103 protein-coding genes and 2 tRNA genes (1 of these 105 only partly in view) are annotated in these 114,193 nt (G+C 68.8%); 39 read left to right on the top strand and 66 right to left on the bottom strand.

The window, feature by feature from the left end; all coding sequences use genetic code 11:
- Positions 1–30 precede the first annotated feature (30 nt).
- Positions 31–456, bottom strand: coding sequence for a DUF350 domain-containing protein (locus DS843_RS07370; protein ID WP_149468243.1), 426 nt, complete (start codon positions 454–456; stop codon positions 31–33).
- Between the two features lie 39 nt (positions 457–495).
- A complete protein-coding gene (locus tag DS843_RS07375) occupies positions 496–2,193 on the bottom strand; it encodes a DUF2491 family protein (RefSeq protein ID WP_286191983.1) in 1,698 nt (565 codons plus the stop codon).
- Positions 2,194–2,632: 439 nt separating this feature from the next.
- Between DS843_RS07375 and acnB the strand changes: the two genes are divergently transcribed.
- Together acnB and DS843_RS07385 are read left to right on the top strand one after the other, a co-directional pair.
- Positions 2,633–5,218 carry a bifunctional aconitate hydratase 2/2-methylisocitrate dehydratase gene (gene acnB / locus DS843_RS07380; protein ID WP_149468244.1) on the top strand — a complete coding sequence of 862 codons (2,586 nt, stop codon included), beginning with the start codon at positions 2,633–2,635 and terminating at the stop codon, positions 5,216–5,218.
- Positions 5,219–5,432: 214 nt separating this feature from the next.
- Positions 5,433–5,789 (top strand): hypothetical protein, encoded by a 357-nt coding sequence (locus DS843_RS07385; RefSeq protein WP_286191984.1) that lies wholly within the window; start codon positions 5,433–5,435, stop codon positions 5,787–5,789.
- Positions 5,790–5,858: 69 nt separating this feature from the next.
- Here the strand turns inward: DS843_RS07385 and rraA are convergent, their stop codons facing one another.
- Positions 5,859–6,356 (bottom strand): ribonuclease E activity regulator RraA, encoded by a 498-nt coding sequence (gene rraA / locus DS843_RS07390; RefSeq protein ID WP_149468245.1) that lies wholly within the window; start codon positions 6,354–6,356, stop codon positions 5,859–5,861.
- A 58-nt stretch (positions 6,357–6,414) separates the two neighbouring features.
- The gene (locus DS843_RS07395; RefSeq protein WP_167525224.1) at positions 6,415–7,443 is read right to left on the bottom strand and encodes an NUDIX hydrolase; all 1,029 of its coding nucleotides are present in this window, start codon (positions 7,441–7,443) and stop codon (positions 6,415–6,417) included.
- A 225-nt stretch (positions 7,444–7,668) separates the two neighbouring features.
- On the opposite strand from DS843_RS07395, the gene DS843_RS07400 reads away from it, so the two are divergent.
- Entirely contained in the window at positions 7,669–8,322 is a 654-nt protein-coding gene (locus tag DS843_RS07400; RefSeq protein ID WP_149468246.1) for a DUF47 domain-containing protein, read from the top strand.
- A 5-nt stretch (positions 8,323–8,327) separates the two neighbouring features.
- Positions 8,328–9,335: an inorganic phosphate transporter gene (locus DS843_RS07405; RefSeq protein WP_149468247.1), complete on the top strand. Its 1,008-nt coding sequence runs from the start codon at positions 8,328–8,330 to the stop codon at positions 9,333–9,335.
- Between the two features lie 61 nt (positions 9,336–9,396).
- Here the strand turns inward: DS843_RS07405 and DS843_RS07410 are convergent.
- A tRNA-Gly gene (locus tag DS843_RS07410) sits at positions 9,397–9,471 on the bottom strand.
- Between the two features lie 311 nt (positions 9,472–9,782).
- Between DS843_RS07410 and DS843_RS07415 the strand changes: the two genes are divergently transcribed.
- On the top strand, positions 9,783–12,938 hold the full coding sequence (locus DS843_RS07415) for an ATP-binding protein (RefSeq protein WP_167525225.1): 3,156 nt from the start codon (positions 9,783–9,785) through the stop codon (positions 12,936–12,938).
- Positions 12,939–12,963: 25 nt separating this feature from the next.
- Here DS843_RS07415 and DS843_RS07420 read toward each other — a convergent pair whose 3' ends face one another.
- Complete coding sequence (locus DS843_RS07420) at positions 12,964–13,272, bottom strand: ribbon-helix-helix domain-containing protein (RefSeq protein ID WP_149468249.1); 309 nt, start codon at positions 13,270–13,272, stop codon at positions 12,964–12,966.
- Between the two features lie 228 nt (positions 13,273–13,500).
- On the opposite strand from DS843_RS07420, the gene DS843_RS07425 reads away from it, so the two are divergent.
- From DS843_RS07425 to DS843_RS07455, 7 genes are all read left to right on the top strand, one after another.
- Positions 13,501–13,695, top strand: coding sequence for a hypothetical protein (locus DS843_RS07425; protein WP_149468250.1), 195 nt, complete (start codon positions 13,501–13,503; stop codon positions 13,693–13,695).
- A 154-nt stretch (positions 13,696–13,849) separates the two neighbouring features.
- Positions 13,850–15,115 carry a YcaO-like family protein gene (locus DS843_RS07430; protein WP_149468251.1) on the top strand — a complete coding sequence of 422 codons (1,266 nt, stop codon included), beginning with the start codon at positions 13,850–13,852 and terminating at the stop codon, positions 15,113–15,115.
- 30 nt (positions 15,116–15,145) lie between these two features.
- Positions 15,146–15,928, top strand: a complete 783-nt coding sequence (locus DS843_RS07435; protein ID WP_149468252.1) for a TfuA-like protein — start codon at positions 15,146–15,148, stop codon at positions 15,926–15,928.
- A gap of 57 nt (positions 15,929–15,985) precedes the next feature.
- Entirely contained in the window at positions 15,986–16,696 is a 711-nt protein-coding gene (locus tag DS843_RS07440; RefSeq protein WP_149468253.1) for a Crp/Fnr family transcriptional regulator, read from the top strand.
- A gap of 104 nt (positions 16,697–16,800) precedes the next feature.
- Positions 16,801–17,187, top strand: a complete 387-nt coding sequence (locus tag DS843_RS07445) for a ribbon-helix-helix domain-containing protein (protein WP_149468254.1) — start codon at positions 16,801–16,803, stop codon at positions 17,185–17,187.
- A gap of 240 nt (positions 17,188–17,427) precedes the next feature.
- Complete coding sequence (locus tag DS843_RS07450) at positions 17,428–19,446, top strand: MASE3 domain-containing protein (RefSeq protein ID WP_167525226.1); 2,019 nt, start codon at positions 17,428–17,430, stop codon at positions 19,444–19,446.
- Complete coding sequence (locus tag DS843_RS07455) at positions 19,424–19,834, top strand: response regulator (protein WP_286191985.1); 411 nt, start codon at positions 19,424–19,426, stop codon at positions 19,832–19,834. The genes DS843_RS07450 and DS843_RS07455 overlap by 23 nt, the downstream gene beginning before the upstream one ends.
- A gap of 190 nt (positions 19,835–20,024) precedes the next feature.
- On the opposite strand, the gene DS843_RS07460 is transcribed toward DS843_RS07455, so the two are convergent.
- The 5 genes from DS843_RS07460 to DS843_RS07480 all read right to left on the bottom strand — a co-directional run bounded on the left by DS843_RS07460 (position 20,025) and on the right by DS843_RS07480 (position 24,089).
- Complete coding sequence (locus DS843_RS07460; protein ID WP_149468257.1) at positions 20,025–20,231, bottom strand: DUF1656 domain-containing protein; 207 nt, start codon at positions 20,229–20,231, stop codon at positions 20,025–20,027.
- The gene (locus DS843_RS07465) at positions 20,228–22,318 is read right to left on the bottom strand and encodes an FUSC family protein (protein WP_149468258.1); all 2,091 of its coding nucleotides are present in this window, start codon (positions 22,316–22,318) and stop codon (positions 20,228–20,230) included. The genes DS843_RS07460 and DS843_RS07465 overlap by 4 nt, the downstream gene beginning before the upstream one ends.
- Complete coding sequence (locus tag DS843_RS07470; RefSeq protein WP_149468259.1) at positions 22,315–23,220, bottom strand: efflux RND transporter periplasmic adaptor subunit; 906 nt, start codon at positions 23,218–23,220, stop codon at positions 22,315–22,317. The genes DS843_RS07465 and DS843_RS07470 overlap by 4 nt, the downstream gene beginning before the upstream one ends.
- A 90-nt stretch (positions 23,221–23,310) precedes the next feature.
- Positions 23,311–23,775, bottom strand: coding sequence for a MarR family winged helix-turn-helix transcriptional regulator (locus DS843_RS07475; RefSeq protein WP_149468260.1), 465 nt, complete (start codon positions 23,773–23,775; stop codon positions 23,311–23,313).
- Between the two features lie 41 nt (positions 23,776–23,816).
- Positions 23,817–24,089 (bottom strand): hypothetical protein, encoded by a 273-nt coding sequence (locus DS843_RS07480; protein WP_149468261.1) that lies wholly within the window; start codon positions 24,087–24,089, stop codon positions 23,817–23,819.
- On the opposite strand from DS843_RS07480, the gene DS843_RS07485 reads away from it, so the two are divergent.
- Positions 24,070–24,894, top strand: a complete 825-nt coding sequence (locus DS843_RS07485; RefSeq protein WP_149468262.1) for an aldo/keto reductase — start codon at positions 24,070–24,072, stop codon at positions 24,892–24,894. The two genes, DS843_RS07480 and DS843_RS07485, sit on opposite strands and share 20 nt — an antisense overlap.
- A 40-nt stretch (positions 24,895–24,934) precedes the next feature.
- On the opposite strand, the gene DS843_RS07490 is transcribed toward DS843_RS07485, so the two are convergent.
- Positions 24,935–26,716 (bottom strand): SLC13 family permease, encoded by a 1,782-nt coding sequence (locus DS843_RS07490; RefSeq protein WP_149468263.1) that lies wholly within the window; start codon positions 26,714–26,716, stop codon positions 24,935–24,937.
- A gap of 48 nt (positions 26,717–26,764) precedes the next feature.
- Positions 26,765–28,771, bottom strand: coding sequence for an AsmA family protein (locus tag DS843_RS07495; RefSeq protein ID WP_149468264.1), 2,007 nt, complete (start codon positions 28,769–28,771; stop codon positions 26,765–26,767).
- 177 nt (positions 28,772–28,948) lie between these two features.
- Here DS843_RS07495 and DS843_RS07500 point away from each other — a divergent pair, with 177 nt between their 5' ends.
- Genes DS843_RS07500 through DS843_RS07510 form a run of 3 tightly spaced genes read left to right on the top strand, consistent with a single transcriptional unit; the run spans position 28,949 to position 31,783 of the window.
- The gene (locus DS843_RS07500; RefSeq protein WP_149468265.1) at positions 28,949–30,052 is read left to right on the top strand and encodes a hypothetical protein; all 1,104 of its coding nucleotides are present in this window, start codon (positions 28,949–28,951) and stop codon (positions 30,050–30,052) included.
- Between the two features lie 2 nt (positions 30,053–30,054).
- The gene (locus DS843_RS07505; RefSeq protein ID WP_149468266.1) at positions 30,055–31,371 is read left to right on the top strand and encodes a hypothetical protein; all 1,317 of its coding nucleotides are present in this window, start codon (positions 30,055–30,057) and stop codon (positions 31,369–31,371) included.
- A 31-nt stretch (positions 31,372–31,402) separates the two neighbouring features.
- The gene (locus tag DS843_RS07510; protein WP_149468267.1) at positions 31,403–31,783 is read left to right on the top strand and encodes a hypothetical protein; all 381 of its coding nucleotides are present in this window, start codon (positions 31,403–31,405) and stop codon (positions 31,781–31,783) included.
- 9 nt (positions 31,784–31,792) lie between these two features.
- Here the strand turns inward: DS843_RS07510 and DS843_RS07515 are convergent, their stop codons facing one another.
- The 3 genes from DS843_RS07515 to DS843_RS07525 form a co-directional block, all read right to left on the bottom strand.
- Positions 31,793–32,719 carry a DMT family transporter gene (locus tag DS843_RS07515; RefSeq protein ID WP_149468268.1) on the bottom strand — a complete coding sequence of 309 codons (927 nt, stop codon included), beginning with the start codon at positions 32,717–32,719 and terminating at the stop codon, positions 31,793–31,795.
- Between the two features lie 84 nt (positions 32,720–32,803).
- Positions 32,804–34,006 (bottom strand): CaiB/BaiF CoA transferase family protein, encoded by a 1,203-nt coding sequence (locus DS843_RS07520; protein WP_149468269.1) that lies wholly within the window; start codon positions 34,004–34,006, stop codon positions 32,804–32,806.
- A 203-nt stretch (positions 34,007–34,209) separates the two neighbouring features.
- A complete protein-coding gene (locus DS843_RS07525) occupies positions 34,210–35,415 on the bottom strand; it encodes an acyl-CoA dehydrogenase (RefSeq protein WP_149468270.1) in 1,206 nt (401 codons plus the stop codon).
- Between the two features lie 108 nt (positions 35,416–35,523).
- Between DS843_RS07525 and DS843_RS07530 the strand changes: the two genes are divergently transcribed.
- The 5 genes from DS843_RS07530 to DS843_RS07550 all read left to right on the top strand — a co-directional run bounded on the left by DS843_RS07530 (position 35,524) and on the right by DS843_RS07550 (position 41,230).
- Complete coding sequence (locus DS843_RS07530; RefSeq protein ID WP_149468271.1) at positions 35,524–36,441, top strand: LysR substrate-binding domain-containing protein; 918 nt, start codon at positions 35,524–35,526, stop codon at positions 36,439–36,441.
- Positions 36,442–36,731: 290 nt separating this feature from the next.
- Positions 36,732–37,829, top strand: a complete 1,098-nt coding sequence (locus tag DS843_RS07535) for an ABC transporter ATP-binding protein (RefSeq protein ID WP_408902071.1) — start codon at positions 36,732–36,734, stop codon at positions 37,827–37,829.
- Positions 37,830–37,921: 92 nt separating this feature from the next.
- Entirely contained in the window at positions 37,922–38,971 is a 1,050-nt protein-coding gene (locus tag DS843_RS07540) for an ABC transporter substrate-binding protein (protein WP_149468272.1), read from the top strand.
- A 169-nt stretch (positions 38,972–39,140) separates the two neighbouring features.
- The gene (locus tag DS843_RS07545; RefSeq protein WP_149468273.1) at positions 39,141–40,403 is read left to right on the top strand and encodes an ABC transporter permease; all 1,263 of its coding nucleotides are present in this window, start codon (positions 39,141–39,143) and stop codon (positions 40,401–40,403) included.
- Entirely contained in the window at positions 40,400–41,230 is an 831-nt protein-coding gene (locus tag DS843_RS07550) for an ABC transporter permease (protein WP_167525227.1), read from the top strand. The genes DS843_RS07545 and DS843_RS07550 overlap by 4 nt, the downstream gene beginning before the upstream one ends.
- A 63-nt stretch (positions 41,231–41,293) precedes the next feature.
- Here DS843_RS07550 and DS843_RS07555 read toward each other — a convergent pair whose 3' ends face one another.
- Complete coding sequence (locus DS843_RS07555) at positions 41,294–41,878, bottom strand: cupin domain-containing protein (protein WP_149468274.1); 585 nt, start codon at positions 41,876–41,878, stop codon at positions 41,294–41,296.
- A gap of 140 nt (positions 41,879–42,018) precedes the next feature.
- Between DS843_RS07555 and DS843_RS07560 the strand changes: the two genes are divergently transcribed.
- Positions 42,019–43,479 (top strand): NAD-dependent succinate-semialdehyde dehydrogenase, encoded by a 1,461-nt coding sequence (locus DS843_RS07560; protein WP_208852195.1) that lies wholly within the window; start codon positions 42,019–42,021, stop codon positions 43,477–43,479.
- 28 nt (positions 43,480–43,507) lie between these two features.
- Positions 43,508–44,794, top strand: coding sequence for a 4-aminobutyrate--2-oxoglutarate transaminase (gabT, locus tag DS843_RS07565; protein WP_149468275.1), 1,287 nt, complete (start codon positions 43,508–43,510; stop codon positions 44,792–44,794).
- 112 nt (positions 44,795–44,906) lie between these two features.
- Here the strand turns inward: gabT and DS843_RS07570 are convergent, their stop codons facing one another.
- Genes DS843_RS07570 through DS843_RS07585 form a run of 4 tightly spaced genes read right to left on the bottom strand, consistent with a single transcriptional unit; the run spans position 44,907 to position 46,880 of the window.
- Complete coding sequence (locus DS843_RS07570) at positions 44,907–45,272, bottom strand: DUF1428 domain-containing protein (protein WP_149468276.1); 366 nt, start codon at positions 45,270–45,272, stop codon at positions 44,907–44,909.
- Positions 45,273–45,309: 37 nt separating this feature from the next.
- Positions 45,310–45,744, bottom strand: coding sequence for a VOC family protein (locus tag DS843_RS07575; RefSeq protein WP_149468277.1), 435 nt, complete (start codon positions 45,742–45,744; stop codon positions 45,310–45,312).
- A gap of 34 nt (positions 45,745–45,778) precedes the next feature.
- Positions 45,779–46,243, bottom strand: coding sequence for an SRPBCC family protein (locus tag DS843_RS07580; RefSeq protein WP_149468278.1), 465 nt, complete (start codon positions 46,241–46,243; stop codon positions 45,779–45,781).
- Complete coding sequence (locus DS843_RS07585) at positions 46,230–46,880, bottom strand: TetR/AcrR family transcriptional regulator (protein ID WP_149468279.1); 651 nt, start codon at positions 46,878–46,880, stop codon at positions 46,230–46,232. Before DS843_RS07585 ends, DS843_RS07580 begins: the two co-directional genes overlap by 14 nt.
- A 189-nt stretch (positions 46,881–47,069) precedes the next feature.
- On the opposite strand from DS843_RS07585, the gene DS843_RS07590 reads away from it, so the two are divergent.
- Positions 47,070–47,777, top strand: coding sequence for a hypothetical protein (locus DS843_RS07590; RefSeq protein WP_149468280.1), 708 nt, complete (start codon positions 47,070–47,072; stop codon positions 47,775–47,777).
- A gap of 67 nt (positions 47,778–47,844) precedes the next feature.
- On the opposite strand, the gene DS843_RS07595 is transcribed toward DS843_RS07590, so the two are convergent.
- The 3 genes from DS843_RS07595 to rocF all read right to left on the bottom strand — a co-directional run bounded on the left by DS843_RS07595 (position 47,845) and on the right by rocF (position 51,243).
- On the bottom strand, positions 47,845–48,960 hold the full coding sequence (locus tag DS843_RS07595; RefSeq protein WP_149468281.1) for a M14 family metallopeptidase: 1,116 nt from the start codon (positions 48,958–48,960) through the stop codon (positions 47,845–47,847).
- Positions 48,961–49,031: 71 nt separating this feature from the next.
- On the bottom strand, positions 49,032–50,249 hold the full coding sequence (gene rocD, locus DS843_RS07600; protein WP_149468282.1) for an ornithine--oxo-acid transaminase: 1,218 nt from the start codon (positions 50,247–50,249) through the stop codon (positions 49,032–49,034).
- Between the two features lie 28 nt (positions 50,250–50,277).
- Positions 50,278–51,243: an arginase gene (gene rocF / locus DS843_RS07605; RefSeq protein WP_149468283.1), complete on the bottom strand. Its 966-nt coding sequence runs from the start codon at positions 51,241–51,243 to the stop codon at positions 50,278–50,280.
- Positions 51,244–51,373: 130 nt separating this feature from the next.
- Between rocF and DS843_RS07610 the strand changes: the two genes are divergently transcribed.
- On the top strand, positions 51,374–51,802 hold the full coding sequence (locus tag DS843_RS07610; protein ID WP_149468284.1) for an Lrp/AsnC family transcriptional regulator: 429 nt from the start codon (positions 51,374–51,376) through the stop codon (positions 51,800–51,802).
- Position 51,803: 1 nt separating this feature from the next.
- Here the strand turns inward: DS843_RS07610 and DS843_RS07615 are convergent, their stop codons facing one another.
- From DS843_RS07615 to DS843_RS07705, 19 genes are all read right to left on the bottom strand, one after another.
- A complete protein-coding gene (locus DS843_RS07615) occupies positions 51,804–52,883 on the bottom strand; it encodes a ParA family protein (RefSeq protein WP_149468285.1) in 1,080 nt (359 codons plus the stop codon).
- Between the two features lie 142 nt (positions 52,884–53,025).
- Positions 53,026–53,811: a galactosyltransferase-related protein gene (locus DS843_RS07620; protein WP_149468286.1), complete on the bottom strand. Its 786-nt coding sequence runs from the start codon at positions 53,809–53,811 to the stop codon at positions 53,026–53,028.
- Positions 53,808–56,303 (bottom strand): tetratricopeptide repeat protein, encoded by a 2,496-nt coding sequence (locus DS843_RS07625; RefSeq protein WP_149468287.1) that lies wholly within the window; start codon positions 56,301–56,303, stop codon positions 53,808–53,810. The genes DS843_RS07620 and DS843_RS07625 overlap by 4 nt, the downstream gene beginning before the upstream one ends.
- An 8-nt stretch (positions 56,304–56,311) precedes the next feature.
- Complete coding sequence (locus DS843_RS07630; protein ID WP_149468288.1) at positions 56,312–57,034, bottom strand: hypothetical protein; 723 nt, start codon at positions 57,032–57,034, stop codon at positions 56,312–56,314.
- Positions 57,035–57,055: 21 nt separating this feature from the next.
- Positions 57,056–58,033, bottom strand: a complete 978-nt coding sequence (locus DS843_RS07635; protein ID WP_149468289.1) for a glycosyltransferase family 10 domain-containing protein — start codon at positions 58,031–58,033, stop codon at positions 57,056–57,058.
- A 169-nt stretch (positions 58,034–58,202) separates the two neighbouring features.
- Positions 58,203–58,278 (bottom strand) — tRNA-Phe (locus tag DS843_RS07640).
- Between the two features lie 98 nt (positions 58,279–58,376).
- A complete protein-coding gene (gene yacG / locus DS843_RS07645; protein WP_149468290.1) occupies positions 58,377–58,577 on the bottom strand; it encodes a DNA gyrase inhibitor YacG in 201 nt (66 codons plus the stop codon).
- Between the two features lie 3 nt (positions 58,578–58,580).
- Positions 58,581–59,837 carry a ribonuclease E/G gene (locus tag DS843_RS07650; RefSeq protein WP_149468291.1) on the bottom strand — a complete coding sequence of 419 codons (1,257 nt, stop codon included), beginning with the start codon at positions 59,835–59,837 and terminating at the stop codon, positions 58,581–58,583.
- Positions 59,834–60,454, bottom strand: a complete 621-nt coding sequence (locus tag DS843_RS07655) for a Maf family protein (RefSeq protein ID WP_149468292.1) — start codon at positions 60,452–60,454, stop codon at positions 59,834–59,836. Before DS843_RS07655 ends, DS843_RS07650 begins: the two co-directional genes overlap by 4 nt.
- Positions 60,455–60,510: 56 nt before the next feature.
- The gene (gene infA / locus DS843_RS07660; RefSeq protein ID WP_014198195.1) at positions 60,511–60,729 is read right to left on the bottom strand and encodes a translation initiation factor IF-1; all 219 of its coding nucleotides are present in this window, start codon (positions 60,727–60,729) and stop codon (positions 60,511–60,513) included.
- 142 nt (positions 60,730–60,871) lie between these two features.
- Entirely contained in the window at positions 60,872–61,936 is a 1,065-nt protein-coding gene (locus DS843_RS07665; protein ID WP_149468293.1) for a lysozyme family protein, read from the bottom strand.
- Between the two features lie 96 nt (positions 61,937–62,032).
- On the bottom strand, positions 62,033–64,339 hold the full coding sequence (locus DS843_RS07670) for a hybrid sensor histidine kinase/response regulator (RefSeq protein ID WP_149468294.1): 2,307 nt from the start codon (positions 64,337–64,339) through the stop codon (positions 62,033–62,035).
- Between the two features lie 175 nt (positions 64,340–64,514).
- The gene (locus DS843_RS07675) at positions 64,515–64,949 is read right to left on the bottom strand and encodes an arsenate reductase/protein-tyrosine-phosphatase family protein (RefSeq protein WP_475849057.1); all 435 of its coding nucleotides are present in this window, start codon (positions 64,947–64,949) and stop codon (positions 64,515–64,517) included.
- A 43-nt stretch (positions 64,950–64,992) separates the two neighbouring features.
- Entirely contained in the window at positions 64,993–65,475 is a 483-nt protein-coding gene (locus DS843_RS07680) for a UPF0262 family protein (protein ID WP_149468295.1), read from the bottom strand.
- Positions 65,472–66,791, bottom strand: coding sequence for a histidinol dehydrogenase (gene hisD, locus DS843_RS07685; protein ID WP_149468296.1), 1,320 nt, complete (start codon positions 66,789–66,791; stop codon positions 65,472–65,474). Before hisD ends, DS843_RS07680 begins: the two co-directional genes overlap by 4 nt.
- Positions 66,775–67,524, bottom strand: coding sequence for an ATP phosphoribosyltransferase (gene hisG / locus DS843_RS07690; RefSeq protein ID WP_475849058.1), 750 nt, complete (start codon positions 67,522–67,524; stop codon positions 66,775–66,777). Before hisG ends, hisD begins: the two co-directional genes overlap by 17 nt.
- A gap of 565 nt (positions 67,525–68,089) precedes the next feature.
- On the bottom strand, positions 68,090–68,311 hold the full coding sequence (locus DS843_RS07695) for a hypothetical protein (RefSeq protein WP_149468297.1): 222 nt from the start codon (positions 68,309–68,311) through the stop codon (positions 68,090–68,092).
- 156 nt (positions 68,312–68,467) lie between these two features.
- The gene (locus DS843_RS07700; RefSeq protein ID WP_286191987.1) at positions 68,468–68,905 is read right to left on the bottom strand and encodes a hypothetical protein; all 438 of its coding nucleotides are present in this window, start codon (positions 68,903–68,905) and stop codon (positions 68,468–68,470) included.
- A 44-nt stretch (positions 68,906–68,949) separates the two neighbouring features.
- Positions 68,950–69,594 carry a DedA family protein gene (locus tag DS843_RS07705; RefSeq protein ID WP_286191988.1) on the bottom strand — a complete coding sequence of 215 codons (645 nt, stop codon included), beginning with the start codon at positions 69,592–69,594 and terminating at the stop codon, positions 68,950–68,952.
- Between the two features lie 299 nt (positions 69,595–69,893).
- On the opposite strand from DS843_RS07705, the gene DS843_RS07710 reads away from it, so the two are divergent.
- Positions 69,894–70,391, top strand: a complete 498-nt coding sequence (locus tag DS843_RS07710; RefSeq protein WP_149468298.1) for a YciE/YciF ferroxidase family protein — start codon at positions 69,894–69,896, stop codon at positions 70,389–70,391.
- Positions 70,392–70,462: 71 nt separating this feature from the next.
- Complete coding sequence (locus DS843_RS07715; RefSeq protein WP_149468299.1) at positions 70,463–71,194, top strand: SDR family NAD(P)-dependent oxidoreductase; 732 nt, start codon at positions 70,463–70,465, stop codon at positions 71,192–71,194.
- Between the two features lie 28 nt (positions 71,195–71,222).
- On the opposite strand, the gene DS843_RS07720 is transcribed toward DS843_RS07715, so the two are convergent.
- Entirely contained in the window at positions 71,223–73,250 is a 2,028-nt protein-coding gene (locus DS843_RS07720) for a BTAD domain-containing putative transcriptional regulator (protein WP_149468300.1), read from the bottom strand.
- A gap of 240 nt (positions 73,251–73,490) precedes the next feature.
- On the opposite strand from DS843_RS07720, the gene DS843_RS07725 reads away from it, so the two are divergent.
- A complete protein-coding gene (locus DS843_RS07725) occupies positions 73,491–74,321 on the top strand; it encodes a class I SAM-dependent methyltransferase (protein ID WP_149468301.1) in 831 nt (276 codons plus the stop codon).
- An 18-nt stretch (positions 74,322–74,339) separates the two neighbouring features.
- Here the strand turns inward: DS843_RS07725 and DS843_RS07730 are convergent, their stop codons facing one another.
- The 8 genes from DS843_RS07730 to DS843_RS07765 all read right to left on the bottom strand — a co-directional run bounded on the left by DS843_RS07730 (position 74,340) and on the right by DS843_RS07765 (position 85,968).
- Complete coding sequence (locus DS843_RS07730) at positions 74,340–76,016, bottom strand: ABC transporter ATP-binding protein (RefSeq protein ID WP_149468302.1); 1,677 nt, start codon at positions 76,014–76,016, stop codon at positions 74,340–74,342.
- Positions 76,017–76,050: 34 nt separating this feature from the next.
- Positions 76,051–78,039 carry a Fe(3+)-hydroxamate ABC transporter permease FhuB gene (gene fhuB / locus DS843_RS07735; RefSeq protein ID WP_286191989.1) on the bottom strand — a complete coding sequence of 663 codons (1,989 nt, stop codon included), beginning with the start codon at positions 78,037–78,039 and terminating at the stop codon, positions 76,051–76,053.
- Entirely contained in the window at positions 78,032–78,928 is an 897-nt protein-coding gene (locus DS843_RS07740; protein WP_149468303.1) for an iron-siderophore ABC transporter substrate-binding protein, read from the bottom strand. Before DS843_RS07740 ends, fhuB begins: the two co-directional genes overlap by 8 nt.
- Positions 78,925–79,719, bottom strand: coding sequence for an ABC transporter ATP-binding protein (locus DS843_RS07745; protein ID WP_149468304.1), 795 nt, complete (start codon positions 79,717–79,719; stop codon positions 78,925–78,927). Before DS843_RS07745 ends, DS843_RS07740 begins: the two co-directional genes overlap by 4 nt.
- A gap of 71 nt (positions 79,720–79,790) precedes the next feature.
- On the bottom strand, positions 79,791–81,944 hold the full coding sequence (locus DS843_RS07750; protein WP_149468305.1) for a TonB-dependent siderophore receptor: 2,154 nt from the start codon (positions 81,942–81,944) through the stop codon (positions 79,791–79,793).
- Positions 81,945–82,115: 171 nt separating this feature from the next.
- Positions 82,116–82,982: an AraC family transcriptional regulator gene (locus DS843_RS07755; protein WP_286191990.1), complete on the bottom strand. Its 867-nt coding sequence runs from the start codon at positions 82,980–82,982 to the stop codon at positions 82,116–82,118.
- Between the two features lie 371 nt (positions 82,983–83,353).
- The gene (locus tag DS843_RS07760; RefSeq protein WP_149468307.1) at positions 83,354–84,862 is read right to left on the bottom strand and encodes a P-loop ATPase, Sll1717 family; all 1,509 of its coding nucleotides are present in this window, start codon (positions 84,860–84,862) and stop codon (positions 83,354–83,356) included.
- 179 nt (positions 84,863–85,041) lie between these two features.
- Entirely contained in the window at positions 85,042–85,968 is a 927-nt protein-coding gene (locus DS843_RS07765; protein WP_149468308.1) for a LysR substrate-binding domain-containing protein, read from the bottom strand.
- A gap of 111 nt (positions 85,969–86,079) precedes the next feature.
- On the opposite strand from DS843_RS07765, the gene DS843_RS07770 reads away from it, so the two are divergent.
- Complete coding sequence (locus tag DS843_RS07770) at positions 86,080–87,513, top strand: MFS transporter (RefSeq protein ID WP_149468309.1); 1,434 nt, start codon at positions 86,080–86,082, stop codon at positions 87,511–87,513.
- 18 nt (positions 87,514–87,531) lie between these two features.
- On the opposite strand, the gene DS843_RS07775 is transcribed toward DS843_RS07770, so the two are convergent.
- Entirely contained in the window at positions 87,532–88,011 is a 480-nt protein-coding gene (locus DS843_RS07775; RefSeq protein ID WP_149468310.1) for a VOC family protein, read from the bottom strand.
- A 99-nt stretch (positions 88,012–88,110) separates the two neighbouring features.
- On the opposite strand from DS843_RS07775, the gene DS843_RS31085 reads away from it, so the two are divergent.
- Together DS843_RS31085 and DS843_RS07780 are read left to right on the top strand one after the other, a co-directional pair.
- Positions 88,111–88,287, top strand: a complete 177-nt coding sequence (locus DS843_RS31085; protein ID WP_167525228.1) for a hypothetical protein — start codon at positions 88,111–88,113, stop codon at positions 88,285–88,287.
- A gap of 171 nt (positions 88,288–88,458) precedes the next feature.
- Positions 88,459–90,504, top strand: a complete 2,046-nt coding sequence (locus DS843_RS07780) for an NAD(+) synthase (protein ID WP_149468389.1) — start codon at positions 88,459–88,461, stop codon at positions 90,502–90,504.
- A 7-nt stretch (positions 90,505–90,511) separates the two neighbouring features.
- Here the strand turns inward: DS843_RS07780 and DS843_RS07785 are convergent, their stop codons facing one another.
- The 3 genes from DS843_RS07785 to DS843_RS07795 form a co-directional block, all read right to left on the bottom strand.
- Positions 90,512–91,030 (bottom strand): hypothetical protein, encoded by a 519-nt coding sequence (locus DS843_RS07785; RefSeq protein WP_149468311.1) that lies wholly within the window; start codon positions 91,028–91,030, stop codon positions 90,512–90,514.
- Positions 91,027–92,520 carry a carbon-nitrogen hydrolase family protein gene (locus tag DS843_RS07790; RefSeq protein WP_149468312.1) on the bottom strand — a complete coding sequence of 498 codons (1,494 nt, stop codon included), beginning with the start codon at positions 92,518–92,520 and terminating at the stop codon, positions 91,027–91,029. Before DS843_RS07790 ends, DS843_RS07785 begins: the two co-directional genes overlap by 4 nt.
- 91 nt (positions 92,521–92,611) lie before the next feature.
- Entirely contained in the window at positions 92,612–93,814 is a 1,203-nt protein-coding gene (locus DS843_RS07795; RefSeq protein WP_149468313.1) for an ROK family protein, read from the bottom strand.
- 260 nt (positions 93,815–94,074) lie between these two features.
- On the opposite strand from DS843_RS07795, the gene DS843_RS07800 reads away from it, so the two are divergent.
- The 5 genes from DS843_RS07800 (at position 94,075) to DS843_RS07820 (ending at position 100,068) form a co-directional block, all read left to right on the top strand.
- Positions 94,075–95,568, top strand: a complete 1,494-nt coding sequence (locus tag DS843_RS07800) for a sugar ABC transporter ATP-binding protein (RefSeq protein ID WP_149468314.1) — start codon at positions 94,075–94,077, stop codon at positions 95,566–95,568.
- Positions 95,540–96,589 (top strand): ABC transporter permease, encoded by a 1,050-nt coding sequence (locus tag DS843_RS07805; protein ID WP_149468315.1) that lies wholly within the window; start codon positions 95,540–95,542, stop codon positions 96,587–96,589. The genes DS843_RS07800 and DS843_RS07805 overlap by 29 nt, the downstream gene beginning before the upstream one ends.
- A gap of 38 nt (positions 96,590–96,627) precedes the next feature.
- A complete protein-coding gene (locus DS843_RS07810; RefSeq protein ID WP_208852196.1) occupies positions 96,628–97,626 on the top strand; it encodes a substrate-binding domain-containing protein in 999 nt (332 codons plus the stop codon).
- Between the two features lie 175 nt (positions 97,627–97,801).
- The gene (locus tag DS843_RS07815; protein WP_149468316.1) at positions 97,802–98,857 is read left to right on the top strand and encodes a sugar phosphate isomerase/epimerase family protein; all 1,056 of its coding nucleotides are present in this window, start codon (positions 97,802–97,804) and stop codon (positions 98,855–98,857) included.
- Positions 98,858–98,883: 26 nt separating this feature from the next.
- On the top strand, positions 98,884–100,068 hold the full coding sequence (locus tag DS843_RS07820) for a Gfo/Idh/MocA family protein (protein ID WP_149468317.1): 1,185 nt from the start codon (positions 98,884–98,886) through the stop codon (positions 100,066–100,068).
- A gap of 9 nt (positions 100,069–100,077) precedes the next feature.
- On the opposite strand, the gene DS843_RS07825 is transcribed toward DS843_RS07820, so the two are convergent.
- The 5 genes from DS843_RS07825 to DS843_RS07845 form a co-directional block, all read right to left on the bottom strand.
- On the bottom strand, positions 100,078–100,812 hold the full coding sequence (locus tag DS843_RS07825) for an amino acid ABC transporter ATP-binding protein (protein ID WP_149468318.1): 735 nt from the start codon (positions 100,810–100,812) through the stop codon (positions 100,078–100,080).
- The gene (locus DS843_RS07830; protein WP_149468319.1) at positions 100,790–101,449 is read right to left on the bottom strand and encodes an amino acid ABC transporter permease; all 660 of its coding nucleotides are present in this window, start codon (positions 101,447–101,449) and stop codon (positions 100,790–100,792) included. The genes DS843_RS07825 and DS843_RS07830 overlap by 23 nt, the downstream gene beginning before the upstream one ends.
- Positions 101,446–102,117: an amino acid ABC transporter permease gene (locus DS843_RS07835; protein WP_149468320.1), complete on the bottom strand. Its 672-nt coding sequence runs from the start codon at positions 102,115–102,117 to the stop codon at positions 101,446–101,448. Before DS843_RS07835 ends, DS843_RS07830 begins: the two co-directional genes overlap by 4 nt.
- Before the next feature lie 80 nt (positions 102,118–102,197).
- A complete protein-coding gene (locus DS843_RS07840; protein WP_149468321.1) occupies positions 102,198–102,989 on the bottom strand; it encodes a transporter substrate-binding domain-containing protein in 792 nt (263 codons plus the stop codon).
- Between the two features lie 46 nt (positions 102,990–103,035).
- The gene (locus tag DS843_RS07845; protein ID WP_149468322.1) at positions 103,036–103,713 is read right to left on the bottom strand and encodes a GntR family transcriptional regulator; all 678 of its coding nucleotides are present in this window, start codon (positions 103,711–103,713) and stop codon (positions 103,036–103,038) included.
- Positions 103,714–104,014: 301 nt separating this feature from the next.
- Here DS843_RS07845 and DS843_RS07850 point away from each other — a divergent pair, with 301 nt between their 5' ends.
- Both DS843_RS07850 and DS843_RS07855 read left to right on the top strand, forming a co-directional pair.
- Entirely contained in the window at positions 104,015–105,187 is a 1,173-nt protein-coding gene (locus DS843_RS07850; RefSeq protein ID WP_149468323.1) for a zinc-dependent alcohol dehydrogenase, read from the top strand.
- Positions 105,188–105,198: 11 nt separating this feature from the next.
- Entirely contained in the window at positions 105,199–105,726 is a 528-nt protein-coding gene (locus tag DS843_RS07855) for a cyclase dehydrase (protein WP_149468324.1), read from the top strand.
- A gap of 2 nt (positions 105,727–105,728) precedes the next feature.
- On the opposite strand, the gene DS843_RS07860 is transcribed toward DS843_RS07855, so the two are convergent.
- The 5 genes from DS843_RS07860 to DS843_RS07880 are packed head-to-tail and all read right to left on the bottom strand — an operon-like array spanning position 105,729 to position 111,193.
- The gene (locus DS843_RS07860; protein WP_149468325.1) at positions 105,729–106,019 is read right to left on the bottom strand and encodes a DUF3325 domain-containing protein; all 291 of its coding nucleotides are present in this window, start codon (positions 106,017–106,019) and stop codon (positions 105,729–105,731) included.
- Positions 106,016–107,644: a PepSY-associated TM helix domain-containing protein gene (locus DS843_RS07865; protein ID WP_286191991.1), complete on the bottom strand. Its 1,629-nt coding sequence runs from the start codon at positions 107,642–107,644 to the stop codon at positions 106,016–106,018. The genes DS843_RS07860 and DS843_RS07865 overlap by 4 nt, the downstream gene beginning before the upstream one ends.
- A gap of 13 nt (positions 107,645–107,657) precedes the next feature.
- A complete protein-coding gene (locus tag DS843_RS07870) occupies positions 107,658–107,939 on the bottom strand; it encodes a DUF3649 domain-containing protein (protein WP_149468326.1) in 282 nt (93 codons plus the stop codon).
- On the bottom strand, positions 107,936–108,664 hold the full coding sequence (locus tag DS843_RS07875) for a DUF4198 domain-containing protein (RefSeq protein ID WP_149468327.1): 729 nt from the start codon (positions 108,662–108,664) through the stop codon (positions 107,936–107,938). Before DS843_RS07875 ends, DS843_RS07870 begins: the two co-directional genes overlap by 4 nt.
- A gap of 24 nt (positions 108,665–108,688) precedes the next feature.
- The gene (locus tag DS843_RS07880; protein WP_286191992.1) at positions 108,689–111,193 is read right to left on the bottom strand and encodes a TonB-dependent receptor; all 2,505 of its coding nucleotides are present in this window, start codon (positions 111,191–111,193) and stop codon (positions 108,689–108,691) included.
- Between the two features lie 460 nt (positions 111,194–111,653).
- Here DS843_RS07880 and DS843_RS31530 point away from each other — a divergent pair, with 460 nt between their 5' ends.
- Positions 111,654–114,193: the beginning of an ICP22 family protein gene (locus DS843_RS31530; protein ID WP_208852204.1), read on the top strand. It continues 5,251 nt past the right edge of the window; 2,540 of the gene's 7,791 nt are visible here — the first part of the coding sequence; it begins with the start codon at positions 111,654–111,656; the stop codon falls past the right edge of the window.

Genomic DNA, 114,193 nt, shown 5'->3' on the forward strand with positions numbered 1-114,193 from the left:
GTTGCGGTTCCTCTCCGTTGCGGCGGGTCTTCACCCCGCCATGGCTCCGGCGTTCAGCAGCGCGATGGCGATCTGGAGCCCGGCCAGCGCCGTGCCCGCGGCGACGTTGCCGGATTCGATCATCGTGCGCAGGTCGCGGAACAGCCGGATGGCGATCAGGAAGGTAATCAACTGCAGAAGCAGGGCAATCGCTCCCCAGATCAGGATGTCCACAAGGACGAGGCTGGTCGCCAGCGTCGCCGCCAACGGGATCGCCAGCGCCACCACCGTGCCGCCCAGCACCACGCCGGCCGCCTGGTTGCCGCTCGCCAGCAGGTCACGCTCGTGCAGCGGCGTGACCGCGACATAGACGGCCACCCCGATCAGGAACAGGGCCAGGGTCGCCCCGAAGTGCAGAAGCAGCAGCGGCAGGCCGGATTCGAGGCCCTGCAGGATTTGCGCGACGCTGGTGTCCATGGTGTCTTCCATCCGGGCTGGCGGGATCGGGCGAGAGGTTCAGGCGAGCGATAGGGAGGCGGGGTTGACGTCGATGCCGGCGCGGACCTCCACCCACGCCTCGCCGCCGTCCTCCACCGCCGTGACCAGCACATATTCGGTCAGGGGCGCGGGGTCGGCGGCGCCGGTGGGGGCCGCGTAGAGCATGGCGGTCAGGCGGCGCGTGCGGCTGCCGCGGTGGTCGGTCAGCGTCTCGTCGAAAGTGATTGGGGCGACGCGGGACGCGCCGGGCGACCACAGCCGCCCGTACAGCTTTCCGTCCTTGGTCTGGAATTGCGGGTAGCCGATCATCCCGTCGGCAGGGTCCAGCCAGAAGCCCCATTCCTCGTTGTCGGTGGGGTGCACCTCGTCCAGGACGGAGAACCAGCGGCATTCGTCCGGCGCTCCGCCGGCCCCCAGATGAAGCTGGTAGAAGCCGCGCCCGCCCGGAAGATACAGCCGGTGCAGAGTGACGCCGCCGCCCGTCAGCGTGCCGACGGCCTCGACGCTGACCATCGAGCCGGCCCCCTCCGGCGCCGCGGCCTTGATCGCCCCGCCGCCCAGCAGGAAGGGGGTGGGATCGGGCGTCAGCGTCATGCCCACGCGGAACAGCGACGGCTCGTAGGACGCGCCGGTGGCCTTGGCCTTGACGATGCCGGCGGCGGTGCTGGCGGCTGTGCTCCAGGGAGAACGGGTCATGGCGGAACCTCCGGGCCGGGAACCGGACGAGCGGCGGCGGCGCAGGACGGTCACCGCAACCACCATTCCTCCGACAAGCAGAATCAGAAGGAGCAAGGTGCCCAGGCCGCCCCCGGAGTCCTTCGAGGGTGCCTCGGGCGCGGCTTGCGCGACGTCGCGCGGGATGTCCGGCGGCAGGTAGTTGGGGTCGCTCGGTCGGTCCTCCTGCGCGCGAAGGCGGGTGTCGAGATCGTCCAGGCGCCTTCGCAGATCGGGATCGTCCTGCGCGCGCCGTTCCGCCTCGGCGCGCCACTCCGCATAGCCGGGGTCGTTCCGGTGGTTGTGGAACCAATCGGCGTAGCCGGGGCGCGACAGGTTATCGAGCAGGAACCAGAGGAACAGCCCATTCCACAGGCCGAAGCTGGAACGGCTGCCGGAGGCCCAGCCCGGCGGGCGCCAGCCGCCGTACCAGCCGCCCGGCCCATAGCCGCCGGTGCGCCGCTGCCCCCAGCCCGAGCCGGAGCCCCAGCCACCGCCGCCCTGCCACCCCCCTCCTCCGCCCCAGCCGGACCCGGAAGCGGACCCGGAACCGGACCCGGCGGGCGGTGCGGTGACCGGCGGGGTGCGCTGCTGCTGCTGTTGCGCGCGGTAGCGGTCCAGCGCCTCGCCGCTCGACCGCCGCGACACGCCCAGGTCGCCGCCGCCGGACGGCGCCCCGCCGGGAAGGCCGAAGGACGGCCCGCCCTGGGGACGGCTGTAGCCACCGCTGCCGGCGGAGGGTGCGCGCGACGGGGCGGAGCGGGTGGAGAAGGACGGGGTGCGCACGGACGGACGGCTGTAGCCCCCGCTGGAGCTTCGCCCCCCGCCGGCCCGCGCCTCCGCCGCCTGCGGCCAGAGCAGCGCGGCAGAGGCCGCGGCCAGCCCGGCGGGCGCCGCTGCGGGAATCGCGGACGGCAGCGGGTGGAGCGGAGCCAGCGCCAGAAGGACGCTCAGGAACCGGGCGATGATCCGGCGTCGAAGGGGCATGGAGCCAAGGGGCATGGGGCCTGCGCCGTGCGTGGGTGCACAGCCAGAACACACGACATGCCCAATTGTTCGCCATACACTCCTTCGGCGACGGGTCGGCGGCGACGGGCTAGTCATTGTGATGCCGCGTTCCGCGCAGCAACCCGCCGGGGCGTTCATTGCAAAGATGATGAGAAATTCAGGAAATCGCCACCCCTCCACAGGCCCGGCGGGAGCAAGTTGTAATACCACTTCTATGGCCGGCGCCTGAAAACGTGTCGCAGGCGGAGCGTTGACTTGACGAGTCCCGAGGCGGCGACGTAAGACATCTCCGTTCCGCGGAAGTTCCTTCCGGAATGGAAGGACCGGCGGCGTGGGAAGACGCCGCAAGGGCAAAAAAGCCGGGTCCGCGAGCGCGCCCCCGGGTCGGGGAATCGGACGACTGTTGAGCAACCTTGGATGAGAGGACCGCACCGTGCTTGAAGCTTACCGCCAGCATGTCGCTGAGCGTGCCGCGCTCGGAATTCCGCCCCTGCCGCTTTCGGCCAAGCAGACCGAGGAGCTGGTCGACCTTCTCCTGAACCCGCCGCAGGGCGAGGAAGCCTTCCTGGTCGATCTCATCACGCACCGCGTCCCGGCGGGCGTGGACGACGCCGCCAAGGTCAAGGCCGCCTTCCTGGCCTCGCTCGCCAAAGGCAACGAGACCTCGCCGCTGATCTCCAAGGTCAAGGCGACGGAGCTGCTGGGCACCATGCTCGGCGGCTTCAACATCAAGCCGCTGATCGACCTGCTGGGCGACGCCGAGTGCGGCGAGGCCGCCGCCGCGGGCCTGAAGACCACGCTGCTGATGTTCGACTACTTCCACGACGTCAAGGAGCTGGCCGACAAGGGCAACGCCAACGCCAAGGCGGTGCTGCAGTCCTGGGCCGACGCGGAGTGGTTCACGTCGCGTCCGGAGGTTCCGGCCAGCCTGACGCTGACCATCTTCAAGGTGTCGGGCGAGACCAACACCGACGATCTGTCCCCGGCCCCGGACGCCTGGTCGCGCCCGGACATCCCGTTGCACGCTCTGGCCATGCTGAAGAACCCGCGCCCCGGCATCGTGCCGGAGGAAGCCGGCGTCCGCGGCCCGATCAAGCAGCTTGAGGATCTGAAGGCGAAGGGCAACCTCGTCGCCTATGTCGGCGACGTGGTCGGCACCGGCTCCTCGCGCAAGTCGGCCACCAACTCCGTGCTGTGGTGGACGGGCGAGGACATCCCCTACGTCCCGAACAAGCGTTTCGGCGGCGTCTGCCTGGGCTCCAAGATCGCCCCGATCTTCTACAACACGATGGAAGACGCCGGCGCCCTGCCGATCGAACTCGACGTCTCGCAGATGGAGACGGGCGACACGGTCGAGCTGCGCCCGTACGAGGGCAAGGCGCTGAAGAACGGCGCGGTGATCGCCGAGTTCACCGTCAAGTCCGACGTGATCTTCGACGAGGTGCGCGCCGGCGGCCGCATCCCGCTGATCATCGGCCGCGGCCTGACCGCCCGTGCGCGTGAAGCGCTGGGGCTGGCCCCGTCGACCCTGTTCCGCCTGCCGTCCTCTCCGGCGGACAGCGGCAAGGGCTTCTCGCTCGCCCAGAAGATGGTCGGCCGCGCCTGCGGTCTGCCGGAAGGCCAGGGCGTGCGTCCGGGCACCTATTGCGAGCCGAAGATGACCACGGTGGGTTCGCAGGACACCACCGGCCCGATGACCCGCGACGAGCTGAAGGATCTGGCCTGCCTCGGCTTCTCCGCCGATCTGGTCATGCAGTCCTTCTGCCACACCGCGGCCTATCCGAAGCTCGTGGACGTGAAGATGCACCGGGAGCTGCCGGCCTTCATCTCCACCCGCGGCGGCGTCGCGCTGCGTCCGGGCGACGGCGTGATCCACTCCTGGCTGAACCGCCTGCTGATGCCGGACACCGTAGGCACCGGCGGCGACAGCCACACCCGCTTCCCCATCGGCATCAGCTTCCCCGCCGGCTCGGGCCTCGTCGCCTTCGCCGCCGCCACCGGTGTCATGCCGCTGGACATGCCGGAATCGGTTCTGGTCCGCTTCAAGGGCGAGATGCAGCCGGGCGTCACCCTGCGTGACCTCGTCAACGCCATCCCGCTCTACGCCATCCGCCAGGGCCTGCTGACGGTCGAGAAGAAGGGCAAGAAGAACATCTTCTCCGGCCGCATCCTGGAGATCGAGGGTCTGCCCGAGCTGAAGGTGGAGCAGGCTTTCGAGCTGTCCGACGCCTCGGCCGAGCGTTCCGCCGCCGCCTGCACGGTGCGGCTGAACAAGGAGCCGATCATCGAGTACATGCGCTCCAACATCACCCTGATGAAGTGGATGATCGCGAACGGGTACGAGGACGCCCGGACGCTCGGCCGCCGCATCAAGGCGATGGAAGGCTGGATCGCCAACCCGAACCTGCTGGAGCCGGACGCCGACGCCGAGTACGCCGCGGTGATCGAGATCGATCTGGCCGACATCAAGGAGCCGATCGTCGCCTGCCCGAACGATCCGGACGACGTGAAGCTGCTGTCCGAGGTTGCCGGCGACAAGATCGACGAGGTCTTCATCGGCTCCTGCATGACCAACATCGGCCACTTCCGCGCCGCCGGCAAGGTCCTGGAAGGCAAGTCGGACATCCCGACCCGCCTGTGGATCGCGCCGCCGACGAAGATGGACGCGATGATCCTGAACGAGGAGGGCTACTACAGCGTGCTCGGCAAGTCCGGCGCGCGCATGGAGATGCCGGGCTGTTCGCTGTGCATGGGCAACCAGGCGCAGATCCGCAAGGGTTCGACGGCCATGTCCACCTCGACCCGCAACTTCCCGAACCGTCTGGGCATCGACACCCGCGTCTATCTCGGCTCCGCCGAGCTGTCCGCCGTCTGCGCCCTGATGGGCAAGATCCCGACCCCGGCGGAGTATCTGGAGAAGGTGAGCGTGGTCAACCAGAAGGCCGCGGACATCTACCGCTACATGAACTTCGACCAGATCAAGGAGTTCCAGGACGTGGCCGACACGGTCGCGGCCTGATCCGCCTTCCTTCTTTCCCCTCCCCCCGCCCAGCGGGGGGAGGCCGGGAGGGGGGCCGGGTGCGAGGACTTCTGCGTTGATGAAAAGCCCCGCCGGGATCGCTCCGGCGGGGCTTTTCTTCTCTGGCTTCGGGATTTGAACCACAGACACGTACAGCCCCGCCGATCGAACCATCCGTCGATGCGCATCCTCCACCATCCGGAAAAACGATGCCGTGGCCTCGACAGGCAGGGTTGCCATCGTCACATCTGATCCCCAAACACAAAAATGGGAGGCAGAAATGGCAGCGGCTCCGTCCGGGATGGTGTTCGAGAACCCCGAAAGCGGTCAGCGGGAAGTGGTGGGCAACCGCGAAATCCTTTGGGCCTTCCTTCTCGGTCCCGTCTATTTCGCGAAGAAGGCGGAATGGCTGCACGCGGGGATTCACGCGCTGCTGATCCTCATTTCCATCCCGCTGTGGCCGACCGGCGCCCTGATGACGTTGGGCGTCTGGGTCGGTTATGCCTGCGCGGCGCCGACGATCCTGGAGTACCGGTTCCAGAAGATGGGGTGGCAGAAGGTTGCCGGCTGAGATGAGATGGGCGTGGTAGCGCCCGGCCCCAACCCTCCCCCACCTTTGGCAAGGGAGGGCTTTTGAGGGTCAGGCGGTGGTGCCGAACTCTTCGGGGGACAGCACCAGAACGCCGTCCTCGTCGGCGAAGACCAGATCGCCGGGGTTGACGCGGATGCCGGCCAGGGTCACCGGCAGGCCCCTCTGCCCCTCGCCGTTGCGGACGGTCTTGCGGGGGATGGCGGCCAGAGCCTTGATGCCCAGGTCGAGCGTGGCGAGCACCGCGGCGTCGCGGACGCAGCCATGGATGACCACGCCCTCCCAGCCGTTCTTCACCGCGTCCTTGGCGATCAGATCGCCCATCAGGGCGGCGCGCAGGCTGCCGCCGCCGTCCACCACCAGCACCTTGCCTTGCCCCGGCGTCCCCAGCGTCTCCTTGACGCGGGAATTGTCCTCGAAGCACTTCACGGTCACCGCCGCGCCGCTGAATGTGCGGCGCTGGCCGAAGTCGCGGAAGACGGGGTCGGCGACGCGGGCGGTCTTCTCGAAGCGGTCGTAGAGGTCGCAGGTGCTGTCGAAGTCGGTCATGCGGTTTCGCTCCCCTTATTCAAGCTTTGACGGCAGGATACCCACAGACCAGCGATGGTCAATCCTCCGGCGAGGCGATGGCGCCGGTGCTGGTGCGTTCCAGAATGGCGCGGCGACGGAAGCGGTACAGCTCCGCGGGGCGCCCGCCGGTCTGACTCTCATACTGGCCGGTCGGCTCCACCAGCCCGCCGGAGATCATCAGGCGCCGGAAATTCTGCTTGTGCAGCCGCTCGCCGGACAGCGCCTCGACCACCTGCTGAAGCTGATGCAGGGTGAAGGTCGGTGGCAGCAGTTCGAACACGATAGGGCGGTATTTCAGCTTGCCGCGCAGCCGCTCCAGCGCCGTCGCCAGCATCCGGCGTCCGTCTCGCGCCATCGGGCGGCCCAGGGCGCGGGGCATCTCCAGCCGCACCGTCCGCTCCTCCACCCCCGCCCGGCGGGCCAGATCATGGTCGCGGAACGCCTCCACCACCAGCCCGGCCTCGTAGAGAAGCTCGTACCGTTCCAGCACCCGTTCGGAATCCCATTCGCCGCCGTCCAGGGCGAAGGCCATGCGGGCGCGCTCGCCGCGGCGGGTGCGGGCGGGCTCGTCGGGTGCGGCGGCGACCCAGCGGGCCAGCGCCGGGCGGATCACCGATTCGAGCAGCGGCGGCGGCGAGTCGCGCCAATCCTCCCAGGGGAAGAACTCGTACAGCCCGCGCCACTCCGCCCCCTCGATGCGCAGCGGCGCCTCACGCAGCAGCGCCAGATAGCCGACCACCAGCGAGCGCGGGCCGCCGAACAGCTCGTGCGGGTCGCGGTAGCGGTCGCCGAAGCTGTAGAGCTGCTCCACATAGCGCAGCGCCAGCCCCGCCGTGTCCTCCGCCACCGCGCGCACGCCGTCCTGAAGGGTGCGGAACCGTGCGGGATCGAACGGCGCCCCCGGCAGCGCGTCGCGGTGGGGCGGCGGCTCGTCGCCGCGGCGGTGCGATTCGGGGATTTCGAAGCCGCTGCGCACGATCACCACGCGCGGCTCCGCCCCGTTCGCCGAGGCGCCGCTCACCGAAACGATGGCCGCCGTCAGGCCGATCTGTGTATCCTCCGCCACGCCCCGTCCGCCTCCCCGCTGCCGACCCGCGGCGGCAGGATAAGCGGGCCGGCGCCGCAAATCACCGCTCTTCGCACCGTCCGCCCCCGCGAAATCTCGCCGCAAGCTTGCCCTTCCTGACACTTTTGTGACTCCCCGAACGCGCTGGTGATGTTACACCAGCCGCGACGCCGAGGCTCGCGCGAGTCCCGGCGTTGTGGGCGGGTGCGAATTGGAGAACCACGCATGCTGAATCTGTTCCGGGCCCTGATGCCGCGCGAAGAACGGTTTTTCGACCTGTTCGCCGACCACGCCCGGACGGTCGCGACGGGCGCCGAGGCGCTGCGGGCGATGATGACCAGCGGCCAGGACCTGGAGGAGCGGTTCCGCACCATCCGGCAGGTCGAAAGCGAGGCCGACGCCATCGAGAAGGAAATCCAGCTCGCCGTCCACCGCACCTTCATCGTGCCCTTCGACCGTTCGGACATCCAGGAACTCGGCAAGCGGATGGACGACGTGCTCGACTTCATCGAGGAGACCGCGCGTCACCTCGTGGAGGCGGGCTTCGGCGACTACACGCCGGAGATGCACGCCCAGGCCGACGCCATCGTGCGCTGCACCAGCCGGCTGAGCGCGGGCATTCCCCTGCTCCGCGACATCCCCAAACACGTCGAGCAACTCCACGCGATGACCGCCGAGGTGTCGCGGATCGAGAGCGAAGGCGACCGGCTCCTGCGCGAGGCCAAGCACCGGCTGCGCGACGAGAGCGGCGGGCTCGACGCCCCCATCACCCACCGCCACGCCCTTCAACGCGAGATCGTCGAGCTGCTGGAACGCGTGCTCGACGCCTGCGAGGACGTGGCCGACACCATCGACGGCATCATCGTCGAACAGGTCTGAATCCCATGGAAGCCGTTACCCTCGCCCTGCCCATCCTCATCGGGCTGATCGGCGTCGCCCTCCTCTTCGATTTCCTCAACGGTCTGCACGACGCGGCCAACTCCATCGCCACCGTGGTTTCCACCCGCGTGCTGTCGCCGCAGACCGCCGTCATGATGGCGGCCTTCTTCAACTTCATCGCCTTCCTGTTCTTCGGGCTGCATGTGGCGACCACCATCGGCACCGGCATCGTCGGGGCGGGGGTGGTCGATCCGCACGTCATCTTCGGCGCGCTGATGGGCGCCATCGTCTGGAACGTCTTCACCTGGTGGCTGGGCATCCCGTCCAGCTCGTCCCACGCGCTGATCGGCGGCCTCGTCGGGGCCGGCGTGGCCAAGGCGGGGCTGGCGGCCATCGTGGCGTCCGGTCTGGCGAAGACCGCCGCCGCCATCGTCGTCTCCCCCGTCGTCGGCTTCCTGCTGGCCAGCGTGATGATGGTGGGGGTGTCCTGGTTGTTCCGGCGCACCACCCCCTTCGCGGTGGACCGGCTGTTCCGCCACCTGCAGATCGGCTCCGCCGCGCTCTACAGCCTGGGGCACGGCGGCAACGACGCGCAGAAGACCATGGGCATCATCGCGGTGCTGCTCTATTCGCAGGGGTTGCTGGGTCCGACCTTCCATGTGCCCTTCTGGGTGGTCATCACCTGTCAGGCCGCGATGGGGCTGGGCACGCTGTTCGGCGGCTGGCGGATCGTGAAGACGATGGGGTCGAAGCTGACCGACCTGAAGCCGGTCCAGGGCTCCTGCGCGGAGACGGGCGGTGCGATCACCCTGTTCGCCGCGACCTGGCTCGGCGTGCCGGTCAGCACCACCCACACCATCACCGGCGCCATCATCGGCGTCGGCGCCGCCCGCCGCACCAGCGCGGTGCGCTGGGGTCTGGCGCACGGCATCGTCATCGCCTGGGTCATCACCCTGCCGGCGACCGCCATCGTGGGCGCGGTCTTCTACGAAGTCTCGATGGCGCTCTGGTGAGCGCCGAACGCGAAAAGGGCGGCCCGAGGCCGCCCTTTTTCGTACCGTCCGCGTTTTTCAATGGAGCGGGCGAAGGGATTCGAACCCTCGACCCCAACCTTGGCAAGGTTGTGCTCTACCCCTGAGCTACGCCCGCGCCGCTCCGGCGGAGGAGCGCCCGTATACGCCCCGGCGGCGGCGAAGGCAAGACCCGAATTTCACGAGCCCCGCTTTTTCACGAAGCGCCCCCTGCGCCAGCCCTTGCGCCAGCCCTTGCACCGGCGGCACGCCGGCTCGGCAGGCATGCGGTCCGGCGCGATCACCCAACTGTGGATTGCGCGAAAAAACATACCAACATATGTTACGCTGCCCCGTTCAGGACGAAATTGCCAAGCCATTGCTTTGAATGTCCAAGCATTCGACGTTGCATCATCCAGTATGCCGATGACGCTCCGCAGGGGGGCTTCGATGGCCGAAACGGACACGGAGTTGGGCGGGCCACGGGCCTTGCCCGTGGCGGCGCCCCTGGAGGCCCCCGTGGAGGCCCCCGTGGAGGCGTCGTGCCGCCCCATGCCCGCGGCGGATGCGCCGGACGGCGGCTTGACCCGGCACAACGGCGCCGAACGCAAGGTCGTGACCGTGCTGTTCGCCGACATCGTCGCATCCTCCAGCATGGTGTCGGGCCGCGATCCGGAAGAGGCCGACCAGACCCTTCGCACCATTCTGCGCATCCTGACCGACGCGGTGGAGCGCTACGGCGGCACGGTGGCCCAAGTGCTGGGCGACGGCATCATGGCGGTGTTCGGCGCGCCCTCCGCCCAGGAGGACCACGCGTTGCGGGCCTGTCTCGCCGCGCAGGACATCGCCCGGTCGGCCATCGATTCGGACGAGTTCAGGATGCGCATCGGCATCAGCTCCGGCGAAGTCGTGGCGCAGGTCATCGAGACGGGCGTCTGGACCGACTACCGCACCGTGGGCGAGACCGTGCATGTCGCCGCCAAGCTGCAACAGCGGGCGGCCCCAAACGGCGTGCTGCTGAGCCGCGAGACGCGGGACCTCGTTCCCAAGGGCCTGACCGTCCGCCCGGCGGGCACGCTGCGCCTGTCCGCCGCGGCGGAGCCGGTGACCGCCTTCGCGTTGGAGGGCGCGCGGGCGATTCGGCGCACCGCGATGGACCTGCTGTCCGCCGAAGGGAACCTGTTCGTCGGGCGCCAGTCCGAGCTGGCGCTGCTGACCGACGCCCTGCGGCAGGCCGAGCGTGGCCGCGGCGCCTTCATCCTGCTGACCGGCGAGGCCGGCATCGGCAAATCCCGGCTGACCGGGGAGCTGATGCGCAGCCCGGAAGCCGCCGCCTTCGCCGTCGCCATCTGGCCGCAGTTCCCGATCCGCCGCCTGGGCGACCCCGACGACCTGGAGGCGGCGGCCCGCTGCCTCGCCCTGTCCGTCTGCGGGAGCGCCGAAGGCGAGGCGGTGGCGCGCCTGACCGCCGCCGCCGCGCGCAACGGCGGCGAACTGGCCGGCGAGGCGATGCGGGAGCTGCTCGGCCAACCCTCCGTCCACCCGTTGTGGCAAGGGCTCGACCCGGCCCAGAAAGCGGATTTCAGCATCGAAGGGCTGGTCGCGGCGATCCGCGAGCTGTCCGTGGAGCGCCCGCTGCTGATCCTGGTGGAGGACGCCCACTGGACGCACGGGCTGACCAACCGCCTGTTGGACGCGCTGGCCGAAGGGGCGGAGGACGCCCGCGTCCTCGTGCTGGTCACCTCACGGCCGGACACGCCGGGTGGCTGGACCGCGCCGGACCACATCCACGCCATCGCGCTGGACCCGCTGGACCCGCTCCAGGCCGACGAGTTCCTGGACCACTGGCTGGGCCACAGCCCGTCGCTGGCCGACCTGAAGGCGCGGGTCGCGGCGCAGAGCCAGGGCGTGCCGCTCTATCTGGAAGAATCCCTTCGCACGCTTGAGACGTCCGGCGCCATCGTCGGCAGCCCCGGCTCCTACAGGCTGGGCAGGACGGACGCCCGCGCGACCCTGCCGGCCACGGTGCACGGCCTGCTCGCCTCGCGGATCGACGCGCTGGAGCCCGGTCCGCGGCGCGTGCTGATGCACGCGGCGGTGATCGGCACCTCGGTCGATCTCGGCCTGCTGCGCGCGGTGTCTCCCATCTCCGCCGCCGACCTGCCGGCGGCGCTGGCCCGGCTGGAGCAAAGCGGCTTCTTCGCGCGCTCCCGCCTGCTGCCGAACCTGGAGCTGACCTTCCGCCACGCGCTGGTGCAGGAGGTCGCCTACGCCACCCTGACCAAGCGGGAGCGCCAGCCGTTGCACGGGCGGGTGCTGCACGCTCTGCGCCGCCGGTCCGACCGCAACCTGCCGAACCGGGCGGAATTGATCGCCCATCACGCCTTCCATGCCGAGAATTGGGCGCTCGCCTGCGCCTACGGCCGCCGGGCGGGTCGCCGGGCGGAAATGCGTTGCAAGCATTTCGACGCCGGGCGCTTCTACGAGCAGGCGTTGAAGGCGCTGGATCACCTGCCGGACACCCGCCGCAACACCCAGCGGCGGATCGACCTGTGGGTCGGCATTCCCCTCGTCCTTCTGCCGCAGGCCCGCCAGTTGGCCGGCGACCCGCTGGAGGAGGCGCGGGCCATGGCGCTTGGCATCGGCGACCGCATCCGCTACGCCCGCGCGACCTCGCTCAAGGCGTCCTTCCAATGGGTCTACGGCGCGTTGGACGGGGCCATCGCGCTCAGCCGCAGCGCGCTCGACCATCTGGGAGACCATGGCCTGGGAGACCGTGGCCTTGGAGAATGCGGCACGGTGGAACTGCGCATCCAGGGGCTGATGCGGCTCGGCGGCATGCTGGTGGACAAGGGGCATTTCCCCGAAGCCCAGGAGAAGCTGGAGCTGGCGCGCACGCTCGCGCTGGCGCACGCCCCGCACGCCCGCTTCGGCCTGACCGCGGTGGCGGTCGCCATCACCGCCGCCTATCAGGGCCGCTGCCTGGCCGAGATGGGGCGCGACGCCGAGGCCGTCCGGGTGATGCACCACGCGCTCGACATCGCGGAGGAGGCCGGGCACGCCTTTTCGATCTCGTCGGTGAAGGTCCATCTGGCGCTGGTCCACATCATCGGCCAGCGCTTCACCCAGGCGCTGCCGCTGCTGAAGGACGCCGTCACGATCACCGAGGCCACGCGCCTGCACATCTTCCAGCCCATCACGCTGGGGGCGCTGGGCTACGCCATCGCCCGGACCGGCGGCGCGTCGGAGGGGGCGCGCCTGCTGAACGCCAGCCTGGAACAGGCGCACATCCTGAACCACGCGCTGCCCAGGCCGCGCATCCTGAACTGGATGTCAGAACTGGCGCTGGAAACGGCCCAGCCCGGCACCGCGATCGGCTGCGCCACCAGAGCCCTGGGCATCGCCACGGACGCCGGGCAGTTGTCCGAACAGGGCTGGTCGCACTTCGCCCTAGCCCAAGCCTTCGCCGCCACCGACCGGTTCCGGGAGTCCATGGACCATCTGGCGGCTGCCGAGACGATGAGCCGCCAGCTTTCCATGACGCCGCTCGCCGAGCGTTGCCGGGTCTTCCGCCGCTGCCTTGCCGCGTCCGGCGCGCCGGCGTGATCCACGGGTCGTCAGGCGGACGGCGTCAGGCCACCAAGCTGGTGCAACCGTCGGCGGTGCCGCGGAAATGGTTGAGAACATAGACCCGCACGCTGGTGGCGAAGGGGATGCCCTCCGTCCGGGTGTCGTGGATGTCGGCGCACAGCGTCTCCAGCGACTTGCCCTGGCGCTTGGCGATGTCCTTCAGCCCGTCCCAGATCGTCGCCTCGAGCCGCAGGCTGGCGCGGCGGCCCCCGACCGTCAGAGAGCGCGTCACCACGGCGGGCGGGGCGGCGAGCGTGCTCAGATCGGCCATCTCGTCGAGGCTGCGGGGAATGCGGCGGTCCAACTTCATCGGTACGCTCCTGTCTCGGCGTGGCGATTCTCGCCTTCAGATTTTTCCCGGGTCGCCGGATTTTTCCGGGACTGAACATGCGTGTGTGCGCGTGTAAGCGATCTTTACCCGGGCGCGGGGTGCCCGGCATGTGAAGTTCTTCACAGTCCGGACGGGCCATCCCGGCCATGGTTTCGACATACCGCAGTATTCGCGGTTTACCGAAACCCCAGGCCAGGAGCCGTTCCCATGACCGCCATCATCGACCAGACCGCTCTCATCCGTGGTGCCGACGGCCGCCTCTTCGCCGTCTCCGCCCAGGGCGTGACCGAGGTTGCCGAGCAGGCCGCCGCCCTGACCACCCCCGCCCGCATCGGCGACCGCCGCTCCTTCAACGGCGACGACCACGAGGCCGCCCGCCACGCGATCACTCCGGGCCTCTGACCGGCGGGGCAAGCCTGCCTTTCGGGTCCGCCTTCGGGCCGTGGCAGCCGGCGTTTTCCCTGACCGGCCCGCCACGGTCCCGCCCGCCCCGCCTTCCGTCACGGTTTATCCTTCCGAGCCACAGCGCGGGCATCCCACAGCGGAGACCGTCCCCATGCCCTTCGACGACATCCGCGGCATTGCCCGAAAGCCGGCCATGGCCGATCAGGTCCCGAAGGTCCACACCACCGGCACCCACCGGATCGCCGCGCCGGAACAGACGCTGGCCCGCGTCGCCCCCTTCCTTCCCGTGATGGGCATCACGCGCGTGGCGAACGTCACGGGTTTGGACAGCGTCGGCATTCCGGTCGTGATGGTGACCCGCCCGAACGCCCGCTCCATCTCCGTCTCCCAGGGCAAAGGCGTGACGCTGGCCGCCGCCAAGGCGTCGGGCATCATGGAGTCGATCGAGAGCCATCACGCCGAACGCATCACCCTGCCGCTGAAATACGCCAGCTATGACGAGCTTCGCTGGACCCACAGCGTGGTGGACGTGGCCCGCCTGCCGCGCCTGTCCACCAGCGCCTTCACCCCCCACGCCCCGCTTCTGTGGATCGAGGGCGACGACCTGCTGGGCGGCGGACGGAAATGGGTGCCCTTCGAGACGGTGCACCTGAACTTCACACTGCCGATGCCGCCGGGGTCCGGATGCTTCCTCGCCGGGTCGAACGGGCTGGCCTCCGGCAACAGCCTGACCGAGGCGACAGCCCACGCGATGACCGAACTGGTCGAGCGCGACGCCGCCACCCTGTGGCGCCTGAAATCCCCGGAGGCCCGGCAGGAGACCCGCCTCGACCCCGCCACCGTCGCCGATCCGGTCTGCCGGTCTCTGCTGGAACGGTTCGCCGCAGCCGGGGTGGACGTGGGGCTGTGGGACATCACCAGCGACATCGGCCTGCCGGCCTTCCTTTGCCGGATCGCGACGCGGGAGGACGCGCCACAGCACTCCGTCCGTCCGGCCATGGGCATGGGCTGCCACGCCGCGCCGGAAATCGCGCTGTCCCGCGCCCTGACCGAGGCGGCGCAGAGCCGGCTGACCTTCATCGCCGGGGCGCGCGACGACATGCCCCGCTCCGAGTACGAACGCCACCTCGACCCCGCGCAGCACGCGCGCTGGAAGGCGCTGATCGTCGAAGGGACCGGGCGCCGCGACTTCGCCGCCGTTCCCAGCCTCGCCGGCCACACCATCGAGGAGGATCTGGCCGCCCAGCTCGACCGGCTGCGCGCCGCCGGCATCGAGGAGGCCGTGGCGGTGGACCTGACCAAGCCGGAGTTCGCCATCCCCGTGGTGCGCATGGTCATCCCGGGCCTTGAAGGGCTGGACTCCTCCCCGGACTATTTGATGGGCGCGCGGGCGCGGGCCGTGGCCAGCGTCCCATAATATTGAGAGAGAGCGAAGGCGAAGATTCCCATGCAGACGACGGACGGCCTTTACGTCTTCCTCGGCCCCACCCTGCCCCGCGCCGACGCGGCCCGGCTGCTGGACGCCGCCTATTTGCCGCCGGTCGCCCAGGGCGACATCATCCGGCTGTGCGAGCGCAGGCCGCGGGCCATCGGCATCGTGGACGGCTTCTTCGAGAGCGTCCCCTCGGTCTGGCACAAGGAGATCCTGCACGCCATCCGCCAGGGCGTCGCGGTGTTCGGAGCGTCCAGCATGGGGGCGCTGCGCGCCGCGGAACTGCACCCCTTCGGCATGATCGGCGTGGGTGCCGTCTTCGAAGCCTTCCGCGACGGGCGGCTGGAGGACGATGACGAGGTCGCGGTGATCCATGGCCCGGCGGAACTGGGCTATCCCAGCCTGTCCGAAGCCATGGTGAACATCCGCCGCACCCTGGCCGACGCCGCGCAGGAGGGCGTCGTCCCCGCCGCCACGGCGCAGCGGCTGGAAGCCATCGCAAAGGCGCTGCCCTACCGGGAGCGCGGCTATGGCCGGCTGCTCCGTCTGGCCGCCGCGGAAGGGGTTCCCGAGGAGGAACTGGCCGATGTCCGCCATTGGCTGCCCACCGGACGCTTCGACCAGAAGCGGGACGACGCGCTGGAACTGCTCCGGACCATGCGCCGCTGGGCCGCCGCCGGGTCGCGGGCACTAAAGGCGCGGTTCCATTTCGAGCACACCGTCCTGTGGGACCGCGCCCTGCGCGATGCCGCCGCCTGCCCCGCGCCGCACCCGCAGGCGGGATTTCCGCTGGACTGATCGTCCGCCGGGTGCCATCAAGGGCCGGACGGCACGCAATCGGGACCGCGAACGGCCATGGCCTTGCCGAAGGACGTCGCCGACATTCTACGGCGCAACCGGATGCTGGGCGTTCTGGACGACGCCCGCATGCAGGAACTCGTGTCGCTGGGCCGGGTGTCGCGCTTCCAGGAGAACCAGACCGTCTTCAGCAAGGGCGATCCCGGCGATTGCCTGTACGCCATCATGACGGGGCAGATCGCCGTCTCCACCTCCTCCGAGGACGGCAAGACGATGCTGCTCAACATCCTGAACCCGGGGGATGTGCTGGGGGAGATCGCGCTCATCGACGGGAAGGAGCGCACCGCCGGCGCCGCCGCGCTGCGCCCGTCCGAACTGTTCCGCATCGACCGGCCGGAATTCATCGCGTTCCTGGAGCGCCACCCGTCCCTGTGCATCCGGATGATGGGCGTTCTGTGCGAACGGCTGCGCTGGGTATCGGAGAACATCGAGGATGCGGTTTTCCACGACGTGCCGCGCCGGTTGGCCCGGCGTATCCTGCTGCTGGCGGACACATACGGGCAGAAGACGCCCGCCGGTCTCCGGATCAACCAGCCCGTGTCCCAGGAAGCCCTGGCCGCGATGCTGGGCGTTACCCGAGAGATGGTGAACAAAAGCCTGCGTGCATTGCGCAATTCCGGAGCTATTACCTATAACAAAGGTTTTATTGTCGCCACCAATCTATACATGCTGAGGGATATGGCGGGAGAGTCGGGCGACGTGCCGTAAGGCTACCCGGCACGTCCGCCGAGTTTTATCGTCGCAAATTTTTTCAATCGAGTTATATTAGCCCCGGGGTTAAAAACAGGCTGACAGTCAAGGAATACAGGGTTATGTCGGGACAGGATTCACAGGCGCCCAACGCGCCATCGCCGCTGAGCGTGATCCCGTTGGTGGCGCGCACGGTCAAGCTGTTCGGGCGTCCGACGCAACTTCGGCTTGAGCCGTCCTACTGGGAAGCGCTGGACGATATCTGCCACCGGGAAGACCTGACGGTGGACGAGTTGTGCAGCGACCTGAAGGACCGTCTCGATTCGCAGTCCCGCCGGTCGCGCGGATTTGCCGTCTCGCTGGCCAACGCGGTCCGCGTCTTCATCGTCGGCTATTACCGCAAGGCGGCGACCGAAAAGGGCCACGACCGCGCCGGCCATGGCCGCGGCGACCCCTTCGTCAGCACCCCCTTCGACCTGCCCCCGGCCCAGCCCGCCAAGGAAGGATGACCCCTCCGACCGGCATCCGGCACAGCGCGCACGCATTTTTCGGAAGCAGGGCGGTTTTCGTCCGCCTCCCGAGGGGAACACCCGCAACCGGTTGAAACGCATCACGTCCGGCTTGCACCGGGACGGGATTTCGTGTGTTGATCGGGTCGGCGGCGTTGCATGACCGGTCGACCGGGCCATCCGTGGGCCGCCCTATCCCGTCCACCGCGGAGCCGACCGATCCATGAGCGGGATACCGCCGTGAGCCTGCCCCTGCCCCGCTGGCTGCGGGACCGTTCCTTCCTGTCCGGCCTTGCCGCCCTGCTGGCCTTCATGGCGGTGCTGGGCACCGTGATGCACCACAATTACCTGCTGTTCCACCTGTCGGTGGAGCTGTTCGCCGTGGCCGTTTCCATGACGGTCTTCGTGATCGCCTGGAACACGCGCGGCACGAACCAGTCGCCCTTCCTGGCCTTCGTCGGCCTGTCCATGCCGGGCATGGCGCTGCTGGATCTGGTGCACGCCATCGCCTTTCCCGGAATGAACGTCATCGGGCCGGGCGATCCCAACCTGTCCACTCAGTTGTGGATCGCCGCCCGCGGGCTCCAGGCCGCGGTCTTCCTGGCCGCGCCGCTGCTGACCGAGACGCGGCTGCGCACCGGCGACGTGCTGCTGATCCAGGCCGCCGCCGTGGCCTGCGCCCTGCTGTCGATCTTCACCTTCGGCATCATGCCGGACTGTTTCGTTCCGGGCATCGGGCTGACGCCCTTCAAGATCGGCGCCGAATACACCTTCAGCGCGGCGGCGGTGCTCGCCTGCCTGCTGTTGTGGCGCAAGCGCCGGCAGTTCGAGCCGGGGGTGTTCGGGCTGACCTTCGCCGGCATCGCCCTGCTGGCCCCGCAGGAGTTGATCTTCACGCTCTACACCGACCCGCACGGGCTGCTGAACGCGCTGGGCCATTTCATCAAGATCCTGTCCTTCTATCTGCTGTATCGGGCGATCATCGTCACCGCCCTGCAGAACCCCTACGATCTGGCCTTCTACCGGATGCGCCGGAGCGAGGAGGCGCTCCGCGACCATCTGAGCGGGCTGGAGTCGATGATCGCCACGCGCACCGGCGAACTGCGCGAGAGCGAGGCGCGCTGGAAGGCGCTTCTGGAATGCTCCAACGACTGGTTCTGGGAAACGGACGAGCGCGGGCGCTTCACCGCCCTGTCGCCGCGGGCGCAGGAATCGACCGGGCGCGGCGGGGCGGAGCTGCTGGGCTTCACCCACGCCGACCTCTTGGACCGCAACCGCCCGGAGGAGGACTTCCCGGCGCTGGCGGAGGCCCTGCACCGGCGGGAGCCCTTCCGCCGCCTGTCCTTTCCGCTGGCCTCGCCGGGCGGTGCGGCGCGCTGGGTGATGGTCAGCGGCATGCCGCGCTACGACGGGAAGGGCAATTTCCTCGGCTACCGCGGCACCACCAGCGACATCAGCGCGCGACGCCAATCGGCGGAGGCGGCGCGGCAGAAACAGACCATGGCCGCCCTGGGAAGCCTCGTCGGCGGGCTGGCCCACGAGATCAACAACCTGCTGCAACCGGTCATCAGCCTGTCCGATCTGGCGCGCAACCGCGCCGGGGAGGACCGCAAGTTGAACGCCTACCTGAACGCCATCCACGACAGCGGCGTGAAGGCCCGGACCATCATGCGCGACGTCCTTCAATTCGCCCGCGTCGAGGTGGCCGAGTCGCCGCCGGGCAACCTGGAGGAAGCGGTGCATTCGGCCCTGGAACTCGCCGCCCCCTCGATGCCGGGGACGATCGAGATGCGCACGCGGCTGGACTCCGCCCTGGATGACGTGACGATCACCGCGACCGAGCTGACCCAGGTGCTTCTGAATCTGATCCAGAACGCCCGCGATGCCATGCCGCAGGGGGGCACCCTGACCATTTCCGCAAGCTCGCTCACCCTGAAGGAGCGCGACGCCTCACGCCGACAGCTCGGCGAAGGCGATTATGTGCGGCTGACCGTGGCCGACACCGGCACGGGAATGGACGAGGCGACGCGCCAGCGCGTCTTCGACCCCTTTTTCACCACCAAGCCGGTCGGCAAAGGGACAGGGCTTGGGCTTTCGGTCGTCTATGGTATCGTACGGAACGGGGGCGGCGACATCCTGGTCGAAAGCGTCCCCGGGCGTGGAACGTCTTTCATCATCGACCTGCCCACCGCCCCGTCCGGCGGACAGGGCCTAACGACACATGGGAAGCTGGTTCATGGCGAAGGTGCTGGTCGTTGAAGATTCGGCCGCCGTCCGTCTGGCGGTGACGGAGGTGATCGAGGAAGCCGGCCACGAGGTCGTGGAGGCGGAGAACGGCCGGGTCGCCATCGCTCTGCTGGAAGCCGGCGAGAGCTTCGACCTGATCGTCACCGACGTGCTGATGCCCGAGGCCGACGGGGTGGAGGTCATCAAGACCGCCCGCACCCGCAATCCCGACGCGCAGGTGCTCGCCATGTCCGGCGGGGCGCCGAACCTGCCCGCGGGCTACGCCCTGAAGATGGCCGAGATGTTCGCCGCGGACGCGGTGCTCTACAAGCCCTTCCTGAACGAGGAACTGCGCAAGGCCGTGGCCCGCCTGCTGTCCGCCGCGGATGGCGATGCCTCGGATGACAATGTGGCGGGCTGAAGCCCTTCGCTTGACAAGCTGTTATATCACCGGTAATCGATACGTGTCTAAACCTTCGGGTTTGCCCTAGGGTTTACCCGAAGGTTTGGATGAGGAACGGGTGGTTCGGGGCGTGGGAGGGAAATCCACAACAACAAGCGCCCCGGCCCGCCTTCCCAAGGTCCCGTTTCCAAGGTCCCGCTTCTGAGGTCTAGCGCAACCACGCGGTCAGGGCCGTCAGCGCGCTCAACACCAGCACATACAGCGCCAGATCGAACAGCGGCGGGTGCCAGACCCAGCCGTAGAACCCCACCGCGCGCAGGCCGCGCCGCAGCAGGGCCGACACGGCCCAGGCCACGATGGCCAGGATGAGCAGCGGGGGGAAGAACAGCCCGTAGATGTCGATCTCGCCGATCACGCGGTCACCGGTTCGCAGGGGGATTCGGGTGCGGCGAAGGTCAGGTGCGGGAACAGCGCGCGGCGCAGGCCGGCCAGCGCGATCACCGCCCGGTCGCGCTCCGCCGAATGGGGTTCGGCGGACAGGTTGGACAGGGCGGCGTCCATCATCGGCAGGACCTCCGCCGGGGGCGTGCCCGGGCGGCGGCTCGACAGGCCGCGGAAATGCTGCCCCACCGCCCCCAGGAGCCGCGCCATATGGGGGGCCGCCGGGCCGCCCAGCGCACGGCGGGCGCGTTGCAGCTCCGCCACGTTCAGCCCGACGCGCAGGTCGTTCACCGCGTCCGCGGCGGCCAGATCCTGCTGCGGTCCGGCCAGAGCCAGACGGGACGACAGCAGCCCCACCCGGTCCAGCATCCGACTTTCGAAACTCCCCACCGGAATGCCGGAGCGGGCGGCGGTCATCGCCGCGATTTCGCTCCAGCCGGCGCGGAGCAGGCGCCGGGCGCTCCAGGCCGCACCGACGGAGCGGCAAAGCCGCGTCACCAGCAGCGCCGTGGCAATTCCCACCACCTGCGCGACGGTGCTGTTCAGGAAGGAGGCGAAGTCTCCCGTCCCGAGGTCGAGCAGGCTGAGCGAGCCGACCACGCCCATCAGCAGGGCCATCGCCTTGCCCATGGTCGCCGGACGCGCCACGAAGACGCCCAGCGCCAGGAAGGTCGGGGCGAGGCCCAGCACCAGCATGGGGAAACTGTCGAAGGACGGCAGAACGACCAGCAGGTAGAAGGCGGCCAGCGGCACCGACAGCAGGGTGAAGACCAGGAACAGCCGGATGCCGGGTACGGGATCGTCCAGCGAGGCGAAGAAGCAGCAGAAGACCGCCGTCATCATCGCCGCCGCCGATCCCGACGACCATCCCGTGCCGATCCAGAAGGCGCAGACCGCCGCGATTCCCAGCAGCGCCGCGAAGCCCGACCACAGCGCTATGCCGGCGTCCAGATGGAAGACATCGCGCGAGCGGCGGCGGGTCAGCGGGTCCAGACGCTCCGGCAGGCTGCTCTTGCCGTCGCGGATGCGCGCCCGCAGGTCGCGGCAGTCCTGGTGGATGTCCACCAGGGACCGCAGCCGGGTCAGCAGGTTGAGAAGCGTCGCCTCCTTCCAGCCGGTGCCCTCGCCGATGGCCGGGGACAGCCGGGCGATCTCCGCACGCAGCCGGTCGGCGCCACCCTCCGCGTCATCGCCCGCAACGGATTCGCCGGACACCCAGCGGTCCAGATCGGCCAGCAGGGCGGAGACTTCGGTGGGCAGTTGGCCGCGCAGGGCGTCCAGCCGGTCCTCGATGCCCGCCACCAGCGGCAGGAGATAGGCCATGCGGTCCTGGATCGCCCGAACCGCCCGCGTCATCCAGCGCACGTCGGACGTGTCGTAGGGGAGATGAGTCGCCATGACGCGCAGTTCGGTGATGTCGCGGGCGAGCTTCTGACGTTCCTGCGCGTTCGCCATTCCTTCCGGCGCCATTCCTTCCGGCGCTGCCTGCTCGGACAGCGCCTCCCGCGTCCAGCGCTCCGCGTCGCGCAGCGTGGCGTCCAGACGGCTCAGCAGGGCCGGCCCGACGCTCTGCGGGAAGACCACGCTGTGCACCACCGTGGCGCAGAGGATGCCGATCAGGATTTCCCCGACGCGGGCCAGACCGGTGTCGAAGATGGTCGAGGGGTCGGTCACCGCCGGAAAGCCGATCAGCCCGATCGTGTAGCCGGCCAGCATGAAGGTGTAGCTGCGCGGCGTGCGGTCGAGCAGCGAGATGAACAGGCAGACCGCCACCCACAGCCCCAGCGCCAGCGTCAGCAACTCCGGCGAGTCGGCCAGCGCCGGCACCAGGGCGATGGCCCCGGCGCAGCCCAGCGCGGTCCCGGCGACGCGGAAGACCGCCTTCGACCGCACCGCGCCCGACAGCGGGCCGGAGACGATGTAGGCGGTCGCCATCGCCCAGAAGGGCCGCGGCAGCCCCATGGAGAAGGCGATGTGGAGCGCTGCCATGGCCGCCGCGAAGGCCTTGACCGAGAACAGCGCCTCGCTTAGCGAAACCGGTTTCAGGGCGGGCATCTTCATTGCTCGGCCACCCGCTTCGCGGGCGCTCCCTGCTCCGTCTCCCGCACCACCTCCACCGTCACGGTGCGCCCGGCGACGAGGTCGCAGGGGTCCGGCACCTCGTCCAGCACGACGCGTACGGGAATGCGCTGGGCCAGGCGGACCCAGTTGAAGGTCGGGTTGACGTTGGGCAGCAGGCCGGTGCCTTCGGTGCGGTCGCGGTCCACGATGGCGTGGGTCACGCTGTCGACCCGGCCCGCCAGCCGCTCCGGCTCGCCCATGATGGTGACGCGGACCGGATCGCCGACGCGGATGCGCGGCAGCTTGGTCTCTTCGAAATAGCCGACGACGTAGAAGGAATGGCGGTCGATCACCGCGACCACCGGCTGGCCCGCCGTCACGTAATTGCCGGCCTTGAGCTGGAGGTTGGTGACGAAGCCGTCCACCGTCGCCCGCACCTCCGTCCGCTCCAGGTTGAAGCGGGCGAGGTCGAGCGCGGCCTCCATCTGGCGGGCGGCGGCGGCGGCCTTCGCCTGGGCGGAGGCGACCTCCTGCCGCTGGGCGGTGGAGACGACGTTGTTGCCGAGCTGCGCGTAGCGGTCGGCCTCCGCCTTGCGGAAGGACAGTTCGGCGTGGGCGCTTTCCAGGTTGGCCTCGGCCTGATCGACGGCCAGCCGGTAGCGGCTGGGGTCCACGACGAACAGGACGTCGCCCTTGCGGACCGCCTGGTTGTCGTGAACCCGCACCTCCGTCACCAGACCGTCCACGTCGGGGGACACCTGCACCACGTCGGCCCGCACCCGCCCGTCGCGGGTCCAGGGCTCGTTCATGTAGTAATCCCACAGCCACCAGCCGCCGCCGGCAGCGCCGAGCGTGACGGCCAGCGTGACCGTGACCCGAATCAGGAGGGAGAAGAGTTTCACCGTGGTTCGTCCTTGCGCCCCGGCGGCTCGGCCGGGAGCGATGATTCCGTATCCCGCCGCTGCGGGACGCGCTGCTGTGTAGAACCGCCGTCAGCCCTTCATGGCTCGGGCGTTCGACTCGATCGCCGCCATGACGCGCACCGCGCCCGCGATCTCCGGACCGGAAGCGCCGTGAAGCAGGCGGCGGCGCACGTCGTTCAGCGCGGCGTTCACGCGGGCCAGCAGGTCGCGGCCCCCGTCCGTCAGATGCAGCGTTTTTGCCCGCCGGTCGTCGGGGGCCTCCCGGCGCTCCACCAGCTTCGCGGCCTCCAGGCTGTCAAGCAGCCGGACCAGCGACGGCCCCTCCACCCCCATCTCATCGGCCAGCTCGCGCTGGCGCATCCCATCGCCGAGTTCGTTCAGAAGCATCAGCGGCGTGATGACGGAGGAGGAAAAACCGCTCTCCGCCAGCACCTTGTTCGCCTCCCGCCGCCACAGATGGGCGGCGCGGAACAGGTGGATGCCGAAGTTGGACGGAAAGTCCGGGGCGGGCGCGGATGGGTCATTCGATTGCATGCCTATTTAATAGCCTTGCTATCGAATTCCGGCAAGATGCCCTACTTCGCCGCTCGGTCATTGCAGGCATGCGCGCAGGCTTGGCTCTCTTCGCGGTCCACCGGACCGTCGCCGAGGCGGCAACATGGCGGGCGGGTGGTGGACAGCGCGCTCGGCCTGCCGGCAACGCCGTGGGTGGGTGGGCTGTTCGTGCTGGATGGGCTGTCGCTGACGCCGCTCAGCGGCGCGGCGCCGCCGTCGCCCAGCCCGCCTGAAACACCGAGAAGAACTCCGCAATCGAGAGGATCGAAACCAATGCACAGCGTCACCGCCAACGGCGCCTCCATCCCCGCCCTGGGCTTCGGCACCTTCCGCATGAGCGGCCCCGACGTGCTCCGCATGGTGCCGGAGGTGCTGAAGCTCGGCTTCCGCCACATCGACACCGCCCAGATCTACGGCAACGAGAGCGAGGTCGGCGCGGCCATCAAGGCATCCGGCCTGCCGCGCGGCGAGGTCTTCCTGACCACCAAGGTCTGGGTCAACAACTACAAGGCGGAGGATTTCAGCCGCTCGGTGGACGAAAGCCTGGCGCGGCTGCGGACCGACTATGTGGACCTGCTGCTGCTCCACTGGCCGAACGAGGCCGTTCCGCTCGCCGAGCAGATCGGGGCGCTGAACGCCGTCCAGGCCGCCGGCAAGACCCGCCACATCGGCGTCAGCAACTTCAACCGGACGCTGCTGGACGAGTCCGTCCGGCTCAGCAAGGCGCCCATCGTGACCAACCAGATCGAATACCACCCCTATCTGGACCAGTCGGTGATGCTGGAGGCGGCGCGCACCCACGGCCAATCCATCACCGCCTACTACGCCATGGCCGACGGGAAGGTCTTCAAGGACCCGGTGCTGACCGACATCGCCGCCCGGACGGGCAAGAGCGTGGCCCAGGTGGTTCTGCGCTGGCTGGTGCAGCAGGAGGGGGTGATCGCCCTGTCGAAGACGGTCGGCGAAAAGCGCGCCGCCGAGAATCTCGCCATCTTCGACTTCGCGCTGTCGGAGGCGGACATGGCGGCCATCCATGGCCTCGCCCGTCCCGACGGCCGGATCGTCAGCCCGGACGGCTTGGCGCCCGTCTGGGACTGAGGGAGCGTTTCTTTCCCTCTCCCGGGGCGGGAGAGGGCTTCTAATGCGGCATCAGGGGCCAGAACAGCGCGATGGCCGTCGTGCCCAGCACGATGACGATCAGCGACAGCGGCAGGCCCAGGCGCGCGTAGTCGCTGAAGCGGTAGCCGCCCGGCCCCATGACCAGCGTGTTGCACTGGTGCCCGATGGGGGTGAGGAAGTCGCACCCCGCCCCCACGGCCACCGCCATCAGGAAGGCGTCGGGCCTCAAGCCCAGATGGTTGGCGAGGCTGGCCGCGATGGGCGCCATGACCAGCACGGTGGCCGCGTTGTTCAGGAAGGGCGTCACGGCCATCGCCGCCACCAGCATCAGGGCCAACGCCCCGACGGGCGGCAATCCTTGGGCGGCGATGGACAGCCAGCCGGCGATCAGTTCCGTCCCGCCGGTGGTGCGCAGCGCCTCGCTGACCGGGATCAAGGCGCCCAGAAGCACCAGGATCGGCCATTCGATCGAATCGTAGGCCTCCTTCAAGGTCACGACGCGCAGCGCCGTCATCGCCACCGCGGCCCCGAAGAAGGCCAGAGCCACCGGCACGAGGCTGGTCGCCACCAGGGCGATGGTCACCGTCATGACGGCCAGCGCCATCCGCCGCTTGCGCCGCCGCCCGATGGACAGGTTGCGCTCCGCCAGCGGCAGGCAGCCGAGTTCGTTCAGCGTGTCCGACAGCCCCGCCGCCCGCGCCTGGAGCACCACCAGATCGCCCGGCTGGAAGCGCACGCGGCGCAGCCTCTGGCGGATGGGCCGCCCGCGCCGGCTGAGCGCCAGCAGGTTGGCGCCGTAGCGCTCCCGCAGTTCCATATCCTCCACGTTGTTGCCGATCAGGGGGGAGCGCGGTTCCACCACCGCTTCGAGGACCGACAGATCCTCGTCGCTCTCCACCCCCTCCAGCTTCTTCTCGTGCATCAGCGCCAGACCGGCGTGCTTCACGAGGTCGCTCAACGCCTGGGTGTCGGCCTCCAGCACCAGAACGTCGCCCGCCAGCAGCACCCAATGGCCGGACGGAATGTGGCGGCGGTGCCGCCCGCGGACGATCGCCGCGACCGTCACGTCGCCCTCGCCGTAGGCTTCCAGATCGGCGACCGTCTTGCCGACGAAGGGGGACTTCTCCGGCAGGAGCGCCTCCGCCGTGTAGTCGTCGATGGAGAAGCCCCCGGCCCCGCCCGAGGCCGCCGGGCGCCCGCTGGGCAGCAGGCGGTAGCCGACCGCCAGGAAGGCCACCCCCGCCACCGCGATGATCAGACCCACCGGCGTGAAGTCGAACATGCCGAAAGGTTCGCCCACCATCTCGCTGCGCAGGCGGCTGACGATGATGTTGGGGGAGGTGCCGACCAGCGTCATCAGCCCGCCCAGAAGCGAGCCGAAGGCCATGGGCATCAGCAGCGACGACACCTTCGTCCCGTTGCGCCGCGCCACCTGCATGGCGATGGGCATGAAGATGGCGAGCGCGCCGATGTTCTTGACCACCGCGGACAGCAGGGTTACCGCGCCGGTCAGCACGATGATCTGCGCCGGCACGGTCTTCATGCGGGCGCTGAGGGGGCGCATCGCCTCCTCGATGATTCCGGAGCGTCCGACCGCGGCGCTGACCACCAGCGCGGAGCCGACGATGATGACGATGTCGTCGGAAAAGCCGCTGAAAGCGTCCTTTGGCTTGACGATCCCGACGGCCACCGCCGCCAGCAGCGCCAGCATGGCGACGAGGTCGTAGCGCAGCTTGTCCCAGATCAGCAGCGCGATCACTGCGCCGATGATGCCGAAGGCGAGTCCCTGGTCGAGCGTCATGCAGCCCTTTTGCGGGGATGGTTGGTCCGTTGTCGGATTGGCCCGTGGTTACTGGGATTTGCCCGATGGCGCCGCGTCGCGCCCCTTGCCGGACCCGCCGGAGCCGGTGTTGGAGTTCGACGGGGAACGGGCGTTCCTGACGAGTTCCCCACAATGTGGCTGTTCATCACTGCCAGGGTCAAGAAAAGGTAGAACGCTGGCCAGCGGAGTCAGCAGGACGCCCAGAGCGACCGCCGCCGCACCGCGCGCCGCCGACTCCGTCGCGTCGACCCCGATGTCCGGCTCGCCCAGCGTGCCGCGCACATGGACCGGAACATGGGTGGCGAAGACCTGCGGCTTCTTGGCCCGCCCCAGCACGGTCAGGTTCATCGCCTCGTTGCGCAGGTTGATGCCGCCCTCCGCCGTCACCAGCGTTTCCGGCGTGTCGAGCACCAGCGCGCGGCTTTCCATCACACCGTCCTTCACCGTCAGGTCGGCGACCAGACAGTTGAAGGGCAAGGGCTGGTCGCCGGACAGAACCACCCCCAGCGTCTCCAGGATGTTGGTCTTCAGCCCCTTGACCGCGAGGCTGGTGATCCGCCCGCCGTCCACCGCGATCCCCACCTTGCCGTCGGCGGAGGCCAGGATGTTGGCGACCGTGGTCCCCTGCCCCTTCAGTTGGATGCGCCCGCTCGCCGTCCCGCCCATCTCCTTTGCGAAGGGCGTCTCGCGGAACAGGCGGGCGAGCCGCACCTGCCGGACGTCCAGGTTCACGTCCAGCGCCGGGGTCTTGCGTCCGCCGTCCAGCGCCACCGTTCCGGCCACCCGCCCGCCGCCGACGCCGAGCGACAGCGGGTCCAGCACCAGACGTCCGTTCTCCAGCTTCGCCCGCGCGTCCAGATCGTCCAGCGTGGAGAAGGGCGCCTCCACATGCTCCCCGCGGAACTTCACGTCCATGTCGGCGGTGCGCAGCTTTTCCAGCGGAATCTCGGTGGCCGGGATGATCCGCTCCCGCCCCTTGGTCGGGTAGTCGCCCCGCCCTTCCGGGGAGGCGCCGATGAAGCCCGCCAGATCCACCGCCGCCAGCTTCCGCGAGGTGAGATCCCCGGTGATCCGCGGGCGCTCGCCGCCCAGATCCACCGCCACCCGACCGGACAGGTCGCTTTCCCCCACCTTGCCGTTCAGCCCGTCGAACCGCCAGACCTCGCCGTCCCGCCCCAGATGCCCGGAGATCGCGTAGGGCCGCGTCGTCGGCACGGGGATGCCCAGGATCGGGAAGACGTCGGCCAGATCGTCGCCACGAAGCTCCACCGACAGGTCCACACCCTGGAGCTTCACCGGTTCGGCGATGGAGCCCTCGATCTTGCCGCGAGTCTTGCCGATGGCGGTCTCCACCCGCAGCGGGTAGGGCTTGGGATCGTCGCGCAGATATTCCAGCGAGCCGCCCGCCGCCGTCAGGGTGAAGGGCTTTCCGGCGAAGTCGCCCTTGCCGTCGAGCCGGACCTCCTGCTCCCCGTTGCCGCCGACGGCGGTGTTGATGCCGCTGTCGATGTCGATCTTCTGGCCGGGGTCGCGGTACCGGACGCGCCCCTCCTCGACCAGCAGCGTTTCGATGATGGGCACGTCGCCACGATCCTCGGGCTTCACCGTCTCCTTCGCGGCCTCCTTGCGCGGGTCCGGCCCGCCGAAATCCCAGTTGGCGGCACCCTCCCGGTTCTTTTCCAGAAGCAGCTTGGGGCCGGACAGGCGGATTTCCGGGAACTCGAAGTCACCGCGCAGCAGCGGCCAGAGGCGAAGCTGGAGATCCAGCGCCTTCAGTTCCGCCATCGTCTTCTCGTCGCTCCACTCCGCGTTGGCGATCCTCAGCCCCTCGACATGGATGCGCAGCGGGTTGCCCAACCGGACGTTGAGACCGCCGTCGATGGCGACCTCACGGTTCAGCGCCTTGGACGCCTGCCGGGCGATGAAGCCGCGGGCGTCGTTCCAATCGAAGACGGCCAGCGCGATGCCGATGCCCGCCGCGACGGTCACCACCAGTCCCAGCAGCCCGTAGCCGATCCATTTCATCACGGCCATCCGCCGCGCCTCCCCTTCCTGACCTGCCAGATTAACGGGCAAAGGGCCGGTGACGTGACGCACTACCCCCAAAGGGCAGAGGCGGAGCGATCTAGTGTGGATTTAACGAAAAATTGAGCGGATCATGCTACAGATGGTATCGCGCAATCCTCCACTTCCTTTCCCGCCCCGAGAACCATGCGTTCACTAACTAATTTTGCTCCCTCCACCTTCGAGGAGCGTGGCGCCGCCGTCGCCTTCACCACTCCGGTGCTGGCTCAGACACGGGTGCGCAAGGACGACCGGGAGCATCTGGAGGTTCTGATCCCCAACCTGTCGGAGGGGCACGGCGTCTATGTGGTGCCGTGGAAGGGCCTGCCGCTCGCCTTTCCCATGACGGTCCACGACCGTATGTTGCAGGACCTGATCCGCCGCGGGGACGGCTGCTCGCCGGACGACATCCGCAAGGCGGTGCTCCAGGCGGCGCGCTGCGGCCTCGCCGGGCCGCTGGCCGTGGAAGCGGCGGAGGCCGCCCTGCGCGACGAGGACGAGCAACGGCTTCTCATCAACTACCAGCTCATCGTCGAGGTGCTGAAGGCGGTCGGGCTGGAGTCGTCGGACATCCTGCGCGCCGGTCTCGGCTCCGAGAAGGGCGAGCAGTTGACCCGCAGCTACATGACCAAGGCGGCGCAGAGCCTCGCCCTAGAGCCGACGGAGCTGTACACGCGGGTGGCCGAGCTGGCGACCTTCATGGAGCCGGTGGGCATCGCCACTTCGCCCAAGCCGGCGCGGCTGCGCCGTCTGGCGCGCGACCTGCTGCAGTTCCGCGACAGCATGACCGAATGGGCCGCCGGCAACGTGTCGGAGGCCGCCCCCATCGGCACCTTCTGCGCGGAGGTGGCGGAGCATACGCTCAACCAGGTCCGCAACGTGGTGAACCAGCTCGACCAGGCCGTCGCCGCCTTCGAGGTGCTGCTGCGCCAGTGGGACGTCAAGCGCGCGCTGGTGCGGCGGTCCACCACCCGGCTGTCCTGGCTGCTCGACGGCTGGGACTTCATCATCACGAGCTGGGCGGAGGCCCAGACCCGCAGCAAGCAGGAGCAGGACATGGCCGTGCACGAGCTGTTCCGCGTCCTGCCCCTGCTGCCCAAGGACGAGGAGAAGTCCGACCACGCGCTGCTGGCCGACCGGCTTCTGGCCGCGAACCGCCGCACCGTGCGGGCCTATGTGGACTGGCGCAGCGGCCAGCTCGACATGGATCTCGTCATGCGGATCGAAGCGATCAAAGGGAAGGCGGCCTGACCATGACCACCGACCCCCAGGCCCTTCTCAGCCTCGGCACGAAGCTGCTGGACATCGACGAGGGCCGCTTCCGGCAGGTGGTCGATCTGTTGCAGCAGATCGGCGACCATCCGGAGGTGCAGCACACCTTCTCCCTGATCCGCCCGCGTCTGGCGGAGGTGCGGCCCAAGCGGCGCCCGACCTTCAAGCGGCTCTTCTGCGAACCCTTCGAGGACCTGTTCCAGCTTCCCGCGGGCAACCAGCCGGCACCGCTGAACAAGGTGGACCGCGGGGTCGTCAACTCCCTGTGGCCGCTGGTGGAAGGCCAGATCGGCAAGGACCGGCTGCGCAGCGTCGCCGGGGCGATGGCCGATGGCGCCCAGCAGGCGGAGCAGGCCCGCGCCTTCTGGAACATGGCCTCCGCCGCCGTGTCCGGCATCCTGGAGCAGGCGGAGGCGGGCCGCTTCGTGGACGATCTCGGCCTGCGGCTGAACCCCGACCGAATCCGCACCATCGAGGACATCGCCCGCATCCTGACCATCGCCCAGCCGGTGGCCGATCTGAAGTCCATCCTGTCGCCCAAGCCGATCCAGAAGCTTCACAAGGACCATCTGGAGGGCATCCAGACCATCGGGCGGCAGGTCGCGCGCTCCCGTCCGGAGTCGCTGAAGCTGTTCATCCTGCTGGCGGCGGCCCGCCTGACCGACCCGTCGATCCTTCTGGGCAGCCTGTGGGACATGGATCTGGGCCAGAAGTCCAGCGAGCGCGCCGCCCTGTTCCTGGATCTCAGCGGCACGGTGGTCGCGCAGATCGAGGAGCGGTCGCGCGGAGTCTCCGCCACGGCCGGCAGCACGGTGGACCGCATGGCCGCGGCGACCCTCGCGGTCGATCTGGTGGCCAGCCTGGAAGCCACCCGCAACGCCATGGAGTACAGCCGGAACAAGGACTTCGACCAACGGCTGAAGACCATCCGGGACTCCGTGCACGAGCTGGTGCGCACGCAGGTGCTCGACGGGGCGGAGACGGAAATCCTGTCCGCGGTGGAAACGCTTGCCCCCGGCACCGGCACCGGCACCGACCAGATGGTGCAGGCGGAGAATCAGGCCCGTGCCCTGCGCAAATGCTCGACCATCGCCGATACGCTGGGCCTGCGCGGCGAGTTGAAGAGCGTGACGCAGCAGACCACGGCGTCCCTGACCGGCACGGCGCGGCAATCCCTGGCCGACGGCGTCGGCGACGCGCGGACGGGTTACACCGCCATCCGCATGATCGAACTGATTGCCGGTCCGGCGGAGGCCAACCAGATCATGGACGATATCCTGAGAGACGCCCGCCGCTGAGCGGCCCCGGCAGAGACCGCAGAGAGACCGCATGGGCTACCCCACAGGTTACGTCGGCTGGGCGCTGCCGGAGGCGGAGCGCGCCCGTCTGCTGGCGCTGTTCCCCCCCCGCTACGCCCGCACCGTCGCACACCACGTCACGCTGGCCTTCGGCGTCGGGGGAAACCACCCGCTGCCCACGGAGCGGGAGGGAACCGTCGTCGGGCTGACCGACGATGGAGAGGGCGTGCAGACGCTCGTCGTCGCCATCGCCGGAACGACCGACCGGCCCGGCGGCGGGACCTACCACGTCACATGGTCGCTGGAGCCGCGGCGCAAGGCGGTGGAGTCGAACGCGGCGATCGCCCGCCTCGGCTGGAAGACGGTCGAGCCGCTCTCCATCCGCCTGGAGCCGCGCTTCTTTCCGATCTAAGCGCCCCTTCTAGGCGCCGGGGCCGCCGCTGGCGTTGGCCTCCGCCGCCGCGCCGCGGTTCAGCGCCTGCTCACGATGGAAGACGAACAGGCCGCTGCCGATGATGAGCAGCGCGCCCACGATGATGCGCAGGGTCGGCGCCGTGCCCCAGACCAGCAGGTCCAGCACCACCGCCCAGATGATCGACACATACTGGAACGGCACGACCACCGCCGCCGGGCTGAGCTGGAGCGAGCGGTTCATCGCCGCGTGCCCGGCCAGCGCCGTGACGCCCAGCGCGCCCAGCAGCAGGAAATCCAGTCCCGGCGGCGGCACCCACACCAGCGGCAGCGCCGCTCCGCCCAGCAGGCCCGTGCCGAAGGTCTGGAAGCTGACCAGCGACAGGTTGCTGGAATCGCGCAGAAGCCGGGTGGAGATCAGGCCGGTGGAGAAGACCAGCGTGCCGAACAGGGCGACCAGCGACGGCACCGCGTCGAACTGGCCCGTCGGGTTCAGGACGATCACGACCCCCGCGAAGCCCACGACCACCGCGGCCCAGCGGCGCCAGCCCACCTTCTCGCCCAGCAGCGGCACCGACAGGGCGGTGACGATCAGCGGCGCGGCCATGTAGATGGTCATGACGTTGGCGAGCGGAAGCGACCGCACCGCCCAATAGAAGCAGGCGACCTCCCCCGCCACGCAGCCGACGCGCAGAAGATGCAACGGCAGCCGCTTCACCGCGAAGACCGACCGCACCCCCTCGCGCAGGATCAGCGGGGCCAGCAGCACCGCGCCGAACAGGCTGCGGATCGCCAGCAGCATCGCCACCGGATAGTCGGCGACCAGCCATTTGCCGAGCGCGTCGTTGACGGTGAACAGCGACATGCCCAGCAGCATCAGCAGGATGCCCAAGCGGGTGTCGGTGGCGGAGGAGGACGGGGTGGTGACGGGGGTCATCTCGGTTCACGCAAAAAATCCCTCCCCCACAAAGCGCGGAAGGAGGGATGGGAGAGGGGCGGCAAGATGACGGGAACGCGCGGTTCAGACCACGCCCTTCTCCCGCAGGGCCGCGATGTCTGCGGCGCATAGGCCGAGATTTTCCTCCAGGACGGCGTCGGTGTGCTGGCCGAGCGTCGGCGGAGCGACCGTATGTTCGATGGGGGTCGCGGAATAACGGATCGGGCTCGCCACCGTCGGAACGGTCCCGGCGCTGGGGTGCGGCAAATCCTGGTGGATGTTGCGGGCCTGGACGTGGGGGTCGGCGAAGACCTGCGACACGTCGTTGATCGGCCCGCAGGGCACGCCCACCGCCTCCAGCGCCGACAGCCAGTCGCGGCTGCTGCGCTGCTCCAGAAGCAGTTCCAGGATCGGCACCAGCTCCTTGCGGTTGGCGACGCGGGCCGGGTTGGTGGCGTAGCGCGGGTCCTGCGCCAGCTCCGGACGTCCGGCGACCTGACAGAACTTGGCGAACTGCCCGTCGTTGCCGACCGCGAGGATGATGTGGCCGTCCAGCGTGGCGAAGGCTTGGTAGGGCACGATGTTCGGGTGCGCGTTGCCAAGCCGCTGCGGCGCCTTGCCGCCGACCAGATAATTCATCGCCTGGTTCGCCAGCACCGCCACCTGCACGTCGAGCAGGGCGAGGTTCACCCACTGCCCCTCCCCCGTCCGGTCGCGGTGGGCCAGCGCGCCGAGCACGCCGATGGTGGCGTAGAGGCCGGTGAAGACGTCGGTGACCGCCACGCCGACCTTGACCGGCCCGCCGCCCGCCTCGGCGTCCGGCTGGCCGGTGATGCTCATCAGCCCGCCCATGCCCTGGATCATGAAGTCGTAGCCGGCGCGCTTGGCGTAGGGGCCGTCCTGCCCGAATCCGGTGATCGAGCAGTAGACCAGCCCCGGATTGATCGCCTTCAGGCTGTCATAGTCCAGCCCGTACTTGACCAGACCGCCGACCTTGAAGTTCTCGATCACGACATCGGCCTGGGCGGCCAGCTTGCGCACCAACTCCTGGCCTTCCGGACGCTCGAAGTCGATGGTGATCGACCGCTTGCCCCGGTTGGTGGAGAGGAAATAGGCCGACTCCTCCCCGGCCCAGGGAGGCCCCCAGGCGCGCGTGTCGTCCCCGGCGCCGGGCCGTTCGACCTTGATGACGTCCGCGCCGAGATCGGCCAGCGTCTGCGCCGCCCACGGCCCGGCGAGCACGCGGGAGAGTTCCAGGACACGGACATGGGAAAGCGGGCCGGGCATGGTGGACACATCCTTTTCGACGAAACTGCCGACAGAAGCGCAGAAACGGTTGAGGGGGTTTTCACCACGAAGACACGAAGGACACAAAGAATTTTACAAAGAGGTGATCTCTCCTTGGGCGACCGGCTGGAGTGCCGGCGCCCCTTTGTGAAGTTCTTTGTGCCTTTGTGTCTTTGTGGTGAACCCCCTACTCTCTTGCGACGTTACGCGCTGAACGCCTGGATGCCGGTGATGGCCCGGCCCAGGATCAGGGCATGGATGTCGTGCGTGCCCTCGTAGGTGTTCACGGCCTCCAGGTTCATCACATGGCGGATGACGTGGAACTCGTCGGCGATGCCGTTGCCGCCGTGCATGTCACGGGCGACTCGGGCGATCTCCAGAGCCTTGCCGCAGTTGTTGCGCTTGATGAGCGAGATCATCTCCGGCGCGGCCTTGCCCTCGTCGAGCAGGCGGCCGACCTGCAACGCGGCCTGGAGGCCCAGCGCGATCTCCGTCTGCATGTTGGCGAGCTTGAGCTGCGGGATCTGGTTCGCGGCCAGCGGGCGCCCGAACTGCTTGCGGTCGATCTGGTACTGGCGGGCGGCATGGAAGCAGAACTCCGCGGCACCCATGGCGCCCCAGGCGATGCCGTAGCGGGCGCGGTTCAGGCAGCCGAACGGGCCGACGATGCCCTCGATGTTCGGCAGGCGGTTCTCCTCCGGCACGAAGACCTCGTCCATGACGATCTCGCCGGTGGCCGACGCGCGGAGCGAGAACTTGCCCTCGATCTTCGGCGCCGACAGGCCCTTCATGCCCTTCTCAAGCACGAAGCCGTTGATCTTCCCCTCGTCGTTCTTCGCCCAGACGACGAAGACGTCGGCGATCGGGGAATTGGTGATCCACATCTTCGCGCCGCTGAGGATATAGCCGTCCGCGACCTTCTTCGCGCGGGTCTTCATGCCCGCGGGGTCGGAGCCGGCGTCCGGCTCGGTCAGGCCGAAGCAGCCGACCCACTCGCCGGTGGCGAGCTTCGGCAGGAACTTCTCGCGCTGGGCGTCGCTTCCGTAGGCGTAGATCGGGTGCATGACCAGCGAGGACTGCACCGACATGGCGGAGCGGTAGCCGCTGTCCACCCGCTCCACCTCGCGCGCGACCAGACCGTAGGAGACGTAGTTGACCCCGGCGCAGCCGTAGCCGTCGATGGTCGGGCCGAGGAAGCCCAGCTCGCCCATCTCGTTCATGATCTCGCGGTGGAAGATCTCGTGCCGGTTGGCCTCGGTCACGCGCGGCAGCAGCTTGTCCTGGCAATAGTCGCGCGCGGCGTCGCGGATCATCCGCTCGTCCTCGGTCAACTGCTCGTCGAGAAGCAGAGGGTCTTCCCAGGCGAAGGATGCGAGCTTGGCGGAGGCGGCTCCGGTCTTGGCGGCCATAATCGTTGTCTCCCTAGGTCCGATGCGCCCCAACATGGCGCGGTCGCTTTCATGGTTCAAATACATTTATCAGGGGACTTTAATATCTTTCCCATATAAAAAGAAGCCATGGATCTGCGCCATCTCCGCCACTTCGTCGCCGTCGCCGAAGAGCTGCATTTCAGCCGCGCCGCCGCCCGGCTGGGCATCGGGCAGCCGCCGCTCAGCCAGTCGATCCAGGCCCTGGAGGCCGAGCTTGGCGCCCGCCTGTTCGAGCGGACCAAGCGCCGGGTGGAACTGACCGAACCGGGCCAACTCCTGTTGGGCGAGGCGCGGGAGATCCTGGCGCGGGCGGAGCGCGCCGCCGTCCTGACCCGCCGCGCCGCCAGGGGAGAGGTGGGCGAACTGCGCGTCGGCTTCACCGCGGCGGCCCCCTTCCTGCCGATGGTGCCGCGAATCATCGACGCCTACCGCCGCGCCCACCCGGACGTGCATCTGACCCTGGTCGAATTGCCGTCCAAGCAGCAGTTGACGGCGCTGGCCGACCGGCGTCTGGACGTGGGCTTCATCCGGCAACCGCGCTTCGTCCCCGACCGCGAGTCCTTCCGCTTCCACGACGTGGTGCGGGAACCGCTGCTGGCGGTAATGCGCGCCGATCACCCGCTGGCCGGGCGGGAGGTCGTTCCGCTGGCGGCGTTGCGCGACGAGCCCTTCGTCTTCTATCCCGCCGATTTCGGCACCAGCACGCACGAGCAGGTCTTCGCGCTGTGTGCCGCCGCCGGATTCCGCCCCAACGTGACGCAGGACGCGCGGGAGGCCTTCACCATCATCGGGCTGATCGCCGCCGGGCTGGGCGTGTCGATTCTGCCCGGCCAGTTGCGTCAGGTGGCGCTGGAGGGTGTGGTCTACCGACCGCTCGACACGCCGGACGCCTTCACCACCCTGCAACTCGCGCGGCGGAGCAACGAAAGTTCGCCACTGGTGAAAAAATTCACCGACCTCGTGGAGCGGATCGTTCCGTTTTTTCCGCCCGCCCCCGGAGCGTGACGGACGACTCGGGCAAAATCGCCGCTTCGTTCCTGAAGCCTCCCAAAGTCGGGGTTCTCAACCGGTCAAGGAAGGAGCAAACTCGCGTTCAAACCGCGTGCACGGCGTTCGCAGATGCACAGAATTTCGCCAGTCCGTTGAAATGATCATGACGCGAGCAACGGGCTTGTCGAATTTATTAAACGGGTATACCGTCTGACCCATTGCATAGGTCCTGTGTCGGGAACGCAACCCTGGCGCGGGTCCTGGACCGGGATACCTCGGACGGGGGGAGGATGATGGACGGCGGCATGGTCACGACCGCACAGGCACTGGTGCGCTTCGTCGGGGTGCAGAAGACCTATGACGGCGAGCACCTCGTGGTGAAGAACCTCGACCTCGACATCAGGAAGGGCGAGTTCGTCACCCTGCTCGGCCCCTCCGGCTCGGGCAAGACGACCACGCTGATGATGCTGGCCGGCTTCGAGGTCCCCACCCATGGCGAGATCTATCTCGCCGATCGGCCGATCAAGAACATGCCGCCGCACAAGCGCGACATCGGCATGGTCTTCCAAAACTATGCGCTGTTCCCCCACCTGACGATCGAGGAGAACGTCGCCTTCCCGCTGACCGTGCGCAAGATGCCGCGGGCGGAGGTGAAGGAACGGGTGCGGTCGGCGCTGCGCATGATCAAGCTGGAAAATCTGGCGCACCGCCATCCCGGCCAGCTTTCGGGCGGCCAGCAGCAGCGCGTGGCGCTGGCCCGCGCGCTGGTCTTCAACCCGCAGCTCGTCCTGATGGACGAACCGCTGGGCGCGCTGGACAAGCGGCTGCGCGAGCACATGCAGCTTGAGATCAAGCAACTGCACGAGACGATGGGAATCACCGTCGTCTACGTCACCCACGACCAGAGCGAGGCGCTGACCATGTCGGACCGCATCGCGGTGTTCAACGACGGCATCGTGCAGCAGATCGACAAGCCGGACGCGCTCTACGAACGCCCGGTCAACAGCTTCGTCGCCAACTTCATCGGCGAGAACAACGTGCTGGACGGCACCGTCGAGAATATCGAACGGGGCTTCTGCCGGGTGGCTCTGGCGGCGGGCGGTTCGGTCGTGGCGCAGGCGGTCAACGTGGCCGGTGCGGGTGCCGCCACCTCGCTGTCGGTCCGGCCGGAGCGGATCAGCATCCTGACGGACGGGGCGGCGCCGGACGGCATGAACGCGCTGCCCGCCCATGTGCAGGACACCATCTATCTCGGCGACCACGCGCTGGCCGTGCTGAAGGTCGCCGGCAACGGGGAATTCATGGTCAAGCTGCCGCCGGGCGCCCATGCGGGCCTCAGCCACGGCCAGAGCGTGTCCATCGGCTTCCGCCCCGAGGACTGCCGGGCGCTCGATCCCGTGTGATCGACACCGCCCGTCCGTCCGGTCTCTCCGGGAGGGGGACCGGGGGCGTATCACCTCCTGACGCAACCACACATAATGAAGGAACGGGGACGATGTCGAAGCTTAAGGTGGCGGTTGGGTTCCTTGCGACGTTCACCGCCGGTGTGGCTCTGGCCACCGCCGCGCAGGCCCGCGACCTGACGGTCGTGTCCTGGGGCGGCGCCTATCAGGAAGCCCAGAAGAAGGTCTATTTCGAGCCGTTCAAGAAGGCGGCCGGCATTCCGATGAACGACGAGTCCTGGGACGGCGGCATCGGCGTTCTGCGCGCCAAGGTCCAGGGCGGCGCCGCCACCTGGGACGTCGTGCAGGTGGAGAGCGAGGAACTGGCCGTCGGCTGTGAAGAGGGCCTGTTCGAGACGATGGAGTTCAACCGGATCGGCGGCGAGCAGGCCTACCTGCCGCAGACCGTCGATGCCTGCGGCGTCGGCGCGATCGTGTACGACTTCGTGCTCGGCTACGACAAGGACAAGCTGAAGGACGCGCCGAAGAGCTGGGCCGACTTCTTCGACACCAAGAAGTATCCGGGCAAGCGCGGCCTGCGCCAGGGCGCCAAGACCACCCTGGAGATCGCCCTGATGGCCGACGGCGTCGCGCCGAAGGACGTCTACAAGGTTCTGGCGACCGAAGAGGGTCTGGAGCGCGCCTTCAAGAAGCTGGACACCATCAAGAACGACATCGTCTGGTGGAAGGCCGGCGCCCAGCCGCCGCAGCTCCTGGCTTCGGGCGAGGTGGTGATGACGTCCGTCTACAACGGCCGCATCGACGCCGCGAACAAGGCCGAGAAGAAGAACTTCGGCATGGTGTGGAACGGCGCGCTCTACACCATCGATAGCTGGGTCATCCTGAAGGGCAGCCCGAACAAGGAAGCCGCCTACAAGTTCCTGGACTACGTCGGCAAGGCGGAGAACCAGGCCAAGCTGTCCGAGAACATCGCCTACGGCACGTCCAACAAGGACGCCCCGTCCAAGCTGGCCCCCGCCGTGCTGAAGGACCTGCCGACCGCTCCGGAGAACATGAAGAACGCGGTCGAGATCAGCGTTCCCTTCTGGCTGGAGAACATCGACCGCCTGACCGAGCGCTTCAACAAGTGGGCGGCGAAGTAAGTCGCTCGAGTCTTTGAGTGGTTGCGACGGGCCCCCTCCTTAACCCTCCCCCACCTCCGGTGAGGGAGGGAACTTGAAGCCCTCCCCCGCGAAGTGGGGGAGGGTTGGGTGGGGGCCCAACGCGACCACCCCACACACCTCTCTACCGCATTTTCGAAATAGGCCGCCCATGACAGCCGCGTTCGTCGCCGGCGCCGATGCGTCGTCCGAGGTGCCCCTCAAGCGCCGCCTGAAGCGGGCGGAGCGGGCGCGCCGGCTCAAGGCCCTGGCGCTGATCCTTCCGCTCCTCCTGTTCCTGCTCTTCACCTTCCTCGGTCCAATCGCCGGCATGCTCTGGCGGTCGGTGGACGATTGGGAGGTGCGTCAGGTCCTGCCCCACACCGTCGCGGCGCTGGCCGATTGGGACGGCAGGGATGTCCCGGGCGAGCCGGCCTTCGCCGCTCTGGCGGGCGACATCCGGACGGCGCGCGAGGCCGGCACGGTCGCCATCGCGTCCAAGCGGCTGAACTACGCCCTGAACGGCTTCCGCACCATCATGTCGGGCACGGCGCGCAACCTGAAGACCCTGCCGGAGCCTGGCACCGCCAAGGAAACCCTGATCGGCATCAACCCGGCCTGGGGCGAGCGCGCCACCTGGGCGGCGATCAAGGGTGCCAGCGGGCCGCTCACCGGCTTCTATCTTCTGGGCGCGGTCGATCTGACCCGGAACCTGGACGGCGCCATCGTCGCCGCCCCCGAGGAGCAGGCGATCTACCGCGACGTGTTCGGGCGCACCTTCACCATCAGCTTCGGCGTCACGGTCCTGTGCCTGATCCTGGGCTTCCCGGTCGCCTACATGCTGGCCACGCTGCCCACGGGCCAGTCGAACCTGTTGATGATCTTCGTGTTGCTGCCCTTCTGGACCTCGCTTCTGGTGCGCACCTGCGCCTGGATCGTCGTGTTGCAGAGCGAGGGCATCGTGAACGATTCCTTGCGCTGGATCGGCCTGATCGACGAACCGCTGCGGCTGATCTACAACCGCTTCGGCGTCTATGTGGCGATGACGCATGTGCTGCTGCCCTTCATGATCCTGCCGCTCTACAGCAGCATGAAGTCGATCTCGCCGGCCTACATGCGGGCCGCGGCGTCGCTGGGCGCCTCGCCGGTCACCGCCTTCCTGCGCATCTACCTGCCGCAGACCGTGCCCGGCATCGGGGCGGGCAGCCTGCTCGTCTTCATCCTGGCCATCGGCTACTACATCACGCCGGCCCTGGTGGGTGGTGCCGCCGACCAGATGATCAGCTACTTCATCGCCTTCTACACCACGGAAACCGTCAACTGGGGTCTGGCCTCGGCGCTGGGCGCGGTGCTTCTGCTCGCCACGCTGCTGCTGGCCGTCGTCTATGGAAAGCTGGTCCACGGCCAGCAGGTCACGGGAGGGATGAAGAATTGAGCCAGAACCACTCCCCCCGCACGGCCAGCCAGCGCGTCGCCTGGATCACCACCGTGGTCGTCGCCTCGCTGGTGCTGGTCTTCCTGATGGCGCCGATCCTGGCGATCATGCCGCTGTCCTTCAGCTCCGGCTCCTACCTGACCTACCCGCTGCCGGGCCTGTCGCTGCGCTGGTACGAGGATTTCCTGAACTCCCCGCGCTGGGTGACGGCGCTGAAGAACAGCGTCATCATCGGGGTGGCCTCGACCATCCTGTCGATGGTGCTTGGCACGCTGGCCTCGCTCGGCCTCGCCCAGTGGAAGAGCAAGTTCAAGCCGCTGGTGCTGGCCATCGTGCTGTCGCCGGTGGTGGTGCCGGGCGTCATCACCGCGGTCGGCCTCTATTTCTTCTTCGCGCCCCTCGGGCTGACCGGCGGTTACACCGGGCTGATCCTGGCGCACACGGCGCTGGCGACGCCCTTCGTGGTCATCACGGTCAGCGCGACGCTGCAAAGCTTCGACATGAATCTGGCGCGGGCCGCCGCCTCGCTCGGCGCCTCGCCGATCTACGCCTTCCGCCGGGTGATCCTGCCGCTGATCCTGCCGGGTCTGGCGTCGGGCGCCCTGTTCGCCTTCGCCACCAGCTTCGACGAGGTGGTGGTGGTGCTGTTCATGGCGGGTCCCGAGCAGCGCACCCTGCCCCGCGAGATGTTCAGCGGCATCCGCGAGAACATCAGCCCGACCATCACGGCGGCGGCGGTGATCCTGACCACGATCTCGGTCATCCTGCTCGCCACGCTGGAGGCCCTGCGCCGTCGCAACGAGCGGCTGAAGGGCAACCTGCGCTGATACGAAAACGCCGGGCGGCCCCGATGGGCGGCCCGGCCTTTCCTCAAATCCGGTGGAGTGATGTCAGAGATAAGGCGGGGTGCAGGCGCTGATGATCTCGCACTCTTCGTCGCCGATGTTGCGGAAGCGGTGCGGGATGCGGCTGTCGAACAGATAGGCGTCGCCGGGACCGAGGATCTCCTTGCGGTCGCCCACCGTCAGCTCGATTTGGCCCTTGATGACGACGCCGCCCTCCTCCGATTCATGCTGGAGCATGGTGCGCCCGCCGGTGTCGGCGCCGGGGGCGTATCGCTCGTGCAGGACCTGGAGGTTGCGCCCGTGCAGGTCGCCCACCTGCCGGAAGGACATGAAGCCGACCCGGCTCTTCACCAGACTGGTCAATTCGATCAGATCGCTGCCCTTGAAGAAGATCTGCTCGCGCGGCGGCAGGTCGTCGGAGGAGAAGAACTCCGCCAGGGTCATGGGAATGCCCTGGAGCACCTTGCGCAGCGAGGAGACGGAGGGGCTGCACCGGTTCTGCTCGATCAGCGAGATGGTTCCGTTGGTCACGCCCGCCCGTTGCGCCAACTGGCGCTGGGACAGGCCGTGCGCTTCCCGCACCTGCTTCAGGCGCGCGCCCACGTTGAAATCGACAGCATCCACATCCATGGATCGGTTCCTCGCTCCTGACCGGAAGGCATACCGGAATCGCGTGTGTGCGTCACCAAAAACTCAACACCCGATTAGGGTTGTTTAATTTATTAAACATGGCTACGCTCCCTTCACATCGCAATTCGAGGCGGACCCCCATGCTGTCGCTGAACGATCAGAGCCTTCTTCGGACCCAAGCCTATGTGAACGGCGCGTGGCGCGACGCCTTCTCCGGCAAGACCTTCGCGGTGACCAACCCGGCGACGGGCGAGGAACTGGCCCAGGTCGCCGACGTCGGCGCGGAGGAGACTCGTCAGGCCATCGCCGCCGCCGACGCCGCCCTGCCCGGCTGGCGCGCCAAGACCGCCAAGGAGCGCGCCGCGATCCTGCGCCGCTGGTTCGAGCTGATCATGGCGGCGCAGGAGGATCTGGCCGTCCTGATGACGCTGGAGCAGGGCAAGCCGCTGGCCGAGGCCCGCGGCGAGGTCGCCTACGGCGCCAGCTTCATCGAGTGGTTCGCCGAGGAAGGCAAGCGCGTCTACGGCGACGTGATCCCCACCTTCGCCGGCAACAAGCGCATCGTCGTGCTGAAGGAGCCGATCGGCGTCGTCGCGGCGATCACGCCCTGGAACTTCCCCAACGCCATGATCACCCGCAAGGTCGGCCCGGCGCTCGCCGCCGGCTGCACCGTGGTGGTCAAGCCGGCGGAGGACACGCCGCTGTCCGCCCTGGCGCTGGCCGAGCTGGCGGAGCGCGCGGGTGTCCCGGCGGGGGTGTTCAACATCGTCACCGGGTCCGACCCGGTCGCCATCGGCGGCGAGCTGACCGCCAACCCGATCGTGCGCAAGCTGTCCTTCACCGGATCGACCGAGGTCGGCAAGATCCTGATGCGCCAGTCCGCCGACACGGTGAAGAAGGTGTCGCTGGAGCTGGGCGGCAACGCGCCCTTCATCGTGTTCGACGACGCCGACCTGGACGAGGCGGTCAAGGGCGCGCTCGCGTCCAAGTACCGCAACTCCGGCCAGACCTGCGTCTGCGCGAACCGCCTGCTGGTCCAGGCCGGCGTCTATGACGCCTTCGCCGCCAAGCTGGTCGAGGCGGTGAAGCAGATCCGCGTCGGCAACGGCCTGGAGGCCGGCGTCAGCCAGGGTCCGATGATCAACACGCAGGCCATCGACAAGGTCGAGGAGCTGATGGGCGACGCCGTGGCCAAGGGCGCCAAGGTCGCGCTCGGCGGCAAGCGCCACGATCTGGGCGGCACCTTCTTCGAGCCGACCATCCTGACCGGCGTCACCACCGAGATGCGCGTGGCCCGCGAGGAGATTTTCGGCCCGGTCGCCCCGCTGTTCAAGTTCGAGACGGAAGCCGACGCCGTCCGCATGGCGAACGATACGGAATTCGGTCTGGCGGCCTATTTCTACAGCCGGGACATCGGCCGGGTGTGGCGCGTGGCGGAACAGCTCGAATACGGCATGGTCGCCATCAACGAGGGCATCCTGTCGACCGAGGTCGCGCCGTTCGGCGGCATCAAGCAGTCGGGCATCGGGCGGGAAGGCTCCAAGTACGGCGTGGATGACTTCCTGGAGATCAAGTACCTGTGCGTCGGGCTGGGCGCCTGACGAAACGTCCAATCGGGGGTTTTTAGAGATGAGCAACCAGTCCTTCCAGGATCGCCGCAACGCCTCCGTTCCGCGCGGCCTTGCCAACGCCATGCCGGTCTATGTGGACCGCGCCGAGAACGCCGAGCTGTGGGACGTCGAGGGCAACCGCTTCATCGACTTCGCGGGCGGCATCGCGGTGCTGAACACCGGCCACCGCCATCCGAAGATCGTCGAGGCGGTGAAGGCCCAGCTCGACCGCTTCACCCACACCTGCGCGATGGTCACGCCCTACGAGTCCTTCGTGACCCTGGCGGAGCGGCTGAACGCGCTGGTTCCGGGCTCCACGCCGAAGAAGACCGCCTTCTTCACCACGGGCGCGGAAGCCGTCGAGAACGCCGTGAAGATCGCCCGCGCCCACACGGGCCGTCCGGGCGTGATCGCCTTCACCGGCGCCTTCCACGGGCGCACGCTGCTGGCGATGGCGCTAACCGGCAAGGTCGTTCCCTACAAGGTCGGCTTCGGCCCCTTCCCGGCGGAGGTCTACCACGCGCCCTTCCCCAACGCCTATCGCGGCATCAGCGTTCAGGACAGCCTGAAGGCGCTGGAGCAGCTCTTCAAATCGGACGTGGACGCCACCCGCGTCGCCGCGATCATCGTGGAGCCGGTGCAGGGTGAGGGCGGCTTCAACATCGCCCCGCCGGAGTTCCTACAGGCCCTGCGCAAGGTCTGCGACGACAACGGCATCCTGCTGATCATCGACGAGATCCAGACCGGCTTCGCCCGCACCGGCAAGATGTTCGCCATCGAGCATTCCGGCGTCGAGCCCGACCTGATGACCATGGCGAAGAGCCTGGCCGGCGGTTTCCCGCTGTCGGCGGTCACCGGCAAGGCGGAGATCATGGACGCCCCGATCCCCGGCGGCATCGGCGGCACCTACGCCGGCAGCCCGCTGGCGACCACCGCGGCCCTCGCCGTGCTGGACGTCATCGAGGAGGAGAAGCTGATCCAGCGCTCCAACGACCTGGGCGAGCGCATTGCGGGCCGCTTCCGCAGCATGGCCCAGCGCAACACGCTGTCGGTGATCGGCGACGTGCGCAACCTGGGCGCCATGATCGCCATGGAGCTGGTGAAGGACCGCGACACCAAGGAGCCGGCGCCGGAGCTGACCAAGGCGCTGGTCGCCAAGGCGGCGGAGAAGGGCCTCGTCCTTCTGTCCTGCGGCACCTACGGCAACGTGATCCGCATCCTGGTTCCGCTGACCGCGCCGGACGCGCTGGTGGACGAGGGCCTGGACATCATCGAGCGCTCCCTGGAGGAGTTGGTTTCGGCCTGATTTTTCAGCGCTGACTTTTTCAGTCCTGATTTTTCAGCGAAGTCCCCTGACTGCAACCCTCCTTCCCGCAAGGGAAGGAGGGCTTTCTTTATGCGCGGCGGTCCGCCAACCCTCACAGATCGACGACCGGCGCGAACCCGCCGAAGATCATCCGTTTTCCGTCGAAAGGCATCGGATTCGTCTCCGGACTGAACCGCTCGTCGGTCTTCATCAGCTCCTCCATCCGCTTCATGGCGGCGTCCCGCGTGGCCTTGTCCGGCCATTCGACCCAGGAAAAGGCGACGGTTTCGTCGTCCTTCGCCTGCACCGACCGGCGGAAATCGGTGAGCTTGCCGTCCGGTACATCATCGCCCCAGCATTCGACGACACGCGTCGCACCAAGCTCCTTGAACAGGCTGTCGGCCTTGTTCGCGTGATCGATGAAGGCCTGCTTGTTGGCCGTTGGAACCGCGATGACGAACCCGTCAACGTAAGCCATGTCTTTCCTCCCTTATTCGATTGTTTGGCTCTTTCCGTCAGGACACCGCCGCAGCCGCGTCCTTCGCACCGGCGTAGTTCAGCATCCAGGGCGTGCCGAACCGGTCGGTGAACATGGCGAAGCGCTCGGCCCAGAAGGTTTCGCCCGGCGGCATGGGCACGGACCGGGCGTCCTTCGCCAGCGCTTCGAAGACGCGGTCGAACTCGGCGAGCGACGGCGGGGCGATCGACACCGCGAATCCCTGCGGCTTGCTGTACATGCTGTCCGGCGCGTCGGACGCCATCACCGTGGCCGCCCCCAGCTTCACCATCATGTTCATCACGAGGTCATCGCCGCCGGGCATGCGGCTTCCCGCATCCGGGGCGTCACCGTTGCGGAACACATAGGCGACCTCGCCGCCGAGGGTTTCGGCGTAGTGGGTCATCGCCTCCAGGCAGGTCCCGTTGAAGTTGAGATAGATCGTCGGTTCCATGGCGTCGTCTCCTCCCGATCGAAGCGATTTGGCATCAAAGCGTTTTCGCAAGGGCCTCAAGCTGGTCGGTCGCTTTGCCCCAGCCTTCGTGGAAGCCCATCTTCTCGTGCTCGTCGCGCGCCTCGGCGCTCCAGTGCATGGCGCGCGCGGTGTAGCGGGTCTGGCCGGCGCCCGCGTCTTCGAACAGCACCTCCGCGGTCATGAAGGCCCGGCCCGACGGCCGCCAGCCGGGGCGGAAGGCGTCGGTGAAGACCAGCCTGCGGCCCTCCTCCACGTCGAGGAAGACGCCGGGGTCGCCGAAGGATTCGCCGTTCGGGCCGTTCATCAGCGTGAAGAATTCCCCGCCCGCCCGCAAGTCCATCCGCGCCTCGGACACGAACCAGGGCTTGGGGCAGAACCACTGCTTCAGAAGCTCGGGTTCGGTCCAGCAGCGCCACAGCGCGGGACGCGGCGCGTCGAGGGTACGGGTCAGAACGAGGTCGCGCTCAACTTCCGTCATGGGGATTCCCTTTCGAGCGGGGCGTTGAAAAGAGCAGCGTGAGGTAGCGTTTCAGGTGATCGACGCTTTCCAGCGCGTCGGCCCGGTCGCCCGTCGCCTTAGCGAGGATGAAGGCGCCCTGGAGGACGGCCTGTGTGTGCCGCGCGAGACTCGCCGGGGTCCAATCGGCCTCGATGCCGCGCGCCGCCATGGCCGCCGCGATGTCCGGTTCGAGCGTCGCAGCGTGGCCGAAGATGCTGGCGGCGCAGGCGTCGCGGATCGCCGGATGCGACCCGTAGACCTCCTGCGTCATGGTCCCGACGAGGCAGGTGAATTCGGCGGGGTCGCCGTCGATGATCGCCTTGCGGAACTCGACATAGCCGAACAGGCGGTCGAGTGGGTCTTCGAGCCGCCGGTAAGGCGCGTTCTCGAAGAAGGCCGAGGTGGTTTCCGCCCAATAGGCGGCGGCGGCGACGCCGAGCGCTTCCTTGGTCTCGAAATGATGAAAGAACGCGCCCTTGGTGACCCCCGCCGCCTTGCAGAGATCATCGACGGAGGTCGCCGCGAAGCCCTTGGCGCGGATGACATCCCGCGCCGCTTCGAGAAGCCGGGTGCGGGCATCGCCGCGTTCGGGGTGGCGTTTGGCTGGTCTCGGCATGGGCTAAACATACCGAACGGTTGGTATGGGCGTCAAGTGCGACACATGACAACGCACCCACTGCGGTCGATTGACGCTCTCATTTTCACGATCATGATACGCCAAAGTTGCAACCTTTATGCTAAAGATCTAAAGGTTGTCGTGCCTGGCCTGTATTTTCACGAAGACAAAATACGAAGGAGATGCATTTTGCGGCTTTCTGCAGCCATCATGGCATTTTTGGCTTTCACCACCATTCACACGGCTCGCGCTGACAGCATCGCTTCGCAGCTGCCGATCGGATCGTCCTACGAAGGTACGATCCAGGTTTCCCGCACCAAAGTTCCCCTGCCGCCTGGAAAGTGGACGGTCACAGCACTCAATGAAACCAGGAATAACCAGAATAATGTTATCGCATTCCTGACGATGGCAAACATCATCAACGGTAAATTCTTGGGGCATATTTCTATCGGAACGAACGTCGATCTCGGTGCGGGGGGCTGGGAATTCTCTAGGTTCTGCTCACGAAAGGATGTCTACTTCATCCAGACAGACGCCCACTATCAACGGGAGCAAGCATGCTGGGGCATAAACCACATCATCATGGAAGCGACGAGCAATTACCAACCCACCCACGGTAAGAATATTCGTCAAACCCTTTCCGAATTAGGCACCATCATTCCAAAAGTCATGATCAATACCACGTTCCGCTTTGCCAACGATCATTCATTCATAACCTATGAAATATTGTTGAACCCAGAATATTTTGGCTTTTCCTTGGAAGGTGAAAGCACCTGGGCGAATAGCCCTTGGCATAAGGATCTAATCATGAGGAACCCCGAGCGCCAAAAATTCCTTGAGCAGGTGAAAGAGCAGCACGCGGCTTTTTACCCAATGCTCAAGAATCAGTTCCGCTAACTGTTCGATCCGAATGACTGGCGTCCAAAGGAGACTCCGGTTCTGATGGAAGCGCGGAATGAGCCTTTCACGCGCTCAGCAACGGCCCCGTCCGCCGCAGCGTCGTTCCCGCCACCTTGGCGATCCGCTTCCCCGCCAGGGTGAAGCGGGTCGCGCTGTGGGCGTAGAGGACGCCCGCCGATTCGCTGCGCACCGGGGTCACGGCGCCGGTCAGCGGGTCGAGGATGTCGGCGACCACGGCGCCGGCCTCCACGCGGTCGCCCGCCTTGTGGTGGAAGACCACCACGCCGCCCACCGGGGCGGTAAGGGGTTCGGAGGATTCCAGCGGGGTCGGGGCGCACAGCGGCTCCGGCAGGGCCGGCGGCTCGCCGGACAGGACGCCGACATGGGTGAGAAAGCCGGCGATGGCCTGGGCGTCCGCTTCGCCCTGGGCGTGCTCCACATCGGCCTGCCCGCGCAGCTCCACGGTCACGGAATGGCAGCCGAAGGGAATCGGGCGGTCGGGCCAGCGCTTGGCAAGCTCGTTCCAGGGGCGGCTGACCGCCTCGTCGAAGGGGTCGCCGCCGGATTCCTCGGCCAGGAAGACGGCCCGCGCCCCGAGAAGCCGCTGCAACGGGGCGAAGGCCTCCGCCGAGGGCGTCAGGGTGTAGAGGTGCATCACCGCTTCCAGGTCGCAATGCAGGTCCAGCACCCAATCGGCCTGGAGCGCCAGTTCCAGAAGACGGTGCTTCATGTGCTCCGTCTCGGTGCGCGGGGTGCGCTCGGCCAGGGCGTCGGCCAAGGCGGCGCGGATGGCGGCCTTGTTGGCCTCGCCGTCGTCGGTCAGGCGGTCGGCCACGCGCTCGGCCACCGCCTCGGTCAGGTGGGGGTAGTCGCGGTTGAAGTTCTTGCCGTCGTCCTGGTCGAACCGGCCCAGGTGATGGTCCATCAGCGACTGACCCAGCCCCACCGGGTTGGCGACCGGAACGAGGATCACCTCGCCCGCGATCCGCCCCTCGGCCTCCAGCGCGGTCAGGATGCGGCGCAGCTTGTCGGCCACCAGCATCGCCGGGATCTCGTCGGCGTGCAGCGACGCCTGGATGTAGGCGCAGGGCCGCGCGCCCGCCGTGCCGAAGCGCTGGACGGTCAGGGTCCGCCGGGTGCCGGGGGTGGCGGACGGGAGGTCGATGATGGCGCTGTGCATGGCGGATCGCTGCCGGAAAAAGGAAAGCCCGCCCTACCGTGGCGAAGGCCGGGGCGGGCCGCAAGCGCCTTTTACGGAATGGTGGCTCCCGTCAGGACGGCGTCGAACTGCTCCAGCGCCCAATCGACCTGCCCGCGGGTGATGACCAGAGGCGGAGCGATGCGGATGGTGTGGTCGTGGGTGTCCTTCGCCAGCACGCCGCGCGCCCGCAGCGCCTCGCAATAGCGGCGCGCCCCGCCCGCCTCCGGGTGAAGCTCCACCGCCAGCATCAGGCCACGCCCGCGCACCTCGCGGATCACGTTGCTGCGGATGGCGCCGAGTTGCTCCAGGAAATAGGCGCCCTGGGTGGCGGCGTTGTCGATCATGCCCTCCTCCACCAGCACCCGCATGGCGGCGCGGGCGACGGCGCAGGCCAGCGGGTTGCCGCCGAAGGTGCTGCCGTGCTGGCCGGGCTTCAGAACGCCCAGAACCTCGGAGTTCGACAGCACCGCCGACACCGGGTAGAAGCCGCCGGACAGCGCCTTGCCGATCAGGGTGACGTCGGCCTCCACCCCCTCATGCTCCTCGGCCAGCAGCTTGCCGGTGCGGCCCAGCCCGGTCTGGATTTCGTCCAGGATCATCACGACGTTGCGCTCCGTGCACAGGTCGCGCACCCGGCGCAGATAGCCGGCGGGCGGGATGACCACGCCGGCCTCGCCCTGGATCGGCTCCAGCAGGACGGCCACCGTGTTGGGGGTCATCGCCGCCTCCAGCGCCGCCGCGTCGCCGAAGGGCACGGTGCGGAAACCCGGCGTGAAGGGGCCGAAGCCGCCGCGCGCGTCCGGGTCCGTGCTGAAGCTGACGATGGTGATGGTGCGCCCGTGGAAGTTGTCGGAGCAGACGATGATCTCCGCCTGATTCTCCGGCACGCCGCGCACCTCGTAACCCCACTTGCGCACCGTCTTGATCGCCGATTCGACCGCCTCCGCCCCGCTGTTCATCGGCAAAATCTTGTGGGAGCCGGTCAGCGCCGCCAGCTCCTCGTAGAACGGCGCCAGTTGGTCGTTGCGGAAGGCGCGGGAGGTCAGGGTCAGCTTCGACGCTTGGCTCACCATCGCCTCCAGGATCTTCGGGTGGCAATGGCCCTGATTGACGGCGGAATAGGCCGACAGGCAGTCGAGATAGCGGTTGCCCTCAGTGTCCCAGACATAGACGCCCTCGCCGCGCGCCAGCACGACGTCCAGCGGCTTGTAATTGTGGGCGCCCAGGCGGTGTTCGGTCCCGATCAGGTCGGCGGCGTGCGGAAGCATGGCGTTCTCTCCGGGAATTGTTTTTTCGTCAAACGGCTTGGCCGCCGATCTGCGACCGGGTGACGGCGGGGTCGATGATGCGGCGCCCGAACAGGCTCGCCACCAGATCGACCAGCAGAAGGGCGCTCTTGCCCCGTTCGTCCAGGAAGGGGTTCAGTTCCACCACGTCCAGCGAGCCGACGACGCCCGCATCGTGCAGCATCTCCATGATGAGGTGCGCCTCGCGATAGGTCGCCCCGCCCAGCACCGCCGTCCCGACCGCGGGCGCGATGGAGGGGTCGAGGAAATCCACGTCCAGGCTGACGTGCAGATGGCCGCCGGCCTGCCGCACCCGCTCGATGATGCGGCGCATGTGGACGCCGACTCCGTGCTCGTCGATCAGCCGCATGTCCACCACGTCCACCCCGCGGGCGCGCAGCAGGCGCCGCTCGCCGGCATCGAGGGAGCGGATTCCGAACAGATGGACGTGGGCCGGATTCACGGTGGCGCGCTGCTCCGGCGGGAAGACGTCGTCGAAGCCGTCCTCGCCACACAGCAGGGCCACCGGCATCCCGTGCATGTTGCCGGACGGCGAGGTGTGGGGCGTGTTGAAGTCGCCGTGCGCGTCCAACCACAGCACGAACAGCGGCTTCCCCACCTCCCGGCAATGGCGGGCCACCCCGGTGACCGAGCCCATCGACAGGCTGTGGTCGCCGCCCAGAAAGACCGGCACCCCGCCCGCCCGCATCATGGCGTAGGAGCGGTCGGCCAAAGCCCGCGACCAGGCGGTGATCTCCGCCAGACGGGCCGTGGCGGCATCGCCCTCGCTCCAGGGAGCCGGGGTCAGGTCACCCAGATCGCGGACCTCGTGCCCCAACTCGCGCAGGGCGCGGACCAGCCCCGCCGTGCGCAGCGCCGCCGGCCCCATCAGGGCGCCGGGATGGCCGGCCCCCGCTTCGATGGGAACGCCGATGATCTCCACGAAGCGCTGATCGTCCCGGTCCCCCGAAGCCATGCCGCCCCTCTCCCTGTGCGATCCTGCCTTCCATGACTATCGTGGGCGGAGCAGGCGGCAGAAAGACGGAAAAGTGCCAACGAACGGCGGCGTTTTTGACAGTTTGCGAAGCCTGACTTATCATTTTGGCATGGACGACCTGGACCACCGCCTTTTGGGGCTGCTGCGCGCCGACGCGCGCCAGCCCGTCGCCGGGCTTGCCGCCGCGCTGAAGGTGTCGCGCGCGACCGTGCGCGCCCGCATCGACCGTCTGGTGGACAGCGGGGTCATCGCCGGCTTCACGGTGCTGCTGCGCAAGGATCTGCGGCCCGCCATGATCCGGGCCATCACGATGATCGAGGTGGAGGGCCGCGCCGCCGAGGCGGTCATCGCCCGGCTGCACGGTTTCCCGGAGGTGCGGACGGTCTACACGACCAACGGGCGCTGGGACGTCGTCGCTGAAATCGAAACGGAGTCGCTGGAAGCGTTCGACGACACGCTGCGCCGCGTCCGGCAGATCGCCGGCATCGCCTCCACCGAGACCAGCATCCTGCTCTCCGCCCGCAAGGCGGTGCTGTAGCCTAGCCGCCGAGCCCCGCCAGGACCCCTCCCAGAAGCGGCTGGCCGAACAGCGCCCCCAGCGCGAAGCCGACGATCAGCCCGACCGCCGCCGCGACCAGCGACCGCCCGGACCCGCCTTTGGGCGATTCCGCCGACGCGCCTCGCCCGTTGCCGCCGCCCGTGGACTCGTCGCCCTCATCCGGTGCCGCCGCACGGCGGGCGCTGTAGGAGGCGTCGGTGTCGGCGTGCCACGCGCGGATGCGGTCCTGCGCCGGCTTCAACTGCTCGTCGGTCGGGGCGGCGCCCCGGCCATGGACGATCTCCCAGCCCAGCGCCAGGAAGCGCGTGGTCGTCCGCCCCTCCGGGCTGAAGATCGCGGCGGGCATCCGGCGGTAGGTCGCCTTCACCACGTCCACGTCGTAGGGCACCGCCGTGCGGAACATCAGATCCGGAAACTCGGAGCGCAGCATGGTCAGCGATTCGCGCCCGACCTCGTCGTTGGTGATCGACAGCATCAGGATGCCGGCCACCGTCAGGTTGGGATTCATGCCCTTCTGGATGTGCTCCACCACCGACAGGGTGCGCTTCAGCCCGTCCAGCGCGTAGCGCCCCGGAAAAACCGGAAGCACCAGCCGGTCCGAGGCCGCCAGCGCGCCCGCCGCCAGGTGGCCCAGCGCCGGCGGACAGTCGATCACCACGTAATCGGGCGGGTTGCGCGAGAAGTGCAGCGCCTTGCGCAGGCCCCGCTGAGACCCGCCGCGCGCGTCCAGCGCGTGTTCGAGCGAATAGAGCTTCCGCGCCCCGACGATCATCGACAGCCCGTCGAAGCTGGTCGGCGTGATGGCATCCTCGACGAAGGTGTCCTGGCTCAGCAGGTCGTTGATGCCGACGCGCGCCTTCTCCCGCAGCAGGAAGTTGCTGGTGGCGCTGCTCTGCGGATCGAAGTCGATCAGGACGACGCTCTTGCCCAGCGCGGCCAGCGCCAGGGCGAGGTTCACCGAGGTGGTCGTCTTGCCGACGCCGCCCTTCTGGTTGTACACCGCCAGAATGGTCGGCTGCCGCGTCTCCGGCGCGTCGAAGACGTCTTCGTGGCTGGTCATGTCCGTTCCGCTTCGTCGTTTCGCGGGGTCGTTCCGTGGGTCTTTCCGGGGGTCGAGCGCCGCCGCGGGCGCCGCACTATAGCCAAGCGGACGCGCCGGTGTCTTCCCGCAGATGCGCGGGTGCCCCCGAAAGGTAACAGCCTCAGCGCGCCCTGAAGGCCGCCAACTGGCCGGGCAAGGGCGCCAGGGTCAGCCGCACCCGGACGATCTCCCACCGCCCGTCGGCGCCGGGAGGCGCGCCGTCGCAGGGGCGGCGGTCGAGAATTTCGAAGGACAGGGTGGAGAGTCCGTCTTCCTCCGGGATCGACCCGCCGGACCAGTTGGTCTGGAACACCCGCTTGTTCACCCGCGCGATGGCCGAGGCCGAGGCATCGGGGTTGAAGCCCTCGTTGTCGTGGTCCAACGGTTCGAACCGTCCGGGCCGCCGCTCGGTCGGGATGCGGCGGGAGCGGATGCGCAGCGACAGGTCGAAATCCTCGTAACCCCAGCCCCAATAGGCGTTGGAGTAGCCGTCGATCCGCCGGAACACCTCGTTGGGCATCAGCAGAACGCCGCCCATGGTGCTCTCCAGATCGGTGGTGACCGTCTGCTCCGAACGGCCCGGAGCCACCGGGCGCTTCTCCGCCCCGAAGGACAGGATGGGGGTCGGGCGGTCCACCCAGGAGTAATCGGCGTCGATGGGCAGATAGTCGATGTCGTGCAGGCAGGTGTAGCCGCTCTCCGCCTCGCCCAGCAGGAAGCCGACATTCTTGACGGCGCCCCGGTTGAAGGGCAGCCCGGACTCCTGCTCCACGATGGTGACGCGGTAGTCGATGGGATCGGGGAGCGTTGCGAAGTAAGCGCCGACCCGCGGCACGAATTCCCTCAAATGAGCCTCGCGGTCGCGGTAGGGCACGACGATGTGAAGCCGCCGGTCCGTGGTCGTCATCGCGCGCCTCCTGCGGGTCCGAAGTGCTGCCAGATGGTCCGGTAGGCGTCTTCCAGATCACGGGCGAAGCGGTCCGCGTCGAACAGCGGGCTGGTCGCCCGCGCCGCCGCCAGCCGCGCCCGCAGGTCCGCCAGCCGCTCCGGGTCGCGGGCGAGATCCAGGGCCAGCGCCTCGTACGCCTCCAGCGACTCCGTCACCAACTCCGGCAGGCCCACCGTCTTGAGAAGGCTGGCCGCCACCCGCCCGGCGAAGGTCGGGCCTCGGCAGGTCACCACCGGCAGACCGGCCCACAGCGCGTCGCTGGCCGTGGTGTGGGCGTTGTAGGGCAGCGTGTCGAGGAACAGCCCGGCCAGCCGGTGCCGGGCCAGATGCTCGGGCTGGGGCCGCGGCGGCGCGAAGACGAGGCGGTCCGCCGCGACGCCGCGACGCTCCGCCTCCCGCCGCAGGTTCGCGGCCACCAGCGGATCGCCCGCGAACAGCCACAGCACGCTTCCGGGAACCGCGCGCAGCAGCCGCGCCCAGACGTCGAACAGGGCGGGCGTCAGCTTGTAGGGGCTGTTGAAGCAGCAGAAGACGAACCCGTCCTCCGGCAGACCGCATTCGGCGCGCGTCGGGGTGCGCTCCGCGATGGCCCGGTGGCGGTCGTTGGGCTGATAGCAGTGGGGAAGCCGCACCACCGCCTCGCTGTAGAAGCCTTCCTCCCCCGGCGGGATCGTCACGGCATCGGCCAGGATCGCGTCGATGAAGTCCGCCCCCATGGTGCCGGGATAACCCAGCCAGTTCACCTGCACCGGGGCGGGCCGCGCCGCCAGGATCGGCGTGCGGGCGAAGACCGTATAGGCCTGCAAGTCCACCAGGATGTCGATGCCGTCCGCCGCGATGATCCGTGCGGCATCGGCATCGGAGCGGTCCCGGACATCCACGAAGCGCTCCACCGCGCCCATCAGCCGCCGCCGCATGGGGCTTCCGTCATCGGCGCCCATGGAATAGGCGGTGACGGCGAAGCGCGTGCGGTCGTGCCGTTCCAGCGTTTCGGCCACCAGATGGGCCACCGCGTGCTCGCGGAAATCCGCCGACAGGTAGCCGATCCGAAGCCGTCCGTCCCCGCAAGGGCCGGGGCGCGCCACCGCCGGCACCCCGCGCGCCTTCTGCCGCGCCCAGCGCTCCGCCGCCATGCGCTGGTCGGCCAGGGTGGCCGGTGCGGACAGAATTCCGAACGGCGGAATGCCTTCCGCTCCGCCGCGCAGCCGCTCCACCAGCCGGGCTTCCCGCTCCTCCAGGTCCCGCCAGTCGCACAGGCGCTTCTGCTGCTGCACCAGTTGAGCAAGCGCCGGCGCGTGCCCGGGTTCCAGCCGCAGCCGGCGGCGAAGGGCGGCGATGGACAGCGCGACCCGGTCGGTCAGGGTCGCGGCCGATCCCAGATCCTGCCAGCCCGCACCGTCCCCCGGAGCCAGCGCCACCGCGCGGCGCAGCGCGTCGAGCGCGGCCCGCGGACGGAAGGCGTCCATCCGCACCAGCCCCAGAACCCGCCATGCCGTGGCGTTCTGCGGATGGCGCCCGGTCAGCCCGCACAGCACCGCCTCGGCCTCTGCGAGATCCGGCAGACCGCGCAGGCTGCGCAACGCTTCCGCCAGATTGATTTCGGCCACCGGGAAATCGGGCCGAAGGGCCAGCACCGCCCGGTACTCCGCCACCGCCTCCTCCCGCCGTCCGGAGTCGGCCAGCGCGTTGGCGAGGTTGTTGCGCGGGCCGGGATCGTCCGGCGCCAGCCGGACCGCCATCGTGTTCGCCCGCACCGCCACGTCCCAGCGGCGCTCCGCGTGGGCAGCGTTGCCCAGCAGCATCCAGGCGTGCCGGTCCGCCGGGTTCAGCGCCGCCATGCGGCGGCCCGCCGCCACGGCCTCCTCCTGCCGCCCATCGGCCAGGGCGAGGCCGCCGAGGTTGTTCAGGGAAACCGCATGCTCCGGATCGCGGGCGAGCGCCTCGCGGTAGGCCGCGGCGGCTTCCGCGGCGCGGCCCAGCCCCTCCAGCGCGACCCCCAGGTTCTTCCAGGTTCCGGCGTCACCGGGCCGGTGGCGCAGGGACTCGCGGTAAGCCCCTTCCGCCTCGCCGGGGCGGCCCTGCTCCTGAAGCGCGACTCCCAGATTGTTCCACACCTCGCCCAGACCGGGGCAGGCCGCCAGCACGGCGCGGTAGTGCGGTTCGGCCTCCGCCGGACGGCCCTGGGAATGGTGCGACAGCGCCACCCCGTAATGCGCGTCGGGAGAGCCGGGCGCCAGCTTCAGCGCCGCCGCATAGACCGCCCCCGCCGGAGCCCATTGCGACAGCCCCGCCAGCAGAGCGCCGAAATCCAGATAGACCTCCGCGTCCTTTCGCAGCGCCAGCGACTGCTGGAACAGCGCGACGGCCTCCCTCACGCGGCCCTCGCGCTGGGCGGCGACCGCCTGCCGGTGCAGCGCGGCGGCCCGTTCGGCGGTGTCGTCAGTGTCCATCACTCCGGTCACTCCCGCCAGCGCGTGTGCATCAGGATTCGCGGGATCTCCGCCGGGCGCCGGTCGTCGCCCCATTGCGAGATGTCGGGGATCGTGGACACCCCGCGGCGGCGGGCCAGCAGGCTGAGGATGCTCTGGTCGTGCCGGTGGTCGCGGAACTCCGGGTAGTTGGGCTTCCCGCATTCGTTCGGCGCGTCGGTGAGGATGCGCTCGTCCTGGGCGAAGCGCAGCCATTCGGAGACGAAGGCGATGGTCTCCGGCGTCCGTTCGCAGACGATGAAACTCGCCAGGATCTGGGTGGCGTCGGTGTATTCAGGCCGGTCCAGCCGCATGAAATGGAAGCAGTCGCGCTTCGTCCAGGCGCGGTTGCGGTGTTCGTCCTGAAGCGTGAACAGCAGGATGGGCAGGTCGCGCCGCTCCCGGCACAGCTCGATCACCGGGTCGGCGCGGTGCACGAAATGGGCGCCGCTGTCGCAGTAGAACAGAACGTCGCCGTCCTTCAGATGGTCGCGCAACAGCGTCCAGATGGCCCAGGGCTTCCAGAGCCAGTAGCCCGCCCCGCGCGGCTGGTCGAGGATGAAGCGGTTGCGCTCGACGAAGGCCGGATCGATGTGGCCGCGCCCCAGCATGGCCACGGAATCGAAGCCGCCGATCTCCAGCCCGCTCCGGGCGTTGCGTTTCTGAGCCTCCAGAAAGGCCCCGTCCGCGTAATTCAAAAGCACCCGCGCCATCACATGCCCCTCATCCAGCCCCTACAACCGGCTTTCGATCCAGTCGGCGAGGCGGTAGGCGTCGAAATGGAACTCCTCCGTCCCCAGGAAGGGCGGCACGGCGCGGTGGGCGCAGTAGGCGTCATGGTCGTCGTCCACCGCCAGGATGTGCTCCACCGCCTCCTCGTCCGTGGCGAAGCGCGACACGTCGATGAAGCTGCCCGCCGCGACCTCGCGCGTCAGGTCCGGATCGCCCCAATAGAGCGGCACCGCCCCGGCCTGGAACACGTCCAGGATCTTCTCCGTCAGATAGCCGGGGTGGCTGGCGTTCTCGAAGGCGAAGGCGAAGCGGTAGCGTTCGAAGACGCGGATCTTCGCCAGCCAACCCATCTTCACCACATTGCCCGTGTTGTTCAGGTGCCAGCCCACCGAATCGACGCGCCGCCGTCCGTCCAGCGCCGGGAAGAAACGGTTGCGGCGCTCCCCGTTCGGGTTCTTGTAGAGGAAGGCGCAGAATTTGCGCTCCGCGAACTCCGCCCGCGTCGGCGGCACGGGCGGCAGGACCGGCGAACAGAAGTGGGGCACCGCCCCCTCCCGCATGTGCTCGTAGGCGTGCATGACGTAGAGCGGCAGGCGGAAATGGCGCGGGTCGTCGATCCGGTCGAAGGACACCGCCATGTCGAAGCCGTCCAGCGGCGGGCGCACATTCTCCCCGGTGAAGAACAGGCTGCGGCGGCTGCGCGCCTCCCGGTGCCGCCCGCCGAAGACCGACACGATGGCAAGGTCGCTGTCGTCCTCCACCACCGATAGGTCGAATCGGCTGGACAGGATCTCGATGAAGAAGTTCGTGCCCTTGTCGAATTCCGGCCAGAAATCGTGGAAGGCCAGCTTCAGCCGGGGCCTGCCCCCGCGCCGCGCCCGGTAGGGGCCGTGCAGCAGGAAACGGTCGAGCCGGTCCGGGTCGCCGCCCGGTTTGGAGAGGAAATCCGCCAGAAACGCGCTTGTCCGCCGATCGATCATCCCGCCATCCGCGCCGGAGCCTTGCGGAGCGCACGATAAAGTCGCCGTCGCGTGAACGCCACCGCCTTGTGCGCGCAAGGGGGCGGGGCGTGCGAAACGGCACCGAAAATGAAAAAACGCCCCGCGATTGACGGAGCGTTCGAACACCACGGCTTCTTCAGAGAGAAGGTGGTGCCCAGGGACGGAGTCGAACCGCCGACACGGGGATTTTCAGTCCCCTGCTCTACCAACTGAGCTACCTGGGCACCGGGGCCGCGGTTGGAACCGCGGCGCGTCGAGGCGCGCTTTGTAGGCAAATTCGCCGGGCCTGTCCAGCCCTAAAATGCACAAATTTCTCGGCGCTTCACTCCCGCTCGTCCGCCTCCTCCGCGTCCGGGCGGTCGGGGCTTTCGATGCGGTAGACACCGCCCAGCCAGCGCGACAAATCCACGTCGGCGCAGCGTTTGGAACAGAAGGGTTTGGTTTCTTCCACCGCCGGACGCCCGCAAATCGGGCAGGACTTGTTGTCGGGTTTACGGCCAGCGGGTTTACGGTTGTCGTTCATCGCTCATCCCTCCGCCGCGGCGGCACGGTCGGCTCTTATCTGGTCGGCCTTCAACAGATCCACCAGGGCCGTGCCGCGCCGCGCGCGGGTCATCTCCACGAGTCCCAGCTTGGACAGGCCGTAGACCTGCGTCTGGGCCGGGTCGTCCTCGACCGCGCGGGACAGGGCGTTCAGCAGCCGTTCGGAGTCGCCGCGGTTGCGCATGTTGACGAAATCCACGACGACGATTCCCCCGGCGTTGCGCAGGCGCAGTTGCCGGGCGATTTCCGCCGCCGCTTCCAGATTGACGTCCAGGGGGTTGCCGCGTTCCCCCGCGTTGACGTCCACGACCGTCATGGCCTCTGTCCGCTCGATCACCAGCGACCCGCCGCCGGACAGCGGCACCCGCGTGCCGAGCAGCGTTTCGATTTCAGCGTCGAGGTCCCGCAGGTCGAACAGCCGCTGCCGTCCGTCCGACGGCGCGGCGAGGCGCCGGGCGTCGAACGGCTCCACCCGCTCCTCCAGATCCGGCGCGCGGTCGGCGCACCAGGCGGCGAGATCGCGGGCCAGCGCCGCGTCGTCCACGGTGATCCGCGACGGGCGGGCCGCTCCATGCTCGATCAGCGCGCGGCGCGGCGCGTCGGGACCGGACAGCAACAGGGACGGCCCGCCGCCCCGCTCCGCCGCGTCGCGGATTTGCCGCCACGCCAGATGCAGCGCGTCCGATTCGGCGGCCAGAAGGCCGTCCGGCGCCGTGGCGGCGCCAGCCCGGACGATCCAGCCGGCCCCGGTCGCGACGTCCTGAACGCGGCGGGCCAGATCGGCGCGCTCCGGCCCGCTGCCCAGCCGCTTCGACACCGCCACGTCGCGCCCCAGCGGCGCGTGCACCAGGAAGCGGCCCGGCAGGGTGATGTCCATGGTCAGGGTCGGCCCCTTGGCCCCGGTGGCGTCGGCCTTCACCTGCACCAGCACGGTCTGGCCGGTGCGCAGCAGATTGCCGATGCGCTCGCCCTTGGCCTTCGGGCGCCCCTTCGGCCCCCGGGCATCGAGAGCGGAGAGCAGGCCCGACTTGCCGGTGCCGAGATCGACGAAGGCGCCGTCCAGCCCCGTCGCGATGCGCTCCACCCGGCCCAGGAACACATGGCCCAGAAGGGACGGGCGCTCCGCATGGTCGATGTAGAGGTCGGTCAGCCGTCCGCCGGTCAGCACGGCAGCCCGCGTCAGCGGACCGTCCCGGTCCACGAGGATTTCCAGTTCGGCGCCGGCCGATGCGCCGCTCACGGCAACGGGAACCCCGCGCCGCGCAGCAAGGCCGCCACCTCGAAGAGCGGCAGCCCGACGACGTTGCTGTAGGAGCCGCCGATCCAGCGCACATGGGCCGCCGCCCGGCCCTGGATCGCGTAGCCGCCGGCCTTGCCCTGCCATTCGCCGGAGGCGAGGTAGGTTGCCGTCTCCTCGTGGGACAGCGACTTGAAGGTCACGTCGGTGCGCACCAGCCGTTCCGACCGGCGCGGCGCCTTCCCTTCACCTTCCGGCCCCTCCCCTGCCGGAGAAAGCAGAACGACTCCGCCGAACACCCGGTGCCGCCGCCCGGACAGCAGGCCGAGGCAGGCGCGGGCCTGCTTTTCCTCCTCCGCCTTGGGCAGGATGCGGCGGCCGCAGGCGACCACCGTGTCGGCGGCCAGCACGAAGGCGCCGGGGTGACGCGCGGCCACGGCGGCGGCCTTCTCGCCGGCCAGACGCAGCGCGTGCTGGGGCGGAAGCTCCCGCGGCAGAGGCGATTCGTCGATGTCTGCGGGATCGACCGCGTCGGGCACCACGCCGATCTGGCGCAACAGGTCGAGCCGGCGGGGCGAGGCGGACGCCAGCACGAGCCGGTGGGTGGTTTCGGTGCTCATAACGCGGGGAGGATGGCCGACGGCAGGAACCGGTTCAACGAAGGAAACCGGCTCAATCACTTGAACCGGAACGTGATCCGGCCCTTGGTCAGGTCGTAGGGCGTCATCTCGACGTTGACGCGGTCACCGGCCAGCACGCGGATGCGGTTCTTGCGCATCTTGCCGGAGGTGTGCGCCAGCACTTCATGCTCATTGTCGAGCTTCACACGGAACATCGCGTTCGGCAGCAGCTCGACGACGGTTCCGGAGAACTCGATCAGATCTTCCTTAGCCATAGCCCCTTAAGTCCGTAACAGTTTCGAGGCAATAACTGACCTCCCGAAGCCGCCCGGTCAAGGGGGATTCCACCGGGGGCGGTGAACCGCCGGCGCGGGGGTTGGCCAAAGCCTTCCAGGTAGAACGGAGCCGTGCGGCGGATCAGCCGAACGAACTCTCGTCGCCGTTCTCATACTCTCCTGCGCCGTCCGCGTCCATGCCCGCGGTGCCGCCGAGCGCCGCCGACTGGAAAGAACTGAGCGGCGACGGGCCGCCGTCCAGCCGGACACGCGGTTCCGCGGCCTGCGCGATCCGCTCGAACATCTCCTTCTGGTCGGTCTCCATCCGGCGCGTCAGCCGCGCGACGGTTTCCGACGCCGTCAGCGCCCGGCCCGACGCCCGGTCGAAGAACAGGCCGCGGTTGCTCTGCGCCGCGGCGGGAAGAAGCTCCGCGGCGGCGGCCCTCGGCGACGACTCGGCGGCGCGGATCAGCTTGGCCGCACCGCCCACGCCCAGCACATAGGCGATGCGGCTCTCCGTCTCCGACACCGGGCGCTTCAGCCGGGCCTCCAGCCGGTCCCGCCCTTCGGACAGATAGCGCGCGGCCATGCCGGCGGAAAGGTCCACATCGTGGCGCAGCGCCAGGATCTGGCGGCGCACCGCCGGGTCCTTGACGGACGGAATGCCGTTGCGGTTCTGGATCGCGCCCGCCAGTTCCCCATGGCCGTAGGCGGAGCCATGGCGGCGGAACAGGTCGAGCCAGGTGCGCTCCAGGAACTGGAACGGCCCGGCGGCGGAGCTGGACCGGTTGCGGGCCGACGGGTCCAGCCCGCTTTCCTGGGTCGCCTGGGCGAGGATGGCGGTGAAGCTGTGGCCCGACAGGCCGGCGACCTGCTGCGCCGCCAGGACCACCTGCCCGGCGGCGGGGTTGTTCGCCAGGGCGGCGCTGACGACCGTCGGCTGGGCGGGCACGGCGGCGGCTTCGGGCTTTCGGGCGGGGAAGGGAACGCGCGTTCCGTCGGCGAGCTGGATGGGCGCCTCCGGCTTCGTTCCCGGCAGGGGCGGGGTTTTCTGCCCATTGGCCAGCCGCCCGCGGGGAACCGGCTGGAACTCGGCCAGCGCGCTCTGGAACGACCCGCCCGGCGCCGTCCCGGCGGACGGCGGCGGAGCCGGAAGATCCGGCTTGCGCTCGGGAATCGGGACGAGTGGAGGCAGCGCGACCTTCATGGAACACCGGAACCGTCAAACCGGAACCGCCGCGGCGGAACCCTTCACCGCAACTTTAGCACAGAGCCTTTAATTTTACTTAATCGTCGTCCGGGATCAGCCGCCCGTCGAATCGGCCATGCCGACGACCGCGGAATCCACGGCCGTCCGCCGCCCCTCGCCGTTCCAGTGGTCCACGGCGGCCAGCAGGCGGCTCTTTTCCAGCGGCTTGGCCAGATGATCGTCCATGCCGGCCTGCCGGCAGCGCTCCACCTCCACCGCCAGCACACCCGCCGACAGGGCCAGGATCGGGATATCCCCCAGCGCGCCGGGAAGCGCCCGGATGCGCCGCGTCGCCTCCAGCCCATCCATCACCGGCATCTGGACGTCCATCAGGACGAGGTCGTAGACGCGCTCCTGCACCGCGGCCACGGCGGCGGCGCCGTCCGGCACCGCGTCCACATGATGCCCGGCCCGCGTCAGCATGGTGATGACAAGATCGCGGTTCATCGCCAGATCCTCCGCCAGCAGGATGCGCGCACCGCGGCTGACCGGTTCGTGGTGATGCGACAGCCCGCCGTCGAGGTCGTCCAGTTCCGGGGCGCTGGCGGGCTGAAGCGGCAGGCTGAACCAGAAGGTGCTGCCGACTCCGGGGCGGCTTTCCACGCCGATCTCCCCGCCCATCAGTTCCACCAGACGGCGGCAGATCGCCAACCCCAGCCCGGTGCCGCCACGCCCGCGGCCCAACTGGCTGAATCGCTGGAACAACTCGCGTTGGCGGTCCTCGGGCACGCCGATTCCGGTGTCGCTGACCGTGATGGTGTAGCGGCGCGTCCCGCCTTCGTCGCCCATGGCCTTGACGGTCAGGCGGACGCTGCCCGCGTCGGTGAACTTCACCGCGTTGCCGAGCAGGTTCAGGAGGATCTGGCGCACCCGGTCGGGATCGCCCAGCACATAGCCGCGCGCCGCCGCGGAGACGGAGGTGTGCATCTCCAGCCCCTTCTGTTCGGCGGTCAGCCGCACCATGGCCTGACAACGGTCGGCCAGATCGTCCAGCCGGAAGGGCACGCGGACGAGATCGAGCTTGCCCGCCTCCAGCTTCGACAGGTCCAGCACGTCGTTGATGACGGTCAGCAGCGACCGCCCCGCCTCCCGCACCTGGGTGGCGTAGCGCCGCTGCTCCGCCGTCAGCGGCGTTTCCAGCAGCATGTCCGCGAATCCGATCACGCCGTTCATGGGCGTGCGGATCTCGTGGCTCATGGTCGCCAGGAAATCCTCCTTGGCGCGGCTGCCGGCGCGGGCCTCCTCCATGGCGGCGCGCAAGTCGTGCTCGCGCTGCTTCAGGCGGCCCGACATGTCGTTGAAGGCGTTCGCCACCAGCCGGATCTCGTCCGGCGCGCCGCGGGCCTCCACCACCGTCCCGACGTCGCCGGCGCCGATCCGGGTCGCCGCCTGGCTGAGGATGCGCATCCAGCGCAGGACCGAGGCGTGCAGGAGCGACCATAGAGCCGCCACGCTGAGCAGCCCGGCGATGCCGAGCAGGACCAACCCGCGCATCAGGTCGCGCTGGGCGTCCGCCACGATCGGTCCGGTCGGCATGCCCACGGCGAAGACGACGTCGGTTTCCGGGGAATGGCGGAAGGCCCAGAGCCGGTTGAGCCCGTCGGCGCTTTCGCCCTCGAACACGCCGCTGCCATCGGCCAGCATGCGCTTGACGTGCGGAAACTCCGCCAGACTGCGCCCGACCCAGCCTTCCGGATCGGGCTGGCGCGCGATCAGCACGCCGTTGCGGTCCAGCACCAGGATGCGCGCGTCGTCCTGCTTCGTCACCTTCACCAGATCGGTCAGCCAGGCCAGATCGATGGCCACGCCCAGGACCCGTTCGATCTCGCCGTTCATCAGAACCGGCTGCACCGCCAGGATCAGCGGCTTTCCCGACCGCTTTCCGATCACCACGTCGCTCAGCACGAAGGATTTGGTGTCCAGCGCCCGCTGGAAATACTCGCGCTCGCGCAGGCTGATGCCGGAGCCGGGACCCGTCGTGTCGCAGATGATGAGGCCGTTCGGGTCGGTCACCCACACGCCGGTGGTCCAGCGGTGCTGCCGGGGCATCGGCGCCAGCGTGGCGACGCAGGCGTCGGTGTTGGCGTGGTTGGAATCGCGGACCGCGGGGACCAGCGCCAGAACGCTCAGCAGGTTCCGCGCCTCTCCGATCAGGTCGCGCTGGCGTTCCACCCCATCTTCGGTCAGGTGCCGCGCCAGTTCGCGGGCGCTGCTCAGGCGCTGGTCGAGCTGCTGGTCGAAGAAGTACAGCGCCCCGGCCAGGGGCAGGGCCAGGGACGCCAGGACGACGCCCATGAGGCGCAGGCGGAGGCTCCGCAGGCCGGCGGCACGGAACAGACGGGATGGCAAACCGGCGGACATCGGGCGGAGGCCCCCTCAAGGATCGCTAGAAACTATAGGGGCGAGCGCTCTCGCCTCGTTGATGCATCTCAATAGCACCTCAACCCAGCCTTGAAAAAGGCCTTCCCGCCAATCCATCGAAAAGGCGATGCGCCGCCGAACCGTCAGACCGCCACATCCTCAGACCGCCACATCGTCAGACCGTAGGCCCGCGGGACAGCGGAAAACGCTCCTTGATCCTGCCCAGCAGCCCGTCGCGCACCTTGCGGTACGCCTCCAGCATGGCTTCGCGGTTGCCGTCGACCAGCGTCGGGTCGAAGGTGTTCCAGAATTCGACGTCGCAGGCCATGGTGCGGGTCATTTCGATGGCGCGGTGCTGCGCCTCGGGAGACAGCGACACGATCAGATCGAAATTCGTGTCCTCCAGATCCTCGAAGCTGCGGCAGCGGTGGCGGGACAGGTCGATTCCCATCTCCTCCATCACCGCCACGGCGAAGGGATCGACCTCGTCCCCCTCGCGCACGCCGACCGAATCGACATAGACGCGCGTGCCATGGAAATGCCGCATGATCGCCGCCGCCATGGGCGAGCGGATCATGTTGTAGGTGCAGGCGAACAACACGCTCGTCACGGGGAGCGGTTGCAGCACCGGGGCCATGCGCCGCCCCGCCCCGTCAGCCGCGGATGTGAAGGACGCAGATCAGCGTGAACAGCCGACGCGCCGTCTGGAGATCCATTTGCACCTTGCCGGCCAGCCGTTCGCGCAGCATCTCCGATCCTTCGTTGTGCAGGCCGCGGCGCCCCATGTCGATCGCCTCGATCTGCGAGGGCGTGGAGCGCTTGATCGCCTGATAGTAGCTTTCGCAGATCAGGAAATAGTCCCGGACGATGGACCGGAAGCCGGTCACCGGCAGCGTGATCTTGTCCAGCGCGCTGTCGTCGTCGCGCCGGACGTCGAAGACCAGCCGGTTGTCCTCGATCGACAGATGCAGGTGATAGGGGCCGCAGTCCGCGTGGTCGCAGGGGAAGAACTCGTTGTCCTCCAGCAGGTCGAAGATGGCAACCGCACGCTCGTGCTCCACCTCCGGCTTGCGCCGGATCACGGTCTTCTCGTCGAGCGTCACATGGACGATGCGGCGGTTGCCCTTCGTGCTCACCCCTGACCTCCCCCCGGCAGGCGCAGCGCCACCGACAGCGCGTGCGCGTCCAGACCTTCCGACCGGGCCAGCATCACCGCCGCCGGACCGATCGCCTTCACGCTGTCCGCATCGCAGGCGACGAAGGTCGTCCGCTTCATGAAATCCAGCACGTTCAGACCGGAGGAGAAGCGCGCGGAGCGCGCCGTCGGCAGGACGTGGTTCGGACCCGCGACATAATCGCCGATGGCTTCGGGCGTGTAACGGCCCAAGAAGATGGCCCCGGCGTTGCGGACCTTTGCCGCCAGCGCGTCGGGGTCCTCCACCGCCAGTTCCAGATGCTCCGGCGCCAGACGGTCGATCAGGGCCGGCGACTCGGCCATCAGGTCGCGCACCACGACGATGGCGCCGTGCTCCCGCCAGCTTTCCCCGGCGATGGCGGCGCGGGGCAGCGTCTCCAGATGCTTGTCCACCGCCGCCGCCACCGCGTCGGCGAAGGCCGGATCATCGGTGATCAGGATCGACTGGGCCGACGTGTCGTGCTCCGCCTGCGACAGCAGGTCCATGGCGATCCAGGCCGGGTCGTTCCGGTTGTCGGCGACCACCAGGATTTCCGACGGGCCGGCGATGCTGTCGATGCCGACGGTGCCGTAGACCAGCCGCTTGGCGGCGGCGACGAAGGCGTTGCCGGGGCCGACGATCTTGTCCACCGGGGCGATGGTCTCCGTGCCGTAGGCCAGCGCCGCCACGGCCTGGGCGCCGCCGATGCGGTAGATCTCCGTGATGCCGCAGCGCTTGGCGGCGGCCAGAACCAGCGGGTTGATCGCCCCGTCCGGAGTCGGCACCACCATGACGATGCGCTCCACCCCGGCCACCTTGGCCGGCAGCGCGTTCATCAGAACGGAGCTTGGGTAGGACGCCGTGCCGCCCGGCACATAGAGGCCGGCGGCCCCGACCGCCGTCCAGCGGGCGCCCAGCCGCACGCCCTGGGCGTCGCGGTAATCGGTCGTCTCCGGCACCTGGAGCCGGTGAAAGCTCTCGATCCGCTCCGCCGCGGTGTCGAGCGCGCGCAGCAGGTCGTCGCTGCATTTCCCGACCGCCGCGTCCACCTCCTCCTGGGAGATGCGCAGCGTGGCGGGGGTCAGCGTCTGGCGGTCCCAGCGGGCGGTGAAGTCGATCAGCGCCGCGTCGCCGCGCTTGCGCACGTCGTCGATGACCCCGGCGACCAGGGCCTGCACGTCCTCGCTGGTCTCGCGCTTGGCGTGCAGAAGCCCCTCAAAACCCTTGGCGAAACCCTCGGCGAAGCGGGGGTCCTGGGCATCAAGCCTGACGGGCATTCACAGCCTCCCGGAAGCGTTCGATCCAGCCGGAAATTTCCTCGGGCCGCGTCTTGAAGGCGGCGCGGTTGACGATGAGGCGGGAGGTGACGTCGGCGATGTGCTCGATCTCCACCAGCCCGTTCGCCTTCAGCGTCGAACCGGTGGACACCAGATCCACGATCCGGCGGCACAGACCGAGGGTGGGTGCAAGTTCCATCGCGCCGTTCAGCTTCACGCACTCCGCCTGCACCCCGCGCGCCGCGAAGTGCTTCCTGGTGACCTCCGGGTATTTGGTCGCGACGCGGACGTGGCTCCAACGCGACGGATCGTCGCTCTCACCCAGTTCGGCGGGTTCGGCGACCGACAGGCGGCACTTGCCGATGCCGAGGTCGAGCGGCGCGTAGATTTCCGGATAGTCGAATTCCATCAGCACGTCGTTGCCGGCCACGCCGAGATGGGCGGCGCCGAAGGCGACGAAGGTCGCCACGTCGAAGGACCGGACGCGGATGATGCTGAGATTCGGAACGTTGGTCGCAAAGCGCAGGAGCCGGCTGTCCGCGTTGTCGAACTCCGCTTCCGGCACGATGCCGGCGTGGGCGAGCAACGGGCGCAGCTCCTTCAGGATGCGTCCCTTGGGCAGGGCCAGAACCAGCGGCTGGCCAACCAGCGGCTGACCGGGCGGCGCATTGGAAGACGCATCGGCCGGCGCGCTGGGCGCCGGCGCGCCAAGAGCACGGGTATCGGCGGGCAAAGAACTCTCCTCGGGCTGAACCGCTGCCCGGATATACCACATTCCGCGCCGCCGTCACGGTCTTAGGAGGCATAGTGCGGCAAGGGGCGGTCTTGCCGGGAGATGATTCGGGGAACTTCGGTTACCTGGGCCTGTATCGGGGCCGGTCACCGGGGCCGGTCGGATTCGCCTTTCCCGGATAAGGACGCGAGCCATGGCACAGGACCGCTCCGTCCCCGACGCGGCACCATTCCCCGCCTCGCCCGGTTCCCGGACCAGGAATACAAGAAGCGCGCCGACACGAAGAAGGGAAAGCCGTTTTCCCGGCACCCGGACGACGGCGCCGTTCCGGCATCACGCGGACGGGGATTGGACCCGCGCGGCCCCCTACGGGAAGGCAAACCAGCAGAACCTGCCCGGCCGGTCACGCATGAGCAAGGAGGATCTGCAAAAAGCGCTCTCCTGACCAGGCGATAGCCTGCGGAGCGTCCGCGGATTGTTCAATGCACAGGCACGAACGAAAGCGGGACCGCGGCATGTCCGCGGCCCCGCTTTCGTTTCTGACGCAGCCCATGCCATGCACGGGTTACTCGCGGATCAGCGTCGGCAGGTCCATGGCGACACGGCCGGCGTCTTCGCGGCGCAGGCCACGGGCGGCCAGTTCAGCCCGGCTCAGGGCCGACAGCTCACGATAGGCGGTGTAGGCGGCGGACGCCTCGAACCAAGCGCTCACGAACTCACGGACGCCCTTGACGACCCGCGACAGAAGGCCGTCATGATCGATGTGCGAAGCGGTTGTGTAAGCCATGGTCCATCTCCTTCGTATCTGGTGGAGATGAACTTACACTGGCATACCAAACACCAGATACGCTGAGTGCGCAACGCAGCGAGGCACAAAAATTACAGCCAAGTCAAGCATTTGCATTCCTGACTGTTCGCCACGCCGACTCTACGTGCACATCTGCTAACGCACGCAGTTCCCAACGATTTCATAGCAGAGGGTGGCGTCACGGTCCTGGTTGTAACGGACCTCGGCGATGCGGTCGCCGCGAACCACGACCGTGGCCTCGCACCGGTAATTCCGGACATAGGTCGTCACGTCGGGCCGCCAGAGGAGCGGTCCGCGGGGTCCCAGCCATGGGTTGGGCTCCCAATCGACATCGCGGTCGATGAGGGTCTGCCGGCGGGTGTAGACCAGAAGCTCGGCGTCACCGGCGGAGGCCGTGCGTTCCGGAACGCCGGCGCAGGCCATGAGATCCCCCTTGCTCATGCCGACCATGGCCGCCGGGGCGCGCAATGCCAGTTCCGCCTGCGGGTTGGCGCAGGACGCCGCCAGGACGGCAACGGCCGCAAGAAACCCGCAACGCCGCACCGTCGTCGTCCGTCCTTCGACAATGGCCATGGCCGCTCCTTACGGTTGTGTGCGTGGCACCCGCCCGCCCCTCGTCAGCACCGCGGCGGCTCCCCGGCTATCGGCGGAGCCGGCACGCAGGGCGCGTCGTTCACAGCCCGGGACGTGGCGGGCGACGTCCCGGCACCGAACAGAACTTCGTCGAGGCCGACCCCCTTCGCCATGGAAAAGCCGGGCGCCATCATCAAAGGCACCCAGATGACCGCGGACAGCAGGTTGGCGGCCTGGAAGTTGCGGTGGGGCATCGCCATCATCCCGGCGGTGATCGGCACGACCGGCCGCAGCGGCCCGAGGAAGCGGGCCAGAAAGACGCTCTTGCCGCCATGGCGCAGGAAGAAGCGGCTGCCCCGCTCCAGAAGATCCGGCCGCCGGCGGAAGGGCCAGACACGCGGGACGCGATCACCGAACACCCGGCCGAGCCAATAGGACACCGCATCGCCCAGAATGGCGCCCAAGGCGATGGCGGCGTAGACCTGCCAGAAACCGAGCGCACCGGAAGCGACCAGCGCCCCGCCCGTGGCGATCAGCACGAGCCCCGGCACCACGAACCCGACGAAGGCCAGGGACTCCGCGAAGGCGCACAGGAAAAAGATCACTTCCGCCCAGGATGCGTTCGCCTCGATGAAGGCACCCCAACGCGCCATGCCGTCGGTGAGCACGTTCCGTGCCGCGTGGTCCATTCAAGCCCCTCGTGAAACGGCCCCCCGGCGGAGACTGTGCCGCGGATCGGCAGCGTCTTGCGGAGCGGCGGGAAAACCCAGCCTGGACCAAATCCCCAGGGCCTTTCAAGATCGACCACCGAGTTTGGTTGGGCAATCGCATTTGACATCCCCTCTTCCGGGGCGGGAGAGGGTGTTGGGCCAAGATCCTCGATGGATCGAACATTGCATCGCGAGAATGACCTCCGCCCCCTGTTGATGGGAGACGGCCGAGCTATTTCAGCCATCGGCGGCACCAGCATCCCAAGGGGAAGACGCTCATGTCGGAAAAAGCCCTCAAGGAACTCCTCATCAAGGAGTTGCAGGACACCTACAGCTCGGAAACGCAGATCATCGAGGCCCTGCCGGCCATGGTCGAGGCCGCTTCGTCACCTCAGCTCAAGCAGGCTTTCGAGACGCATCTGCGCGAGACCGACGGTCAGGTCAAACGTCTGGAGCAGATCTTCCAGATGCTCCAGGCCGAGCCGGGCGGGAACACATGCGAGGCGACCCAGGGACTGGTCGAGGAAACCGAGGAGATCATCGACGAGGGTCTCCCGGCGGAAGTGCTCGACGTCGCGCTCATCATGGCGGCGCAGAAGGTCGAGCATTACGAGATCGCCAGCTACGGCTCGCTGAGGACCCTGGCAGAGACCTGCGGCATGACCGATATCGCCCGCCTGCTCGAACAGACCCTTGAGGAGGAGAAGGCAACCGATCAGAAACTCAACCAGCTCGCCGAGGGCGACATCAACATGCGTGCCTTCCGGGCGGCGTAGCGACGAGGCCGCGGCTCCTGGATCGGAGCTGCGGCGCCTTCCCGGCCACGCTCCGCGGACAGGGGTGGTTCATGAGCGGCATCGCGGGCTTCGCCGGTTCGATCCGGACGGTCGTGATCGGGGCGAGCGGCGGCATCGGCGCGGCGGTGACGCAACGGCTGCTGGCCGATCCCGGCGTGACGGAGGTGCTGGCCCTGTCACGCCGCCCGGTCGCACCGGCGGGCAAGCTGCGCACCGGCTTCCTCGACCTTGCCGACGAGGCGTCCATCGTCGATGCGGCGGCGATGGCCGGAGCGGCCGAGTTCGTCTTCGTCGCCAGCGGTCTGCTGCACCAGGACGGGGTGCAGCCGGAGAAGAGCTGGCGCACGCTCGACGCGGCGGCGCTGGCGCGGCTGTTCCAGGTCAACGCCATCGGCCCGGCGCTGGTTGCCAAGCACTTCCTGCCCCGGTTGCCGCGGCACGGACGGGCGGTCTTCGCGGTTCTGTCCGCCAAGGTCGGCAGCATCGCGGACAACCGGCTTGGCGGCTGGTACGGCTACCGCGCGTCCAAGGCGGCGCTCAACCAGATCGTCCGCACCACGGCCATCGAACTGGCGCGCTCGCGACCGGAGACGATCTGCGTCGCACTGCATCCGGGCACGGTCGACACCCCCCTGTCGCAACCGTTCCAGGCCGCCGTGCCCCCGGACCGGCTGTTCCCCCCTTCCGTCGCCGCCGCTCACCTGCTCCACGTCCTCGGCGGGTTGACGCCGGCGGACAGCGGCGGCCTGTTCGCATGGGACGGCCAGCGCCTGCCCTACTGACCCCCTGCCCTCCAGGAAGACACGGGCGTCAGGGCGGGAGGCCGATCTCCGGGCCGATGCGGCGGATGAGGTCGGTCACCGGCGGGCGCAGGGTGCGGAAGGCCGCGATGAAGTCACCGCACCGGTATCCCGGCGCCGCCTCGCCGATCCGGCGGGCGTAGGCCCGCGCCGCGTCGTGCCGACCGGCAAGCGCATCGCAGAAGGCGGCGATGGCCTGAATGTGGACATGGGCGTTGGGCCGGCGCGCCGCCCGCTCGGCCCAGGCCGCCGCCTGCGCATAGTCCTCCAGCCGCAGGAGGGCCAGCGCCTTGGAGCCGAGCATGCCGAACAGCAGCGGGTCCAGTGGACTCAGCCGCTGCGCCAGATCGGCGGCGTCGATCGCGGCCCGGGCATCGCCCCCCTGCGCCTGGACGAAGGCGATGGTGTAATGGCCGAGCGCGAAGTTCGGGTTGAGATCGACCGCAACGCCCAGCTCCTCCACCGCGTCGTCCTGCCGTTCGAGAAGCCACAGCGCGCGCCCCAGGACCCAATGGGCCGTCGGGTCGCGCTCGTCCAGGGCGACGCTCTGCTCGGCGAAGCGGTAGGCGCGGTCGGCCTCGCCGCCCCGGTCGCCGGCGTGGTGCAGGAAGGCGTCCTGGAAATGGGTGAAGGACAGCCCGGCGTGGGCACGCGCGCACAGCGGATCGAGGCGGAGCGCCTGCAGGAAGAAGCGGCGCGCCGTTTCGTTGTCGTCGCGGGTGAAGCGGAACATGTGCCACAGCCCGCGATGATAGGCGCCCCAGGCGTCCAACGAAGCGGGTGGCCGGGTCAGGGCGCGCCGGACCTCCGCCGCCTCGATTTCGGCTTCCAGCGCGGTGACGATGCGGGCGGTGAGATCGTCCTGCATCGCGAACAGACCGTCCAGGCGGCTTTCCAGCGCATCGCCCCAGACGGCGCCCCCGGTCGCGGCGTCGGCCAGTTCCACCGTCACCCTCAGCCGCCCGCCGTGGGTGCGCAGGGTGCCGGTCACCAGATAGCGCACCCCCAGCGCCCGCCCGACCGTGCACGGATCGGTCCGCGCGCCGCGAAAGCGGAAGGACGAGCCGTGGGCGATGACGAACAGCGGACGCAGGCGCGACAGCCGCGCCAGGATGTCGTGGGCGAGCCCGTCGGCGATCCCGCCCCTCTCGGCGCCGCCCTCCGCAGCGCCCTCTGCCGGCCCGCCCAGCGCGACGAACGGCAGGACGGCCAGCGACGGCCTGCCGCTCCCCTCCCCCGGCACCGCCCCCGGTTCCGGCTGGCGCAGGGTCGCCGGCGTCCGGGCGGGCATCGCGGACGGCGCGGCGGCGGGTCCGTCCCGGATGCTGCGCAACAGGGCGAGCGTCTCCTCCTCCGGTTCGGCGTCGAGGCAACGGCGCACCGCCGCGCTGCACGCCTGATACTGCCGTATGGCGTCCGAACGCCGCCCGGCCTGCGCATGCGCCCGCATCAGGCTGCGGTGCGCCTCCTCGCAGGCGGGATCGTGGGCGAGCCAGCGCTCGGCGGTCGCGGCGGCCCCGTCCCAATCCTCCAGCGATTCGCACAGCGCCGTCAGCCGCGCAAAGACGCCGGACGCCAGCCGGGCGAACCGGGCGCGTTCCCCGGCCAGCCACGAGTCGAATCCGTCCGTGCCGATCTCCGCGCCCGGCAGCAGCGCACCGCCACACAGGCGGGCCGCGGCGCGCAGCGCGTCGGCGGTGCCGTCCCGCGCCAGCCGTTCGACCTCCAGCGCATCGACCCGGGCCACCGGCAGGGCCAGCGAGACCGTCTCCCTCTCCGTCCGGATCAGGTCGCCGCCCGCCTGCGCGCCGAGGCGGCGCACGTCCATCAGGCATTGGCGAAGGCTGTGCCGGGTCCGCCCGTCCGCGCCGTCCTCCCACAGCAGATCGGCCAGACGCTCGCGGGACAGGGGCCGGGGTGCGTGCAGGGCCACGCAGGCGAGGAGGTTCCGAGCCTTCCGCCCCGGCGCGCCCAGCGTCCGCCCGCGCGCGTCCGTAAGCGCAAAACCGCCCAGCAACCGAAGAGCCGGTCCGTCCATGGCGTGCCGCGATGGCGATTGTTCGGAACGGTCATGCTAGCAGACCGGGCCTTTCCCGTCGGGAGCGCTTCCGCCGCAGCGGATTACCCCTGATGGATGGCCATGCGTTTTGACGGAGTCCTGACGGAGCCATTGACGCCGGGATGACCTTCTGCGGACGCCGGACGGCGATGCTTCCCGGCAAGCCCGGCCCCGGCAAGGTCGACAAGGCCGGGCGGCGATGTCAACAGGGAGAGTGTCATGGACGGCCAGACCACCGTCGCTTCCACCATCCAGCCGCAAGACGCCATCCAACCGCACAACGAGCGCGCCGCCGCCGTGTGGAGTTCCGGCGGCCGGGATTACGAGGAGATCATCCGCGGCGTCTACGACGGCATCGACGCGACCATCGCGGCGCTGGCGCCCCGGCCGGGCGAGCGAATCCTCGACGTGGCGACCGGCACCGGCATCGCCGCCCGCGCCTGCGCCCGGCGGGGCGCGCAGGTCTGCGGGATCGATATCGCCGCCGGCCTTCTCGACGCCGCGCGCGCCCTGTCGGACGGCCTGCCGATCGACTACCGGCTGGGGGATGCGGAAGCCCTGCCCTATCCGGACGCCGGCTTCGACGCCGTCGTCTCGACCTTCGGGGTGATGTTCGTCGGACGTCCCGAAGCGGCGGCGCGGGAGCTCGCCCGCGTCTGCCGGCCCGGCGGGCGGCTGGCCCTGGCCACATGGACGCCCGACGGCGCCATCGCCGCCATGTTCGGCGTGATGCGGCCCTACATGGCGGCGGTCCCCGCCGTGTCGCCCTTCGATTGGGGCCGCACCGAACGCCTGCGGGAGCTTCTGGGCGACGCCTTCGACCTGACGGTGCGGACCGAAACCAGCCATTACGTCGAGACCGGCGGCGAGGCGGCCTGGAACACCTTCGTCACCGGCTACGGCCCGACGCGCATGCTGGCCGCCAGCCTCGACGAGGAGCGCCGGGCCGCGCTCAAGCGCGACTTCGTGGCTTTCCACGAGCGCTACCGCGAAGGCCAGGGCATCCATGTGCCCCGCAGCTTCGTGCTTACCCTCGGCACGCGCCGGTAGGGCCGCGCCCCGGCGGGATCAGCCGCGCGCCGCAAGCTCCTCATGCGTGATGCGCTGAATCCCGCCGCCGGTGCCGACGACATACACCGCGTCGGCGTTGCGGATGGTCGCCAGCCGGTGGGCGATGACCAGGGTGGTGCGCCCCTCCGCCAGTTCCATCAGGGACTTCTGGATCTCCCGCTCGGTCTGGGTGTCGAGCGCGGAGGTCGCCTCGTCGAGGATCAGGATCGGCGGGTTCTTCAGGAACATGCGGGCGATGGTCAGGCGCTGCTTCTGCCCGCCGGACAGCTTCACGCCGCGCTCCCCGATGATGGTGTCGAGGCCGTCCGGCAGGGACGCGATCAGCCCGTCCAGATGCGCCCGCCTTGCGGCCTCCATGATCTCCGCCTCGGTGGCGCCGAGACGGCCATAGGCGATGTTCTCGCGGATCGTGCCGCCGAACAGGAAGACGTCCTGCTGGACGATGCCGATCTGCCGGCGCAGCGAGGCCAGCGTCATGGCGCGGATGTCCATCCCGTCGATGGTGATGCGCCCCTCCATCGCCTCGTAGAAGCGCGGCAGAAGCGAGCAGATCGTCGTCTTTCCGGCGCCCGAGGGGCCGACGAAGGCGACGGTGGACCCGGCCCTGATGGTCAGATCGACGCCCTTCAGCACCGGGCGCGCCGGGTCGTAACCGAACGACACGCCCTCATAACGGATGTCGCCCTTCAGCGGCGGGGCCGGGACGGCGTTGGGCGCATCCGCGATGTCCGGCTGGGTGTCGAGCAGTTCAGTGTAGCGGCGGAAGCCGGCGATGCCGCGGGGGTAGGTCTCGATGACCGCGTTGATCTTCTCGATCGGGCGGAAGAAGGTGTTGACCAGCAGCAGGAAGGCGAAGAACCCGCCCTGCGTCAGCTCGCCCACCAGCACGAAATGGGCGCCGGTCAGCATGACGACGATCAGGATCAGCCGCATGCTCATGTAGCTGAGCGTCGTCGAGGCCGCCATGATCTTGTAGGCGGCGAGCTTGGTCGTGCGGTAGCGGGCGTTGTCCTCGGCGAACAGCTTGCGCTCGTGGTCCTCGTTGGTGAAGGCCTGGACCACGCGCATCCCGCCGACATTCTCCTCGATACGGACGTTGAAGTCGCCGACGCGGGAATAGAGCGACTGCCAGTTGCGCGTCATCCGCCCGCCGTAGCGGCTGGTCACGAAGGCGATCACCGGCACGATGGCCGCGGTGATGAAGGCCAGCGGCGGGTGCACCGCAACCATCAGCGCGAAGGCCCCGACGAAGGTCATGACGGCGATCAGCAGGTCTTCCGGACCGTGATGAGCCACCTCGCCGATCTCGTCGAGGTCGCGGGTGACGCGCCCGACGAGGTGGCCGGTCTTGTGGTTGTCGTAGAAGCTGAAGGAGAGTTTCTGCAGATGGTCGAAGCTCTTGCGGCGCATCTCCGTCTCGATGTTCACGCCGAGCATGTGGCCCCAATAGGTGACCACGGCCATCAGCCCGCCGTTCGCCATGTAGATCGCCAGCAGCGCCACCGTGGCGGCGACGATCAGCGGCCAGTCCTGCGTCGGCAGGAGCTGGTCCACGAAGGCGCGCACCGCCATCGGGAAGCCCAGCTCCAGCAGGCCCGACAGGACGGCGCAAACGATGTCGAGGACCAGCAGGCCGGTGAAGGGACGGTAGTAGGAGAGGAAGCGGCGGAGCATGGCTCTTCTCATTGCGGAACGGCGGATGGAGGGATCAACTGGCGCGGGCGTTGGACCGCCCGAGCAGCCAGACCAGATAGGGACCGGCGAGCAGCGCGGCGAAGAGGCCGAGCGGCAACTGGTAGGGAAAGGCGACGGTGCGGGCCAGCCAGTCCGACACCACCATCAGCCCGGCACCGATCAGGACGGCCCCGGCCCCCTGCTCCAGCGGGCGGCCCAGCCCGGTCAGGCGGGCGAGGTGCGGCGCGATCAGCCCGACGAAGCTCAGCGGCCCGACGAACAGCGCCGCCGCCGCGGTGAGCAGCCCGGCCAGCAGCACCAGCAGGACGCGGCAGCGCCGCACCGGCAGCCCGACGGCCCGCGCGGTCACGTCGCCCAGCGGCAGGATCTCCAGCCATTTGGCGGTCAGCGGCAAGGCGGCCAGCAGCAGGACCGCCGCCCCGGCGCAGAACCAGGCGTCCGCCGCCGCGGCCTCGTTGGTGGAGCCGCTCAGCCAGCGCAGCAGGGCGAAGGCCTGCGGCGTGCCGGTCGCGATGACCGCGGTCAGGACGGCGCTGCACAGGGCGCTCATGGCGATGCCCGCCAGCAGGAGGCGTTCCGGCCCGAAGCCGGCGCGCAGCGACAGGGTCAGCATGGCCGTCAGCGTCAGCACCGCCCCCGCCGCCGACGCGCCGAGCTGCAACCCGAAGCCGGGTGCCGCGGACAGGAACAGCGCGGCGGTCAGCCCGACACCGGCCCCGGTGCCCACCCCCAGGATTTCCGGGCTGGCGAGCGGGTTGGCGGTCACCCGCTGCAACAGCATCCCGGCGGCGGCCAGCATCGCCCCCGCCGCCGCCGCGACCGCCACGCGCGGGCCGCGCCAGCCCAGCAGCGTGTCGAGCAGCGGGCCGGTGGAGAGCGTCCAGCCGCCCGGCCCGTACCCCACGGTGAGGGCGAGACCCACGGCAACGGCGCTGAACAAGGCGAACAGGCCGATCAGCCGGTACGGGTGCGGGCTGCGGCGCGACGGCGCCGGGCGGCTGTTCAGCGACGGCCATTCGAACATGCGCAGGCGCGGAAGCAACCACAGCAGAAGCGGTCCGCCCAGCAGCGCGGTCGCGGCGCCGGTCGGCACCCGCTCCCCGTCCAGCCCGGCCAGAAGCTGCACCAGCCCGTCGGTCAGCCAGAGCAGGACCGCGCCGATCAGCGGGGCGGCGGCCAGCCTCTGGCCCTGGGTCCGCGCGCCGCTGAGATGGGCCAGGGCGGGGGCGGCCAGACCGACGAAGCCGATCACCCCGACCTCCGCCGTCACGCTGGCCGCCAGCCAGACCGCCACCCCGATGACTCCGAAGCGCGTCGCGTTCAGCGCGACTCCCAGGCTTCGGGCGCTGGCGTCGTCCAGCCCCAGGATGGACAGCGGGCGCATCAGCAGGACGGCGGCGGCGATGCCGATCGACAGCCGGACGGCGATGGTCAGCGTCGGCCCCCAGCTCTGCTGCGCCAGCGCCCCGCCGCCCCAGATGAAGATGGAGAAGAGATATTCGCCGTTGGCGAGGATCAGCGCCGCGCTGCCCATCGTCGCGGTCAGGGCGACCATCATGCCGGCCAGCACGACGGCCACCGGCTCCAGCCCGCGCCGCCACGTCATGGCCAGGATGATCCCGACCACGGCCAGCCCACCGGCCAGCGCCACCCCCTCCCGCGCACGCTCCATCAGGGCCGGGGCGTAGAGCATCCCCAGCGTCATGGCGAGCTGCGCACCCGCCGACACGCCGAGCGTCGAGGGCTCGGCCAGCGGGTTGCGCAGCACGCGCTGGAGCAGCAGCCCCGACAGGCCCAGCGCCGCCCCGGCGGCCAGCGCCACCGCGATGCGCGGCAGCACGCTGTGATAGAGGATGACGCCGTCCAGCCACGCGGCGTCCGGCGGCAAGGGCACGGACGGTGCTGCGGCGTACCCGGCGATCTGCCACACGGACAGCGCGGCGGCGGCCAGCGCCAGCCCGCTCCACAGGAGGATTCGGTTGAAGGGCATCCGTTCAGCCATGGCGCGCGGCCTCCGGACGGAGCAAAGCGGCGGTGACGAGGCGGGCGAAGCGAAGCGCTGCCGGAAGCCCGCCGAAATGATTGACGGGCTCGATCACGCTCACCCGCTTCTCCCGCACCATCGGCAGGGCCTGCCACAGGGCGCTGTCCGCCAGCCCCCGCACCACGTCGGGCGACAGCGGCGGAACCACGACGACGAACGCATCCGGCAGGCGGGCCAGGGCTTCGATGCCCAGGGGCGCCGCCGCGCTGTAACTCGATTCCGCCGCCCAGGCGTTCGTCATCCCCAGCCGGCGGAGCACGTCGCCGAACATGCTGTCGCCGCCGAAGGCGCGGAAATGGCGAGCGTCGCCGAAGTTGATCGCCAGGACCGGGCGCCGGGCGCGACCGCGCAGGGATTCGCTGAGCCGGGCGATTTCCGCCTCCGTCGCGGCGACGACGGCACGGGCCTCGTCCTCCCGCCCCAGCGCCTGGCCAAGGGTCAGCGCCGCCTCGGCGGCCAGCGGATAGGGCGGCACGCCGGGCCGGTAGATCGGCAGGGACAGCGTTTCCGCCACCCGCTCCAGGCTGGCCCGCTGCCCCTCGTAATAGTTGGAGGTGAGGATGAGGTCCGGCTCGGCAAGGCTCAGCGCCTCGTAATTCGGCGTGCCGCGCAGCCCAAGGTCGATCACCGTATCGGGGACCTCCGGCTCGACGACGACCTTGCGGAACTGGATCAGCTCGGTCGCGGCGACCGGCACCACACCCAGAGCCAGCGCCGTCTCCAGCCCCGCCCAGTCGATGGCGGCGACCCGGCGCCCGGTGGCGGCCCGCCCGAAACACGGCAGCAACGCCAATCCCGCCGCGAGGCCCAGCGCGCGGCGCCGCGATACCGTCGCTCCCGCCGTCACAGCACGTAACCGATGGGTTCGCCGGTGACGGGGTGCGGGACGGTGCCCATGGCGAGGCGGTAGATGGCGCCCAGAGTCTCGCCGGTCATGATGGCGTCGGGCGTGCCCTGGGCGATCAGCGCGCCGTTGTGCATGGCCAGGATCTCGTCGCAGACGCGGGCGGCCATGTTGATGTCGTGGAGCACGATGACCGCGCCAATGCCGCGCGCCCGGCTCAAGCGGCGCACCAGCCCCAGCAGTTCGACCTGACTGGCGATATCCAACGCCGAGGTCGGCTCGTCCAGCAGCAGGCAGCGCGTGTCCTGCGCCAGCATCATGGCCAGCCAGACGCGCTGCCGCTCGCCGCCCGACAGGCTGTCCACCAGCCGGTCGGCGAAGGTGTCCAGGTGGGTTTCGGCGATGGCCTCCGCCACCTTGGCGGCGTCCTCCGCCCCGAAGCGGCCAAGCGCGCCATGCCAGGGAAAGCGCCCGAGCGCCACCAGCTCCCGCACCGTCATGCCCTCGGCGGGCGGGGTGAATTGCGGCATGTAGGCGACGGAGCGCGCGAAGTCCCGGTCGCCGATCCGCGCGAGGTCCGTCCCCAGGCAGCGGATGGTTCCACCGCCCGGCGGCTGCTGGCGGGCGAGCAGGCGGATCAGCGTGCTCTTGCCCGATCCGTTGGGACCGACCAGCCCATAGATCCGCCCCTGCTCCAGCCGGAGCGACAGCCCCGACAGGATTGTCCGTCCCGCAACGGAGAAGCCGACGCGGTCGAGGTCGTAGAGAGGCGGTGTCGAGATTGGGTTGGTCATTGGAGTGTCTGAACGTTCCTGGTCAAGCTGTTGCATAACCCCCTCTCCCGCCCCGGGAGAGGGAATATCAATCACCACGTCATGTTCACGGTCAGAAGGGCGGTCCGACCCTCGGCGTAGCCGCAGGAGAACTGCGTCTGGCAGCTTGCCACATACTCCTTGTCGAACAGGTTGGTGACGGCGAGATTCACGCCCCAGTCGGCGGGCTTGTAGCCGATCCGCGCGTCGAAGACGGTGGCGGCGGGGACCTTCAGCGTGTTATCGTTGTCAGCCCAGGACGAGCCGACGTAGCGCACGCCGCCGCCCACCGACACGCCGTCCAACACGGCCTCCCGGAAGGTGTAGTCGAGGAAGGCCGAACCCTGGACCTGCGGCACGATGTAGGGCGTCTTGCCGATCAGCGCCGGGTTGGCGTCCTTCTTGATGTCGAGATCGAGCGCCGTGAAGGAGGCGACCGCCTTCAGGTTCGAGGTGATGTTGGCCTTGGCCTCAAGCTCGATGCCGCGCGAGTTCACTTCACCCAATTGGGTCTCGGCGTTGAAGGGGCCGGTCACCACGTTGGTGCGCATCAGGTCGAACAGCGCCGCCGTGAAGATGGCGTCCATCCAGGCCGGGCGGTACTTCACGCCGACCTCATACTGCTGGCCGGTTTCCGGCTTGAAGACTCCGGCGACCGCCGACGACCCCAGCACCGGATTGAAGAAGGTGGAGGCGCTGACATAGGGCGTCAGGCCGTTGGCGAACTCATAGGCCAGACCGGCGCGCCCGCTGAACTTCCCATCCTTGCCATCGTAGGCGGGCGTTCCGTCCGCGTCGGTCGAGGCGATGTCGTAACGCCCGTTCAGCGTCACCAGGAAGCCCTGGCCGAAGCGCATCTGATCTTGCAGATAGACGCCGAGCTGACCCATCGTCAGCTCCTGGTCGATGTAGGAGAAGCGTTGGCCCTGCGCTGCGCCATGGACCGGGTTGGTGGCGCTGATCGGCGTGGCGGAGCCGGACGCCTGCACCTGATCCATCTTGAAATGCTTGTAGTCGACGCCGACCAGCGCCGTGTGGGCGACCGGGCCGGTCTGCCACTTGGATTCGAGCTGGTTGTCGATCAGGACGGTGTTGACCTTGGTCGTGTGCTCGAAATTGATGCGCGACAGCAGGTTGTTCGGATCGGTCGGCACCGCCGAGAAACCGTTGTAGCCGAAGGGATAAACCGTGACCTCGTGGACCCGGCTGTAGCCGTAGCGGGCGTTCTGGCGGAAGGTCAGGTCGTTGTCGAACCGGTGCTCGAACTCGTAGCCGATGGAGGCCTGACGGCGCCGGTAGGTGTCGATGTCCGGTTCGGTGAAGTTGGCCTTGCGGTCGATGCGCCCGAAGGGGGCCGCCACCACCGTCCCGACATAGGGCAGGAAGGCGCCGCCGTTGTGCGTCTCGTCGATGTCGGTGTAGTTGGTCAGCACCGTCAGGGTGCTGCGGTCGTTCGGCGACCATTTGAAACTGGGCGAGAGGGTGCCGCGGAAGCCGTCGGCGAAGTCGGTGTAGGTATCACCGCCCGCGATCCGCCCGGTCAGCCGGTAGCTCAGCGTCGGGTCGATGGCGCCGCCGATGTCCACACCCAGATGGGCGGTTCCGTGCTGGTTGATCCCGGCCTCGACCGAGCGCATGGGCGTATCGCCGGGCCGCTTGGTGACGTAATTCACCAGACCGCCGGGGTTGCTGCCGCCGTAGAGCACGGAGGAGGCGCCGCGCAGCACCTCGATCCGCTCCAGCGTGTAGCTGTCGACGAACTGGCCGCCGAAGCCGTAGCTGTAGAGCTGGAGCCCGTCCTGATAGACGCCGGTCTGCGTCGCCTGGAAGCCGCGGATGAAGATCCAATTGGTGTCGCTGTCCGCGCCGAAGGGCTGGCTGAAGACGCCGGGTGTGTAGCGCAGCGCTTCGTCCACCTTCTGCACGCCGCGGTCGTCCATCTCCTCCCGCCCGATGACCGAGACGGACTGCGGGACCGCGTCCAGCGGGGTGTCGGTCTTGGTGCCCGTGGCCGAGCGGTTGGGGACATAGCCCCGGACCGGGCTGGTCGCGGTGTCGGCGCTGCGGCTGCCCTCGACGGTGACGGGCGCCAGAACCGCCGGAGCGGCCGCGTCCTGCGCGTGGGCCATCGCCGGCACCAGCACGGCGGCGAGCGCCGTGCTGCTCAAGAGGAAGCGGGTCAGTCGCTTGGTGGAAATATCAATCATCGCAATCGGCCTCGGACTGTATGCGGCATCCGCGAGGCGCCTTCGGACCGGCGGGTCCCGAAGAGCCTACGTTGTTGCGAATGATTAGCATGTGCATGAGGAGCGCGATTGAATGGTTTTTGGATGGGTTGGACGTTCTTCCGGCATTCGACGTGTCCGGGACGGCCCGGCTCAGCCGGACTGGTTGCGCAGCCACGCGGCGGGCGTGGTGCCGACGATCTGCCGGAAGACGCGCGTCAGGTGCGCCTGATCGGAAAAGCCCGCCATCACCGCGGCGGCGGCCAGCGTCAGGTCCGATCCGGCCAGCAGGCTCTTCGCCCGCTCCACCCGGACCCGCATCTGCCATTTGTGGGGCGGCACGCCGGTCGACGCCTTGAAGGCGGAGCAGAAATGGGCGGCGGACAGCCCGGTCAGGTCGGCCAGTTCCTGCAAGCGGATCGGGCGGCTGCAATGCTCCTCGATGTGGTCGACCACGCGCTTCAACAGGCGCGGCGGCAGTTGGCCCCGCTTGCGTTCGACGGCGGGCTCCGCCTGCGCGAGGCCGACGAACAGCGCGGTCATCAGGCTCTCGCCGTAAAGGTCGTGCAGGTTCGCCGACGTCCGGCATTCCGCGGCGATCAGGCGCGCCAGGGAGAACAGGCGGTCGTCCGCGAAATTCAGCCGGGGCCGCTCCATGCCCCGGATGTCCAGCCCCTCCGTGAAGCGGTTCCCCAGGACGGACATGTCGAAATGAAGGTCGAGGTGGGTGAGACGGCGGACATTCACCGTGCGCGACCAGACCCGCAGACCGGCGGGCACGTAACTCAACGGTTCGCGCCGGGCGAGGCGGTGGGAATCGCCGCGCGCGGGCGAGGAGGTGACGTGAAGACCGCCCTCCCCCACCTGATCGAGGACCACCACCAGCCGGGGGGCTTCCGACACATACTCTCCGTGGCCGTTCTGATCGCACGCGACGTTCCAGATGTCGGCGATCATCCCGTTCCAGGCCCGCCACTGGAGGTCGTCGAGGATGGTGATCCCCTCCGTGCTGCTTTGCATTCTGGGATGGAACGGCATGGATCGGCCCCCAGCCACCGGATTGACAAGCCCAGGGAATCCCTCTCCCGGGCCGCCAGACCTATAGGGCAATATACAGTTGCGAACAAGTCGCATTCTTACTTTCTTGGCTTGGCTGCGGATAGGGTCGAGTGTGGGCGGTTGGGCGGTTGGGTGGTGGGAGGCTTGTACGGTGGGAATCGCCGAGGCGTTGGGTCAGGATGATAAACCGCACACCCTTCGGCACCGGGCTGCTTTGAAGAAGCATACCCGGCGGGAAGGGAAGAGTGTCAAGGCGCGAGCTTATAAGCGCGTGTCGGCGTCTGACCCAAAGCGGTCATTTCGTGGACAACTCTTCCGGTCGGTGAAAATCCTCAGCTCAGAGCCTTCGCGACTGCGGAATGTATCCGGATTTCCCCTGATTGTGTAGGGTTTATATTTCCTCGATGATATTGCTGATAAATAAATTGACCGTTAGCGTCTGTATAAACGTAATAAAATACGCCCATCATATAAAGTACGCCACAGAACTCAGATAAATCGTATTTTACGCCGGCCGCTTTTGCTTTTGCAAACGCTGGCTTCACCGCAGCCTGGAACTTTTCAAGGTTAGTTCTGGCGCTTCCATCAAGTTGACCTGGAATAAGGGTTTTCAGCCCCTTCTCTAAAAGCGGCAGAGCCTCCGTCGGCATGAACGCAGCTAGTGCTGACTTGCTTTCTTGCCAAGCCTGAGCCGAGTATTTTCGGATTATAGTTTTGTATTTATGATTCGGAATTACGACGGTGTTTCCATCAATACTCTGAGCAGTCTTAAAAAACCGCACAAGATCTCTTGGCTTTGACCATGTGTAATCCAGAAGATCCAGGGGATCTATTTCTTTCAGGTAAGTCTCCAACATTTCTGTCTTAGAGAAGTTCTTCCCCATTGCGGCCTTGAACCGAAGAGTGATAAAATCAAAAACTGGATGATTGATTGCAGCCGGATGATGTTCCCAGGTTATCGCTTCTCCGTAGGACTCAATAACATGGACTACATCTGCCTGCGCAATCTCGGGCTGATCTAAAAACTCCTTTCGAAGCGCGATATAAACTACAATATCAAGTCCTTCCTCCGCAAATCGCTCGTTCAGTGCTTGCACCACCAAAATAGTATCACGAACCAATGATGCATCCGAGCGCAACGATTCTTTGTCACGGAATGCGAAGTGCATCTCGTCAAAAAAGAGGCGTATTTTGGCCTTCTGATCACGAGCAAGTCTGATTGCCCTGCTGAATAGATCATCGTTTGCCTTCTTCAATAGATATCCGGGGTCAACCCTCAGAATGCCTTTCGAGATCTTTTCAACATTGACTTGCGAAGATTCGACAACATTCAAAATAGAATCAAAGGCAATTCGAAGCGCTTCCTTTCCAGTCTTACTAAACAATTTTTCGAACAAATCCTTGCCTGGAACATCTTCACTTAGCTTAACATCATTTAACTTAGATATAAGAAGTGAAACCATAATTCTTTTTATGGCGTGATAGTAGAATTTTCCTCCCCTTAGCTTATCCTCTTCAACTACAGCTCCATTGAAATTCGAGCTATCAATCTTTAGAAGCTCGGCCTCTCTGATAATTTCATTTTTGAAAACGATAAATTCAGTGTTATAGCCTTCCCTTCTCGCCTCTCTCTCCATGTAGCGAAGAATTGCTGTTTTTCCTGTACCCTTTTGACCAGTAATAATAAATTTCTGCCCCTTCAAAAAGGCTCCGTAGTCGTTAATTTCAGGTGCACTCCATGCCCGAACATATAGCGGTTCGACGTTGGAGCGGAGCGATATGATCCACTCCGCATTTGCATCGGTCTCTCCAAAATCAATTTCTTTCAAAAGTTTTACCATTCCCCACCTTTTACGTCGATGTTATTTCTGGTTGTGTATCAGTGATACCGCATCATACCAGAGCTATCGCAGAGTACGACCGAAAATCCTGACGAGAGCCATTCTTAATTTAGCTCGATGGGAGCTATTGGCGCAAAAAGACACCCAGCAATCTCCACCTTCAACTCCGACAATCCCGATCAACTCACGATTCGCAAATCATCCCGCCCCACCACCGACTCCCGACAAGCAGCAAGCACCACCCCGCGCAGCCAGCGGTGGGCCGGGTCGGCGTCCTGGCGGGGGTGCCACATCTGCGTCACGACCACGTCATCCAGGGCGATGGGTAACGGCAGGGTGCGGACCCCGGCCACGCCCGCGGCGACCTGACGCTCGGACACCAGGGCGGTCAGGTCGGAGGCGCGGACGATCGCCAGAGCCGCCGGGAAGCTCGGCACCACGGCCACCACCTTGCGCGCAAGGCCGAGGGCGGCCAGCGCCTCGTCCACCCGATCCCTTGTCAATCCGCGCCGCGAGGTGACCACGTGGCCGCAGGCGGCGTACAGCTCCGGCGTCACCGTCTCCAGGCGGGTCAGCGGATGGCCGTCCCGCACGGCGGCGACCAGCCGGTCGCGGAGCAGGCTCTGCACCTTCAGCTCCGGCGTGGTTTCCGAATGAACCCCGATGTCGAGGTCGATCAGCCCGTCGCGCAACGCCTGCGCGTCGCGGTTCCCCCTGGGGGCGAAGCGCAGCAGGACGCCGGGGGCTTCGGCGGCGACGCGGCTCACCAGCCGGGCGGCGTAGACCTCGATGAAGCTCTCGCTGGCGCGCAGGGTGAAGCTGCGCTCCAGCCGGGCGATGTCGATGGCCTCCGCCGGACGCAGCACCGCGCGCACCTCCTCGGCGAGGCCGGGCACCCGCTCGCGCAGTTGGATGGCGCGCGGCGTCGGGACGAGGCCGCGCCCGGCCCGGACGAGCAGCGGGTCCCCGGTGACCTCGCGCAGGCGCGCCAGGGTGCGGCTCATCGCGGAGTCGCTGAGGCCGAGCCGCCGCGCGGCCTTGACGACGCTGCCCTCCGACAGCAGCGCGTCGAGAGCGATGAGCAGGTTGAGATCGGGATCGGCCATGGGTGCCGAGGCTAACACATGGCGTTCGATGCAGGAATAACCTGCACAGGCGGCGTCTTCCGCCATGTCCGGGGGCGAGCATAGTTGTTTCGACCGCCGTTGGAGACAGCCATGCCCCGTTCCATCATCACCCGAACACCCGAAACCACACATGCAGAAGGCCCAAGTCCGGACGGACTGCCCCTGCCCCGCCGCGCCGTGGCCGGCGCGTCCGTCATCGCCGCGATCGTGCTCGTCGTTCTCGACGGCGCCATCGTCAACATCGCCCTGCCGACCGTCGCCGGCACCCTTGACGTCGCTCCCGCCGACACCGTCTGGATCATCACCGCCTATCAACTGGCGCTGGTGGTCGCGCTCCTGCCCGTGGCCGCCCTCGGCGAGAGCATCGGGCACCGGAGGGCGTTCGCCGGCGGGGTGCTGCTGTTCACCGTGGCTTCCGCCGGCTGCGCCCTGGCGCCGACGCTGCCCTGGCTGATTGCCGCGCGCTTCGTGCAGGGGCTGGGCGGAGCGGCGGTGATGGCGCTGGGCGTCGCGCTGCTGCGCTTCATCTATCCGCAGCGGCTGCTCGGGGCCGCCATCGGTTGGAACGCCCTGGCCATCGCGCTCGCCTCGGCGGCGGGACCGACGATCGGGGCGGGCATTCTCGCCGTCGCCCCCTGGCCGTTCCTGTTCGCGGTCAACATCCCGGTCGGCATCGTCGTGCTGGCGACCGCCCATGCCCTGCCTGCCGTCGAGGGCACGAAACGCCGCGTCGATCCCGCCAGCGTCGCCCTCAACGCGGGATTCTTCGCCGCCCTGGTGATGGGAGCCGAGACCGTCGCGTCGCAGCCCGTGCGCGGCGGCGCTCTGCTGCTGGCCGCGGCGCTCTGCCTCGCCGGTCTCGTCCGGCGCGAAAAGGGGCGGGAGGCGCCGCTGGTTCCCCTCGACCTGTTGCGGGTGCGCTCCTTCCGCCTGTCGGTCGTCGCCTCCGTCCTGTGCTTCACCGGCCAGATGGCCGGCGCGGTGGCCCTGCCCTTCCATCTGCAGCGCGGGCTGGGGCAGGACGCCGTCACGGCGGGGCTGTTCCTGGTGCCGTGGCCGCTGGCGACCGCCGTCGCTGCCCCCATCGCGGGCCGGTTGTCCGATCGCGTGGGGACGGGCTGGCTGTGCGCCGTGGGCGGCCTGCTCCTCGCGGCCGGCCTTGCCCTGGCGGCGGCTTGGCCACTTGAGCGCGACCCGCTGCCGCTGCTGGCCTTCATGGTGATGTGCGGCTTCGGCTTCGGGCTTTTCCAGACGCCCAACAACCGCAACATGCTGCTGACCGTGCCCAAGGCGCGCAGCGGGGCCGCCGGGGGGATGCAGGGCACCGCGCGTCTGGTAGGGCAGACCGCCGGGGCGGTGCTCATGACGCTGCTGTTCTCGCTCCTGTCCAGCCCGGAGGCGGCGCCGCGCATCGGCCTCGCCGTAGCCGCCGCCCTCACGCTGGCGGGCGGCTTGGTCAGCCTGCTCCGCGTTCCCGCGAGCGGCGCGGCGGAGGCCGTGAAGGTGCCGGCCCATGGCCGGTAGCCCTTCCCAAGGGAATCGTCAGCCGCGCCGCGCGGCCTCGATCGCCCCGACGTCGATCTTCGCCATGCCCATCATCGCTTCGAACGCGCGTCTGGCCTCGTCACCGCCGGCCGCCAACGCCTCGGTCAGCACGCGCGGCGTGATCTGCCAGGAGACGCCCCAGCGGTCCTTGCACCAGCCGCAGGCGCTTTCCTGACCGCCGTTGCCGACGATGGCGTTCCAGTAGCGGTCGGTTTCCTCCTGGTCGTCGGTGGCGATCTGGAACGAGAAGGCTTCATTGTGCTGGAACGCCGGCCCGCCGTTGAGGCCGAGGCAGGGAATGCCGGCGACCGTGAATTCGACCGTCAGCACGTCGCCCGCCTTGCCGGACGGGTAGTCGCCGGGAGCATGGTGAACGGCGCCCACCGAACTGTCTGGAAAGACCGTGGCGTAGAAGCGGGCTGCAGTCTCCGCGTCCTTGTCGTACCAGAGGCAAATCCTGTTTTTGGCGGTCGTCATGGCGTGTCCCCTCCCTGTCGGCGCGTCACCGGAATGCGTGAGGATGCGGCAGCCGCCCTGTTGACGGAAGGGTTGCAATCTCCTGCACAGAGGTGACGCATGAGCGACCCGAAAAAGCCGGACGATGCCGGCATCCATCCTCCGCGCAGCTACGACCCGAACAGCCAGAAGCCGCTCGGCGACCGCGACGAAGCCGCGCCCGGCACGCCGGGAACGGGCGAGGACATCGATCCCAAGACCGGCGAAACCTTCACCGAGGGCATCGGCGGCGGTTGAGCCGAGCGCCGGCAACGGCCAGAATGCGGCGGTGCGGCGCCATGGCGGCGACCATGGCGGCGGACCGGCGCGCGAGACGACCGGCGGCCTTCGATGGTTTCCTCGTGCGTGCGTTTCCGCATGACCGGTGGAGGGAGCAACACGATGAAGGCTGACGGCGCGGCTCGGACCATGAGCTTCGGATCACTCTACCGCCATGGGATGGCTCGGGTTGCGGCCTGCACGACGCCTTGCACCCTCGCCGATCCCATGGCGAACGCCGCGGCGATCCTGGACAGCGTGAAGGACTGCCACGATCAGGCGGTCGCCATCGCGATCTTCCCCGAACTGGCCCTGTCCGGCTACGCCATCGACGACCTGTTCCTTCAGGACTGCCTGCTCGACGCGGTGGAGAGCGCCATCGCCCGGATCGTGGAGCGGTCGGGCGCGCTGATGCCGCTGATCCTCGTCGGGGCGCCGCTGCGGCACGCGGGGCGCGTCTACAACACGGCGGTCGCCGTGCATCGGGGCCGGCTGCTGGGGGTGGTGCCGAAGGTGCATCTTCCCAATTACCGGGAATTCTACGAGCGCCGCCACTTCGCCTCCGGCGCGGGGATGGAGGGCGGCACGATCCGCATCGGCGCACACGACGCCCCCTTCGGCCCCGACCTGCTGTTCGCGGCGGAGGATCTGGACGGGCTGGTGGTCCATGCCGAGGTCTGCGAAGATCTCTGGGTTCCCGCTCCGCCCAGTTCCGAAGCCGCGCTGGCGGGCGCCACGGTGCTGGCGAACCTGTCGGCCAGCAACATCACCATCGGCAAGGCGGAAACCCGCCGGCTGCTCTGCAAGTCGCAATCGGCGCGCTGCGCCGCGGCCTATCTGTATTCCTCCGCCGGAGCGGGGGAATCGACCACCGATCTGGCCTGGGACGGGCAGGCGTCGATCTTCGAGAACGGCGAGACGCTGGTCGAGACCGAGCGCTTCCCCAAGGGCGCCCAGATGGCCGTCGCCGACATCGACCTCGACGTGCTGCGGCAGGAACGCCTGCGCATGGGCACCTTCGACGACAACCGCCGCCTGCACGATTCCGTCACCAGCCGTTTCCGCCGGGTCGCGTTCCGCGTCGATCCGCCCGGCGGGGACGTCGGGCTGCGCCGCAGCGTTCCCCGCTTCCCCTTCGTCCCCGCCGTGCGGGAGCGTCTGGAACTCGACTGCTACGAGGCCTACAACATCCAGGTCGCCGGGCTGGTCCAGCGCCTGCGGGCGACGGGCGTCCAGCGGCTGGTGATCGGCGTGTCGGGCGGGCTGGATTCCACACACGCCCTGATCGTCGCCGCCCGCGCCATGGACCTGCTCGAGCGCCCGCGCACCGACATCCTCGCCTTCACGATGCCGGGCTTCGGCACCAGCGACAAGACCAAGGGCAACGCGCTGCGCCTGATGCGCACGCTGGGCGTGTCGCACCATGAACTCGACATCCGCCCCGCCGCCAACCAGATGCTCAAGGACCTGGACCACCCCTACGCCCGCGGCGAGGCCGTCTACGACATCACCTTCGAGAACGTCCAGGCCGGGCTGCGCACCGACTACCTGTTCCGCCTCGCCAACCAGCGGGGCGGGATCGTGCTGGGAACCGGCGACCTGTCCGAACTGGCGCTGGGCTGGTGCACCTATGGCGTCGGCGACCAGATGTCCCACTACAACGTCAACGCCGGCGTTCCGAAGTCGCTGATCCAGCATCTGATCCGCTGGGTCATCGGGTCCCGCCAGTTTCCGGACGAGGTTCTGGACACGCTGGGCGACATCCTGACGACCGAGATTTCGCCCGAACTGGTCCCGGCGGACAGCGACCGCGCCCTGCAAAGCTCCGAAGCCGTTGTCGGCCCCTACGAGCTTCAGGATTTCCACCTCTTCTACACGCTCCGCTACGGCCTGCGCCCGTCGAAGATCGCGTTCCTCGCCCTGCACGCCTGGTCGGATGCGGAGCGCGGCGAGTGGCCGGCGGGCTATCCGGTGGAGAAGCGCGGCGCCTACACGCTGGCGGAAATCCACTCCTGGCTGCGCGTCTTCATCCAGCGCTTCTTCGGCTTCAGCCAGTTCAAGCGCTCCGCCATGCCCAACGGGCCGAAGGTGACGGCGGGCGGGTCCCTGTCGCCGCGCGGCGACTGGCGCGCCCCGTCCGACGGCAACGCCCGCATCTGGCTGGAGGAACTGGAACGCGAGGTGCCGAAGGAGTAACGGCGCCCTACCCTTCGGCGCCGGTCCGCTCGTTCATCACGATGCGCCCGGCGGGCCAGGAGCGGACCAGCCCGGCGGCGCGCAGTTCCGGCAGGGCGCGGGCCACCGCGTCCGGCGACAGACCCGTCGCCTCGACCAGCGCCGGCCCCGATTTCGGCCCGTCCTCCAGGGCGCGCAGAACGGCGGCGGTCGGCGTTTCCGCGCGCGACAGCGCCTCGACCGGACGGGCGGGCCGCAAGGACCGCCCGGCGGCGATCGTCGCGGCGATGGCGCGGAGTTGCCCCAGCCGGTGCATCGCGTCGGGGTCCAGGTCCCCGCGCAGCGCCAGGGCCGTGTGGCAGCGGGCGACCTGCCGGGCCAGGGCGGCGAGGTCGGCGGGGCGCTCCTGAACGACGCACAGCACCGCTTCCTCCGCCAGGGCTTCGAGATCCGCGTCGGCGTCGGCCCAGCGGCCCGCACCGATGGCGTCCAGCGCATCGTCGGCCAGCGCCCGGAACGCTTCTTCGCTCCTGGGCTCATCGCTCATGGGCAACCTCCCGTCTTCAGTTCCGACCATCGGCGGGGCTCCCAGCGCGCCGCGACCCAGCCGGGGTCCGGCGCGTCGATGGGAAGCGTCAACAAACGGATGCGCGAGACGTGCGCCGGGTCTGCGCGCGGCTGGAAGAACAGCGCGACCCCGCAGTCGGTGATGCGCTCGCCCTCCCGCCCATCGGCGACGCAGACGCGGTTGAACCGGTGCGAGAAGGACATGCTGTTCGCCACCACCACCCGGCAGGACCCGGCGCGGGAGGACTCGTCGCCGGCATGGGCCTGCCACCGCTCCTCTGTCAGACCGGCGTCCATCACGGGCGTGACGATCCAGTCCAGCAGCTTGGCCCGGCACAGCCACGCCGCCGGCTGTTCGCGCCCCAGGTCCTCGCAGATCATCACGGCGAGGCGCCCCATGTTGGGAAGCTCGACGATGGTGATGCCGTCGCCCGGCTCGACGAACTCCTTCGCCTCGTCGAGCAGCCGCCCGTCCGGACCGCGCACGTCGTAGGAGCGGCATTGGCCGTCGTCCAAATCCCAGCAATGCAGCTTGGTCTGGCGAAGGACCTCGCTCCCCGTCCGGTCGAGCAGGACCGCCATGCTGCGGGGCTTGTGCCCCGCCCCGCCCTCCTGCCGGAAACCAACCAGAACGTAGCGGATCGGGCCATCCACCGCCTGACGCCGCACCGCCGCCTTGATGGCGTCGAGCGCCGCGGGATCGGCGGTCACCTCGGGGAACACGACGATGGTCGCGCCCTCGGCGGCCAAGGCGTCGATGGCCGCCGCCGCGCGGTCGCCGAGGCTGCGGGGGACGGCGGCGTACCAGTCCGCGCCGTCCTGCGGAAAGGTCCGCACGGCGAGATCGTCCTCGGCCTGGGCGAGCGGGACGACGCCGACGACGGGCGCCCAATCGGGATCGCTCGGGCACTGGTCGGCGACCTCGGCGATCCGGTGGAAGGCCACCGAGACGGGCCGCTCGCCCTCCTGCCCGTGGGGGCACTCCGCCGGAAGGGTCGGCGGCAGGAGAAGCAGGTTGTGGAACAGGTCGGCCACATCGAAGGATTCGCGCAGCGGCGTCACCTCCCGGATGTTCACCGACCGGTCGAACAGGCCGGGCCGCAGGATGAGCTGGCCTTCGACGGCGTCGCTGTTGAAGCGCCCGTGCCGCTTGAACCGCTGCCGCGCCTGCGGATGCCCACGGGACGGTCCACCCCGTGCCGTGTAGCGCGAGGCCAGCGGGGCGTACCACCGGTCGATGGCTTGAGCCGCCAACACATGCCGTTCCAGCGGCGTCCGGTCGCCGGACCGGTCGATCCAGTCCCGAAGCGCCTCGGCGCCGTCATCGGACTCCAGAAGGACCGCCAGCCGGCGCAGCAGGCGGCCCGCCTCGTCCGGGGCGGATTCCAGGCGCTTCGCCGCGCGCTCGGTCTCCTTCGGGTCTCGGTCCAGGTGCTGGCGCAGAACGATGAACAGATCAGCCGGATGCATGCCTTCAACCAAGCGAAGCGACGGGAGGGGCGCGGACGCCCGCCCTGTTGAACAGCGCGGATACGGCTTGGTTTCCCGGCCCGGTCTCCGGTTACGGCCTTGCGGCCCTCGCCAGCATGGTTTCCTGGACGGCCATCACGCCCGTGCCGATCACCCCGGCATTCTCGATCTCCGGCACATACTGGATGTCGAGATGCCGGGTGGAGAGGGCCAGCGAGCGCTGATAGACGCTCTGCCGGATCGAGGCCAGGAACAGCGGGCCGATCCGGGCGACGCCGCCGCCGATGAAGATGTGCGACGGGTTGAAGAAGTTGACCACCGCCGCCAGCATGCAGCCGATCTGCGCGCCGGCCTGCTGCACGATGGCGCTGGCCACGGTGTCGCCCGACCGGCTGGCGTTGCCGAGGTCGATGGGGGTCAGGACGCCCTGCCGGTCGAGGATTTCCTTCAGGCGCGGGCTCTCGCCGGACCGGGCGGCCTGTTCCGCCATACGGGCGATCGCCGGACCGGCGGCCATCGCTTCGACGCAGCCGGCGTTGCCGCAATGGCAGGGCGGGCCGTGGGGATCGACGCAGATGTGGCCGACATCGCCCGCCGCCCCGTCCATCCCGCGGTAGATGGCGCCGTGGCAGATGATGCCGCAGCCGATGCCGGTGCCGATCTTGATGACCAGGAAGTTCCGGAGCCGCCCCCGCAGGCGCCAATGCGTGCCCAGCGCCATGATGTTCACGTCGTTGTCGACGAAGACCGGGGCGGCATACTCCTCCCCCAGGCAATCGCGGATGGAGAAGCTCTCCCAGCCCGGCAGCAGCGGCGGGTTGACCAGCATGCCGCTGTCGAAGGCCACCGGCCCCGGCACGCCGACCCCGATCCCCAGCACCTGCGCGGCCCCGACGCCGCAGCGTGCCCGCGCCTCGCGCAGCAGCGCCCGCACGCGGTGCAGCACCGCCGCCGGGCCGTCGCGGACGTCCGCCGCCTCCGACCGGTGATCGAGCACCGTCATGTCCGGCGCCAGCAGGGCCACGTCGACGCTGGTGGCGCCGATGTCGATTCCCGCCAGCACCCCCATGCGATGGCTCAGCCGCAGCATTTCCGGTCGCCGCCCCCCGGTCGATGGCTGGGCGCCGCTCTCCTCGATCAGTTCGCGACCGATCAGCCCGGCGATGGCGAGGTTCGCCTTGCTCTTCGAAAAATCGGTGGAGGCCGCCAGTTCGCCGCGCGACAGCCCGCCCGACCAGAACAGCCGCTCCAGCAGGGTGCGTTCCCCATCCGACAGACGCTGCCAATCCACCATCGCCGACCGGTCCCCTTGCGATCCCACCCGCAGCCTAGCACGCCCTCTCCTCTTTTGCCAAATTATGTTCGAAGTTGACCATTGTCTGTCCAAAGAAGAGTCCATAAGATCAGCACAACGAACAAGCGGCGCCGGAAACCTTCCGGGTCGGCTTTCGGGCTTGGGCCTGGAACTCCGGACGACGCGCTCCAGGGTGGGAGAAACGTCATGGACGGTGTCTTTTGTCCGGTGCGGCGGCGTCCGTCGCGGGGTGCGGCGCGATGAGCCTGCATGTCGCCTTCACCGGCATCACCAAGGAATTCGGGGCCGTGCGCGTGCTGCACGGCGTCAGCTTCGACCTGCATCCGGGGCGCGTCCACGGGCTGCTGGGGGAGAACGGCGCCGGCAAGTCCACGCTGATGAAGATCCTCGCCGGCTACCACGCCCCCACCGCCGGGACGCTGATGATCGACGGCGAGCCGACACGCTTTCCCGGTTCCCGCGCCGCCGAGAAACGCGGGATCGTCCTGATCCACCAGGAACTCAATCTCGCCGACGACCTGACGGTCACCCAGAACATGTTCCTGGGGCACGAGCTGCGCCGGGGCTGGCTGCTGGACGAGCGCGCGATGCGCGAACAGGCCGTGCAGGCGCTGCGTCAGGTCGGATTCGACGGCGATCCCGACGGCAAGGTCCGCGACCTGATCGTCGCCGAGAAGCAGCTCGTGGAGATCGCCAAGGCGCAGTTGCGCAACGCCCGCCTGCTCATCATGGACGAGCCGACCGCCAGCCTGACGCCGTCCGAATGCGACCGGCTGTTCGGCCTGATCGACCGGCTGCGGCGGGACGGCGTCACCATCGTCTACATCTCCCACAAGCTGGACGAGGTGGAGCGGATCACCGACGAGGTGATCGTGATGCGCGACGGACGCTTCGTCGCCCGCGCCCCCACGGCGGACACGCCGCGCCAGCGCATGGCGACCCTGATGGTGGGCCGCGAGTTGACCGACATGTTTCCGGACAAGCAGCCGCCCCTTCCCACCGCCCGCCCGCTCCTGTCGGTGCGCGACGTCACGGTGCCCGGCTGGGCGGAGGGGGTGAGCTTCGACCTGCAACCCGGCGAGATCCTGGGCTTCGCCGGTCTGGTCGGCGCCGGGCGGACCGAGCTGTTCGAAGGCATCCTGGGCCTGCGCCCGCGCGGCGGCGGCACCATCGAGATCGACGGGAAGGCGGCACGGCTGCGCAGCCCGCGCGAGGCCATGCGCAACGGCCTGACCTATCTGAGCGAGGACCGCAAGGGCAAGGGCCTGCATGTGGGCAAGCGGCTGCGCGACAACCTGACCCTGATGACCCTGCCCCGCCATGCCCGCCCGCTGCTGTCGTCCCGGTCGGAAACGGAGGCGCTGGACCGCGCCGTCGCCGATTTCGGCATCCGTGGCGACCCGGACGGGCTGGCCTCGTCGCTGTCCGGCGGCAACCAGCAGAAGCTGGCCATCGCCAAGTTTCTGCAACCCGACCCGCGCGTCTTCGTGCTGGACGAGCCGACGCGCGGCGTCGATGTCGGCGCCAAGCGGGACATCTACTTCCTGATCGCGCGGCTGGCCGCCGAGGGGCGCGGCGTGATCGTGATTTCGTCGGAGCTGATCGAGCTGATCGGGCTCTGCCACCGGGTGATCGTGATGCGCGGCCGCCGCGCGGTCGCGACCGTGCCCGCCGAACGGCTCAGCGAGGAGGAGTTGATTGCCCATGCCATCGGCACCCACACCCGCCACTGAAGGCACGGGCGCCACCGAAAGCACGACCGGAGTCTCCGCCAAGCCGGCGGCGCCGCGCCGCACGGCCCGGCGTTTCGACCCCCTCGCCTACGGGCCGCTGATCGGGCTGGTCCTGATGCTCGTGATCGGCACGGCGCTGAATCCCGACTTCGCGACCTGGGACAACTGGATGAACGTGCTGACGCGCACGGCCTTCATCGGGATCATCGCCATCGGCATGGGTTTCGTCATCATCTCCGGCGGCATCGACCTGTCGGTGGGGTCGATGGCGGCGCTGATCGCCGGGGCGATGATCCTGACGATGAACGCGCTGGCCGCGCAGATCGCCTCGCCCGTCGCGGTGGTGGCTCTGGGCATGCTGTTCGCGGTGGCGCTGGGCGGCGGGTTCGGGCTGGCGCACGGCTATCTCATCACGCGCGGGCGGATCGAGCCCTTCATCGTCACGCTGGGAACGCTCGGCATCTTCCGCGCGGTGCTGACCTGGCTGGCCGACGGCGGAGCGATCACGCTGGACATGTCGCTGTCCGACGCCTACGGCCCGGTCTATTACGGCAGCCTCCTGGGCATCCCGATTCCGGTCTGGGTCTTCGCGCTGGCGGCGGTGGCCGGCGCCGTGCTTCTGAACCGCACGCCCTTCGGGCGCTACGTCCAGGCCATCGGCTCCAACGAGCAGGTGGCACGCTTCGCCGCCGTGGACGTGGACCGGGTGAAGCTCCTGACCTACGGCCTGCTGGGAGTCTGCGTCGGCGTCGCCACGGTGCTCTACGTGCCCCGGCTCGGCTCCGCCTCCCCCACCACCGGCCTGCTGTGGGAGCTGGAGGCCATCGCCGCGGTGATCGTCGGCGGCACCTCCTTCAAGGGCGGCGAAGGGCGGGTCGCCGGCACCGTGGTCGGGGCCATCCTGCTTTCGGTCATCGCCAACATCCTGAACCTGACCAGCATCATCAGCGTCTACCTGAACGCGGCGGTGCAGGGCTGCGTCATCATCGCCGTCGCCTTCCTGCAGCGGCGGCGTCCCTGAAGGCTTTCATCAACAAGAACATACGGAGGAGGAACGTCATGTCGGCAATCGCGAAGGTCTCCCGGCGCGCCATGCTCGGCACCGGTCTGGCGGTGGTGACGGCCCTGAGCCTTGGCCTCGGCCTTGGATACGGCGGCACGGCCCTGGCGGCGGACCCGGTGAAGCTGGGCGTCAGCATCCCGGCGGCCACCCACGGCTTCACCGGCGGCATCGTCTGGTGGGCCAACGAGGCGAAGAAGGAGCTGGAGAAGGCCCATCCCAACCTCCAGATCACCGTCAAGACCGCCAGCGGCGCGCCGGAGCAGGCCAACCAGCTCCAGGACCTCGTGACCGTCACCAAGATCAACGCGCTGGTCATCTTCCCCTTCGAGTCCGCGGCCCTGACCCAGCCGGTGGCCCAGGTGAAGAAGCGGGGCGTGTACGTCACCGTCGTGGACCGCGGCCTGACCGACACCAGCGCGCAGGACGCCTACATCGCGGGCGACAACACCGCCTTCGGCCGCATCCCGGCGGAGTACATCGCCAAGAAGTACAACGGCAAGGCCAACATCGTGGCGCTGCGCGGCATCCCCACCACGCTGGACAACGAGCGCTGGGAGGCCTTCACCGGGGTGATGAAGCAGCATCCCGACATCAAGATCCTGGACGCCAAATACGCCAACTGGAACCGCGACGACGCCTTCAAGGTGACCCAGGATTTCCTGACCCGCTTCAAGGAGATCGACGTGGTCTGGGCGGCGGACGACGACATGGCCTTCGGCGTTCTGCGCGCCATCGAGCAGGCCAAGCGCACCGACATCAAGGAGGTGTTCGGCGGCGCCGGGTCCAAGACGATGGTGAAGACCATCCTCGACGGCTCCAACCCGCTGATCCGCGCCGACGTCTCCTACTCGCCGAAATTCATCTACGACGCGATCAAGATGACCGCCGAGGCCCGGCTGAAGGGCGAGGCGCTTCCCGCCACCCACATCATCCCCTCGGCCCTGATCACCCAGGAGAACGCCAAGGACTTCTACTTCCCCGATTCGCCGTACTGACCAAATCCCCTCTCCCCTCTGGGGAGAGGGTTAGGGTGAGGGGGTTGCGCCTTTGCCGGACGCACTGCCACGCGCAACCCCCTCACCGGCCCTTCGGGCCACCCTCTCCCCAGAGGGGAGAGGGTTAGAAAACGTTACCCTGCGGCCAACAAGCCCCAATTCCGGAAGGGTCCCGATGAAGACGATCAAGGGTCCGGCGATCTTCCTCGCCCAGTTCGCCGGAGACGCCGCGCCGTTCGACAGCCTGGAGGGCATCGCCCGCTGGGCCGCCGGGCTCGGCTTCAAGGGCGTGCAGATTCCCAGTTGGGACCGCCGCCTGTTCGATCTCGAAAAGGCCGCGAACAGCCGGACCTATTGCGACGAGGTCAAAGGCGTGCTCGCCGGGGCCGGCGTCGAATTGACCGAACTGTCCACCCACCTGCAAGGGCAGCTCGTCGCCGTGCATCCGGCCTACGACGCGCTGTTCGACGGCTTCGCCCCGCCCGATCTGCACGGTAAGCCGGAGGCCCGCCAAGCCTGGGCGGTGGAGCAGTTGCGGCTGGCCGCCAAGGCGTCCGCCAATCTGGGCCTGACCGCGCACGCCACCTTCTCCGGCGCGCTGGCCTGGCCCTATCTCTACCCGTGGCCCCAGCGTCCGCCCGGCCTGATCGAGACCGCCTTCGACGAGCTGGCCCGGCGCTGGCGCCCGATCCTGGACGCCTTCGACGAGGCCGGCTGCGACCTCTGCTACGAGATCCATCCCGGCGAGGACCTGTTCGACGGCACGACCTTTTCGATGTTCCTCGACCGGGTGGGCGGGCACCGGCGCTGCAACATCCTCTACGACCCCAGCCACCTCGTCCTTCAGCAGTTGGACCATCTCGGCTTCCTCGACGCCTTCCACGACCGCATCCGCATGTTTCACGTCAAGGACGCGGAGTTCAACCCGACCGCCTTCCAAGGGGTCTATTCCGGCTACGCGCCATGGAAGGACCGGGCCGGGCGCTTCCGCTCGCTGGGCGACGGGCAGGTCGATTTCCGCGGCATCTTCTCCAAACTGACCCAACACGGCTTCGACGGCTGGGCGGTGCTGGAGTGGGAATGCTGCCTGAAGCATCCGGAGCAGGGGGCCGCCGAGGGCGCCCGCTTCATCCGCGATCACATCATCCGCGTCACCGACCGCGCCTTCGACGACTTCGCCGAGGCGGGAACCGACGAGGCGGCGAACCGCCGCATCCTCGGGCTGTCGTAAGGAAACCCAATGGGTACAGGGGCAACATGAGCCAGAATTCCGCATCCTCCGCACCCGCCAGCCGGCGGCGCCTGCGCCTGGGCATGGTCGGCGGCGGACCGGGGGCCTTCATCGGCGCCGTCCACCGCATCGCCGCGCGGCTGGACGACCGGTACGAGCTGGTGGCCGGCGCCCTGTCGTCCGATCCGGAGCGCGCCCGCGCCGCCGGGGCCGAGCTGTTCCTGGCGCCCGACCGCTGCTACACGGACTTCCGCGCCATGGCCGCCGCCGAGGCCGCCCGGCCCGACGGCATCGACGTGGTGGCCATCGTCACCCCCAACCACCTCCATTACCCGATGGCCACCGCCTTTCTGGAGGCCGGCATCCACGTCATCTGCGACAAGCCGCTGGTCAACACGGTGGAGGAGGCGGAAGCGCTGGTGGCGCTGGTGCGGGAAACCGGCCTCGTCTTCGTGCTGACCCACAATTACAGCGGCTACCCGATGATCCGGCAGGCCCGCGCCATGGTCGCCGCCGGGGCGCTGGGCGCCCTGCGGGTGATCCAGGCCGAATACGCGCAGGACTGGCTGGCGACCGCGGTGGAGCAGTCCGGCCAGAAGCAGGCGGTCTGGCGCACCGACCCGACGCGCGGCGGGGTCGCCGGGTCCATCGGCGACATCGGCACCCACGCCTTCCACCTCGCCGAGTTCGTGTCGGGCCTGCGCTGCACGGCGCTGGCCGCCGACCTCCAGAGCTTCGTTCCGGGCCGCCGGCTGGACGACAACGCCCACATCCTGATGCGCTACGAATCCGGCGTCCGCGGAACGCTGTGGGCCAGCCAGGTCTGCACGGGAACCACCAACGGGCTGCGCCTGCGCCTGTTCGGCGAGGCGGGCGGGCTGGACTGGCACCAGGAGCAGCCGAACGAGCTGCGCTTCACCCCGCTGGGCGGGCCGACCCGCATCATCCAGCGCGCCGGGCCGGAGAGCTTGCCGGAGGCCACCGACATCTCCCGACTGCCCGCCGGCCATCCGGAAGGCTATCTGGAAGGCTTCGCCCAGATCTACCGGGACGCCGCCGACCGCATCGCCGCCGCGCTGGAAGGCCGCCAAGCGCCGACCGAAGCTCCCCTGCCGACCGTGGAGGACGGGCTGCGCGGCGTCCACTTCATCCACGGCGTGGTGGAGTCCAGCCGCCGCGACGCCGCCTGGGTCAGCCTGCCGGCGCCGTGACCCGCACCGTCAGACGACCAGTTGCGCGCCCAGGAACTGCCGGAGTTCCGGGGTGCGCGGGTTGCCGAACACCTCCTCCGGCGGGCCGATCTCGTGCACGCGGCCCTGATGCATGAAGACGACCCGGTCGCAGACCTCGCGGGCGAAGCGCATCTCGTGGGTCACCATCATCAGCGTCATGCCGTCGGCGGCCAGTTCCTTCACCACCGCCAGCACCTCGTTCACCAGCTCCGGGTCCAGCGCGGAGGTGATCTCGTCGCACAGCAGGGCCATCGGCTGCATGGACAGCGCCCGCGCGATGGCGACACGCTGCTGCTGACCGCCGGAAAGCTGGTCGGGGTAGGCGTCGAACTTGTGGCCCAAGCCCACCCGCTCCAGCATGCGGCGGGCCATGGCCTCCGCCTCGTCCTTCGGCGTCTTCTTGACGACCATCTGCGACAGCATGACGTTGCGCCCCGCCGACAGGTGCGGGAACAGGTTGAACTGCTGGAAGATCATGCCGACCTTCAGCCGCAGCGCCTTCAGGTGGAGGTCGTCGTCGATGAGCTGGGCGCCGGCCACCATGATCGAGCCGTCGTCGATCATCTCCAGCCCGTTGACGCAGCGCAGAAGCGTGCTCTTGCCCGACCCGCTCTTGCCGATGATGGCGACGACCTCGCCGCGCCCGACGTCCAGGTTGATCCCCTTCAGGACTTCGACGTCGCCGAAGCGCTTCTTCACCTCAGTGATCGCGATGAGCGACATTGAGCTTCCTTTCCAGAATCTGGCTGCTCTTGGACAGGGGCCAGCACAGCGCGAAGTAGATCAGGGCGACCAGCCCGTAGACGGTGAAGGGCTCGAAGGTCGCGTTGGTGACGACCGTCCCGGCCTTGGACAGCTCCACGAAGCCGATGATCGAGGTCAGCGCCGTGCCCTTCACCACCTGCACGGAAAAGCCGACGGTGGGCGGGACAGCGACCCGCACCGCCTGGGGCAGGATCACGTAGCGCATCTGCTGGACATAGCCCATGCCGAGGCTGGCCGACGCCTCCCACTGGCCGCGGGCGACCGATTCCACGCAGCCGCGCCAGATCTCCACCAGGAAGGCCGCCGTCCACAGGATCAGCGCCAGCCCGGCGGCCAGCCAGGCCGGAACGTCGATGCCGAACAGACCAAGCCCGAAGAAGGCGAGGAAGAGCTGCATCAGCAGAGGCGTGCCCTGGAACAGCTCGACATAGCCCTGGACGAACATCCGTCCGACCCGCGCCTTGCCGATCCGCAGATAGAGCAGCGCCATCCCCAGCAGCCCGCCGCCGATGAAGGAAACCAGCGAGAGGACCACCGTCCAGCGCGCCGCCAGCAGCAGGTTGCGCAGGATGTCCCAGAGGGTGAAGGTCATCATCGCGCGGCCCTCCGCGGGAACAGCATCTTCCCGACGCCGCGCAGCGCCTGCCGCAGCGCCAGCGCCAGCAGCAGATAGAGGCCGGTGGTCAGGAAATAGCTCTCGAAGGCGCGGAAGGTGCGGGACTGGATGAAGTTGGCGGCGAAGGTGATGTCCTCCGCCGCGATCTGCGACACCACCGCCGACCCCAGCATGACGATGACGATCTGCGACGACAGCGCCGGCCAGATCCGTTGCAGCGCCGGAATCAGAACGACGTGGCGGAAGGTCTCGAACCGCGTCATGGCGAGGCTGGCCCCGGCCTCGAACTGGCCGCGCGGGGTGGCCTCGATGCCGGCGCGGATGATCTCGCCGCTGTAGGCGCCGAGGTTGACGACCATCGCCAGCACCGCGGCCTGGAATTCCGACATCTGCACGCCCAGCGACGGCAGGCCGAAGAAGATGAAGAAAAGCTGGATCAGGAAGGGCGTGTTGCGGATCAGCTCGACATAGGCGACGACCGGCGGGCGCAGCCAGCGCGGGCCGAGCGACCGCGTCCAGGCGCAGGCGATGCCCAGCGCCACCCCGAGCAGCGTGCCGATCAGGGTCAGTTCGACCGTCGTCAGCAGGCCCTTCAGGATGACGGGCCAGTATTCGGCGATCCACGAATAATCGAAACGGTAGGTCATGCGGCCCTCCGGTCAGCCTCCCCGTCCGCCGGGGCACCGCGGGGGCCGAAGCCGCCCGCGGCGCCCCGGCTCCATCGTCGTCAGAGGTCCTTGGGCAGGTCGGCGGACAGCCACTTCTGCGCGATGGCGTTCAGGGAGCCGTCGGCCTTGGCCGCCGCCAGGATGCCGTTCAGCTTCTCCAGCAGGGCGGGCTGCTCCTTGCTCAGGCCGATGTAGCAGGGGGAGTTCTTGATGAGGAACTTCAGCTCCGGCCGCTTCGGCGGGTTGCGGGCGAGGATCGCCGCCGCCACGACGTTGCCGGTCGCCACCACTTCGACCTGACCGGACAGGAAGGCGGAGATGGTGCCGTTGTTGTCCTCGTACCGCTTGATGACCGCGTCGGCCGGGGCGATCTTGGTCAGCTCCAGATCCTCGATGGCGCCGCGGGTCACGCCGACGCTCTTGCCGGCCAAATCCTCCGGCTTCGCCGCGGCCACGCCCGCCGGGGCGAAGACGCCGTTGAAGAAGGGCGCGTAGGCGTCGGTGAAGTCGATGACCTTCTCGCGCTCGGCGTTCTTGCCAAGGCTGGAGATCACCAGATCGACCTTGTTGGTCTGCAGGAAGGGGATGCGGTTGGCGCTGGTCACCGGCACCAGTTCCACCTTCACACCCATCTTGGCGCCGATCAGCTTCGCCACGTCGATGTCGTAGCCGAGCGGGGTCATGTCCGGGCCGACCGAACCGAAGGGCGGGAAGTCCTGCGGGACGGCGACGCGCAGCGTGCCGCGCGTGGTGATGTCCTGAAGGGCGTCGGCCCGCGCCGCGGGGGCCTGGGCGATGGAAAGACCGGCGACGGCGGCGACGGCCAGGGCGAGCAGGGTCCTGCGCTTCATGTCTCTAACTCCTCCGGTTTTGGATGGAATGGGTTGGTTGAAAGGGTCAGGCGGGGGCACCGGGCGAGAGGATCTCGCGCAGGCCGGCCAGGGGATCGGGGGCGGCGAGGAGGTCGAGACCGTCCTCGACACGCCGGATGTGCTCGTCCATCAGCCGCGCGGCCCCGTCGAAATCGCCGTCGGCCAGCAGCGTCACGATGCCGGCGTGGTCGTCGCTGGACGCGGCGGCGTCCTGGTCGGACTGGTAGAGCATCGAGACCAGCGTCGTGCGCGCGGTCAGGTCGCGCAGGATGTCGGTCAGGAAGGGGTTGCCGAAGGCGTGGGCAAGGTGGATGTGGAAGTCACCCAGCAGGCAGGTGCGCGACCCGACATGGCCGGTCCGGAGCGCCTGCCGCTCCTCCTCCACATGGGCGCGCAGGTGGGCGACGGCCTCGCCCGGCAGCGCCTGCAAATCGCGCAGCATCCCGGTCTCGACCACCCGCCGCGCCTGGAAGGCGGCGCGCGCCTCCGTCGCCGAGGGCTCCACGACGAACCAGCCGCGCCGGGCGCTGACATGGACGATGCCGCGCGTCTCCAGCCGCATCATGGCCTCACGCACACGAGTGCGGGAGACGCCGTAGACCTCCGCCAGCTTCGCCTCGCCCAGCCGGGTGCCGGGCCGCAGCCGCCCGCCCAGGATGGCGGAGATCACGCTGTCTTCGATGCTGTCGGGAAGCTGGGTCATCAGGCTGCCGCACCAATCTTGTATACAAGACTGTTGAGCAAGCGGCGTGCCAGCCGGAACGGCGCGGAATTGCAGGACCTCCGGCGAAGGAATGATTAATAGACGGGCAATCTTCCGACCTGATTAAACCTTATGCACAAGATTGCGGCGCCGCTCCGTTACGGTTACGCCTGGAGGCAGGGACGGCGGCGGACAGGACGGAACCTTCGGCTGCGAAATCCAGTTGGGCTTGGGGCATCCCGCTGCCGCAAAGAGGACAGGCCGGGCCGGCCCCTTCCCACCACCCGCTACGGAGCCCCGCATGAAAGCCCTGGTCTGGCACGGCACCGCCGACGTCCGTTACGACACCGTCCCCGACCCGGAGATCGAGCAGCCTCGCGACGCCATCGTCAAGGTCACGTCCTGCGCCATCTGCGGTTCGGATCTGCATCTCTACGACCACTTCATGCCCGGCATGGAGAAGGGCGACATCCTGGGCCACGAGTTCATGGGCGAGGTCGTGGATGTCGGCGCCGAGGCCAAGGGCGCGCTGAAGGTGGGCGACCGCGTCGTCGTTCCCTTCACCATCTGGTGCGGCGAGTGCGAGCAGTGCCGCCGCGGCAACTATTCGGTCTGCGAGCGCTCCAACCGCAACAAGGCGATGGCCGACAAGCTGTTCGGCCACGCCACCGCCGGGCTGTTCGGCTACACCCACCTGACCGGCGGCTATGCGGGCGGGCAGGCGGAGTATGTGCGCGTCCCCTTCGCCGACCGCACCCATGTGAAGATCCCGGACGGGCTGACCGACGAGCAGGTTCTGTTCCTGGGCGACATCTTCCCCACCGGCTGGCAGGCCGCGGCGCAGTGCGACATCCAGCCGACCGACACGGTGGCGATCTGGGGCTGCGGCCCGGTCGGGCAGATGACGATCCGCAGCGCCATCCTCTTGGGCGCCAAGCAGGTCATCGCCATCGACCGCGTGCCCGAGCGCCTGTCCATGGCCAAGGCCGGCGGCGCCATCACCATCAACTTCGAAGAGGAAAGCGTCGTCGAGCGGCTGAACGAGCTGACCGGCGGCAAGGGTCCGGAGAAGTGCATCGACGCGGTCGGCATGGAGGCCCACGCCACCGCCACGCTGGATTCCATGTACGACCGCGCCAAGCAGGCGCTGATGCTGGAATCCGACCGGGCGCATGTGCTGCGCGAGATGATGTATGTCTGCCGTCCGGCGGGCACCCTGTCGATCCCCGGCGTCTATGGCGGGCTGATCGACAAGGTTCCGTTCGGCATGTCGATGAACAAGGGCCTGACCTGGCGCATGGGGCAGACCCACGTCAACCGCTGGACCGACGACCTGCTGCGCCGCATCCAGGAAGGCCAGATCGACCCGTCCTTCGTCATCACCCACACCGTGGGGCTGGAAGACGGGCCGGGCATGTACCAGACCTTCCGCGACAAGCAGGACGGCTGCATCAAGGTCGTGCTCAAGCCGTAAGGAGAACCGGAATGGCTTACTATCGCCGGAATTCGTCCGCGGACCGGATGGCGCGCGGCCTGGGCTGGTTCAGCATCGGCCTGGGCGTCGCGGAACTGGTGGCCGGGCGCCGGATCGCCCGCTGGATGGGAATGGAGGATCAGGCCGGCCTCATCCGCGCCTATGGCGCGCGCGAGGTGGCGACCGGCGTCGGCCTGCTGGCGATGGGCGATGCCCGTCCCTGGATGTGGGGACGGATCGCCGGGGACGCGCTGGACATCGCCACGCTGGCGGCGGCGCACCGCGACGGCAACCCGCGCCGGGAGAACGTCGCCACGGCGCTGGGCGCGGTCGCGGCGGTGACGGCGTTCGACGTGCTCTGCACGGCGATGCTGCACCGGGAAGAGACGGCGGCCTGGACACCGGCCCGCGACTACAGCGACCGCAGCGGCCTGCCCCGTCCGCCGGGCGCGATGCGGGGCGCCGCGAAGGACGCCCCGATTCCCGCCGACATGCTCACCCCGGAGATCATGCGGTTCGAGCCGGCCAGGATTTCATAGAATCACGACGGAGGGCGCGACCGTCTCCGTGTCCAGGCGATGATCGCGGCATGCACGATCCCGGCGCCCAGGCTGGTGTGCCCGCTGAACATGACGAGGCCGAGCGCCCAGCCCTGCCACGCCACGAGACCGCCCAGCGCGCCCAGCAGGGCGGCGGCCCCGCCGACGCGCAGGGCGACCGTGGCAGGGGTCGGCAGGGGCCGCCCGAACAGGTCGCGCTGCGGGCGGTCCATCGCGAAGGCCAGCGCGGCGAACCCCGTCAGGCACAGGATGAAGGACGTCAGGTGGATCATGGTCTTCCCTCGCGCAGAACGGCGCCGTTGACGGGCTCGCGGACCGGCTTGCGCGCGGGGCGGAGCGTGGGCTGGTGCCTGTCCGTGCGGACCGCCAGGACGGCGTGAAGCGCGGCCAGAACCCAACACATCGCGTCCATGCCGATGAACACCCAGTCGCCCTCGCCCAGGCTGCGCCAGAGCGGCCTGTGCGTGGTGACGGCGTTGAGTACGGGCAGCAGAGCCAGAAGCGCCGCGCCCAGCCACAACTGCTCCACCCAGGCCCTCTTGGCCGGACGCAGCACGGCGTGCGCCAGCGTCAGCCCCCAGACGATGAAGAAGGCGTGGATTTCCCAGTTGGCGCGATCCGCCAGCGTCGCCGGCAGCAGCCGGTTGGCCCACAGGAAGCCCGTCATGGCGACCGACAGTCCGGCGATGCCGGCGATGTTCAGCCGCTCCACGACGTGGAATCCGAAGTAGGGGCGGGCCGGATCGGGCAGCTTCTGCCGGCGCTTCACGGTCCACATCACCAGACCGGTGCCCACCATGGCGGTGCCCGCGAGGCTGACGAGGAAATAGAGCCAGCGCGTCACGCTGTCGCTGAAACGCCCCAGATGCAGGGCATAGAGCACGCCGCGAGTCTCTGCCGCGGCCCCCACCCCTTCATGGACTGCCAGCAGCTTTCCGGTGGCGCCCTCGAACTCCAGATACTGCGGACTCATGGAGACGCGCCCGCCGTCCCCGCGCGACACCGCCACCCGCGACGCCGCGTCGCCCGGATGGGTGGCGGTCACCCGGCCCACATTGTCGCGGCCCCAGCGCTCCTGCGCCTGCCGGACCATCGCCTCGACCGACGCGAGCGGCGCCTTTTCGCCGCTGGGCTTGCCCGGCTGGATGAAGGCGCTGAGTTCGGCGCTGAGCTGCTGGCTTTCCGCCGGGGTCTTGATCGCCGCCTGCTCGCCCCACGGCATGTAGAGCGCCATCAGCGTCACCAGCCCCGTGTAGGTGATCATGGCGTGGAACGGCAGCCCGAAGACCGACAGGGCGTTGTGCGCGTCGAGCCACGAGCGCTGCCCCTTGCCCCAGCGGAAGGTGAAGAAATCGACGAAGATCTTCTTGTGGGTGATGACCCCGCTGACGATGGCCACCAGCATGAACATGGCCGCGACACCGGCGATCCAGCGTCCCCAGACCACCGGCATGTAGTGGAACTGGAAATGGAAGCGGTAGAAGAAGTCGCCGCCCAGCGTCCCGCGCGAGGACACCGTCCGGCCGGTCTCCGGGTCGAAGTTGCCCTCGCCGAACGCGCGCTGCCCCGGAGTACCCCCGGCGGTGCGCCAGAAGGCGTAGACGCTGTTGTTGCGGGCGTCCGGCAGGCGCAGGCTCCATTGCGGGCTGCCCAGCGCGATGGCGCCGAGTTCATCGGCGACGCGCTGGGCCACCCGGGCCTGATCCGGGACCCCGCTCTGCGCCGGCAGCTCCGGGCGCATCCATTGGGACAGCTCGTCCTTGAAGTAGGACACCGTCCCGGTGAGGAACATGGCGTAGAGCACCCAGCCGAGCAGAAGCCCGACCCAGGTGTGCAGGTCGGACATGCTCTGGCGGAGTCCGCGCCCGGCAAGGGTCGCTTCCTGATCCGTCTTCACGCTCGGCTCCCCATCACCAGACCGACCACGCCGCCAGCGCGAGCGGTGCTGCCACGACAAGCAGGCCCGCCCAGGCGCGAAGGGCGCTGCGGACCGCGAAGACCCAGATCACGGCACCGGCGTAGATCACGAAGCTCGCCAACTGGCCGGTGAGCACCGCCGGCGGCTTGCTCATGGGAAGCGCCAGCACCGCCACGCTGGCGAGCGCTGCCAGCGCATAGCCGCCGAACAGGGCGGCGGCTATGCGCGACGCGAGCGGGCCAAACCGGTGGACCCAACCGGCCACGGCGATCACTTGTTGGGAGCCGCCGCCGGACCCGCGGGGATCGGCTCCAGCCCGTCGGGGTGGACGTAGGTCACCGTGGTGACGTAGCTGACGCCGTCGTACTTTTCGGTGCCGCTGGCGCCCTGGCGCTCGCCGGGGGTGCGCTCGTTGAGGCTGACCTCGGCCACATAGGTGCCCTTCCAGGGCATGTCGAAGGTGACCAGCCCCTGCTCGTCGGTGTGCTCCTCCTTGGCCCAGCCGGATTGGGTGACCAGGGCCACCTTGGTCTTGGCCTTGGGCTGGCCTTGGAAGACCAGCTTGAACTGGCCGGGCTTGCCGGTCGGCACCAGATCAAGCGCAAGCTTCGGCGCCTGCTCGGCGAAGCCGGTGATCAGGCGTGCGGCGGGGTGGTACCGGTTGGTGGTTTCCTTGTCGCCCTGCTTCCATGTGTAGAGCGGGTAGTGGGCGTCCTCGGCGACGATGCTCTCGCCGGCCGCGGCCTTGAAGGGCAGTGCGAAGCCGTCCGCGGTCTTGGCGGCGTCGGCCTTCTGTTCGCCCTTGGCGGAGAGGAGGGTGCCCGCCGGCTTGACGAACTTGTCGAGAAGGCCCGGCGACGCTTCGCGCAGGTTCTCGCCGAATTCCCCGAAGCGGATGGTCGCGTTGCCCTGGCCGGGCTGCTCGATCCAGATCTGGTGGGCCTGGGCGGGAATGGCGAAGCCCAGGGCGGCCACCAGGGCAAGGGTCAGTGTGTTCATGATGGTGTCCTGAAGGATGAGGGATCAGAAATCGGCGGAGGCGGACAGCAGGAAGGTCCGCGGCGAACCGACGGTCACGTAGGTGCCGGTGGTCAGCCAGTAGTCCTTGTCGAAGACGTTCTCGACGCTGGCGCGCAGCGTGACGGGCTTGCCCGACACCTCGGTGCTGTAGCGGGCGCCGATGTCGAAGCGGGTCCAGCCGTCGAAGCGCAACGTGTTGGCCGCGGTCAGGTACGAGCCGGACGTGTAGATCACCCGCCCGTTGACGGCGAGGCCCTCGACCCACGGCGTGTCCCAGTCCAGGCTGGCGGAGAAGCTCTTGTCCGGCACGCCGGCGGCGTCGTTTCCCTGCTCCGCCGCGACGGCGGTGCGCGTCAGCTCCGGCTTCAGGAACAGCGCGCTGGCCATGCCGCGCAGGCCGGTCACGATCTCGCCGTAGGCGGACAGTTCCAGGCCGCGGTTGCGCTGCTCGCCGTCGTAGGCCAGCGTGTTGGAGGCCGTGCGGATCGAGTTCGGACGGGAGAGCTGGAAGACCGCCGCGGTGGTCGTGACGGTGCCCCAATCGACCTTGACGCCGCCCTCATACTGCTTCGACTTGTACGGGGCCAGCACCGCGCCGGTGTTGGCGTAGCCGGGTCCGACGATGGTGCCGCGCGTCAGGCCCTCGGCGTAGTTGCCGTAGACCGAGACGTTCTCCAGCGGCTTCACGACCAGCCCGGCGAGCGGCGTCGTGGCGCTGGACTTGTAGTTGCTGGTCTGCGCGCCGGTCGCCGTGCTGTAGCCCTTCACCTGCACGGTCTGGTCGCGCACGCCGAGCGTCAGCAGGATGCGGTCGTCGACGAAGGACAGCGTGTCGGCCACCGCGATGCTGCTGAGCGTCGTCTCCGCCGACTTGCGCGGATCGGTGCGCGGCGCCGTGATGACGGGCAGCGGCGACGGGTTGTAGATGTTCGACGCGACCGTTCCGGCGGATTGGATGTAGGCGTTGCCTTCCTCCCGCTGGAAGCCCGTGAAGCCGATGTTGAGCTGATGGCCGACGGGTCCCGTCGCGAAGCGCAGGCGCGTGCCGACCGTGCCGCTGACCGTCTCGCTGTAGGAGTCGTAGTAGGAATTGCGGACCGAGAAGTTGCCGAGCGCGTTCACGGCGGGGCCGGACACCGGGAAGATCTGCTCGTTCGTGCCGTCCCGGTAGCCGATGCCCGCATAGGCGGTCAGCCAGTCCGTCACGTCGAACTCGACGTTCGACGCGATGGTCTTGTCCTTCTGGACCAGCGTCGTGTCCGGGTACCAGTTGCTCCGCGCGCCGGGCGGGGACGGGATGGCCGTCGTCGTGGGGAGGATGCTGATCTGCGGGCGGAAGTTGTCGGTGTCGTCGCGCTGGATGATGCCGTCGAGCGACCAGCGCAGCCGTTCGCCCCGGTAATCCACGGCCAGCGCGCCGAGGCCGGTCTTGACGTCGCCGTCCTCGATGGAGCCTTCGCCGCCGCGCAGCAGGCCGTTGAAGCGCACGCCCCAGGCGTTGTTCTCGCCGAAGCGGCGCCCGGCGTCGACATGGACGCCGAAATTGGCGTCGCTCTGGTAGAGCCCGGTCACGCGGGTCAGCGGCTGGTCGGCGGCCCGCTTGCTGAGGATGTTGATGCCGCCGCCGATGCTGCCACCGGGGGCGATGCCGTTCATCAGCGCGCCCGGCCCCTTCAGCAGCTCGATCCGCTCGATGATCTGCGAGGGCACGCGGTTGGAGGACACCAGACCGTACATGCCGTTGAAGCCGACATCGCCGGACGGAACGGCGAAGCCGCGGATCTGGAAGGTGTCGTCGAAGCCGTTGCTGCCGGTGGTCGTGCGCACCGAGGCGTCGTTGACCAGCGTGTCCGCCGCCGTGCGCGCCTGCTGGTTCTCGATCAGCTCGGACGTGTAGTTGGTCGTGCTGAACGGCGTGTCGAGCGTGTTCTTCGTGCCCAGCAGGCCCAGCGTTCCTCCGCGCGCCACCTGACCGCCGGCATAGGGCGGCGGCGGCTCGCCCGGCAGCGCTCCGGCGTTGGCCGACACCTGGACGGACGGCAGGACCGTCACGCCGGGCGGGGCATCGGCGACCGGTGCGGCACCCGGCGCCACCAGGGCGTAACCCGAGGACGTGCGCGCGATCTGATGGCCGCTGCCGTCCAGCAGCCGACGAAAGCCGTCCTCGACCGTCGTCGCCCCGCGCACCCCTGGGGAGGTCTTGCCACGCACCTGCTCCGCGTCGACCGCGACGGCGACACCGGCCTGGGCGGCGAAGCTCCGCAGCGCGGCGTCCAGGGGGCCGGGCGGCACGTCGGCGTTCACCGTGCGCGCCGCCGCCGTCTGGGCGTGAGCCGCCGGAGCGAACGGAAGGCCGCCGGCCAGGACGGCACCGGCAAGGCAAACGGCCATGGCGACCGGACGCAGGCCCGGCGTGGCGGATTCGGGCGCGGAATTGGCGGGCGCGGAACCGGTGGTGCCGCGGCGGGCGGTTTGGCGCGGAGCGTCCTTGCCGCAAGATTGTGACATTGTGCCGTATCCTCTACCAAAAGATGTATTTCTGGCGCAGCGCCAGCGACCGGCACCCTGTCCGTTCCGTCAAACCGAACATTTGCGCTGATCGTCGTGATGCGAATGATTCTCATTCTAATCATCGGACGATTGGTTCCGCAAGAGGGCAACAGCACCTTTTTGGTACGGTCTCCCGGTGCCGCGGTTGCCCTTGCCCCCTTGGGGCCGGGCGCGAAGGCGGCCACACAACCAACAAGAAGGGCTTTCAATCAGTCAGACAATTGCCGCCTGCATGACCTTGCGCTCATATGAATAACCATCAGCGTTCCATGGACGATGCGTTGCCGTCCGCTCGCGATCTGGAATAAAAGCGTCCCTTCGCCGACAAAAATATTTACCCTGTTCAGAATTTATTCAGCAAATCACTCTGGAATCGGTTTCCCCGATACGCGACCGCCGCGATGGCGAGAGGGCCGATATGCCTGACACCCTGGACGCCACCGCCCCGCTTCTGACCATTCCCGACGCCCTCGCGTCCGAAGCGGCGGCGGTGCTGCTGGGCGGCGATGCCGGCGCGCTGAAGGCCGTGCAGGAGAAGCTGGCGGCGGCGCTGACCGGCCAGGGTCTGCCGGGAGCCGCCGCGGGCACGGTGGCGGACGGCTGGATGCGCGACGTCGCGGCGGGGATCGGCGCCAGCGCCACGCCCGACACCGCCATCGCGCAGGCGAGCCGGATCGCCGCCGGAGCGGCGGCGCGCATGGCCGAGGCCGCGCAGGAAACGGCGGCGCTGACCGGGGAGCAGCGCTTGGCCGTCGCCCTCGCCCAGGGGCAGGGAGTCGAGGTGGGCTCCGACCTGTCGGCGGCGCTGTTCAGCGGCGTGATGGACCCGCTGGCCCGCCCGGCGGATTCCGCGGACCCGATCGCGGCCTTGTCGCAGGCTTTGACCGCCCCGCCTCACCCCCCCGCGATGCCGGAAACGGCACCCGCTTCGCCGTCGGACAAGCTCGCCGCGGCGCTCGCGTCCGGGGTGGGGGTGGGGGACGCGGTCGAGGCGCTCGGCCCCGGCCAGGGCGGCGCCTTCGCCGAGGCTTTGGAACAGGCCCTGTCCAGCGGCGCCGACACCGGCAGCGCCGTTGCCGCCGCGCAGACGCAGAGCGCCGCGAGCGGCGTTCAGGCAACCTCCATCACGGTCGAGCAGACCGACGGCGCGCGGATGCTCGGCGCCCTCGCGTCCGGCAGGACCGACGCGGCGGGCGGCGCCCTGGGTGGCGATCCCGCCTTCGCCAGCGTTCTGAACGACGCGCTGGCGCAGGGCGCGCCACCCGACGCGGCGCTCGGCGCGTCAGCCAAGGCGCAGACGGAGATGGCGGCCCGGCAGGACGCCGCCATGGTGCCGCCGAAACCTGCGGACGCGCTGGTCGCGTCGCTGTCGTCCGGCCAGAATGTGGCGGCGACCCTCAAGACCTTCGCCGCCGCCGCCGGGCTCGACGGTGCGGCCTCCGGCGGGTTCGGCGAGGCCCTGGGACGGGCCTTGTCCACCGGCCAGGAGATGTCCGGCGCGCTGGGATCGGCGCAGCAGACCGTGTCCACGGCGATGACCCTGTCCGCGGAAACGGCGAAGGGCGTGAAGAGCGACGGGCTGATCGCGGCGCTCGCCAGCGGGCAAAACGTGCAGCAGGCGGTCCAGGCGCTGGGCGGCTCCGGGGCGGCCTTCAACGCCGCGCTGGGGCAGGCGCTGGCGGACGGGCGGGCGCCCGGACAGGCGCTCGCCGCCGCCCGCCAGAGCGCGGACACGGTGCAGCAGAACGCCCGGAGCAGCGAAGTTCCCGTCTCCGCCGAGAACAAGGCCCTGGCCGATCTCGCCACTCCGGCGACCGGAGGGGAACAGTCCGGGGATGGCGGTGCGGAGGCCGCTCGGAAGGCTGAGAACCCGGACGGCGAGCCCACCGGGCAGGTGGCCGACGCCACCGCGGCGGAAGGCAAGGAAGAGGGGAAGGAAGAGGGCGAGGCCGAGAAGGACGGCGCAAAGGAAGACGGCGCAAAGGAGGACGCGAAGGGCGAAGCGGACGGCAAGGCCGCTGCCGAAGCCTCCTCCGATGGGGAGCCCGCGGACGGCGAGGCGTCTCCCGCCCCGGCCAAACCCGCCGGGACTGCCGAACCCGCTCTCACGGCGATCAGCTTCGACGCGCCGGGCACCGGCAAGGGCGCCGACGCCGCCGTGCAGAGCGCTCCGCCCCCCGCATCGCCGGCAAGCACCGCGCCCGCCGCCGCCCCGGGGGTCACCAAGGCGCTGACGAGCGACCCCTTCGCCGTCGCCGCGCAAACCCAGCAGCAGGTGGCCCGCGCCATCGAGAAGGCGGACTCCATCCAGCCTCCGGCCACTCCCCCGGCCACCCCTACGGTCGTTCCGGCCACTCCCGCCACTCCGCCCCCGCACCACGCGGCGGCCCCCATCCTCTCGGCGACGTTCGACGCGGCGGCCCTCGCGAAGGCGCTGGCGATCGCCGAGGGCACCGCAGCGCCCGCCGGTTTCGCCGTCTTCCACCTGATCGAGGCGATGTTCCAGCCCGGCGAGGCCGGAAGCCGCGTGGTCGGCATCGCCGTGGTGGCGAACCCGGACTCCCCGCTCGGCGTCTGGCAGTACAGCGTGGACGGCGGTGGCTGGCTGGCGGTGGGCGCGGTCGCCGACGGCGCGGCGCTCCTGCTTCCGGGCAGCGCCTTGCTGCGCTTCATGCCCGCCGCCGGGGCCTTCGGAACGGCGCCGTCGCTCGGGCTGCGGGCGGTGAACGACGAGTGGACCGAGGGCTTCAGCGGCGCCGGGGACCGGCTGTTCACGCTGGCCGCCGTTGGGGGAACCACCCCCCTGTCGGCGGATGTCGCCCGGCTGTCGCTGGAGGTGACCCCGGTGAACGGCGCCCCGGTGGCGACCGGCACTCAGGCGGTCCTGGGCGCTGTTGAGGAAGACGGCGCCGACCCGGCGGGCGCCAGCGTGGCGTCGCTGTTCGGCGGGCTGTTCTC

This window comes from Roseomonas genomospecies 6 (genome assembly GCF_008365375.1).
Taxonomy (GTDB): domain Bacteria; phylum Pseudomonadota; class Alphaproteobacteria; order Azospirillales; family Azospirillaceae; genus Azospirillum.

Coding starts and splice junctions, on each gene's coding strand:
- DS843_RS07370 (WP_149468243.1), bottom strand. CDS start 456: ATGGACACCAGCGTCGCGCAAATCCTGCAGGGCCTCGAATCCGGCCTG.
- DS843_RS07375 (WP_286191983.1), bottom strand. CDS start 2,193: ATGCCCCTTGGCTCCATGCCCCTTCGACGCCGGATCATCGCCCGGTTC.
- rraA (WP_149468245.1), bottom strand. CDS start 6,356: ATGACCGACTTCGACAGCACCTGCGACCTCTACGACCGCTTCGAGAAG.
- DS843_RS07400 (WP_149468246.1), top strand. CDS start 7,669: ATGCTGAATCTGTTCCGGGCCCTGATGCCGCGCGAAGAACGGTTTTTC.
- DS843_RS07405 (WP_149468247.1), top strand. CDS start 8,328: ATGGAAGCCGTTACCCTCGCCCTGCCCATCCTCATCGGGCTGATCGGC.
- DS843_RS07415 (WP_167525225.1), top strand. CDS start 9,783: ATGGCCGAAACGGACACGGAGTTGGGCGGGCCACGGGCCTTGCCCGTG.
- DS843_RS07420 (WP_149468249.1), bottom strand. CDS start 13,272: ATGAAGTTGGACCGCCGCATTCCCCGCAGCCTCGACGAGATGGCCGAT.
- DS843_RS07425 (WP_149468250.1), top strand. CDS start 13,501: ATGACCGCCATCATCGACCAGACCGCTCTCATCCGTGGTGCCGACGGC.
- DS843_RS07430 (WP_149468251.1), top strand. CDS start 13,850: ATGCCCTTCGACGACATCCGCGGCATTGCCCGAAAGCCGGCCATGGCC.
- DS843_RS07435 (WP_149468252.1), top strand. CDS start 15,146: ATGCAGACGACGGACGGCCTTTACGTCTTCCTCGGCCCCACCCTGCCC.
- DS843_RS07440 (WP_149468253.1), top strand. CDS start 15,986: ATGGCCTTGCCGAAGGACGTCGCCGACATTCTACGGCGCAACCGGATG.
- DS843_RS07445 (WP_149468254.1), top strand. CDS start 16,801: ATGTCGGGACAGGATTCACAGGCGCCCAACGCGCCATCGCCGCTGAGC.
- DS843_RS07455 (WP_286191985.1), top strand. CDS start 19,424: ATGGCGAAGGTGCTGGTCGTTGAAGATTCGGCCGCCGTCCGTCTGGCG.
- DS843_RS07465 (WP_149468258.1), bottom strand. CDS start 22,318: ATGAAGATGCCCGCCCTGAAACCGGTTTCGCTAAGCGAGGCGCTGTTC.
- DS843_RS07475 (WP_149468260.1), bottom strand. CDS start 23,775: ATGCAATCGAATGACCCATCCGCGCCCGCCCCGGACTTTCCGTCCAAC.
- DS843_RS07485 (WP_149468262.1), top strand. CDS start 24,070: ATGCACAGCGTCACCGCCAACGGCGCCTCCATCCCCGCCCTGGGCTTC.
- DS843_RS07490 (WP_149468263.1), bottom strand. CDS start 26,716: ATGACGCTCGACCAGGGACTCGCCTTCGGCATCATCGGCGCAGTGATC.
- DS843_RS07495 (WP_149468264.1), bottom strand. CDS start 28,771: ATGGCCGTGATGAAATGGATCGGCTACGGGCTGCTGGGACTGGTGGTG.
- DS843_RS07500 (WP_149468265.1), top strand. CDS start 28,949: ATGCGTTCACTAACTAATTTTGCTCCCTCCACCTTCGAGGAGCGTGGC.
- DS843_RS07505 (WP_149468266.1), top strand. CDS start 30,055: ATGACCACCGACCCCCAGGCCCTTCTCAGCCTCGGCACGAAGCTGCTG.
- DS843_RS07510 (WP_149468267.1), top strand. CDS start 31,403: ATGGGCTACCCCACAGGTTACGTCGGCTGGGCGCTGCCGGAGGCGGAG.
- DS843_RS07515 (WP_149468268.1), bottom strand. CDS start 32,719: ATGACCCCCGTCACCACCCCGTCCTCCTCCGCCACCGACACCCGCTTG.
- DS843_RS07520 (WP_149468269.1), bottom strand. CDS start 34,006: ATGCCCGGCCCGCTTTCCCATGTCCGTGTCCTGGAACTCTCCCGCGTG.
- DS843_RS07525 (WP_149468270.1), bottom strand. CDS start 35,415: ATGGCCGCCAAGACCGGAGCCGCCTCCGCCAAGCTCGCATCCTTCGCC.
- DS843_RS07530 (WP_149468271.1), top strand. CDS start 35,524: ATGGATCTGCGCCATCTCCGCCACTTCGTCGCCGTCGCCGAAGAGCTG.
- DS843_RS07535 (WP_408902071.1), top strand. CDS start 36,732: ATGGTCACGACCGCACAGGCACTGGTGCGCTTCGTCGGGGTGCAGAAG.
- DS843_RS07540 (WP_149468272.1), top strand. CDS start 37,922: ATGTCGAAGCTTAAGGTGGCGGTTGGGTTCCTTGCGACGTTCACCGCC.
- DS843_RS07545 (WP_149468273.1), top strand. CDS start 39,141: ATGACAGCCGCGTTCGTCGCCGGCGCCGATGCGTCGTCCGAGGTGCCC.
- DS843_RS07555 (WP_149468274.1), bottom strand. CDS start 41,878: ATGGATGTGGATGCTGTCGATTTCAACGTGGGCGCGCGCCTGAAGCAG.
- DS843_RS07560 (WP_208852195.1), top strand. CDS start 42,019: ATGCTGTCGCTGAACGATCAGAGCCTTCTTCGGACCCAAGCCTATGTG.
- gabT (WP_149468275.1), top strand. CDS start 43,508: ATGAGCAACCAGTCCTTCCAGGATCGCCGCAACGCCTCCGTTCCGCGC.
- DS843_RS07570 (WP_149468276.1), bottom strand. CDS start 45,272: ATGGCTTACGTTGACGGGTTCGTCATCGCGGTTCCAACGGCCAACAAG.
- DS843_RS07575 (WP_149468277.1), bottom strand. CDS start 45,744: ATGGAACCGACGATCTATCTCAACTTCAACGGGACCTGCCTGGAGGCG.
- DS843_RS07580 (WP_149468278.1), bottom strand. CDS start 46,243: ATGACGGAAGTTGAGCGCGACCTCGTTCTGACCCGTACCCTCGACGCG.
- DS843_RS07585 (WP_149468279.1), bottom strand. CDS start 46,880: ATGCCGAGACCAGCCAAACGCCACCCCGAACGCGGCGATGCCCGCACC.
- DS843_RS07595 (WP_149468281.1), bottom strand. CDS start 48,960: ATGCACAGCGCCATCATCGACCTCCCGTCCGCCACCCCCGGCACCCGG.
- rocD (WP_149468282.1), bottom strand. CDS start 50,249: ATGCTTCCGCACGCCGCCGACCTGATCGGGACCGAACACCGCCTGGGC.
- rocF (WP_149468283.1), bottom strand. CDS start 51,243: ATGGCTTCGGGGGACCGGGACGATCAGCGCTTCGTGGAGATCATCGGC.
- DS843_RS07610 (WP_149468284.1), top strand. CDS start 51,374: ATGGACGACCTGGACCACCGCCTTTTGGGGCTGCTGCGCGCCGACGCG.
- DS843_RS07615 (WP_149468285.1), bottom strand. CDS start 52,883: ATGACCAGCCACGAAGACGTCTTCGACGCGCCGGAGACGCGGCAGCCG.
- DS843_RS07620 (WP_149468286.1), bottom strand. CDS start 53,811: ATGACGACCACGGACCGGCGGCTTCACATCGTCGTGCCCTACCGCGAC.
- DS843_RS07625 (WP_149468287.1), bottom strand. CDS start 56,303: ATGGACACTGACGACACCGCCGAACGGGCCGCCGCGCTGCACCGGCAG.
- DS843_RS07630 (WP_149468288.1), bottom strand. CDS start 57,034: ATGGCGCGGGTGCTTTTGAATTACGCGGACGGGGCCTTTCTGGAGGCT.
- DS843_RS07635 (WP_149468289.1), bottom strand. CDS start 58,033: ATGATCGATCGGCGGACAAGCGCGTTTCTGGCGGATTTCCTCTCCAAA.
- yacG (WP_149468290.1), bottom strand. CDS start 58,577: ATGAACGACAACCGTAAACCCGCTGGCCGTAAACCCGACAACAAGTCC.
- DS843_RS07655 (WP_149468292.1), bottom strand. CDS start 60,454: ATGAGCACCGAAACCACCCACCGGCTCGTGCTGGCGTCCGCCTCGCCC.
- infA (WP_014198195.1), bottom strand. CDS start 60,729: ATGGCTAAGGAAGATCTGATCGAGTTCTCCGGAACCGTCGTCGAGCTG.
- DS843_RS07665 (WP_149468293.1), bottom strand. CDS start 61,936: ATGAAGGTCGCGCTGCCTCCACTCGTCCCGATTCCCGAGCGCAAGCCG.
- DS843_RS07670 (WP_149468294.1), bottom strand. CDS start 64,339: ATGTCCGCCGGTTTGCCATCCCGTCTGTTCCGTGCCGCCGGCCTGCGG.
- hisD (WP_149468296.1), bottom strand. CDS start 66,791: ATGCCCGTCAGGCTTGATGCCCAGGACCCCCGCTTCGCCGAGGGTTTC.
- DS843_RS07695 (WP_149468297.1), bottom strand. CDS start 68,311: ATGGCTTACACAACCGCTTCGCACATCGATCATGACGGCCTTCTGTCG.
- DS843_RS07700 (WP_286191987.1), bottom strand. CDS start 68,905: ATGGCCATTGTCGAAGGACGGACGACGACGGTGCGGCGTTGCGGGTTT.
- DS843_RS07705 (WP_286191988.1), bottom strand. CDS start 69,594: ATGGACCACGCGGCACGGAACGTGCTCACCGACGGCATGGCGCGTTGG.
- DS843_RS07710 (WP_149468298.1), top strand. CDS start 69,894: ATGTCGGAAAAAGCCCTCAAGGAACTCCTCATCAAGGAGTTGCAGGAC.
- DS843_RS07715 (WP_149468299.1), top strand. CDS start 70,463: ATGAGCGGCATCGCGGGCTTCGCCGGTTCGATCCGGACGGTCGTGATC.
- DS843_RS07720 (WP_149468300.1), bottom strand. CDS start 73,250: ATGGACGGACCGGCTCTTCGGTTGCTGGGCGGTTTTGCGCTTACGGAC.
- DS843_RS07725 (WP_149468301.1), top strand. CDS start 73,491: ATGGACGGCCAGACCACCGTCGCTTCCACCATCCAGCCGCAAGACGCC.
- DS843_RS07730 (WP_149468302.1), bottom strand. CDS start 76,016: ATGCTCCGCCGCTTCCTCTCCTACTACCGTCCCTTCACCGGCCTGCTG.
- fhuB (WP_286191989.1), bottom strand. CDS start 78,039: ATGGCTGAACGGATGCCCTTCAACCGAATCCTCCTGTGGAGCGGGCTG.
- DS843_RS07745 (WP_149468304.1), bottom strand. CDS start 79,719: ATGACCAACCCAATCTCGACACCGCCTCTCTACGACCTCGACCGCGTC.
- DS843_RS07750 (WP_149468305.1), bottom strand. CDS start 81,944: ATGATTGATATTTCCACCAAGCGACTGACCCGCTTCCTCTTGAGCAGC.
- DS843_RS07755 (WP_286191990.1), bottom strand. CDS start 82,982: ATGCAAAGCAGCACGGAGGGGATCACCATCCTCGACGACCTCCAGTGG.
- DS843_RS07760 (WP_149468307.1), bottom strand. CDS start 84,862: ATGGTAAAACTTTTGAAAGAAATTGATTTTGGAGAGACCGATGCAAAT.
- DS843_RS07765 (WP_149468308.1), bottom strand. CDS start 85,968: ATGGCCGATCCCGATCTCAACCTGCTCATCGCTCTCGACGCGCTGCTG.
- DS843_RS07770 (WP_149468309.1), top strand. CDS start 86,080: ATGCCCCGTTCCATCATCACCCGAACACCCGAAACCACACATGCAGAA.
- DS843_RS07775 (WP_149468310.1), bottom strand. CDS start 88,011: ATGACGACCGCCAAAAACAGGATTTGCCTCTGGTACGACAAGGACGCG.
- DS843_RS31085 (WP_167525228.1), top strand. CDS start 88,111: ATGAGCGACCCGAAAAAGCCGGACGATGCCGGCATCCATCCTCCGCGC.
- DS843_RS07780 (WP_149468389.1), top strand. CDS start 88,459: ATGAGCTTCGGATCACTCTACCGCCATGGGATGGCTCGGGTTGCGGCC.
- DS843_RS07785 (WP_149468311.1), bottom strand. CDS start 91,030: ATGAGCGATGAGCCCAGGAGCGAAGAAGCGTTCCGGGCGCTGGCCGAC.
- DS843_RS07790 (WP_149468312.1), bottom strand. CDS start 92,520: ATGCATCCGGCTGATCTGTTCATCGTTCTGCGCCAGCACCTGGACCGA.
- DS843_RS07795 (WP_149468313.1), bottom strand. CDS start 93,814: ATGGTGGATTGGCAGCGTCTGTCGGATGGGGAACGCACCCTGCTGGAG.
- DS843_RS07800 (WP_149468314.1), top strand. CDS start 94,075: ATGAGCCTGCATGTCGCCTTCACCGGCATCACCAAGGAATTCGGGGCC.
- DS843_RS07805 (WP_149468315.1), top strand. CDS start 95,540: ATGCCATCGGCACCCACACCCGCCACTGAAGGCACGGGCGCCACCGAA.
- DS843_RS07810 (WP_208852196.1), top strand. CDS start 96,628: ATGTCGGCAATCGCGAAGGTCTCCCGGCGCGCCATGCTCGGCACCGGT.
- DS843_RS07815 (WP_149468316.1), top strand. CDS start 97,802: ATGAAGACGATCAAGGGTCCGGCGATCTTCCTCGCCCAGTTCGCCGGA.
- DS843_RS07820 (WP_149468317.1), top strand. CDS start 98,884: ATGAGCCAGAATTCCGCATCCTCCGCACCCGCCAGCCGGCGGCGCCTG.
- DS843_RS07825 (WP_149468318.1), bottom strand. CDS start 100,812: ATGTCGCTCATCGCGATCACTGAGGTGAAGAAGCGCTTCGGCGACGTC.
- DS843_RS07830 (WP_149468319.1), bottom strand. CDS start 101,449: ATGATGACCTTCACCCTCTGGGACATCCTGCGCAACCTGCTGCTGGCG.
- DS843_RS07835 (WP_149468320.1), bottom strand. CDS start 102,117: ATGACCTACCGTTTCGATTATTCGTGGATCGCCGAATACTGGCCCGTC.
- DS843_RS07840 (WP_149468321.1), bottom strand. CDS start 102,989: ATGAAGCGCAGGACCCTGCTCGCCCTGGCCGTCGCCGCCGTCGCCGGT.
- DS843_RS07845 (WP_149468322.1), bottom strand. CDS start 103,713: ATGACCCAGCTTCCCGACAGCATCGAAGACAGCGTGATCTCCGCCATC.
- DS843_RS07850 (WP_149468323.1), top strand. CDS start 104,015: ATGAAAGCCCTGGTCTGGCACGGCACCGCCGACGTCCGTTACGACACC.
- DS843_RS07855 (WP_149468324.1), top strand. CDS start 105,199: ATGGCTTACTATCGCCGGAATTCGTCCGCGGACCGGATGGCGCGCGGC.
- DS843_RS07860 (WP_149468325.1), bottom strand. CDS start 106,019: ATGATCCACCTGACGTCCTTCATCCTGTGCCTGACGGGGTTCGCCGCG.
- DS843_RS07875 (WP_149468327.1), bottom strand. CDS start 108,664: ATGAACACACTGACCCTTGCCCTGGTGGCCGCCCTGGGCTTCGCCATT.
- DS843_RS07880 (WP_286191992.1), bottom strand. CDS start 111,193: ATGTCACAATCTTGCGGCAAGGACGCTCCGCGCCAAACCGCCCGCCGC.